At 48.9% G+C, this 115,343-nt stretch carries 93 protein-coding genes (1 of these 93 running past the window's edge); 46 read left to right on the forward strand and 47 right to left on the reverse strand.

Going from position 1 to position 115,343, the window contains the following annotated elements; translation table 11 throughout:
• Positions 1 to 39 precede the first annotated feature (39 nt).
• Both FPG75_RS00005 and FPG75_RS00010 read right to left on the reverse strand, forming a co-directional pair.
• Positions 40 to 3,303, reverse strand: coding sequence for a TonB-dependent receptor (locus FPG75_RS00005; protein WP_143304447.1), 3,264 nt, complete (start codon positions 3,301 to 3,303; stop codon positions 40 to 42).
• 335 nt (positions 3,304 to 3,638) lie between these two features.
• Positions 3,639 to 4,100 carry a hypothetical protein gene (locus FPG75_RS00010; protein ID WP_143304448.1) on the reverse strand — a complete coding sequence of 154 codons (462 nt, stop codon included), beginning with the start codon at positions 4,098 to 4,100 and terminating at the stop codon, positions 3,639 to 3,641.
• 289 nt (positions 4,101 to 4,389) lie between these two features.
• Here FPG75_RS00010 and FPG75_RS00015 point away from each other — a divergent pair, with 289 nt between their 5' ends.
• Both FPG75_RS00015 and FPG75_RS00020 read left to right on the forward strand, forming a co-directional pair.
• Positions 4,390 to 5,712, forward strand: a complete 1,323-nt coding sequence (locus FPG75_RS00015) for an ATP-binding protein (protein ID WP_143304449.1) — start codon at positions 4,390 to 4,392, stop codon at positions 5,710 to 5,712.
• A gap of 3 nt (positions 5,713 to 5,715) precedes the next feature.
• Complete coding sequence (locus FPG75_RS00020) at positions 5,716 to 6,933, forward strand: tetratricopeptide repeat protein (protein WP_143304450.1); 1,218 nt, start codon at positions 5,716 to 5,718, stop codon at positions 6,931 to 6,933.
• 61 nt (positions 6,934 to 6,994) lie between these two features.
• On the opposite strand, the gene gyrB is transcribed toward FPG75_RS00020, so the two are convergent.
• The gene (gyrB, locus tag FPG75_RS00025; RefSeq protein ID WP_143304451.1) at positions 6,995 to 8,974 is read right to left on the reverse strand and encodes a DNA topoisomerase (ATP-hydrolyzing) subunit B; all 1,980 of its coding nucleotides are present in this window, start codon (positions 8,972 to 8,974) and stop codon (positions 6,995 to 6,997) included.
• A 124-nt stretch (positions 8,975 to 9,098) separates the two neighbouring features.
• A complete protein-coding gene (locus FPG75_RS00030) occupies positions 9,099 to 10,760 on the reverse strand; it encodes a hypothetical protein (protein ID WP_143304452.1) in 1,662 nt (553 codons plus the stop codon).
• A gap of 151 nt (positions 10,761 to 10,911) precedes the next feature.
• On the opposite strand from FPG75_RS00030, the gene FPG75_RS00035 reads away from it, so the two are divergent.
• Complete coding sequence (locus tag FPG75_RS00035; RefSeq protein ID WP_143304453.1) at positions 10,912 to 11,832, forward strand: helix-turn-helix domain-containing protein; 921 nt, start codon at positions 10,912 to 10,914, stop codon at positions 11,830 to 11,832.
• A 421-nt stretch (positions 11,833 to 12,253) separates the two neighbouring features.
• Here FPG75_RS00035 and FPG75_RS00040 read toward each other — a convergent pair whose 3' ends face one another.
• Positions 12,254 to 12,718 carry a PepSY-like domain-containing protein gene (locus tag FPG75_RS00040; protein WP_143304454.1) on the reverse strand — a complete coding sequence of 155 codons (465 nt, stop codon included), beginning with the start codon at positions 12,716 to 12,718 and terminating at the stop codon, positions 12,254 to 12,256.
• Positions 12,719 to 12,966: 248 nt separating this feature from the next.
• On the opposite strand from FPG75_RS00040, the gene ileS reads away from it, so the two are divergent.
• Positions 12,967 to 16,293: an isoleucine--tRNA ligase gene (gene ileS / locus FPG75_RS00045; protein WP_143304455.1), complete on the forward strand. Its 3,327-nt coding sequence runs from the start codon at positions 12,967 to 12,969 to the stop codon at positions 16,291 to 16,293.
• Between the two features lie 6 nt (positions 16,294 to 16,299).
• Positions 16,300 to 17,367, forward strand: coding sequence for a TraR/DksA C4-type zinc finger protein (locus FPG75_RS26115; protein ID WP_201747857.1), 1,068 nt, complete (start codon positions 16,300 to 16,302; stop codon positions 17,365 to 17,367).
• A gap of 77 nt (positions 17,368 to 17,444) precedes the next feature.
• Here the strand turns inward: FPG75_RS26115 and FPG75_RS00060 are convergent, their stop codons facing one another.
• Both FPG75_RS00060 and FPG75_RS00065 read right to left on the reverse strand, forming a co-directional pair.
• The gene (locus FPG75_RS00060; protein ID WP_143304456.1) at positions 17,445 to 18,950 is read right to left on the reverse strand and encodes an HAD-IB family phosphatase; all 1,506 of its coding nucleotides are present in this window, start codon (positions 18,948 to 18,950) and stop codon (positions 17,445 to 17,447) included.
• Positions 18,951 to 19,121: 171 nt separating this feature from the next.
• Positions 19,122 to 20,960: an ABC transporter ATP-binding protein gene (locus tag FPG75_RS00065; RefSeq protein ID WP_143304457.1), complete on the reverse strand. Its 1,839-nt coding sequence runs from the start codon at positions 20,958 to 20,960 to the stop codon at positions 19,122 to 19,124.
• 123 nt (positions 20,961 to 21,083) lie between these two features.
• On the opposite strand from FPG75_RS00065, the gene rbfA reads away from it, so the two are divergent.
• Both rbfA and FPG75_RS00075 read left to right on the forward strand, forming a co-directional pair.
• The gene (rbfA, locus tag FPG75_RS00070; protein ID WP_143304458.1) at positions 21,084 to 21,476 is read left to right on the forward strand and encodes a 30S ribosome-binding factor RbfA; all 393 of its coding nucleotides are present in this window, start codon (positions 21,084 to 21,086) and stop codon (positions 21,474 to 21,476) included.
• Between the two features lie 39 nt (positions 21,477 to 21,515).
• Positions 21,516 to 22,739 carry an FtsX-like permease family protein gene (locus tag FPG75_RS00075; RefSeq protein WP_143304459.1) on the forward strand — a complete coding sequence of 408 codons (1,224 nt, stop codon included), beginning with the start codon at positions 21,516 to 21,518 and terminating at the stop codon, positions 22,737 to 22,739.
• 72 nt (positions 22,740 to 22,811) lie between these two features.
• Here the strand turns inward: FPG75_RS00075 and FPG75_RS00080 are convergent, their stop codons facing one another.
• Positions 22,812 to 23,648 carry a transketolase gene (locus tag FPG75_RS00080; protein WP_143304460.1) on the reverse strand — a complete coding sequence of 279 codons (837 nt, stop codon included), beginning with the start codon at positions 23,646 to 23,648 and terminating at the stop codon, positions 22,812 to 22,814.
• Positions 23,649 to 24,024: 376 nt separating this feature from the next.
• Between FPG75_RS00080 and FPG75_RS00085 the strand changes: the two genes are divergently transcribed.
• Together FPG75_RS00085 and frr are read left to right on the forward strand one after the other, a co-directional pair.
• Positions 24,025 to 24,942 carry an MraY family glycosyltransferase gene (locus tag FPG75_RS00085; protein ID WP_236652680.1) on the forward strand — a complete coding sequence of 306 codons (918 nt, stop codon included), beginning with the start codon at positions 24,025 to 24,027 and terminating at the stop codon, positions 24,940 to 24,942.
• 115 nt (positions 24,943 to 25,057) lie between these two features.
• The gene (gene frr, locus FPG75_RS00090; RefSeq protein ID WP_143304462.1) at positions 25,058 to 25,621 is read left to right on the forward strand and encodes a ribosome recycling factor; all 564 of its coding nucleotides are present in this window, start codon (positions 25,058 to 25,060) and stop codon (positions 25,619 to 25,621) included.
• Positions 25,622 to 25,675: 54 nt separating this feature from the next.
• Here frr and FPG75_RS00095 read toward each other — a convergent pair whose 3' ends face one another.
• Positions 25,676 to 26,551: a DMT family transporter gene (locus FPG75_RS00095; protein ID WP_143304463.1), complete on the reverse strand. Its 876-nt coding sequence runs from the start codon at positions 26,549 to 26,551 to the stop codon at positions 25,676 to 25,678.
• 131 nt (positions 26,552 to 26,682) lie between these two features.
• Between FPG75_RS00095 and FPG75_RS00100 the strand changes: the two genes are divergently transcribed.
• From FPG75_RS00100 to FPG75_RS00155, 12 genes are all read left to right on the forward strand, one after another.
• Positions 26,683 to 27,429 carry a PPK2 family polyphosphate kinase gene (locus FPG75_RS00100; RefSeq protein WP_143304464.1) on the forward strand — a complete coding sequence of 249 codons (747 nt, stop codon included), beginning with the start codon at positions 26,683 to 26,685 and terminating at the stop codon, positions 27,427 to 27,429.
• A 78-nt stretch (positions 27,430 to 27,507) separates the two neighbouring features.
• On the forward strand, positions 27,508 to 27,930 hold the full coding sequence (mscL, locus tag FPG75_RS00105; protein WP_143304465.1) for a large conductance mechanosensitive channel protein MscL: 423 nt from the start codon (positions 27,508 to 27,510) through the stop codon (positions 27,928 to 27,930).
• 86 nt (positions 27,931 to 28,016) lie between these two features.
• Entirely contained in the window at positions 28,017 to 28,958 is a 942-nt protein-coding gene (locus FPG75_RS00110) for a DUF3078 domain-containing protein (RefSeq protein WP_143304466.1), read from the forward strand.
• 91 nt (positions 28,959 to 29,049) lie between these two features.
• Positions 29,050 to 29,841 carry a segregation and condensation protein A gene (locus tag FPG75_RS00115; RefSeq protein ID WP_143304467.1) on the forward strand — a complete coding sequence of 264 codons (792 nt, stop codon included), beginning with the start codon at positions 29,050 to 29,052 and terminating at the stop codon, positions 29,839 to 29,841.
• Positions 29,834 to 30,739: a helix-turn-helix domain-containing protein gene (locus FPG75_RS00120; RefSeq protein ID WP_143304468.1), complete on the forward strand. Its 906-nt coding sequence runs from the start codon at positions 29,834 to 29,836 to the stop codon at positions 30,737 to 30,739. The genes FPG75_RS00115 and FPG75_RS00120 overlap by 8 nt, the downstream gene beginning before the upstream one ends.
• 99 nt (positions 30,740 to 30,838) lie before the next feature.
• Positions 30,839 to 31,711 (forward strand): pirin family protein, encoded by an 873-nt coding sequence (locus FPG75_RS00125; RefSeq protein ID WP_143304469.1) that lies wholly within the window; start codon positions 30,839 to 30,841, stop codon positions 31,709 to 31,711.
• 35 nt (positions 31,712 to 31,746) lie between these two features.
• Positions 31,747 to 32,274 carry a YceI family protein gene (locus tag FPG75_RS00130; protein ID WP_143304470.1) on the forward strand — a complete coding sequence of 176 codons (528 nt, stop codon included), beginning with the start codon at positions 31,747 to 31,749 and terminating at the stop codon, positions 32,272 to 32,274.
• A 58-nt stretch (positions 32,275 to 32,332) separates the two neighbouring features.
• Entirely contained in the window at positions 32,333 to 32,965 is a 633-nt protein-coding gene (locus FPG75_RS00135) for an NAD(P)H-dependent oxidoreductase (RefSeq protein WP_143304471.1), read from the forward strand.
• Between the two features lie 249 nt (positions 32,966 to 33,214).
• The gene (locus FPG75_RS00140) at positions 33,215 to 33,625 is read left to right on the forward strand and encodes an OsmC family protein (RefSeq protein ID WP_143304472.1); all 411 of its coding nucleotides are present in this window, start codon (positions 33,215 to 33,217) and stop codon (positions 33,623 to 33,625) included.
• A 187-nt stretch (positions 33,626 to 33,812) separates the two neighbouring features.
• Positions 33,813 to 34,523 (forward strand): pirin family protein, encoded by a 711-nt coding sequence (locus FPG75_RS00145; protein WP_143304473.1) that lies wholly within the window; start codon positions 33,813 to 33,815, stop codon positions 34,521 to 34,523.
• 99 nt (positions 34,524 to 34,622) lie between these two features.
• Positions 34,623 to 35,354, forward strand: coding sequence for an HAD-IIB family hydrolase (locus FPG75_RS00150; RefSeq protein ID WP_143304474.1), 732 nt, complete (start codon positions 34,623 to 34,625; stop codon positions 35,352 to 35,354).
• A gap of 118 nt (positions 35,355 to 35,472) precedes the next feature.
• Complete coding sequence (locus tag FPG75_RS00155; RefSeq protein WP_143304475.1) at positions 35,473 to 35,856, forward strand: hypothetical protein; 384 nt, start codon at positions 35,473 to 35,475, stop codon at positions 35,854 to 35,856.
• Here the strand turns inward: FPG75_RS00155 and FPG75_RS00160 are convergent.
• The 3 genes from FPG75_RS00160 to dxs form a co-directional block, all read right to left on the reverse strand.
• Positions 35,853 to 37,022, reverse strand: coding sequence for a PAS domain-containing protein (locus FPG75_RS00160; protein ID WP_143304476.1), 1,170 nt, complete (start codon positions 37,020 to 37,022; stop codon positions 35,853 to 35,855). The two genes, FPG75_RS00155 and FPG75_RS00160, sit on opposite strands and share 4 nt — an antisense overlap.
• Positions 37,023 to 37,117: 95 nt before the next feature.
• Positions 37,118 to 38,164: a ferredoxin--NADP reductase gene (locus FPG75_RS00165; RefSeq protein WP_143304477.1), complete on the reverse strand. Its 1,047-nt coding sequence runs from the start codon at positions 38,162 to 38,164 to the stop codon at positions 37,118 to 37,120.
• Between the two features lie 78 nt (positions 38,165 to 38,242).
• A complete protein-coding gene (gene dxs / locus FPG75_RS00170; protein ID WP_143304478.1) occupies positions 38,243 to 40,168 on the reverse strand; it encodes a 1-deoxy-D-xylulose-5-phosphate synthase in 1,926 nt (641 codons plus the stop codon).
• A 399-nt stretch (positions 40,169 to 40,567) separates the two neighbouring features.
• Between dxs and FPG75_RS00175 the strand changes: the two genes are divergently transcribed.
• A complete protein-coding gene (locus FPG75_RS00175; protein WP_236654185.1) occupies positions 40,568 to 41,476 on the forward strand; it encodes a sensor histidine kinase in 909 nt (302 codons plus the stop codon).
• Positions 41,477 to 41,578: 102 nt separating this feature from the next.
• Positions 41,579 to 42,307, forward strand: coding sequence for a LytR/AlgR family response regulator transcription factor (locus FPG75_RS00180; RefSeq protein WP_143304480.1), 729 nt, complete (start codon positions 41,579 to 41,581; stop codon positions 42,305 to 42,307).
• Between the two features lie 107 nt (positions 42,308 to 42,414).
• On the opposite strand, the gene FPG75_RS00185 is transcribed toward FPG75_RS00180, so the two are convergent.
• The gene (locus FPG75_RS00185) at positions 42,415 to 43,170 is read right to left on the reverse strand and encodes a phosphoglycerol geranylgeranyltransferase (protein WP_143304481.1); all 756 of its coding nucleotides are present in this window, start codon (positions 43,168 to 43,170) and stop codon (positions 42,415 to 42,417) included.
• 344 nt (positions 43,171 to 43,514) lie between these two features.
• On the opposite strand from FPG75_RS00185, the gene FPG75_RS00190 reads away from it, so the two are divergent.
• From FPG75_RS00190 to FPG75_RS00200, 3 genes are all read left to right on the forward strand, one after another.
• On the forward strand, positions 43,515 to 46,829 hold the full coding sequence (locus FPG75_RS00190; protein WP_143304482.1) for a vitamin B12-dependent ribonucleotide reductase: 3,315 nt from the start codon (positions 43,515 to 43,517) through the stop codon (positions 46,827 to 46,829).
• Positions 46,830 to 47,410: 581 nt separating this feature from the next.
• Entirely contained in the window at positions 47,411 to 47,923 is a 513-nt protein-coding gene (locus FPG75_RS00195; RefSeq protein WP_143304483.1) for a hypothetical protein, read from the forward strand.
• Positions 47,924 to 47,944: 21 nt separating this feature from the next.
• Positions 47,945 to 48,433, forward strand: coding sequence for a YcxB family protein (locus FPG75_RS00200; protein WP_143304484.1), 489 nt, complete (start codon positions 47,945 to 47,947; stop codon positions 48,431 to 48,433).
• Here the strand turns inward: FPG75_RS00200 and FPG75_RS00205 are convergent, their stop codons facing one another.
• From FPG75_RS00205 to prs, 5 genes are all read right to left on the reverse strand, one after another.
• A complete protein-coding gene (locus FPG75_RS00205; protein WP_143304485.1) occupies positions 48,434 to 49,153 on the reverse strand; it encodes a DUF2490 domain-containing protein in 720 nt (239 codons plus the stop codon).
• A 168-nt stretch (positions 49,154 to 49,321) separates the two neighbouring features.
• Positions 49,322 to 50,809 (reverse strand): SusD/RagB family nutrient-binding outer membrane lipoprotein, encoded by a 1,488-nt coding sequence (locus FPG75_RS00210; RefSeq protein ID WP_143304486.1) that lies wholly within the window; start codon positions 50,807 to 50,809, stop codon positions 49,322 to 49,324.
• A 9-nt stretch (positions 50,810 to 50,818) separates the two neighbouring features.
• Positions 50,819 to 54,253, reverse strand: a complete 3,435-nt coding sequence (locus FPG75_RS00215) for a SusC/RagA family TonB-linked outer membrane protein (RefSeq protein ID WP_143304487.1) — start codon at positions 54,251 to 54,253, stop codon at positions 50,819 to 50,821.
• Positions 54,254 to 54,385: 132 nt separating this feature from the next.
• A complete protein-coding gene (locus FPG75_RS00220) occupies positions 54,386 to 54,832 on the reverse strand; it encodes a GNAT family N-acetyltransferase (RefSeq protein ID WP_143304488.1) in 447 nt (148 codons plus the stop codon).
• Between the two features lie 32 nt (positions 54,833 to 54,864).
• Complete coding sequence (gene prs, locus FPG75_RS00225) at positions 54,865 to 55,800, reverse strand: ribose-phosphate diphosphokinase (RefSeq protein WP_143304489.1); 936 nt, start codon at positions 55,798 to 55,800, stop codon at positions 54,865 to 54,867.
• Between the two features lie 271 nt (positions 55,801 to 56,071).
• On the opposite strand from prs, the gene FPG75_RS00230 reads away from it, so the two are divergent.
• From FPG75_RS00230 to FPG75_RS00240, 3 genes are all read left to right on the forward strand, one after another.
• Positions 56,072 to 56,725: a carboxypeptidase-like regulatory domain-containing protein gene (locus tag FPG75_RS00230; protein ID WP_236654195.1), complete on the forward strand. Its 654-nt coding sequence runs from the start codon at positions 56,072 to 56,074 to the stop codon at positions 56,723 to 56,725.
• Positions 56,726 to 56,900: 175 nt separating this feature from the next.
• A complete protein-coding gene (locus tag FPG75_RS00235; protein WP_143304491.1) occupies positions 56,901 to 59,561 on the forward strand; it encodes a tail fiber domain-containing protein in 2,661 nt (886 codons plus the stop codon).
• Positions 59,562 to 59,696: 135 nt separating this feature from the next.
• Positions 59,697 to 61,544 (forward strand): hypothetical protein, encoded by a 1,848-nt coding sequence (locus tag FPG75_RS00240; protein WP_143304492.1) that lies wholly within the window; start codon positions 59,697 to 59,699, stop codon positions 61,542 to 61,544.
• A gap of 113 nt (positions 61,545 to 61,657) precedes the next feature.
• Here the strand turns inward: FPG75_RS00240 and FPG75_RS00245 are convergent, their stop codons facing one another.
• The 3 genes from FPG75_RS00245 to FPG75_RS00255 are packed head-to-tail and all read right to left on the reverse strand — an operon-like array spanning position 61,658 to position 67,274.
• The gene (locus tag FPG75_RS00245) at positions 61,658 to 63,001 is read right to left on the reverse strand and encodes a TolC family protein (RefSeq protein WP_143304493.1); all 1,344 of its coding nucleotides are present in this window, start codon (positions 62,999 to 63,001) and stop codon (positions 61,658 to 61,660) included.
• A gap of 21 nt (positions 63,002 to 63,022) precedes the next feature.
• Positions 63,023 to 66,139: an efflux RND transporter permease subunit gene (locus tag FPG75_RS00250; protein ID WP_143304494.1), complete on the reverse strand. Its 3,117-nt coding sequence runs from the start codon at positions 66,137 to 66,139 to the stop codon at positions 63,023 to 63,025.
• 52 nt (positions 66,140 to 66,191) lie between these two features.
• On the reverse strand, positions 66,192 to 67,274 hold the full coding sequence (locus FPG75_RS00255) for an efflux RND transporter periplasmic adaptor subunit (protein ID WP_143304495.1): 1,083 nt from the start codon (positions 67,272 to 67,274) through the stop codon (positions 66,192 to 66,194).
• A gap of 401 nt (positions 67,275 to 67,675) precedes the next feature.
• Here FPG75_RS00255 and FPG75_RS00260 point away from each other — a divergent pair, with 401 nt between their 5' ends.
• From FPG75_RS00260 to rnc, 3 genes are read left to right on the forward strand one after another with little or no spacing between them, the layout of a single operon-like run.
• Positions 67,676 to 67,912 carry an acyl carrier protein gene (locus FPG75_RS00260; RefSeq protein ID WP_012788038.1) on the forward strand — a complete coding sequence of 79 codons (237 nt, stop codon included), beginning with the start codon at positions 67,676 to 67,678 and terminating at the stop codon, positions 67,910 to 67,912.
• 23 nt (positions 67,913 to 67,935) lie between these two features.
• Positions 67,936 to 69,189 (forward strand): beta-ketoacyl-ACP synthase II, encoded by a 1,254-nt coding sequence (fabF, locus tag FPG75_RS00265; protein WP_143304496.1) that lies wholly within the window; start codon positions 67,936 to 67,938, stop codon positions 69,187 to 69,189.
• A 4-nt stretch (positions 69,190 to 69,193) separates the two neighbouring features.
• Entirely contained in the window at positions 69,194 to 69,913 is a 720-nt protein-coding gene (rnc, locus tag FPG75_RS00270) for a ribonuclease III (protein ID WP_236652682.1), read from the forward strand.
• Here the strand turns inward: rnc and FPG75_RS00275 are convergent.
• The 6 genes from FPG75_RS00275 to FPG75_RS00300 all read right to left on the reverse strand — a co-directional run bounded on the left by FPG75_RS00275 (position 69,910) and on the right by FPG75_RS00300 (position 76,324).
• On the reverse strand, positions 69,910 to 70,593 hold the full coding sequence (locus tag FPG75_RS00275) for a GyrI-like domain-containing protein (protein WP_236652683.1): 684 nt from the start codon (positions 70,591 to 70,593) through the stop codon (positions 69,910 to 69,912). The two genes, rnc and FPG75_RS00275, sit on opposite strands and share 4 nt — an antisense overlap.
• A gap of 4 nt (positions 70,594 to 70,597) precedes the next feature.
• A complete protein-coding gene (locus tag FPG75_RS00280) occupies positions 70,598 to 71,068 on the reverse strand; it encodes a GyrI-like domain-containing protein (RefSeq protein WP_143304498.1) in 471 nt (156 codons plus the stop codon).
• 66 nt (positions 71,069 to 71,134) lie between these two features.
• Positions 71,135 to 72,097, reverse strand: coding sequence for a helix-turn-helix transcriptional regulator (locus FPG75_RS00285; RefSeq protein WP_143304499.1), 963 nt, complete (start codon positions 72,095 to 72,097; stop codon positions 71,135 to 71,137).
• A gap of 325 nt (positions 72,098 to 72,422) precedes the next feature.
• Positions 72,423 to 73,457, reverse strand: a complete 1,035-nt coding sequence (gene cydB, locus FPG75_RS00290; RefSeq protein WP_143304500.1) for a cytochrome d ubiquinol oxidase subunit II — start codon at positions 73,455 to 73,457, stop codon at positions 72,423 to 72,425.
• An 11-nt stretch (positions 73,458 to 73,468) separates the two neighbouring features.
• Positions 73,469 to 74,854 (reverse strand): cytochrome ubiquinol oxidase subunit I, encoded by a 1,386-nt coding sequence (locus FPG75_RS00295; RefSeq protein ID WP_143304501.1) that lies wholly within the window; start codon positions 74,852 to 74,854, stop codon positions 73,469 to 73,471.
• A 462-nt stretch (positions 74,855 to 75,316) separates the two neighbouring features.
• Positions 75,317 to 76,324 carry a zinc-dependent alcohol dehydrogenase family protein gene (locus FPG75_RS00300; protein ID WP_143304502.1) on the reverse strand — a complete coding sequence of 336 codons (1,008 nt, stop codon included), beginning with the start codon at positions 76,322 to 76,324 and terminating at the stop codon, positions 75,317 to 75,319.
• A gap of 119 nt (positions 76,325 to 76,443) precedes the next feature.
• On the opposite strand from FPG75_RS00300, the gene FPG75_RS00305 reads away from it, so the two are divergent.
• Positions 76,444 to 76,791 (forward strand): winged helix-turn-helix transcriptional regulator, encoded by a 348-nt coding sequence (locus tag FPG75_RS00305; protein WP_143304503.1) that lies wholly within the window; start codon positions 76,444 to 76,446, stop codon positions 76,789 to 76,791.
• Positions 76,792 to 76,887: 96 nt separating this feature from the next.
• Here FPG75_RS00305 and FPG75_RS00310 read toward each other — a convergent pair whose 3' ends face one another.
• The 7 genes from FPG75_RS00310 to FPG75_RS00340 form a co-directional block, all read right to left on the reverse strand.
• A complete protein-coding gene (locus FPG75_RS00310; RefSeq protein ID WP_143304504.1) occupies positions 76,888 to 80,277 on the reverse strand; it encodes an ATP-binding protein in 3,390 nt (1,129 codons plus the stop codon).
• Positions 80,255 to 80,848 carry a DUF4194 domain-containing protein gene (locus FPG75_RS00315; protein ID WP_143304505.1) on the reverse strand — a complete coding sequence of 198 codons (594 nt, stop codon included), beginning with the start codon at positions 80,846 to 80,848 and terminating at the stop codon, positions 80,255 to 80,257. Before FPG75_RS00315 ends, FPG75_RS00310 begins: the two co-directional genes overlap by 23 nt.
• 3 nt (positions 80,849 to 80,851) lie before the next feature.
• A complete protein-coding gene (locus tag FPG75_RS00320) occupies positions 80,852 to 82,315 on the reverse strand; it encodes a DUF3375 domain-containing protein (protein ID WP_143304506.1) in 1,464 nt (487 codons plus the stop codon).
• A 213-nt stretch (positions 82,316 to 82,528) separates the two neighbouring features.
• Positions 82,529 to 83,437, reverse strand: coding sequence for a bestrophin family protein (locus FPG75_RS00325; RefSeq protein WP_143304507.1), 909 nt, complete (start codon positions 83,435 to 83,437; stop codon positions 82,529 to 82,531).
• 10 nt (positions 83,438 to 83,447) lie between these two features.
• A complete protein-coding gene (locus FPG75_RS00330) occupies positions 83,448 to 84,149 on the reverse strand; it encodes a LytR/AlgR family response regulator transcription factor (protein ID WP_143304508.1) in 702 nt (233 codons plus the stop codon).
• Complete coding sequence (locus tag FPG75_RS00335; protein WP_143304509.1) at positions 84,146 to 85,159, reverse strand: sensor histidine kinase; 1,014 nt, start codon at positions 85,157 to 85,159, stop codon at positions 84,146 to 84,148. Before FPG75_RS00335 ends, FPG75_RS00330 begins: the two co-directional genes overlap by 4 nt.
• Positions 85,160 to 85,183: 24 nt before the next feature.
• Positions 85,184 to 86,377 (reverse strand): acyltransferase family protein, encoded by a 1,194-nt coding sequence (locus tag FPG75_RS00340; RefSeq protein ID WP_161596615.1) that lies wholly within the window; start codon positions 86,375 to 86,377, stop codon positions 85,184 to 85,186.
• A gap of 617 nt (positions 86,378 to 86,994) precedes the next feature.
• On the opposite strand from FPG75_RS00340, the gene FPG75_RS00345 reads away from it, so the two are divergent.
• Positions 86,995 to 87,612, forward strand: a complete 618-nt coding sequence (locus FPG75_RS00345) for a redoxin domain-containing protein (RefSeq protein ID WP_143304511.1) — start codon at positions 86,995 to 86,997, stop codon at positions 87,610 to 87,612.
• Here FPG75_RS00345 and FPG75_RS00350 read toward each other — a convergent pair.
• Positions 87,609 to 88,898: a serine hydrolase domain-containing protein gene (locus tag FPG75_RS00350; protein ID WP_143304512.1), complete on the reverse strand. Its 1,290-nt coding sequence runs from the start codon at positions 88,896 to 88,898 to the stop codon at positions 87,609 to 87,611. The genes FPG75_RS00345 and FPG75_RS00350 overlap by 4 nt on opposite strands.
• 179 nt (positions 88,899 to 89,077) lie before the next feature.
• On the opposite strand from FPG75_RS00350, the gene FPG75_RS00355 reads away from it, so the two are divergent.
• From FPG75_RS00355 to FPG75_RS00385, 7 genes are all read left to right on the forward strand, one after another.
• Positions 89,078 to 91,429, forward strand: a complete 2,352-nt coding sequence (locus FPG75_RS00355) for an ABC transporter permease (protein WP_143304513.1) — start codon at positions 89,078 to 89,080, stop codon at positions 91,427 to 91,429.
• Between the two features lie 358 nt (positions 91,430 to 91,787).
• A complete protein-coding gene (locus FPG75_RS00360) occupies positions 91,788 to 92,486 on the forward strand; it encodes a response regulator transcription factor (protein WP_161596616.1) in 699 nt (232 codons plus the stop codon).
• Positions 92,487 to 92,771: 285 nt separating this feature from the next.
• Positions 92,772 to 93,161, forward strand: coding sequence for a type VI secretion system tube protein TssD (gene tssD, locus FPG75_RS00365; RefSeq protein WP_143304515.1), 390 nt, complete (start codon positions 92,772 to 92,774; stop codon positions 93,159 to 93,161).
• Positions 93,162 to 93,187: 26 nt separating this feature from the next.
• Positions 93,188 to 94,981, forward strand: coding sequence for a type VI secretion system Vgr family protein (locus FPG75_RS00370; RefSeq protein ID WP_143304516.1), 1,794 nt, complete (start codon positions 93,188 to 93,190; stop codon positions 94,979 to 94,981).
• Positions 94,982 to 94,991: 10 nt separating this feature from the next.
• Positions 94,992 to 95,825, forward strand: coding sequence for a hypothetical protein (locus tag FPG75_RS00375; protein ID WP_143304517.1), 834 nt, complete (start codon positions 94,992 to 94,994; stop codon positions 95,823 to 95,825).
• 12 nt (positions 95,826 to 95,837) lie between these two features.
• Positions 95,838 to 99,404: a PAAR-like protein gene (locus FPG75_RS00380; RefSeq protein ID WP_143304518.1), complete on the forward strand. Its 3,567-nt coding sequence runs from the start codon at positions 95,838 to 95,840 to the stop codon at positions 99,402 to 99,404.
• An 11-nt stretch (positions 99,405 to 99,415) separates the two neighbouring features.
• Positions 99,416 to 100,648 carry an SH3 domain-containing protein gene (locus FPG75_RS00385; protein ID WP_161596617.1) on the forward strand — a complete coding sequence of 411 codons (1,233 nt, stop codon included), beginning with the start codon at positions 99,416 to 99,418 and terminating at the stop codon, positions 100,646 to 100,648.
• A gap of 76 nt (positions 100,649 to 100,724) precedes the next feature.
• Here the strand turns inward: FPG75_RS00385 and FPG75_RS00390 are convergent, their stop codons facing one another.
• The 3 genes from FPG75_RS00390 to FPG75_RS00400 are packed head-to-tail and all read right to left on the reverse strand — an operon-like array spanning position 100,725 to position 104,641.
• The gene (locus FPG75_RS00390; RefSeq protein ID WP_143304520.1) at positions 100,725 to 101,927 is read right to left on the reverse strand and encodes a DUF1501 domain-containing protein; all 1,203 of its coding nucleotides are present in this window, start codon (positions 101,925 to 101,927) and stop codon (positions 100,725 to 100,727) included.
• A 12-nt stretch (positions 101,928 to 101,939) separates the two neighbouring features.
• A complete protein-coding gene (locus FPG75_RS00395) occupies positions 101,940 to 103,388 on the reverse strand; it encodes a DUF1800 domain-containing protein (protein ID WP_236652684.1) in 1,449 nt (482 codons plus the stop codon).
• A gap of 44 nt (positions 103,389 to 103,432) precedes the next feature.
• On the reverse strand, positions 103,433 to 104,641 hold the full coding sequence (locus FPG75_RS00400; RefSeq protein ID WP_201747858.1) for a molybdopterin molybdotransferase MoeA: 1,209 nt from the start codon (positions 104,639 to 104,641) through the stop codon (positions 103,433 to 103,435).
• Between the two features lie 46 nt (positions 104,642 to 104,687).
• On the opposite strand from FPG75_RS00400, the gene moaC reads away from it, so the two are divergent.
• The gene (moaC, locus tag FPG75_RS00405; RefSeq protein ID WP_143304521.1) at positions 104,688 to 105,173 is read left to right on the forward strand and encodes a cyclic pyranopterin monophosphate synthase MoaC; all 486 of its coding nucleotides are present in this window, start codon (positions 104,688 to 104,690) and stop codon (positions 105,171 to 105,173) included.
• A complete protein-coding gene (locus FPG75_RS00410; protein WP_143304522.1) occupies positions 105,157 to 105,759 on the forward strand; it encodes an NTP transferase domain-containing protein in 603 nt (200 codons plus the stop codon). The genes moaC and FPG75_RS00410 overlap by 17 nt, the downstream gene beginning before the upstream one ends.
• 41 nt (positions 105,760 to 105,800) lie before the next feature.
• Here FPG75_RS00410 and FPG75_RS00415 read toward each other — a convergent pair whose 3' ends face one another.
• Positions 105,801 to 106,187, reverse strand: coding sequence for a molybdenum cofactor biosynthesis protein MoaE (locus tag FPG75_RS00415; protein WP_143304523.1), 387 nt, complete (start codon positions 106,185 to 106,187; stop codon positions 105,801 to 105,803).
• Between the two features lie 10 nt (positions 106,188 to 106,197).
• Complete coding sequence (moaD, locus tag FPG75_RS00420; RefSeq protein WP_143304524.1) at positions 106,198 to 106,431, reverse strand: molybdopterin converting factor subunit 1; 234 nt, start codon at positions 106,429 to 106,431, stop codon at positions 106,198 to 106,200.
• 68 nt (positions 106,432 to 106,499) lie between these two features.
• Between moaD and FPG75_RS00425 the strand changes: the two genes are divergently transcribed.
• Positions 106,500 to 106,871 (forward strand): DUF7009 family protein, encoded by a 372-nt coding sequence (locus tag FPG75_RS00425; protein WP_143304525.1) that lies wholly within the window; start codon positions 106,500 to 106,502, stop codon positions 106,869 to 106,871.
• A 5-nt stretch (positions 106,872 to 106,876) separates the two neighbouring features.
• Complete coding sequence (gene moaA, locus FPG75_RS00430; RefSeq protein ID WP_143304526.1) at positions 106,877 to 107,848, forward strand: GTP 3',8-cyclase MoaA; 972 nt, start codon at positions 106,877 to 106,879, stop codon at positions 107,846 to 107,848.
• Positions 107,849 to 107,852: 4 nt separating this feature from the next.
• Here the strand turns inward: moaA and FPG75_RS00435 are convergent, their stop codons facing one another.
• From FPG75_RS00435 to FPG75_RS00465, 7 genes are all read right to left on the reverse strand, one after another.
• Positions 107,853 to 108,596 (reverse strand): sulfite exporter TauE/SafE family protein, encoded by a 744-nt coding sequence (locus tag FPG75_RS00435; protein ID WP_143304527.1) that lies wholly within the window; start codon positions 108,594 to 108,596, stop codon positions 107,853 to 107,855.
• Positions 108,597 to 108,605: 9 nt separating this feature from the next.
• A complete protein-coding gene (locus FPG75_RS00440; RefSeq protein WP_143304528.1) occupies positions 108,606 to 109,694 on the reverse strand; it encodes a HesA/MoeB/ThiF family protein in 1,089 nt (362 codons plus the stop codon).
• 117 nt (positions 109,695 to 109,811) lie between these two features.
• Positions 109,812 to 110,354: a GNAT family N-acetyltransferase gene (locus FPG75_RS00445; protein WP_143304529.1), complete on the reverse strand. Its 543-nt coding sequence runs from the start codon at positions 110,352 to 110,354 to the stop codon at positions 109,812 to 109,814.
• A 71-nt stretch (positions 110,355 to 110,425) separates the two neighbouring features.
• Positions 110,426 to 110,725 carry a cytochrome c gene (locus tag FPG75_RS00450; protein ID WP_143304530.1) on the reverse strand — a complete coding sequence of 100 codons (300 nt, stop codon included), beginning with the start codon at positions 110,723 to 110,725 and terminating at the stop codon, positions 110,426 to 110,428.
• Positions 110,726 to 110,798: 73 nt separating this feature from the next.
• The gene (gene serS / locus FPG75_RS00455) at positions 110,799 to 112,067 is read right to left on the reverse strand and encodes a serine--tRNA ligase (RefSeq protein ID WP_143304531.1); all 1,269 of its coding nucleotides are present in this window, start codon (positions 112,065 to 112,067) and stop codon (positions 110,799 to 110,801) included.
• Positions 112,068 to 112,103: 36 nt separating this feature from the next.
• Positions 112,104 to 113,774, reverse strand: a complete 1,671-nt coding sequence (locus tag FPG75_RS00460) for an NAD+ synthase (protein WP_143304532.1) — start codon at positions 113,772 to 113,774, stop codon at positions 112,104 to 112,106.
• Positions 113,775 to 113,784: 10 nt separating this feature from the next.
• Positions 113,785 to 114,465: a porin family protein gene (locus tag FPG75_RS00465; protein ID WP_143304533.1), complete on the reverse strand. Its 681-nt coding sequence runs from the start codon at positions 114,463 to 114,465 to the stop codon at positions 113,785 to 113,787.
• 630 nt (positions 114,466 to 115,095) lie between these two features.
• On the opposite strand from FPG75_RS00465, the gene gldB reads away from it, so the two are divergent.
• Positions 115,096 to 115,343: the start of a gliding motility lipoprotein GldB gene (gldB, locus tag FPG75_RS00470; protein ID WP_143304534.1), read on the forward strand. It continues 790 nt past the right edge of the window; 248 of the gene's 1,038 nt are visible here — the first part of the coding sequence; it begins with the start codon at positions 115,096 to 115,098; the stop codon falls past the right edge of the window.

The following is a 115,343-nucleotide window of genomic DNA, read 5'->3' on the forward strand; positions in this document are numbered from 1 at the left end:
ATTTGAGCCAGCCGCTTTTTTTATGCTATGTTGTGATGATTAGAATGTGTATCTCAGACCCAGCTGCATCTGGTAACGGGATGCAAAGAAGTCTTTGGAATACGGAGTGCCTGGGTCTTTCCAGCTGTAGATCGGATAACCGTTTACGATAACCGGAGAAGTTTTGCCGGTAACAGGATCTTTCGCAGTAACTTGTTTCAGACCAACGCTCGCAGAAGAGTTGAAAGTGTTGGGTGAGAAGTACTGGATACCCCAATCTTTGTTCAGCAGGTTGGTAAGGTTCACGATATCGTAAGTAAGCGTGATCGTGTGGAAACGTTTACCAGCTTTGATGTTCAGGTCCTGGCTGAAACGGAAGTCGGCTTGTGTGTTCCAGGGTGTACGGCCACCGTTACGTTCAGTGAAATCACCTTTACGTTTGCTCAGGTATTTGTCGTTGTCAACATAACCCATGAAGTCGGCAGCTTGTTGTGCAGCAGTTTTGCCGCCAACGATGTCCTGGAAGAATTTGGTTGCTTCTGTTACATCTTTCGGGATGTAAGCGAGGCTCACCTGCTGTGGTGTATTCTGGATGGTAGCGTTTACGAAACCATAGCTGAACGGAGTACCGGAAGAGGTGTTGAAGAACAGGTTGAAGTTAGATACCCATTTGCCTTTGTGGCCCCAGTCCAGTTTATAGTTAACAGTAGCCACGATGCGGTGACGGATATCGAAGTTGGAATAAGCCAGGCCCGGGTTGTTCGGGTTCAGTGCCTGGTTCAGCTGCCAGTTGGATTCCATGGAGTTGCGGATACCGTTGGTGATATCTTTTGCCTGACCATAGGTGTAAGCGGCCATAGCGCTCAAACCAAAAGGAAACTTCTTGTTAACCTGTGCAGTGATGCTGTAACGGTAACCTTTGTCGGTGTTAGACAGCAGGTAAGCGTTGGTGTACAGCGGGTTGATTTTTTTACCAGAGAAGATCGGTTGCTGATGGTTCACATCATAAGCGAAGTAAGTAGGGTTATCTACCAGGTTTACTTGCTGGAACATCAGGTCTTTTACCACTTTGGTATAGATACCTTCTACAGTGAATTTCCAGTTGTCGCGGGTGCTGTAATCCAGTGCCAGGCTGCTTCTCCATACCTGCGGCATTTTGAAGTTGTTATCGATCATATCTACCTGTGTAGCGCCAGCAGCGTTGCTAACATCTACGCCGTTCTGTTTTGCGAAATCAGCAATACCATTGGGTGAAGGTTTCGCAGCAGGGTTGGGTGTGTTCACGAATGCTTTGTCGGATGATTTCTGATCGTAAGCGCCGAAGGTTACACCGTTGTTGTAGTATGCATAACCTAACCATGCGAAAGGAATACGGCCGGTGAATAAACCGGTACCACCGCGCAATACCAGGCTGTTGTCGCCTTTGATATCGTAGTTGAAACCTAAACGCGGAGAGATCTGTACGTTGTTCAGGAAGCTGTTGGTGATATCTTTCGGATGTGTGTAGGTGTAGGTAGTGCCGTAGTTAGGATCAACCGGCGCTTTAACAGTTTTGTCGCTCAGCGGTTGTTTGTTCGGGATACCAGTGTAATCGAAACGGATACCTGGCGTCAGTTTGAAACGGTCGCTGATCTGGATTTCATCCTGGCCATAGAGGCTGAGCAGGTTTGCTTTGAAATGTGCAGGAGGATTAGCCCAGATATCGTCGCGGGAGTTCGCAGTGTAGTTGAAGTTACCACGAACGCGGGAAGGATTGTTATTCAGGAAGTCGGTAACAGAGCTGTAATCGATACGGCCGTTCCAGGAGTTTACGAAACCATAAGTGATGTTGTAAAACTCGTTGTGAGTACCGATGGTGAAGGTGTGGTTACCTTTAAATAAGGTTACGTTGTCAGTAACTTCAAAAGTTTTCTGCTTCATGTTGAAGATACTTGCTTCACGGTCTGTACCGAGGAAGATGGTTGTACCGGCAGTTTTACCAGCGATCTGGATCTGCGGAACTGCAGGATCAGACAGTGGATCGCGGTAATCGTGTACATTGGAGTAACCCAGGATCAGGCTGTTGGATACAACGCTGTTGAAGTTACTTTTCAATTCAGCAACAGTGGAAGTCTGGTTGTTTACCTGTTTGAAGTCGATGCCTTTGAAACGGAAGTTCTGTTGGTCGCGCTCCAGGTTGGTCGCTTCAGAAGTGATGGTATTGTTGCGGAGTGAGAGAGTATGTCTTGCATTGATGCGCCAGTCGAGGCGGTTGAAGAATTTGGTAGAGTTGGAGTAGATGCTGGTATTACCTGCAGTACCCGGATCAACGCCATATTCTTTCATTTTCGCGGTGATGGCAGCAGCATCATCAGCGCTGAGGATGGCGGCTGCATCAGGAGAACCGGCAGCGAGGATCACTGGATCCACACGACGGGTGATTTCTTCGTTAGTGAAGAAGAACAGTTTATCCTTGATGATAGGGAAACCTAAACGAACGCCAGCCTGATAGTCATGGAAATCGCTGGGCAGTTTGGAACCGTCGCCGGCATTGTTTTTACCAACCATGCCTGCAGTACGGCCGTAACCGTAAACGGAGCCATGGAATTCGTTGGTACCGCTGCGGGTTACCGCGTTCACGCTACCACCGAGGAAGTTACCGATCTTTACATCAAATGGAGCCAGTAATACCTGTACGTCCTGGATCGCATCGAGCGATACTGGGTTGGTACGGGTGCTGGAACCTGGCTGGCCGCTGGTGTTGCTCTGGCCACCCAGTGAAGGGCTGAAGCCGATCGCATCATTATTGATAGCGCCATCCAGTGTTACGTTGTTGTAACGGTAGTTGGTACCGAGGAAAGAGTTATTGTTGCTCTGCGGAGTAACCTTGGTCATATCTTGCAGACTGCGGTTCAGTGATGGCAGATTTTTGATCTGATCCTGGCCAACTCTTGTTCCGCCACCTTTCTGTGCGGCGCTGCCGGTTACCACGATCTCGCTGAGCGCAGTAGATTCTTCCTGTAATTTAAAGTTCAGTGAAGTAGAGCCCAGGCCCAGGTTTACATCTTCTTTCACTTCTTTCTTATAACCAATAAAAGAAACAGTGATGGTGTAGGGACCTCCCGGATTCAGGTTAGGCAGGATGTAACGGCCATCGGCATTGGTTTGTGTACCAGATTTTGCTCCCGTGGCCACGTTCAGCGCTACCACTGTAACGCCAGGAATAGCATTGCCTTTCGGATCTGCTACTTTACCTGAAACAATAGAAGTGGTAACCTGAGCCTGCGCATTATAAGAGAATAATAATACAATGAAGCTCGCTAAAAGCGTAACGAATGATTTCATAAAAATGAGTGCTGTATTTACAGTGCAAAGCAACTACCCCAAAGCAACCTTAATGTTAACGGAAGTTTACCGAATTGTTAAGTAGAAATTAAAATGAGATTAAATGGTGCAAATTAATATCAACTTGAGATAAAATAATATTATGTTTAGAAAAACATGTAAAAACTATGTTAAGAGATTGCGCAGGATTTGTTAAAAAATCATTGTTAACTGGATGTAAACAATAAGCGCTTTTAAAATAACTTTAACGTATATACGAAAAGAAAGAAGGTCCCGCCTATACAGGCAGGACCGTTTCGGAAAGATCTTAAAAACGATGATTTAAACGATGCTAATTAAAAAGTGACTTTAAAAGTCCCGTCCGTTAAAGGTTTTTCAATTTCACCATTGGTTAAAGTACCGGAGAATGTTCCCTCGGCATATTTACTATTGATGCTAGTTAAATTCACAGTGATTGCCTGGTCCTTACTATAATAACCTGTTTGCTTCTCCTGGATATCCATCAGCGTCAGTAATACCCCCGTGGTATACTTGCCCGCCTTTACCGAATCCGGAAAAACGATTGTCAACTCCATATGCTGGAGGAAGTTGTTGGTCACGCCATCTACTACCAGCTGCTGCCTGCCCGTCACGGAATCCTTGCTGATAGCGGCTTCTGTGGCATTCGACCGGTATACAGTCGTGTCCAGTTTGAACGAATAATAATTTTTAGGGGTTAGTTCCTTTTTTGAATCGCATCCGGTAAAGAAAGCCCCTGCGGCGGCCACTAACGCCACCACCCATAATTTTAAACGCATAGCTTTTAATGTTTTAATTGTTGGTATGCCGAAAAGCACCACCGGCAGTGAAGGTCAAGTATTAACCGGTGCTGGCCTACACGCGCGTGCTGGCCAGCAATGTTTTCATTTGACACAGATAATTGATCCGGTTAGTTTCGTGGCATAGGGATAAAATGCGATTGCAATATATATAGAAAAATACAAATTCAATAATTTTTTTATGAGTTACGCTATACCATATTTAACAATATTTTTGTACCGTTATTGGTATTATTACGACTTTAGGCACTAAAACCCAACGCACATTATGTCATCGGAAGTGATCAAACAATTACAGGAAGCCGTGCAGTTTTCACCGGAAAATGTGCCCCTCCGTTTACACCTGGCCCATGTGCTGTTGCAGGACTATCAATACCTGCAGGCAGAAGAACAATACAGAAAAGTACTGGAACTATCCGCTGATAATATCGCCGCCCAGCTTGGCCTGGCACGTACTTTTTATCATCAGCAAAAATATTCCGTAGCCATCGTAGTGCTCGAACAACTCGAACATCAGGAGCCCGATAATTTCGACGCCCTGCTGCTTCATTGCCGCATCCTCGTGAAAGAAAATTCCATGCAGGCAGCACGCGATTACTACCAGCACCTGTTGCAACTCAATCCAGGTTTCCGCGACGAAGCCCTGGATGCACATTTCCGCCTGCCGCAACCATCTCAGTCTTCCCTACTCGACGATGATGAGGAGGAAAGTACCAAAGTATTCGCCCTCGAAAAACCGGATATCAACTTCTCCGATGTAGGCGGCATGGAACGAGAAAAACAAGAGATCGATCTCAAGATCATCAAGCCCCTGCAATTTCCCGACCTCTACAAAGCCTATGGAAAAAAAGCAGGAGGCGGTATATTATTATATGGTCCTCCCGGATGTGGCAAAACCTACCTGGCCAAAGCCACTGCCGGACAGATACAGGCCGAGTTCATCAATGTAGGCATCCACGACGTATTAGATATGTGGATTGGCAATAGTGAGAAGAATCTCCACAGCCTCTTTGAAATGGCCCGCCACTCAAAGCCCTGCGTGCTCTTCTTCGATGAAGTAGATGCACTCGGCGCAAACCGTAACGCCATGCGCAACAGCGGCGCCAGTCATCTCATTAACCAGTTCCTCGCAGAAATGGATGGTATCGCAGCCAGTAATGAGAATGTACTCATCATCGGCGCCACCAATGCTCCCTGGAGCCTGGACCCCGCATTCCGCCGCCCTGGCCGGTTTGACAGGATCATCTTTGTGGCGCCACCCGAAACTGCCGACCGCGCCGAGATATTGAAACTGCAACTCCGCAACAAACCAGTCGGCGACCTCGACTACAATGCCCTGGCCAAAGCCACCACCGGCTATTCCGGCGCCGACCTGAAAGCCATCGTGGACCTTGCCATCGAAGACAAACTCATGGAGGCGTTGCAAAAAGGCCAGCCACAACCGATCACACAGAAAGATCTGGTCAAAGCCGCCAAAACACATAAACCCACCACGCGCGAATGGTTCAATACAGCCCGCAACTATGCGCTGTATGCCAATGAGGCCGGCCTTTACGATGACGTGTTGAAATACCTGGACATTAAGAAATAATATATGGCTGTACTCATTCAGCGCGCGCAACTGCTCTTACAACAAGGCCGCTACCAGGACGCCGTTACCACCCTGCGGCAACACCTGAACAGCAGCGCAAATGATATCGACGGACTATTCCTGCTGGCCGTGTGCTACCTGGAAATGGACAACACCTCCGAAGCAGAACGCGTGATCAGCAATGCGCTGGGCTTTGCGCCGGATGATGACCGTTTCCTCTATCTGCGCGCCAGACTGGCACTCAATAAAAATCAATACCACGCCGCCATCATGGCCATCAGCGAAGCCGTGTCCATCAATCCGCACGAAGCTGATTATTTCGCCATGTGGAGCCAGATACTCCTCTTCAAAAAAGATTACGCAGACGCGTTGCAGAAGGCGGAAGAAGGCCTTGCTACCGACCCTGAAAACCAGGCCTGCCTTAACTTACGCTCGCATGCACTGTTTAATCTCGGTAAAAAAGAAGAAGCCTTCTCCGATCTTCACGAAGCCCTGGAACACAATCCGGAAAATGCGTATACGCATGCCAACCTCGGCTGGAAATGGCTCGAAGCCGGCGATCACCGTAAAGCACTGGAGCATTTCCGGGAATCACTGAAGCTCGATCCCAACCAGCAATGGGCTAAAAACGGGATGGTACAAGCCATGAAGGCACGCTACTGGCTGTATCGCCAGTTCCTTAACTATGCATTCTTTATGGGCCGCCAGAAAGCAGGCACACAATGGCTGATCATCATTGGCATCTTCGTAGTAACAAGGATCGCCAGCAAAGTATTTATGCCGCTATATGTATTACTTGCATTGATGGCGCTGTCTACCTGGCTCATCGTGCCGGTGAGCAACCTGTTCCTGCGACTTAATCCTTATGGCAGATACGCACTTACCAAAGAACAAACACAGGTATCCAATATGGTAGGGATACTGCTGGCCACGGCGCTCTTGTCTTTCGGTGCATGGTGGTTTACCCAAAACGAAGTGATACTGGCGCTCTGCATTACCTCCGTGGTCATGTTGCTGCCGGTTTCCAGCATTTTTGCACCGGAAGGAAAACGTAACCGCACCATCATCAAAATATATACACTGGCATTAGCCGCACTGGGCCTCATCGGCATCGGTTATACCTTCATCAGCAACGACGCTTTTAATATATTCATGACCGTTATGCTGATAGGGATTTTCATTTACCAGATACTCGCCAATTATATTATTAGCAGGGAATAGATAAAAAAAAGTCCCTCCGCATCGGAGGGACTTTTTTTTATCTATTCTCCGTTTTCACGGATTAGGCATCGATCTTCGCATACTTCGCGTGCGATTCAATAAACTCGCGGCGCGGAGGTACTTCGTCACCCATCAGCATACTGAACACGCGGTCGGCTTCAGCAGCGCTTTCGATAGTTACCTGCTTGAGGGTACGGTTATCAGGATTCATGGTAGTATCCCACAGCTGCTCTGCGTTCATCTCACCAAGACCTTTATAACGCTGAACGGTAACACTGTCTTCACGGCCATTGCCTGCAATGCGCGCGATAGCTGCCTTACGTTGTGATTCTGTCCAGCAATATTCCTGCTCTTTGCCTTTCTTCACCAGGTACAGCGGCGGTTGCGCAATGTACACATAACCCTGTTCCACCATGGCTTTCATGTAACGGAACACGAAGGTGAGGATCAGCGTGGCAATGTGGCTACCATCCACATCGGCATCCGTCATGATGATGAGCTTGTGATAGCGCAGTTTGGAAAGGTTCAAAGCTTTATCATCTTCTTCTGTACCGATGGTAACGCCCAGCGCAGTGAAGATATTCTTGATCTCTTCATTCTCATAGATCTTGTGCTCCATGGCTTTCTCCACGTTCAGGATCTTACCACGAAGCGGAAGGATCGCCTGGAACTGGCGGTTACGGCCTTGTTTGGCAGTACCACCTGCGGAGTCACCCTCTACCAGGTATAACTCGCACTTTTCAGGATCGTTATCGGAGCAGTCAGCGAGCTTGCCAGGCAGGCCGCTACCGGTCATCACGCTTTTACGTTGTACCAGCTGGCGGGCCTTGCGGGCGGCTTCACGTGCCTGTGCTGCCAGCACCACTTTGTTGATAACAGTCTTGGCTTCACGCGGATGCTCTTCCAGGTAGGCTTCCAGCACATTGGCAACGGAACTGTCTACCACGCCCATTACATCAGAGTTACCGAGTTTGGTTTTCGTCTGGCCTTCAAACTGTGGCTCAGGTACTTTCACGCTGATGATAGCGCTCAAACCTTCACGGAAGTCATCGCCGGTTACTTCTACTTTCGATTTCTCGAAGAGTTTATTTTTATCGCCATAGGATTTGAATACACGGGTGATGGCACGGCGGAAACCGGCCACGTGTGTACCACCTTCAATGGTGTTGATGTTATTAACGTAAGAGAAAATGTTTTCAGAGAACGAATCATTGTACAGTAAAGCTACTTCCACTGCTACATTGGAATCTTTATCATGTGCTTCAATGAAGATGGGTTCAGGCAGCAAACCGTTACGGCGGCCGCTCTTATCCAGCATCTGTACAAACTCGATGATGCCGCCTTCGCTGTAGAATACTTCGGTGAAGTCGGCGCCGTTTTCATCCTTTTCACGCTCGTCTATCAGCGTGATCCTGATTTTGCGGTTCAGGTAAGCCAGCTCGCGGAGGCGGCTGGCCAGGATTTCCCTGTTGTAAGTGGTTTCCCGGAAGATTTCATTATCGGGCTTGAAGTGAACCGTAGTACCGGTAGTATCACTCACGCCGATCTCACGTACAGCATATTGCGGAACACCGCGGTGGTATTCCTGTTCAAATAATTTTCCTTCATTACGAACGGTCACATGACACATGGTGCTGAGGGCGTTTACGCAGCTCACACCCACCCCGTGCAAACCGCCGGATACTTTGTAGGTGTTCTTGTCGAATTTACCACCCGCATGCAGTACGGTCATTACTACTTCGAGGGCAGAACGTCCTTCCTTCGGGATGATGCCGGTAGGAATACCACGGCCGTCATCTTCTACCCGGATGGAATTGTCGCTGCAAATAGTAACTACGATGTTTTTACAGTAACCTGCCAGGGCTTCGTCAATGGAGTTATCTACTACCTCATATACAAGGTGGTGCAGCCCTTTGATGCCAATATCGCCGATATACATGGCCGGACGCTTGCGCACGGCCTCCAGACCTTCCAATACCTGAATACTCCCCGCGTCATATACGTTGCTGGGGTTGGTCGCTTGCGCTAATTCTTCGCTCATATGTTGGTGTAAAATCTATTAGAAATAAAATCAGTAGACAATCATGCAAAAGTACGAAAAATAAGCCTCATTTCCATAAATAAAGTACTGTTTTTGAGCAGGAAGGATGCTTGAATTTTTATCCTCATATTCTGCTGGCGCCGGCCGTTTCCTTAACCCCTTCGAACAAGGTTTTCCAGACAAGGTTAAAGAACGATTTTTTAGGGTCCCTGGCAAGGGTGGGACGGGCTACCCTCGGCTTTTCACCAGGCAGCGGGTTACTGTCCTTGATCACCATCAGGTTGGCCAACAGGCTCACCAGCCCTTTTCGCACAAATTCCTTATGCGCCTTGTCCTGTTTCAGGATCGCTATGCGCAGGTTCTTGTACAGCAATTTCACCGTGCCGGCGGCCTTTTTTTCATCTCCTTTTATATTAAAGGAGAGATCTTCAATATCACAGGAACGGACCTCCACTTTCCCCAGCGGCATGGTCACCGGGTTCAGCTCTTTACCGTTCATGCCATTGAGCTGTGCGGAGATGGAAAAGGCGCCACCAGCGCTGTTTAGCGTAAAATCGAAGTGGGCGCGCAGCTTGCCGCTTTCCATAAAAATGGCGTCCATATCGGCGGTGCAGTGATTGTTGTTTGCAACCAGGCTGTCGATATTCGTAATGTTGTAAAACGTGCTGTGGGCATTGCTGAAACGGATCTCGCCCGTTTGGTCCGATTCGGGGCTGGTTTCCTCGTATTTGATATCCATCCGCCGGGCTATCAGGGTGTCAATGCTGATAGGCGCCTGCAATTGTTGCAGCAGCTGATTGGGATATTGCCCCAGCTTGTCGCCCGGCGGCAGCGGCAGGCGCCTGTCGTGGTAGATGGAAAGCTCGCCACTGTTGATATCCACACGTTTGGCCCAGCACTCCTGATTTTGCAGCAGTAGCTTGGGGTTGAGATGATTTACGCTGATGTTATGAAGGGTGAGGTTATAAAGGTCCTGCTGTTTGCCCAGTTTGATACCAAATGAGTCACGGCTATACCTCGGCTGCACTTCAAATTGTGAAATATGCAGCGTTTGTTCTGCCGCATCGTAACTGATCCCCCGCAGTAGCATATTATACAGGCTGTCTTTGCTGAGGTGCGCATAGTCCCTCATGCCGATATCATAGTTACGGGCATACAGGAAGCGGGTAGGGTCGTTCAGTGCGGCAGAGTCGATCAGAAAATCGTTTACCCGTACCCGTAAGTGCAGGAACTGGTGAGTAGCTGTGGTGGTGTCTTTTCTGATAAACACATATTTGAAATTAGTTTCGTCCATGATCAGCTTGCCGATAAAGATGGATTTCATTTTAGCGGAGATGTTTTCATAAGCTGTTCTTGGCTTCGTGGTATCAAGCACGGTGGCATTCTGTTCCATGAAGATATCAGGCCCGGTAACGGTCAGTGATCCGGCACGCAGCTCCTGGTTGCGGAAATAGCGCCAGGGCCTGAAATATTTTAAATGAAGCTTTTCAACGCTGATCAGGTAGATGGTAGACGGCGCCTTGTGGGCGGCCAGCATTTTCCGATATACGGCCGAATCCAGCGTCATATGGGCATCTTCTACAATCACGCTGCCAGTAAGCACATTCAACCTGACATCTTTGAAATGCAATACATACAGGCTATCTGAGAGATCGGTAACATAACCTTGTAACTCGTTCCTGAGCATCCTGCCCCAATGCACATTAAGATACCATGCAGTACAGAGTACGAGCACGGTAAAGCCGCCGAGGACCCATAAACATATGCGGACTACCTTGTTCTTCATCGTCCAATATGATCTAATTCCATTCCATTCAATACTAATAAATGTAGACAATTTTTCTTATGTTAGGACTACTTTGTAAGCGTTTTGTCAAAACGTATTTCGTTTAAAATTGAATCCCCTAAATTTGTGACGTTTTTAACAACGGTAAAAATTGAAAGAGATACAGGAGATATTGTCACTCGCGATTCCGCAGCCTGCCATGAGCGATCAGCTCAAACTGGCAGAGCAGGACAGTGTGGCTGTTCCTGATTGTCTCGATTTCACTTTGCAGCGTTTCGTATATGAGAAACCGTTACCCGTCGAAGATGTGGCAATGGTGATCTATCAACCGGCAAAGAGAGGACAGGCCGCCGCTATTGAGCTGCGTTACTGTGTTGCCGGTAGTAAATACTGTAAAAATCCGGCCTGCACCGACCAGCTTTGTGCTGATAACAAGGCCAATTGCAATGATCATATTCCCTCTGTGGACCTGATCACAGTGCGTTTCCAGCCGTCTTTTATACAGTCTTTACAAAAAAGCGCCACCGGTACGCCGCTGTTTGAGCTGCAATCCCGTAAGCCTTTCGTTAAAAATATTCAGCCCTGTACCAAGTCCAAGTCTGTACTGGAATCCATGGTGCACCATAACTATGAGGGTACGCTCAAGAATATCTTCCTGCAAAGCAAGGCGCTTGAATTGTTGCTCTTCAGCTCTGATCAGTTCATGCAAAATGATCCTGACGAGCGTTATGGCTGCCGCTTCCTGACGCACCTGGAAGACCGCGAGAAGATTGAAAAGGCCCGCAGTATCCTGCTGGAACAGCTGGATGCACCCATCACCATCCGGGATCTCGCGCGCAAAGTGGCCATGAATGAATGTTACCTGAAAAAAGGTTTCAAAGCCATGTACGGCACTACGATCTACGATTATTTCCAGAAAGAAAGAATGGAAAAGGCCAAGGGCCTGCTCTATGAAAAGGGAATGTCGGTATCGGAGGTGGCGATGCTCATGGGTTATTCCTGTATTTCTCATTTTTCCACCGCTTTCAAGAAGCATACGGGCCTCAAGCCTTGTGAGTTGTTGCTTCGCTAACCCGCTCCTATAAAGGGTTTTGTCTATTTTCCTTTTTCGATCATTACTTTTCCCGATTCGCGTGTACTAAAAAAGAATATAGCTGTTTCTTTGTATCACGATGAGCAGATGTCTATCTGTACTTCCTATAAGCTTCCTTATCAGATTTGACCATGGGAGGAACCCGGCTGGCAAAAAGTAAGTAAAGCCATAAATTATACTTGCATGTTAATCAAACACCGTTAACTTAAAAGTGAAAAATTTTGCCAGGTAGGTTTTAACCACATTATAAAGTCGTTCTGCTTTTGCAGAACGGCTTTTTTGTTTGGGGGAGATGGGAAAGGGAGATCAAAAAAAGAAAAAACCATAAAAAGAAAAACCCCGCCCAAAAGAGCAGGGTCTGTCCTATTTATCCCTATACCTATGAAATACTAATTTGAAACTATTCAGTGATGGTGCCTGCTTCGTTCAACAATACTGCTTTCTCTGCACCGTTGTCCTGAATATTGACTTTGTAATAAGCAGCTACATCTGCTCTTTCAATTTTCCAGCCATCTTTTATGGTGGCAGCCGGATATTTTGTTTTCAGCGTACCAGCCACTGATTCCGGCAGTGTTTGTGCGTCATATTCGCTTCTGGTAGCAATCCACTTGCCATCTGCGTCATATTCTGCAATTGTTTTTATATTATCTTTCAGGAAGCTGGCATCCCAGTGTCCAGCACTTGTCTTGGACCATTTGGCGTCAGCTACACCTGCGAAATTCTGATCAAAAGAACTCTTTACCGCCACTGGCGCTTCGACCTTCTTAGCGACGATTTTTGTTTTTTTAACTGATTTTTTTTGCTGTGCAAAAGTTATGCCGGAAGTAAGTAAGACCGCACACAAAATTAACGTCAACTTTTTCATACTCTGATATGGTTTTACCGTTGGGTTAAATTACTAGGTTTCTCAATTCCTTCTGGCAAGAGCTAAAACAATGCCAAAAACGCAAATTAAATACTCTTTATTGTAAATTACTAAAAAAAGTACAAAAAAATATTAAAAACCCGCATTTTTGGTAAGCTCTACTCGCTAGGTGCCAGCCGATTTTATTAACTTCGCACAATTTTAATCAATTATTGTCTAAATAACATCAAAGGGCGGGGAATTGTTTTATGTCCAGCAAATATCAGGAATATAACCAACTGAATTTACCTCAGATAGAGAAAGATATACTGCAACAATGGGAGCTGCATCAGGCTTTTGAAAAAAGCGTAGACGTGCGCAACGGCGCCACTCCTTTTGTATTCTATGAAGGACCGCCCAGCGCCAATGGTCTTCCCGGTATTCACCACGTCATCTCTCGTACCCTGAAAGACCTGGTGTGCCGCTACAAAACCATGAAAGGATTCCAGGTGAAACGCAAAGGCGGTTGGGACACCCACGGCCTCCCGGTGGAACTGGGCGTTGAAAAAACGCTGGGCATCACCAAGAAAGATATCGGTACAAAAATCTCCATCGCAGAATACAATGATACCTGCCGCAAAGAGGTATTGAAGTATAAAGACAAATGGGATGAACTCACCCGTAAAATGGGATACTGGGTAGATCTCAAAGATCCTTATATCACCTTTGATAATAAATATATTGAAACGCTCTGGTGGTGCCTTCAGACCTTGTACAAGAAAGGTTATCTGTATAAAAGCGTCAGCATCCAGCCCTATTCCCCTGCGGCCGGCACTGGATTAAGCTCCGCTGAACTGAACCAGCCAGGCACCTACAAGAATGTAAAAGATACCACTGTAGTGGCCATGTTCAAAGCACAGAAGGCCGCTAACTCGCAGTTCCTCTTCGATGCGGCCGGCAACGATGAAGTTTTCTTCCTCGCCTGGACCACCACTCCCTGGACACTGCCTTCCAACCTCGGTCTTACCGTAGGCGCTAACATAGAATATGTACTGGTACGCACTTTTAACCAATACACCCACCTGCCGGTGAATGTGATAATGGCGAAAGTGCTGCTGAATAAATACTTTAAAGCAGAAGGTGAAAATGGCGACTTCGATGCTTACCAGGAAGGCGATAAGGTCATTCCCTGGAAAGTGCTCGCCAGCTTCAAAGGCAGCCAATTGGAAAATCTCCGCTATGAGCAATTGCTTCCTTTTGCACAGCCCGAAGAAGGTGATCCTTTCCGCGTGATCGTTGGCGACTTCGTGACTACAGAAGATGGCACCGGTATCGTTCACACCGCTCCTGCATTCGGTGCAGACGATAACCGGGTAGGTAAGAAATACGGCATCGGCATCCTGACGCTGGTAGATAGAGAAGGTAAATTCACCGATAATGTAGGCGAGTTTTCCGGCAGATATGTGAAGAACTATAAAGATGATCCGGAGTATAAAGATGTAGATGTGGATATCGCGGTGAAGCTCAAGAAAGAGAACCGCGCTTTCAAGGTGGAAAAATACGAACACACCTATCCGCACTGCTGGCGCACCGACAAGCCGGTATTATATTACCCGCTGGATGCCTGGTTCATCAAAACCACCGCGATGAAAGACCGCATGGTGGAATTGAATAAAACCATCAACTGGAAGCCGGCCTTCACCGGAACCGGCCGTTTTGGCAACTGGCTGGAGAATATGGTGGACTGGAACCTGAGCCGCAGCCGCTACTGGGGCACCCCATTGCCGATCTGGCGTACAGAAGACGGCGCCGAAGAAAAATGCATCGGCAGCATTGAAGAATTGAATACAGAGATCCGCAAAGCCAATGAAGTGCTGGGCGGCGACGTAAATAAAAACTACTTGCACGAAGGTATCCTGGACCTGCATAAACCATATGTGGATGACATCATCCTAGTAAGCGAATCTGGTAAACCTATGCGCAGGGAGCCGGATCTGGTGGACGTTTGGTTTGATAGTGGCGCTATGCCTTATGCACAATGGCACTACCCGTTCGAGAATAAAGAACTGGTGGATAAAGGTGACGCATTCCCGGCAGATTTCATCGCTGAGGGCGTGGACCAAACCCGCGGCTGGTTCTATACCTTGCACGTACTGGGCGCCATGCTGTTCGACAGCGTTGCTTATAAAACAGTGGTATCCAACGGGCTCGTACTGGATAGCAATGGAAATAAAATGAGCAAGCGCCTCGGCAACGTGGTGAATCCATTTGAAACCATTGAGCAGTTTGGTGCAGATGCTACCCGCTGGTACCTGATCACCAATGCCTCCCCATGGGACAGCCTGAAGTTTGATATCAAAGGTATCGGTGAAGCGCAGCGTAAGCTGTTTGGTACACTGTACAATACCTATAACTTCTTCGCGATGTACGCCAACCTGGATAGTTTCTCCTTTAAAGAAGCATATATTCCGCTGGAAGAACGTCCGGAGATCGACCGTTGGATCATTTCCGTGTTGAATACCCTGGTAAAAGACGCGACTGCTTATTTTGACGACTATGAGCCTACCCAGGCAGGAAGGGCCATTGAGCGTTTTGTAGATGAGCACCTGAGTAACTGGTATGTGCGTTTGTGTCGTCGCCGTTTCTGGAAAGGGGAGTACGAACATGACAAGATTAGCGCTTACCAGACCTTATATGAGTGCCTGGAGAAAGTGATCCAGCTGATGGCGCCTGTCTCTCCTTTCTTCACCGACTGGATGTTTAGCAACCTCAACAAAGTGAGTGGCCGTATACAGGCAGGCTCCATCCATCATACTGATTTCCCGGTGGCAGATCCTGCTGCAATGGATGCAGACCTTGAAGAGAGGATGCAGCTGGCGCAAGATATCTCATCATTGGTGCTGTCACTGCGTAAGAAGGTGAATATCAAGGTTCGCCAGCCCTTGCAGAAGATATTGATCCCCGTATTGAACGCTCACATGCAGGAACAGGTAGAAAAGGTAGCTGATCTGATAAAAAGTGAGGTGAATGTTAAAGGGATTGATTATCTTACGGAAACTGAAGGTTTCATCAAGAAAAAGATCAAGCCTAATTTCAAGTCGCTTGGTAGTAAGATGGGGGCAAAGATGAAAACGGTGGCTGCGGCCATTGGTGCATTCACAGAGGCTGAAATTGCTGCCATTGAGCGCGATGGCCACATCAACCTGGCTATTGAAGGAGAGCAGGTACAGATACAACTCTCTGATGTTGAGATTATTTCCGAAGATATTCCGGGATGGACAGTCGCAAATAAAGGCGCATTAACGGTAGCGCTTGATATTACTATTACACCGCAATTGCAGGACGAGGGGAATGCCAGGGAACTGGTGAACCGCATACAAAAAATCCGGAAAGACAGTGGTTTTGAACTAACTGACCGGATAGCTGTTACTGTTGAAACAGTTGATTCCCTGAAATCGGCGATTGTAAACTATAATGACTATATTTGCACGGAAATTTTGGCAGATAGCCTGGAATTAGTAGGAAAGCTACAGGATGGTACAGAAATAGAGGTGAACGACCTTAAATTTAATGTATTAGTTAACAAAAAAAGCTAATCCCCCATGGCAACAAAAAAGAAGGTTGCTAGTAAAACGACCCAAAAGGCAGCTCCGGCTAAGAAAAGTGTAGTGAAGAAGGCAGCAACTGCCAAGAAGGCTGTTAAGCCTGCTCCCGCCAAGAAGGCAGCACCCGCTCCTAAGAAAGCGGCGGCTAAAAAAGCAGCGTCTAAAACAGTGAAGCCGGCAGCAAAAAAAGCCGTGGTAGCTAAATCTACTGTCAAAAAGGCCGCGCCCGCTAAGAAACCCGTAGCGAAACCCGTTGCAAAAAAAGCATCTGCCTCTAAAAACAGTAAATCGACATCCGTAACTAAGAAAGTTGCCGTACCTGCAAAATCGACCGTAAAAAAAGTAACTGCTGTAAAGCAGCCCGTGACAACTACCAAGCGTATTCCCGCTGGTAAAGAGAAACCTTTAATTTCTAAGTCAGAAGAAAAAGAACTTAAAACGATGGCAGTAAAGAAAGCAGACAAGGACCAAGTTGCTAAGGAAAAAGAATCCACTAAAAAAGCAGCGGAAAAGCCTGTTGTAAAGGCTGAAAAATCAGTAAAAGCGGAAAAATCAGAAAAACCCGAAAAGACTGAGAAGCCAGAGAAATCTGAAAAAACTGAGAGAAAAGGTTCTAAAGCCAACTCGCTGGTAACTTATCAGCCCGAGTTTACCAAGTCTGTACTCGACCAACCGGACCAACCCGCCGGCCCGGTGTTCAGATATAGTGACGCAGATCTGCAGGAATTTAAAGAGCTGATCCTCAAAAAACTGGAAGCAGCGAAAAAAGAACTGATCTATCTGCAAGGCCTTATTACCCGTAAAGATGAAGCCGGAACCGACGATACTGAAAATAAATACATGAGCATGGAAGATGGCAGCGGTTCTCAGGAAAGAGAGCAGCTGAATCAGATGGCCAGCCGCCAGATACAGTTTATCGATCACCTCGAGAAAGCACTGGTGCGCATCGAAAATAAAACCTATGGCATCTGCCGCGTAACCGGCAAACTCATAGACAAAGCCCGTCTCCGTGCCGTGCCGCATGCCACCTTAAGCATCGAAGCAAAACTGGCGAAAAGCAAATAAGCTTTCGCATGATCTACATAAAAAAGTCGCAAAGTGGTGATCCGCTTTGCGACTTTTTTCTTCATATCATCATTCGGTTAAACTGTTGTTTTCTTTCTCATCTGCCTCATAGCGAAATAGAGCAAACCCGCGCCGGCAAGGCCTACCAGGCTACCTACTCCAATCTTCTTCGCCTGCCGCTTACTGATAGCAGGAAGTCTTATCCCAAACTTCGCAGGGCCCGCAGGAATAATGTCCAGCAGCGGCGCTAAAGATAGTCCGGTGATAATTTTGTCGGCAACCTTTTCTACATACGCTCGCTGGTATTGTGGACAAAAAGCTACACCGATACCCGCTTTCGTGATGAGGCTCGTGTCGTGCTTTCCATCTCCCACATAAATAATATTCTGTGCATTGATCTGATATTGTTCTGTGATATGCGGATAGGTATTGCTCTTGCAATAGGTGTCGCCATTCAGGAAATATTCTGCGATCGTTACTTCGCCGGTAGCCACACTGTTGACCAGATGCAGTTTGTTGGCGAAGACGAAATCCATGCCCAGCTTGTTTTTGATATGACGCGCCACAAAGCCGTAACCATCTGTAATAAGGCCGCAGGCATATCCTCTTTTCTTGAGTTCCTGCACTACTTCGCGGATGCCGGGTACCAGCGGAATAGCGTCTGCTACTTCCAGCATCTCAGCGAGATTGCGATCGGCGAACAGCTCTGCGCTTTGTTGGATGCGAGCTACCGGATCATTCGTGGAAGCGAGTATCTGTTGCAGGTGTTCTTCTTCATCAAATGCAATAGCCGCCCATTGCAGGTAATCCTGCGTAAATACTGCATGATCCAGATTGAAGATGACCATCTTTTGCAGCTTATCGATCGATTCGAGGATAGCATATTCCATCTGTTCGCGTATCAAGTTGATGTTACCGAGCGTTTCCAGGTTTTCCTGCGGGATGTTTTCTGCTTTGCGCAAAATGGTACGTGATACTTCGCGCGACATTTTACTCAACTGTTCCCATGTTTGCATGGCGTTCTCCACTTTGCCTATGTTGGCTTCCACGATGCGTGCACCCAATTGGTGCATATCAATGAGCAAGCCGATATCCACACCATAGTCGTTTTCGAAATTGACTTGCGACAGCATCGACTTACGTGCTGCGATCATTCCACTAAGCGGTTGCTGAAAATGCGCCAAGCCGGGGAAAAGAATACTCAGCAATGGTTTGGCTACGAGCTGTGTAACCCTGCCCGCCTGGCGTTCAAAATAGGATTTGACGAAATCGGCCTCGCCGCTTTCGATAGGCGCTGTCAGAAGCTCTATGATATTATCGGGATAGGTGAGTATGTCGCCATCTACATAAGCGATGATCTCGTTCTTGGCGGCCATCATTCCTTCGCGCATGGAGATGCCTTTGCCTCTCTGGCTGCTGGTGATCACGCGCACCTGCTCCTTCATGGCCTCTTCCACGGTATTGTCCGTGGAATTATCATCTACCACTATGATCTCGATCTTGCGGGTAGTTTTTTTGATGGTCTTGATCACCTGGCGAATCGTTACACCCTCGTTTAATACAGGAATTACTACAGAAATCATAGGAGCTCAAATGTTAAAGGTTAAGAAATAGCGCTGCGAAGAGCTGGGTTGGCATTATCACGGGCCGCATATCACAAAAAAGATACCAACAAAGCCGGTGCCAGCATTGCAAAAGAAACGCCACGGCGGGGACCGTGGCGTTTTCGTATATCCGATAATGTTAGGACTCCTTTATTTGAATTCCTGCATCTCTACCAGTTTTTTGTAGATGCCGTTTTGTGCGAGCAATGTATCGTGGGTGCCGCGTTCGCGGATCTCGCCCTGGTCCATTACGATGATTTCGGTGGCGTGCTGGATAGTGCTCAAGCGGTGCGCAATTACAATGGTGGTGCGGTTTTGCATGAGTTTATCCAATGCAGATTGTACCAGTTTTTCAGATTCGGTATCGAGTGCTGAAGTAGCTTCATCGAGGATCATGATGGGAGGATTTTTGAATACCGCCCTTGCGATGGTGAGGCGTTGACGCTGGCCACCACTGAGTTTCATGCCATTGTCGCCGATGGCGGTGTCGTATCCCTCATCCAGTTGTTCAATAAATTCATGCGCATTGGCGATCTTTGCCGCGCGGATCACATCTTCTTTATTCGCATCGGGATGGCCGAAGGCGATGTTGTTGAACACGGTATCATTGAAGAGGATCGCCTGCTGGGATACCACGCCTACGAGGCCGCGCAGATCATCGAGTTTGAAGTTGGAGATATCGGTACCGTCTATACGAACCGTGCCTGCCGTTACATCATAGAAACGCGGGAGAAGATCTGCCATCGTGGATTTGCCGGCGCCGCTGCGGCCTACCAGCGCAATCACTTGTCCTTTCTTGATCGTAAGGTCAATATCTTTCAGGACATATTGCTGGTCGTATTTGAACGATACATGATCGTATTTGATCTCACTGTTGAAAGTGTTGACTGGCTGAGCTTCCGGCTTGTCTGCGATGGTGATGGGCGCATCGAGAATAGCAAAGATGCGTTCACTGGATACCAATCCTTTTTGTAGCGTAGTAACCGCAGTAGAGATATTTTTTGCAGGCTGTAATATCTGTGAATAGAAAACGAGATAGGTCATAAACACAGAGCTGGTCAGCATTTTATCGCCACTGAGCACCAGGCTGCCGCCGTACATCACCAGTATAACGATCACTACTACGCCCAATATCTCAGATATGGGAGAGGCCAGTTCGCGCTGGTTGTAGATGGATTTGCTTACCTTGATGAACTGCCTGTTGATGCCGGCAAATTTTTTCTGCATGAACTGTCTTGCGCTGAACGACTGTATGATCCTTACGCCGCTGATGCTTTCTTCAGAGATGTTCAGCGTTTTGGCCAACAGCTCCTGGCTAAAGAAACCTTTCTGTTTTAATTTTTTGGAGATGTAAGAGATCAGCAATCCGGATATCGGGAAGAAGACGATCGTGAAGAGCGTGAGCTTGGCCGACAGATAGAACAGCGCGGCAAAGTAGGCGATGATGATAAACGGATCTCTCAGCAACACCTGGATCGCATTCACCACGGAGGATTCTATCTCCTGTACATCGCTCGCAAAAGTGGTGAGGATATCTCCTTTCTTGCGGTCGTGATAAAAAGATAGTGATTGATTGGTGAGTTTAGTGTAGAGGCTATTACGTATCCTTTCCAGCAATACCATCCTCAAACGAACGATCACGCGGGCGCTCATGTAGCGGCCAATATTGGCGATAGAGGTGCAGATCACGATGATCACACAAACAAACATCAGTGGTTTGAGTTTGTTATCGCTGCCAGTGATATAGCCGTTGAAGTAATATTTGAAGAGATCAACAAAATAGTGAACAGAGAAAGAAAAAGTGGGATGTTTGACCACTGCTACCGCCTCATGTGTATCTACCTGCTTGAAAAGAACATCCAGCAGGGGGATCAGCATGGAAAAATTGACCAGCCCGAACACGATGCCAATAAGAGTATAGATCACATATTCCGGGATATAATGATGTAAGGGAGTTGCGTATCTCAATAACCGCTTGAAAGTATTCATTCCTTTTGCTTTAACGCTTGTTTTTTAGAACAGGCAAAAATAACCCATTTACCGGGATTCTTGCCGGGAAATGGTTAATTTCGCAGCAGAGGGCCGTTTTATTAACGATTTAAACAGATTGATATGCAGGAAACTAAAAGGCAAAAGCAAATAGCACAACTGATACAGGAGGAGCTGAGTGATATCTTCCAGCGGATGGGTTTTAATGTGATTGAAGGAGGAATGATCTCTATTGCAGCTGTGAAAATGACGCCGGACCTGCTGGAGGCCAAGGTTTACCTGAGTATGTTCCAGATACAGCAGCCCGATGAGATGCTGGAACGTATCAAGGAAAAAATGGGCGAAATCAAGAAAGCGCTAGGAAACCGCATGGGTAAGCAATTGCGCCGTATCCCCGAACTGAGCTTCTTCCTGGATGATACACTGGATTACGTGTTCAAGATGGAAGAGCTGTTCAAAAAGATCAAGGAAGAAGATACCCACATCAAGGGAAACGATAACAAAGACACAAAATAATAGCAGCCACGCCAGCGGCGTGGCTGATGGTGCTATCATATGATCTGGCAATTTGCGTCCCGCTACTTCAGGGCAAAAAAATCTACCAATGCGATCAATATCATTGCCTGGGTAAGTGTGGTGGCTATTGCAGTAGGAGCCGGGGCGCTGATCGTCATATTGAGCGTATTCAATGGCTTCGAAGGACTGGTAAAGTCCTTGTATTCCTCATTCTATCCTGCTATTAAGGTAGTACCTGCAAATGGAAAAACCATCCTCCTCACACCGGAACAGCTGAAGAAGATCGGGCAAACGCCCGGCGTGGCCGACTTTTCCGCAGTGGTGGAAGAGAAAGCCGTGCTGCGTTATGGCGACGAGCCCACGATCGCCATCCTGAAAGGAGTTGACAGCCACTATACCAAAGTAACGGATGTCAAGAGCAAGGTGGTACGCGGCCGTTTCGACACGGGCGATGAAACGGCTTACCGCGCTGTATTAGGCCTGGAGCTGGAAGGCGCGCTGGGCGTGGATGTAGAACACAGCCTGGCGCCGGTGACCGTATATGTGCCCCGCCGGAGCGCCAATTCATTCACCATTCCGGAAGATGCCCTGAACAACGGGGTGCTCTATCCTGCCGGCACTTTCGCCATCCAGCAGGAGTTCAACAGCAAGTATGTTATCACCCATATTGATTTCCTCCGCAAGTTGCTGGAACTGGGGCCGGATGAGATGTCGGCCCTGGAGGTAGCGACACGGCCAGGCATAAACGAAAATCAGTTACGCGACCAGCTGCAAGGCTTGCTGGGAAAGGGTTACAAGGTACAGACGCGGTATGAACAAAATCAGTCGCTCTATGCGATCATGGTAACGGAGAAGTGGGCCACTTACGTATTACTGAGCTTCATCTTGATCATTGCAGCCTTTAACATGATAGGTTCATTGTATATGCTGGTGATAGAGAAACGGAAAGATATTACGATCCTGAAAGCCATGGGGGCGCGTAATTCACTGATCATGCGGATCTTCCTGGCAGAAGGGCTGATCATTGCAGGAATAGGCACCGTATTGGGCCTTGGGTTGGGAACCATTTTTTGCGTGCTGCAGGATCGTTTCGGGATCATCAAGCTGGAAGGCGCTTCCTTCCTGGTAGATGCCTACCCGGTGCGTATCCATGTAGGAGATTATCTGTTGGTACTGGCCACTATCCTGGTGATAGGCATAGGGGCAAGCTGGTACCCGGCCCGGAGGGCTGCCCGTGAGGAGATCGCATTAAAAGCTACCTGATAATATTTACTACCTGATAATAAAAAAGCCCCCTTGCAAGTGCAAGGGGGCTTTTTTATTGGAATGCGTTTATTAATAATCGCCCAGTGTTTCCGGCAATTGTGCCAGTGCTTTGGCGAGTTGTTCATCGTTAGGTGCGATACCATGCCATTCGTGGTGACCTTCCATGAAGTCAACGCCTTCGCCCATTACGGTTTTCATCATGATGGCGATAGGTTTGCCCTGGCCGGTGAGGCTTTTGGCCTTTTCGAGGGTGGCTACCACTTCGTCCATATCATTGCCGTTCATATGGAGCACATGCCAGCCGAATACTTCGAATTTGGCGCCGATATCACCCAGTCCTGCTACATCGGCGGTGGTACCGTCGATCTGCTGACCGTTCCAGTCTACCGTGATGATCAGGTTATCTACTTTATGGTGTGGTGCGAACATGGCGGCTTCCCATACCTGGCCTTCTTCCAGTTCACCGTCCCCATGGAGGGAGAATACGAGGTGTTTATCGTTATTGAGTTTTTTGGTGAGGGCGGCGCCGATGGCAACGCTCATGCCCTGACCGAGCGACCCGGAGGCTACACGAATACCTGGCAGGTGCTCGTGGGTAGTGGGGTGGCCTTGCAGGCGGGAATTGATCTTACGGAAAGTGGCCAGTTCAGTGAGGGGGAAATAGCCCGAACGCGCCAGCACACTGTAAAACACAGGTGAGATATGACCGTTGGATAAGAAAAACAGGTCCTGGTTACGGCCATCCATATCAAAAGGCTGCGGCTTATGGTCCATTATCTTGAAATAAAGGGCGGTCATGAAATCAGCGCAACCTAAAGAGCCGCCTGGGTGGCCGCTCTGAACGTCATGTACCATCCGTACAATATCTCTTCTTACCTGGGTAGCAATATCTTTGAGCTGTGGCATGATAGTTGTAATTTTTAGAGCCGCAAAACTAATAGAAAATCATAGAATTTGCAGGTGTTTGAATGTTTTTTGCGGTCGTAAAATATTAAATTTTTAACGATTTTATACACATTTCATTGAAATTAATATCTTTGCAAAACAAGCCCCCCCAATGGAGAATGTATTAATTGCAACCGTCCTAAGTTTTGTTGTCACCTATTTTTCTATTCCAATACTCATTAAAGTAGCGGAATTAAAGAGTTTATACGACGAACCGGACGAAAGGAAAGCGCATAAACAGCGCATACCAACGCTCGGTGGGATCGGATTCTTTTCCGGTTTCATCATTGCTGCCGCGATATGTGTTCCAGCACTACAAAATTCACCGTTCCAGTACATGATGGCTGCGTTCTTTATCATCTTCATGGTAGGCATGAAGGATGACATCGTAGGGCTGTCCCCGTTAAAGAAGTTGATTGGTCAGCTGATGGCGTCGTTCGCTATCATCTACCTGGGCAATCTCCAGATCACTAACATGTATGGATTTCTTGGTATCACCTCACTGCCGCCAAGCATTAGCCTGATGCTGACCTACTTTACCTTTGTAGTAGTGATCAACGCCTTCAACCTTATAGACGGTGTGGATGGACAGGCAGGCAGTATAGGTTTGCTCGTGAGCGCTATACTGGGCGCTTACTTCCTGCACGTAGGCGAAATCACTTATGCTGTAATTGGATTCGCATTGGCAGGCGGTCTCGCCAGTTTCCTGATCTATAACATCTCTCCCGCCCGCATCTTCATGGGCGATACCGGATCGCTGCTGATCGGACTGGTTAATGCCGTGCTTGTGCTGAAGTTTATTGAAGTGGCCGGCAATCCTGCTGGTAAAATGCCGATCAACGCTACACCTGCCGTGGCTATCGCCATCCTGATCGTTCCGCTGTTTGATACGCTCCGTGTATTTGCAGTACGTATGATGAAAGGTCGCTCGCCGTTTTCTGCTGACAGAAATCACATTCACCACTACCTGCTGGATCTGAAACTGAACCATAAACAAACTACCCTGGTATCCGTAAGCGTGAATGCGCTCTATATTGTTGCTGCATTCTTCCTTCAAAGCCTTGGCACTACCTGGCTGGTAACTGCCATCGTAGGTTCGGCTGTTGTATTCACCAGTATGTTGTACGTAGCACGCAAACGTAAGCTGGCAGTGAAACAACCGGTGATAAAGACCACCATCGTACCGCCGGTAGCCGCCGCCACGCAGCCGAAGATACTGCACGTTACAACAGAAGGAGCGCTGCAAGACAAATAAAAATTCTTCCAACATAATTCAAAGGGTAGCAATCTGTTGCTACCCTTTTTTAATAACCAATATTGGTTCATTAAAAGAAAACCTGTAGGTTTGCAGGCACTTAACTATTTATGTTATGCAAGATGATCTAACGCTAATCATGGATGATGCAGCAGACTCGATGAAAAAAGCTATCGGGCACCTGGAAACAGAACTGACCAAAGTCAGGGCTGGTAAAGCAAATCCGCAGATACTGGACGGTATCCATGTGGATTATTACGGAGCCCCCACTCCCCTGAACCAGGTAGCTAATGTGAGTGTTGCTGACGCCCGCACCCTGACTATACAACCCTGGGAAAAAAATATGCTGCAACCCATCGAAAGGGCAATTATCGCGGCCAACATCGGTATCAATCCACAGAACGACGGTATCATCATCCGTCTCTTCTTACCCCCGCTGACAGAAGAAAGAAGAAGGGAATTTGTAAAGAGAGTGAATGGTGAAGGAGAACAGGCAAAAGTAGCTGTCCGCAATATCCGCCGCGATGCGATCGAGGCGATCAAGAAGTTGCAGAAAGAAGGTTTGAGTGAAGATACCGCCAAGGATGCTGAAGCAGAAGTGCAGCAGATGACCGACAAACACATTGTACTGGTCGACAAACATTGCGAAGCCAAGGAGAAAGAAATCATGGCGATCTGATATTCGTCTGAAGATAAAAATACCCGCTCTGTGCAACAGAGCGGGTATTTTATTTTATACTTTTCTAGCGCTGTTCACCAGATATACTCCGAACAAAATAATACCCATACACAATATTTGTATCCAGGTGATCGGTTCATGTGCCAGCAAACCCCAGCCTATCGCCACTACCGGTAACGCATAAGTGACCATCGACGCGAACATGGCGCCGGCCTTACGTATCAGCAGATAGAATAATACGGCAGCGATACCGGTGCCCATTACCCCCAGCACCAGCCCGGCTGCCAGGGAACGCCAGGGCGCCTGCGGCGTGGCAAATTGCGGAAAGAAATCAGTGAACCATAATATCGGAAAGGTGAACAATGCGCAGAAGAACATCGCGATGGAGCCCAGTTGCAGGGAGCCAAAGCCTTTCAGGTAGTGATGTACCAGGCTGATGTTAATGCCATAGGAAATAGTAGCCAGTATTACCAGCAAACCGTAGTACCAGTAAGCATTTGAGCCGATACCCCTGGATGTAAACAGGAATATTACTCCCAACAAACCCACACAAACACCGAGCAGTTGTCCTTTCTGGATCGGGCTTTTGAAGATGAGCAGTCCCGAAAGCAGCGCCATCAAAGGTGTGAGCGAATTGAGTATACCCGCCAGTGAGCTATCGATCTTTGTTTCTGCGAGGCAGAAGAGAAATGCCGGAATACCATTGCCCAGGAGGCCGGACAGGATGATCATGGGCAATTTGTTACGCGGCGTTTGCCGGATATATTTCGGGAAAAACGGCAGCAGTGCGATGCCTGCTGCAACCAGTCTCAAACTTGCTACCTGGTAGGGAGTGAAGGCTTCCAGGCCGATCTTCATCAGGATGAATGAGCTTCCCCAAGTGAGCGACAATAACAGAAAAACTCCCCAGTGGGCAAAACGTTGATTCAAAGTGGCATTTTTTACAAGGCACAAAGGTCAGCATATGCTGCGAATCCTGCAAATTCTGCAAAAGAATAATTCAGTAATACTCAACACAAATGGCCTGTTTTTGTTAAATTTAATTTATAGAATGCATATACATGGGTAAAATCAAATTGTCAGACATCCGCACCACCGCTCCGAAAAAACTCGACAAAGAAAAGATCAAGGCTGAAACCAGGGAGATCCTGCAAGAGCTGGACGAGCTTCAAAACCTGCTCTACGCCGAGCATAAGCACAGCATACTCCTGGTTGTACAGGGCATGGACGCCAGCGGTAAAGATGGCGTGATCAAAAATGTTACCGGCACCCTCAATCCGCAGGGAGTGACGGTTCACTCATTCAAGACGCCTACCAAAGAAGAAACGGATCACGATTTCTTATGGCGTGTTCACCAACAGGCGCCGGGCAAAGGTATGATCCAGGTGTTCAACCGTTCTCATTATGAGGATATCCTCATCCAGCGGGTACATAAGTGGATCGATGAAAAAACGGCCTTCAAGCGCATGGATGCTATCAACGATTTTGAGAAGCTGCTGGCCGTGCATAACAGCACACAGATATTGAAGTTTTACCTGCATGTATCGCGGGAAGCCCAGCAACAGCGCCTGGTAGAGCGTACAGAGGATCCGCGGAAGATGTGGAAGTATAACGAAAATGACCTCGCAGAGGCGAAGCTCTGGGATAAGTATATGGACGCCTACGAAGATGCCTTCAACAACTGCAACTACATTCCCTGGATCATTGTACCAGCAGATCATAACTGGTATAAGGAATACATTGTTGCACTAACGTTGAGGGATACACTGAAATCCCTGAAGATGAAATACCCACGGCTCAAGAAATAATCAATTAATAATGAAGCTGTTCGGCGATTAAACACTAATTTCGCACGTAATATTTTAACCAAATAAAACCTTGCATTTATGTCGTTCATTAAGGAATTCAAAGAATTTGCCATGAAGGGCAATGTAATGGATCTTGCTGTGGGTGTGATTATAGGGGGAGCGTTCGGGAAGATTGTTACATCCCTGGTTGATAATGTGATTATGCCCTTGGTCGGAATTTTTACCGGCGGCATGAACTTCTCTGACAAATTTGTTTTGCTGAATGACAGCAAAGGAACTGCTTTCGCAAGCCTGGCAGAAGCCAAGGCGAAAGGCGCGCCAGTATTGGCTTATGGCGCCTTTATCCAAAGCGTGATCGATTTTCTCATCATCGCTTTCTGTATCTTCCTCCTGGTTAAATTCATGAACAAGCTGTCCAGGAAACCGGAAGCTGCCCCAGCAGAGCCTTCTGCCCAGGAAAAATTGCTGATGGAAATCCGCGACGCGATCAAAGCCAAGTAATTACTGCTTACCATACTGCCTGCCTGTTTCTTTGCTCTAAAGAAACAGGCGGGATGTTTTTTATTTAATCCTAAAAAAGTTCATTGATGAAAAAGTTTACTTTATCCATTGCCTGCTGCCTGCTGTTCGTGATGATGGCGCATGCGCAAAACAACTGGATGAAGACCTCCCGCGACGATGCTGCCAAAAAATTTAAGACGGATGCCTCGGATACCATTCCCAAGTTGTGGAAGAAAGGGCTTAACCTGAATATTAACATCAACCAGGGATCCTTGAGCAACTGGGCTGCAGGTGGCGACAACTTCTCCTTCTCGCTGGGGGCCACTGTATTGGCATGGGCCAATTATAAAAAAGGCCGTCGCTCCTGGGATAACATAGCCGATCTTGCCTACGGCTATATCAACACCACCAGCCTGGGAGGCCGCAAAAGCGACGACCGCATTGACCTCACGTCTAAATATGGCTACGATATCGGCAGGCATTGGTATGTAAGCGGCCTGGTGAACCTGCGTACGCAGTTTACTGATGGTTACTTGTATCCCGCTGATACCACGCCACAATTCTCCTCTACCTTCTTTTCTCCGGCATATGTATTGGTATCGCCGGGTTTTGACTATAAACCGGATGATCATTTCTCCCTGTTTATGTCGCCCATTACTGCCCGTTTTGTAGTGGTGATGAATGAAATACTCTCCAAACAGGGCGCCTATGGCGTAGATACTGGCAAGCACGTGAAGTATGAGATGGGCGCTTATCTATCTGCCAATTATATCCGTCCGTTCGCCAAGAGCTTCCTCTATAAAGGCCGGCTGGACCTCTTCTCCGACTACTTACATAACCCGCAGAACATCAATGTATATTTCACCAATGCCCTGGAAATGAAGGTGAATAAATATATCTCTGCGGTACTCTCTGTGGATATGATCTATGATGATAATGTGAAAGTGTTTGAGAACAAGGACGGGGTGAAAGGGCCGCGACTACAGATCAAACAGGTCATAGGCGTGGGTTTTGCCGCCAAGTTCTGATTCAGCGGAATTTTGTTATTTTTGATATTACGCAGCGCAACAAGGCGGGCTACCCTCCTTGCTGCACTGCGTAAAAAATAAATATACATCCGTGAGCGAGCAATCCACATATAAAATCGTTTTACCGCAGTTTGAAGGACCCTTCGACCTGCTGCTGTTCTTCATCGAACGCGATGAGCTGGACATTTACAATATCCCCATCAACAAGCTCACACAGGATTTTCTTGACTACATACATCATATAGAATCGCTGAATATAGAGCTGGCCAGCGAGTTCATTCTCTTTGTGTCCACCCTGATGCGTATCAAAGCGAAAATGTTATTGCCGCGCAAAGAGCTGGATGAACAAGGCAATGAGATAGACCCCCGCCTGGAGCTGATAGACAAAATACTCGAATACAAGCGCTATAAACAGGCCGCTGCAGAACTCGCCGAAATGGAAGCCGATCGCATGCTCGCCATCAAACGCGGGAACATCGCAAAAGAGATGGCCGAAATCGGCGAAGCGACCAGCGAAGGCACCGAAGTGCAGACCCTCACCCTCTTCAAGCTGGCAAAAACCTTTGAAAAGGTGATCCAGCGCATGAAAGAGCGTGATAACAAACCACAACACGTGGTGTACAAATACGATTACACCATGGAAGGCTCCAGGATGTACATGGAGGAACTGGCGAGAGCCGAACGTACCCTGGCCTTCGAAAAAATATTCGATCACTGTAAAGACCGGGTACACGCCATCTTCCTCTTCCTCAGTATGCTGGAACTGGTACAGATGAAGCATCTCGGTATCATGGTGGGAGATGGAAGAAATAATTTTATCATTGAATATATTGATCCTTCCGACAGGGAGGAAGAACCCGCAGGCGTATTGATAGATGGCTGAGAAACGTGAAAATATAGAGATACTTTCTTTACCGGAATACAATCATTCCGACCCTTCGTTTATTGTATCAGGTTTGTGCGAACTGGGCAACAGTTTCTTTGACCAGATCGGCGTGCCGCACCGGCACGACTTCTACACGATCTACTGGATCAAGAGGGGGAATATGAAACATACGATCGATACCGTTACGTATGAAGTAAAGAAGAACACCCTCTTTTTTCTGGCCCCCGGCCAGGTGCACAAGATCACTGCCAGTGAGAAGATTGAAGGCTATATGATTGCCTTTCAGGATGCTTTCATGTGTTTGAAAGACCAAACACAATTATCAGGCGTAAACTCCGGACTTTTCTTCAACAATCAGTTCAGCAGCGTTATTACGCTGGACGCAGAAGAAGAGAAAGATATTGAATCGATCATCCGCTTGATGATGAAAGAGATCACGCTGCGGGAGCCGGATTATGAAACCGCTCTGCACGGGCTGCTGCGCTATTTCCTGGTGCTGGCATCACGCATCAAAGGCCAGAACGTACTGGTAGCGCCGGAACAACATGCGCTTCATAACAGTTCTGTTTTCCTGAAATTCAAAAGCCTCATAGAAGATAAATACCGCGATCTCAAAAACGTTTCGGATTACGCAAACCTTCTTCATATTAAACCAGTGCTGCTCAATGAGATCAGCAAGCAGTTGTCGGGCATTACTGCTGGAGAGCATATCCGCAACCGCGTGATCCTGGAAGCACAGCGTTATCTCCATAATACTGATCTTACCGCCAAGGAGATCGCCTACAAGCTGGGTTTTGAAGATCCTCACTACTTCAGCCGCTTTTTCAAGAAATACACGAACCAAAGTCCTTCCGAGTTTAAGGAAGCCGCCCGTGTAGTAAGCCCGCAGCCCTGATTTCCAGCCTTTTTAAAAAAAGTCCATCACTAGAAGAGTTTTATCCATTTTTGACCGGTGTTATAACATGTAAATTTGTGTTGTCTTTAGGAGGATAACATGAAAACAATCAAACATGTCAATCAGATTATAAAAGCGCCGGTTTCCCACATGGTGGGCGACGGCTTCAAAGTACAGAGCGTGTTGCCTGGCGGCACCCGCTCTCATAACAACAGGATCAGTCCTTTCATTTTGATGGACTACGGCGCTCCTGCTTATTTTCCGCCCACTAACAGGCCTCGTGGCGTAGAACAGCACCCGCACAAAGGTTTTGAAACAGTGACTATTGTATACCAGGGCGAGTTGGAACACCGCGACTCTACCGGCAGCCATGGTAAACTGGCGCCCGGCGACGTGCAGTGGATGACAGCCGCAGCAGGCATCGTGCATGAAGAAAAACACGAAACCGAGTTTAGCAAACGTGGTGGAAAGGTAGAAATGGCGCAGCTCTGGGTGAACCTGCCCAAAGCGTTCAAAAATGAAAAGCCTGGCTACCAGGATATCAAGAAAGCAGATATCCCTGTGGTGAACCTCAACGGTGAAAGCTATTTGAGGGTAATCGCCGGAGAATATAATGGTATCAAAGGCGCGGCTCGTACTTTCTCACCTGTGCATGTATATGACGTACATCTGAAGAAAGACAGCCAGGTAAACCTTACATTGCCCGCTTCCTTTAACACCGCTGTAGTAATGATGCACGGAAAGGCGGATGTAAACGGACAAACCGCCAGCGCAGTAGAAACAGTATTGTTTGACCAGGATGGCACTGATATTAATATCACTGCCCTGGAAGACGCTACCTTGCTGGTATTGAGCGGAGAGCCTATCAATGAGCCCATCTTCGCATACGGTCCTTTTGTGATGAATACAGAAGAAGAGATCATTGAGGCTATCAACGACTACAATGCCGGTAAAATGGGTTTCCTGAATTAATCAATCTTTAAACCTCTAAATAAAAAAATACAATTATGACAACCTGGAAAATTGATCCTTCACACAGTGATGTACAGTTCAAAATAAAGCACCTGATGATCACTACCGTTACTGGCCAATTCGGCAAATTTGATGCAACTATGCAAACCAACGGTGAAGATTTCGCTTCTGCGAATATCTCTTTTGAAGCAGACATCAACAGCATCACTACTCAGAACGCACAACGTGACCAGCACCTGCTGGCTGCCGATTTCTTTGAAGCAGACAAATATCCCAAGCTCACATTCGTTTCCAAAGAAGTGAAAAAAGTAGATGATGAAAATTATAAACTCATTGGCGACCTCACCATCCGCGATAACACACGCCCTGTAGAACTGGCTGTAGAATTTGGCGGTGAAGTAGTGGACCCATGGGGCCAAACCAAAGCTGGCTTTGAGTTGAGTGGTAAGATCAACCGTAAAGATTTCGGTCTTACTTTCCACGCCACCACTGAAACCGGCGGCATCCTGCTGAGCGACGATGTAAGACTGCTCGCCAGCGTTCAAATGATAAAACAACAATAATCATATCCCATAACAGTTTGCACGGTCCGTGCAAACTGTTATCAAACTAAATAATTGAATGATGGATATTTTAGAGCGTTTGGAATGGCGTTATGCTACCAAAAAATTCAACCCAAGCAAGAAACTGAGCAAAGAACAATTAGACCGTTTGATAGCAGCTACAAGATTGTCTGCTTCTTCATACGGATTACAGCCCTATAAAATTCTGGTGATAGAAAATCCTGCTATCCGCGAACAGCTGAGGGCTGCGTCTGCGGACAAGCCGCAGATCACTGATGCATCGCACCTGGTAGTATTTGCAAGGTATGCAAATCTCAACGAATCTCACGTTGACGAATATACGAATAATATTGCCGCTACACGTAACCTCAACCCTGAAGATCTCGCCGGTTTTGCAGGTGTGATGAAAGGTACGATAAACAGCCTGGACGCGGCAGCAGCCGCCACCTGGACGGGCAAGCAGGCCTACATTGCGCTGGGCACATTGCTCACCGTTGCTGCTGCAGAAGGCATTGATGCCTGCCCGATGGAAGGCTTCAACAGCGCTCAATACGACGAAATTTTAGGACTCAAAGATAAAGGCCTTGCTGCTACTGTCATTGCTGCGGTTGGTTTTAGAGCGGATGATGATGCGATGCAACATGCCAAAAAAGTTCGCAAGCCACTGGAACAGCTGGTAGAAATGATTTAAGGATCAATCGACAGGGATTGTTATGGCCGTGCAGTTTCCGCTGCGCGGCTTTTTATTTACGAATTTATTGATTTACGGATTTATTGATTTAATCATTTGTTTATTTGATCATTTGGATATTTGGTTTCAGAGGAATAGCTTCTTGAAGCTAAAATCAATAAATCCGTAAATCAATAAATTCGTAAATATTTTTGTAATTTGGCTGCCTGCTCTGCATTTTTTCACCGCAAAAAATAAAACATTTCAACTATGAAAAGATTTGCATCTGCCAATTGGAAAGGCACGGGTAAAGAAGGTAAAGGTACGCTGAGCTCACAAGCTGGTGCGTTGAATAACACGCCTTATTCTTTCAGCAGCCGCTTCGAAGAAGGCGCTGGCACTAACCCGGAAGAACTGGTAGCCGCTGCTCACGCTGGTTGCTATACGATGAAGCTGAGCTTCAATATCACCGCTGCCGGTCTTACCCCTGGTAATATCGATACCAAATGCACCATCACTTTCGAAAACGGCGCTATCACTGAAAGCCACCTCGAAGTAAGGGCTTCTGTTCCCGGCCTCGACGCTGCCAAATTTGAAGAGCTGGCTAAAGACGCAGAAGCAAACTGCCCCATCTCCAAATTACTCAATACCAAAATTACGCTGGACGCAGCACTGGTATAAAAAATTAAGAATTACGAATTAAGAATTACGGCCTGCCAGATAGATCTATCTGGCAGGCCGTAATTCTTGATTCGTAATTCTTAATTCTTAATTCGTAATTTTTTATCCATGCTTTTCATCATCTCGTCCATTCCCCGCGCCCCGCTTTATGCCGACCTTTGTATGGTAAAAAACAAAGGAGACTGTTATGAAAAAGATCATCCACAGAGCGAAAGACAGAGGATATGCAGATCACGGCTGGCTGAAGTCATGGCACACGTTCAGCTTCGCCAATTATTATAACCCCGACCAGATACATTTCGGCGCATTGCGTGTATTAAACGACGACTTTATCAAAGGCGGCATGGGCTTCGGCTCGCATCCGCACGATAATATGGAGATTGTAACGATCATGCTGGATGGAGCCATGGAACATCGCGACAATACCGGCCGCCAGAAAGTGATTGGCCCGAATGATGTACAGATCATGAGCGCCGGCACCGGCATTGTACACTCTGAATTCAATGCCTCTAAAACAGCAGATGCCAACCTGTTGCAGATATGGGTATTTCCTAAACTCAGGAATGTGAAACCACGCTACGATCAACAGACATTTGATCCGGCAACACGCGAAAACGCTTTACAGGTAGTAGTTTCGCCGGAACAGGCAACAGGCAAATTGTGGCTCAACCAGGATGCATGGTTCTCACTCGGCAAATTCGATACAGGAAAAAATATTACACTCACACCCAAAACGCCGGGTACAGGCAGCTATCTTTTTTTGATCAGTGGTGAAGTGAAAGTAGATGATGAGATATTGCAAACCCGCGATGCTATTGGCTTATCCGATTATGATAACGTTAACGTGGAAGTACTGAAAGCGGCAGAGTTCCTGATTATAGACGTTCCGATGATTTAGTGATTTTTGAATTTAAGGATTTTCGGATTTGAAGGACACCTTAGATGTGCTTTAAATTCGAAAATCCTTAAATTCGAAAATTCGAAAATCAAATGCCCCATGTTACTAGCTACAGACCTCGACGGTACGCTGCTTGGCGGTACCGATACAGACAAGGAAATATTGTACAACCTGCTACGAGATCATCCTGATATACAATTGGTGTTTGTAACGGGAAGGGGTATACGAAGTGTGATCCGCCTACTGGAAGATGTTATCTTGCCACGCCCTGAATATATTATCTGCGATGTGGGCGCCACCGTTACGCACCTGCCTACTATGATGGCTGTAGAACCGTTGCAGTCGGGCATTGCAGCTAAATGGCCCGGCGAACATGTGCGTGAACAACTGAAAGGAGTAAAGGGATTATTACACCAGGAAGCACATCAGCAATACCGTTGCTCTTATTATTATGACGACAGTACCGATATTGAAAGCGCCCGCAAAATGGCGGCACAACTGCAATGCGATCTCCTGCTTTCTGCCGGTAAATATCTTGATATCCTGCCACAGGGCGTGAACAAAGGGTACACGTTGCAACAATTGCTGCAAATGCTGGCATTACCTCATGAACGCATACTGGTAGCCGGCGATAGTATGAATGATTTTTCTATGTATGAACTGGGCTTCAAAGGCGTAGTGGTAGGCGGCGCAGAACCTTCACTGTTGGCCCTTACCGCCAATATGCCCCATGTATTGCAGGCACAGCGCACCGGCGCAGGCGGCATACTGGAAGCCATGAAATATTTCCCGGAATTTAACTATCTCGTGGAAAATGTATCGCTCGGATAATGCAATAAAGTATGTAACTTAGATCAAGGTCTTTTTGATAACAAAATGGATATTGAACAGTGGTCTGGTAATGATGAACAGCTGGTTTCTCATCATTTAATCGATAAATCAATACACCATGGAAATTACAACACAGCCTTCAGATCTGCACCAGCAGATAAACTCCTGGAAAGAAGAAGTGAACGAGGTAAGAGAAGAAGTAAAACTGATGCGCGACAGACTAGAGCAGATCGCGCTCAGCAAAGCTCCCCGGGAGGTAATGACATTGGTAGAACGCTTTGAAAACCGCTTCCTCCGCCAACGCGAAGTGGCAGATGAAATGTTCCACGACATCAAACAGTGCGCAAAGAAAATATCGGATGCTCCATCGCAGGTAATCCATGACGACCGCCCGGTTGACGATTACCAAACCATGCAGGAACGCATGGAAACATTCCAGAAATTATATGTTGAATTAAAAGACGATTTCAACCACTTTATTACACATCAAGGCAATAGCTAGCGTATCTCCCTCGCTTTGTATTCAATTTTGTGAATGACCTCATCCAGTTGCTGAGTGGATTGATATAACCAGTCCAGTAACTGAAGATTAAGGCCAAGATCCGCATTGGTTCTGTCGAACAGCTCTGTAATACTGAGGATGGAAGCAACAGGCCGCCGTATTTCATGTGAATTGATCCATGCAATCTCTTTCAATGCCTGGTTCTGCTCTTCAAGTTGCCGCGTTTGTTCTATACGCTTGTCAATATCCTGCATCATACCAATCATGCGCACCGGCACTTTGTGCTCGTTGTCGTACATAATGTAGGCACGGTCTACCACATACTTGTATTGACCCGTGGCGCACTGGAAGCGATATTCTTCCGACCAGTGTTTACTGCCGCTACGGATGGCCTCTTCCATAGAGTGCAATACACGTTTTTTGTCGGACGGATGTATATTGGCTTTCCACCATTGTAACATATCCGTGTTCTCATGGCCGTTGTACTGGAAAAGGCTTTGTAGTCCATGATTCCAGGCAACGGTGTCGGTGATGAGGTTGCGGTCGTACACGGCATCATTGGTAGCTTGCGACAGCAATTCATACCGCTCGCCCAGTTCAGTAGCTTCGCGGGCGGCGCGCACCTGTGCATCTACATCTTTAGCCATAATGAAACGTCCTTCCCTGCCCTGATACATCACGGAATGCGCATATAGTTCTACAAAGAAATTGGTACCGTCTTTCTTGCGATGCCGCCACAGACCACGATATTCCACGCCATTGCAGCGTTCGCGGATATTATCCATCAGGAAATTATATTCCGTTTCTTCCCTGATATCAAACAAGGTCATATGTTTGAACTCCTGGCGACTGTAACCATATTTCTCAACAGCGGCATTATTCACAGAAAGGAAATGAAGCGTTTCCTTGTCATAGATCCACATCGGAATGGGATGATCATCGAACAAACGTTTGTATTGCAGGGATGTGTAGGAACGACGTATAAGCGCCACCGTTAGTAGCGCAATAGCCGTGAGGATCAGGCCTTCGTTGACAATAAAAAGATGCCGGAACTGTGAAAGCGCTGGATAGGTGCCCGAATAACTGTTGATGGCAAAAAGGCTGTTGATCCAAAGCGCGGCAAGTAACAAACACAGACTAGCAACTTTCAGCGGAGTGCGTCGCATTTACCGGATTTTCAGCAGAATTTAGGAAAAATAATTACAATCGAAAAATAATCTCAGACGATTATGATTGACAATATAATTTGCATTATGACATATCATAATTCAATATGCACCTCATCACTGGCCGCATAGCCCACACAGGTCAGTATCAGCCCTTCTGCCAGCTCTTTTTCGGTCAACACTTCATTTACCGACATCCATATTTTACCTTTCGTGCACAGTGCAGTACAGGAGCCGCAAACGCCGCCTTTACAGCTGTAAGGCAAGCCTACGGCATGCTCCAGCGCAAACTGAAGGATAGGCTCATTACCGGGGATATCCAGCTCATAAGTCTGATTGCGCAATTGTATGGTCACTTTCTTCAAACTGCTATCCTGCGGCAAGGGCGTTCTGGCGATGCGCACGTCCGTATTCACCACAAAATTCTCTTTATGCAGCTGATCCTCGCGGAAGCCCATGAATGTTAGCGTGAGCAGGATCATGCGCATATAATCCGGCGGGCCGCAGAGAAAAAATTCAGCAGCGCTTTTATCATACAGCAGCCTGTCGGATACCAACATTTCCAGCAGGATATTACTCAGGCGGCGGTAGGTATGATGTGTGTCAGGATCATTACTGTAAAGATATAATACCTGTAACTGGCTGCTGTAGCGGGTTTCCAGCGCCCGGATCTCGTTCAGGAAAATGCTGCGCTCCGGTGTGGTATTGCTGTAGATCAGTGTGATGCGTGCGCTGGGCTCTGCATGCAGCAAATGTTTAAGGATGGCATACACCGGCGTGATACCGCTGCCAGCCGCCAGCAGGAAAATATCGCGGGGCGTTGAAACCGGCTTCCCTGGCGTGAAGCGGCCCGAAGGCTCTAAAGAAGTTACCACATCTCCCACCTTCCAGTTCTGCAGGATGTGCCTGGATATTTCGCCATTTTCTTTTTTGCGCACCGTTACTGACAAGTACGGGTCGATACCCGGCGTAGAACTGAGCGAGTAAGAGCGGCGATATTCTTTGTTATGTAGAGAGATGATGAATGTGAGGAATTGCCCGGGCAGATAGCTAACCGGCGCTGGTTGCGTGTTTTCGAGGCGATACGTGTAGGTATCTGCTGTTTCCCTGATGATATCGGTGATCCTTAACTGAAGAAACATAAGTTATAGCGGCCCTAAGCGAAAAGCCCTTGAAACGCTTTAAGCGCTTCAAGGGCCGATCTTCACGTAGTCCCGTAATTATATAGTTACAGTAATTTTTTCTTTCATCATTTCCCGTACTGTTTTCGCGATGCCGGCAGCGTCGTAGCCGCATTCGCGGTAGAGCTCTTCCGGTTTGCCATGCTCGATGGTTCTGTCGGGGATACCGAGCATACGCACTTCTGCGGTGTAGTGATGGGCCGCCATGAACTCGAGGATGGCGCTTCCAAAGCCGCCAACAACGGCGCCGTCTTCTACCGTCAATACTTTATCATATTGCTGGAACACTTCATGGAGAAGGTTTTCATCCAGTGGTTTTACGAAGCGCATATCATAGTGCCCTGGTTGCAGGCCGTCGGCAGTCAGTTCTTTGATCGCGTCAGTAACGAAGTTACCGGGGTGACCGAGGGAGAGAATGGCAATATCTTTACCATCGCGGAGTTTGCGGCCCGTGCCGGGTTTGATGGCTTTGAACGGTGTGCGCCATTCCGGCATTACGCCCTGGCCTCTCGGGTAGCGGATCACGAAGGGCAACTTGTTATCAGGCAGCTGTGCGGTGTACATGAGGTTGCGCATCTCTTCTTCGTTCATCGGTGCGCTGATGATCACGTTGGGGATACCACGCATATACGCGATATCGTAGGCGCCGTGATGTGTAGGGCCATCCTCGCCTACCAGGCCGGCTCTGTCAAGACAGAAGACTACCGGCAGTTTCTGGATAAGCACATCATGCACCGCCTGGTCAAAGGCACGCTGGAAGAAGGAAGAATAGATGGTGCAGAACACGCGCATGCCTTGTGTAGCCATACCGGCGGAAAGGGTTACGGCGTGTTGTTCGCAGATGCCCACGTCAAATGCGCGGTCCGGCATTTTCTCCATCATGAATTTGAGAGAAGAGCCGGAAGGCATCGCTGGTGTGATGCCAATGATCTTATCATTTTGTTCTGCCAGCTCGATGAGCGTATGACCGAAAACATCCTGGTATTTTGGCGGCTGTGGCCTGTCGGCGGTCTTTTTGAAGATCTCGCCGGTGATCTTGTCGAACAGGCCTGGCGCGTGCCAGGTGGTTTGGTCCTTTTCTGCGAGGGCATAGCCTTTACCTTTGGTGGTAACGATATGCAGCAGTTTCGGGCCGGGAATATCTTTCAGGTCCTGTAAGGTGTCTGTCAGCTTGATGATGTTGTGGCCATCGATGGGGCCGAAGTAACGGAGTTGAAGTGATTCGAACAGGTTACTGGATTTAGACACTACGCCTTTGAGGCTGGCTTCCAGTTTGGAGGCCATATCGCGGGTGAAGTTCTTGCCTACCGGCAGTTTGCCGAGCAGGTTCCACACATCGTCGCGCAATTTGTTATAGGTTGGCGATGTGGTAATGTCTGTCAGGTATTCTTTAAGCGCGCCCACGTTAGGATCGATGGACATGCAGTTGTCGTTCAGGATGATGAGCACGTTGGCATTGGCTACGCCGGCGTGGTTGAGGGCTTCGAAGGCCATACCGGCCGTCATGGCGCCGTCGCCGATCACCGCGATATGCTGGCGATCAAACTCTCCTTTGTAGTGGGAGGCCATGGCCATGCCCAGTGCGGCGGAGATAGAGGTAGACGAGTGTCCTACGCCGAAGGTGTCGTATTCACTTTCTTCTCTTTTGGGAAAGCCGCTGAGCCCCTTGTATTTCCTGTTGGTAGGAAAGGCCTCGCGCCTGCCGGTGAGGATCTTGTGGCCATAGGCCTGATGGCCTACGTCCCATACCAGCTGATCATAAGGGGTATTGAATACATAGTGCAGTGCCACTGTGAGTTCCACTACGCCCAGGCTGGCAGCAAAGTGGCCGCCATGCACGCTCACAACGTCAATAATGTACTGACGTAACTCTTCACACACCTGGTGAAGCTGTTCTTTGCTTAGCTTTCGCAGATCAGCAGGATACTCGATTTGGCTCAACAGTTGACCGGCCGTTATGTTCATAATATGGCTCAGGGTTTATTGTAAGGAACAAAAATACGTAAAAATCTGTCTTTAACCGGAGAATGGATAATTAATGGGTCCTCATCGATCCGTGGTCCTTATGGTTATCGTCCTGTCAGGTAAATTTACTGAATATCCTTCTTATTTACATCATTCTTCCCATATAACAATCGCCAGTCAGCCGCCATATGCGCCATTTATAACAATTAGGTTCCATCCGGGACACTCATACGGTATTTTTGGTATATAGGGGAAGTTTACTAATTTGATTTGATGTTTAAACAAATATCCAAATATTGGGGGTGTCAGATACTGGGGTGGTCAGCATATTTTGTGATAAATACCTTCTTTGCTTTTACATTTAGTAACAAGGCTCCGGGGGCATTCCACTATATCAGCATGGCCATGTTCATTGCTTTCGGGCTGGTGTCTACCCACATATTCCGCAACCTGGTTAACCGGTTCAATTGGGTATACTACAGTTTCGAAAAGCAGGTATTGCTGTTTTTCGGGCTGATACTGAGCAGCGGCGCCGTTCTCTATGCCGGCTACTATTTTGCGCTCACCACCATATTCCTGGATTTCCGGCGTTTTATGGCGCCACCGATGTTGGGGCTCATCTCTTCTGTCGTGATCACCGCCATCTGGTGGCTGATCTATTTCATATGGCATTATATTGAGCGTAACCGTAGTTCACAGGTAGACCGCCTGAAGCTGGAAACCACTGTGAAGGAGCTGGAACTCAAGACCATCAAGGCACAGCTGAACCCGCATTTTATCTTCAATGCGCTCAACAGTATCCGTGCGCTGGTAGATGAGAATCCGCAACGCGCCCGTACCGCTATCACTGAGTTGTCTAACATCCTCAGAAGCTCGATGGCGGCGGAGAAGGTGGAAACGGTGAGCCTGGAAAACGAGTTGAATATTGTAAAGGACTACCTTGCACTGGAACATATCCGCTTCGAAGAACGTTTGATAGTAAAGTATGAGATCGATCCGGATACCCTGGAATTGCAGGTGCCGCCTATGATGCTGCAAACGCTCGTGGAAAACGCCATCAAACATGGTATTTCGCGGGTGGTGAATGGCGGCACGGTATATATTGCATCGAGGTTGAATGGTACGCAGCATGAGATCACGATTGAAAACACAGGTCAGATCACAGGCAACCATCTCAATGGCCATGGTTTTGGATTGCAGAGTACGCGGCAACGACTGAGTCTCTTGTTTGGTAACAGGGCCTCTTTTGAGATATGGAATAAAGATGAGCATACGGTAGAGGCCAGGGTGCTGATGCCGTTGTTATGATTTTCACTTGTTAAAACGGAAACCGCTGTGGTCTGAAACAGGCCATGGCACTATTTTTTATTAAACAAATAAATTAATCATCAACCAAACTTCATATTGCCAATGAAAAAAGCATTGATAATAGATGATGAACGTCTGGCCAGAAGTGAATTAAAAAAATTGCTGGCAGATCACCCGGAAATAGTGGTGGTAGGAGAAGCCGTGAACGCGAAGGATGGTATAGAAAAGATCGAAACGCTGCATCCCGATTTGCTGTTTCTTGACATCCAGATGCCGGACAAGACCGGCTTTGATTTGCTGGCGGAACTGGAAAAGACGCCACAGGTCATCTTTACCACAGCATACGACGAGTATGCGCTGAAGGCGTTCGAATACAATGCGCTGGATTATCTTTTGAAGCCTGTAGAGCCGAAACGGCTGGCAGATGCGATCCACAAGCTGCACCAGCAGGACGAGAAAGACCGTTTGGCGGCTGCCGGCGGTATCCGCGCACTCCTGTCTGAAAATGACCAGGTGTTTGTGAAAGATGGCGACCGCTGCTGGTTTGTAAAGCTGCAGGAGATCCGCCTCTTCGAGAGTGTGGGTAACTATGCGCGCGTGTATTTCGAGGCCAACAAGCCGCTGATCCTGAAATCGCTCAATGCGCTCGAAGAGCGCCTGGACGAGCGGGTTTTCTTCCGCGCCAACCGCAAGCACATCGTGAATCTGCGGATGATCGAAAAGATAGACACCTATTTCAATGGTGGATTATTACTGGAGATGCGCGGAGGTGAGAAGATAGAGGTAAGCCGCCGTCAGGCCGTGAAATTTAAAGAGATGATGAGTCTCTGATCATTCCCTTCAGTGTATTTGTTGCCAGTATTGCTAAAAGAAATCAGGGCCGGCGATCTGCCGGCCCGTCTTTATTTAAGGTATTCAATCTCGTATATACGTAACCGTTAGGCGGTCACCGGTGCGGAGTGTACGGCGTCTGCCAGCTCTTTGATGAGCGACAGATCATTTTCGATGGCGTTGCCCACTACGATGATATCAGCGCCGGCCTTGCAATTGAGGTAGGCTTTTTCCGCGTCGCGGATGCCTCCCCCCACAATGATAGGCACTTCCACCTGGCTGGCTACCTTGCTGATCATGGCTTCTGTGATGGGGATACGGGCGCCGCTGCCGGCATCCATATAAATCACTTTCATGCCCAGCATCTCTCCTGCCATGGCTGTGCACATCGCAATATCCGCTTTATCAGACGGAATGGGCGTAGCATTGCTGATATAAGAAACAGTGGTAGGCGCGCCGCCGTCAATCACCATATAACCAGTGGAAATCACTTCCAGCCCGCTCTTCTTTACCGCTGCTGCGGAAACAACGTGCTGGCCGATCAGCAATTCAGGATTCCTGCCGGAAATCATGGAAAGATATAACAGGGCATCAGCGTAACGCGATACCTGGGAAGGGCTTCCAGGGAAGAGGATCACCGGAATATCACAGCTGGCCTTCAGCTGCTGTACACATTCATCCAGGTGATCAGTAATAACAAGGCTACCGCCAAGGAATATGTAATCCACTTTGGCGGCAGTACATTTTGCAGCTAGTTCTATGATGCCGGCAGGGGTTACCTTATCGGGATCAATCAAAACCGCGAATGCCTTTTCCTTCCTAGCCTTTCTTTCGATGAACGAAGTGTATATTTTATTGTACATCAATAGCGCATTGTTCCGGTTGTCGCAAAAGTATAATATTTTTGTTAATAACCTACATTGCTATGTAAATATGCATACAATTCATTTTTTATTCATGAGGGGTATGATACTTATCCTATTATATGTAAGTTTATGAAGTGCTTCTCCTACGACAAATTTTAAGCCGAATTTTTTACCATTTTTCAATTTATCTTATAACAACTCCCAGGTAAAACTGTTTGTGCAATTATCCACAAACTGTGCATAATAAATGCAGTTATCTCCGCATTTAAAAAATTATTTTAGTAGCACCCACAGTAACTATAAGTCTTCATAATTGTCTAATCCTAAGAAAAATCAAGGGCATGAAAAATCAAGTCACCACAAAGGAGGGCCTCTCCTTTTCCCGCCATTTCACCAAAGAAGGAGTGAGCCCATATGAGCAGTTCGAGTATGATTTACGCTCTTCTGTGATCCGGAACCCGGGGGGAGATATTGTTTTCGAGATGAACAATGTAGAAGTGCCAAGGGGCTGGTCGCAGATCGCGACAGACATCCTGGCCCAGAAATATTTCCGTAAGGCCGGCGTGCCACAGCCAGACGGCAGCACCGGGCGCGAAACCTCGGTAAAGCAGGTCGTGCACCGAATGGCCAATTGCTGGCGCGCATGGGGAGAGCGGTATGGATATTTTGCTTCAGAGAAAGATGCACAAATATTTTATGAAGAATTAACCTTTAGTATGTTGAACCAGGCCTGTGTTCCCAACTCGCCACAATGGTTCAATACCGGCCTCTACGAAAGCTACGGTATCAAAGGAAAACCGCAAGGGCACTACTATGTAGAGCAAAGCACCGGCAAATTGGAGAAGTCTACTTCCGCCTATGAACGGCCGCAGCCACATGCGTGTTTTATCCTCAGTGTGGAGGACGATCTGGTGAATGATGGCGGCATTATGGACCTTTGGATGAGAGAGGCGCGCATCTTCAAATACGGTTCAGGGGTGGGCACTAACTTTTCCCATATCCGTGGCGAAGGCGAGAAACTCAGTGGTGGCGGCACTTCCAGCGGCCTGATGAGCTTTCTGAAGATTGGCGACCGCGCCGCCGGCGCCATCAAATCCGGCGGCACCACCCGTCGCGCCGCCAAAATGGTATGCCTGGACCTCGATCACCCGGAAGTGCTGGATTTCATTAACTGGAAAGTAGAAGAAGAGAAAAAAGTGGCTGCCCTCATCGCAGCTGGCTACTCCTCCGATTATGAAGGAGAAGCCTACCGTACAGTATCCGGCCAGAACTCCAATAACTCCGTTCGAATACCGAACAGCTTCTTCCACCGCCTGGCTGAAGATGGCGATTGGGAGCTGAAAGCCCGTACCAGCGGCAAAACCATGAAAACGATAAAGGCCAAAGACCTTTGGGACCAGATATCCTATGCCGCCTGGCGCTGCGCCGATCCCGGCACACAATACGATACAACGATCAACGAGTGGCATACCTGCCCGCAGGGTGGCCGGATCAATGCATCCAACCCTTGTTCGGAATATATGTTCCTCGACAATACCGCCTGTAACCTCGCTTCTGTGAACCTGCGCCGCTTCTTTGATGAAGCGCAGAACCATTTCGATGTACCCGGCTTTGAATATACCGTAAGACTGTGGACCACCGTACTTGAAATATCCGTGCTGATGGCCCAGTTCCCGTCGAAAGAGGTAGCCCAGCTCAGTTACGAATATCGCACCCTGGGACTGGGATTCGCCAATCTCGGCTCTATGCTGATGGTGAGCGGTATTGCTTACGACAGCGAGGAAGCACGTGGCATTGCAGGCGCTATTACCGCTATTATGACCGGCGTAGCTTATAAAACATCCGCTGAGATGGCGGCCCACCTGGGCGCCTTTCCGCAATATGCGCCTAACCGGGAAGATATGCTACGGGTGATGCGCAACCACCGCGCGGCCGCCTACGATGCCATAGAGGCCTATGAGGGCCTTGAAATACGGCCCCAGGGCATCAATGCACGCTACTGCCCCGACTACCTGCTCAAGGCCGCTACCAAGGCCTGGGACGAAGCGGTGAAACTGGGCGAGATCCACGGCTACCGCAATGCGCAGGCCACGGTGATCGCGCCTACCGGCACGATTGGCCTGGTGATGGATTGTGATACAACCGGTGTGGAACCTGATTTCGCACTGGTGAAGTTTAAAAAATTATCCGGCGGCGGTTATTTCAAGATCATTAACCAATCGATACCTGTGGCCTTGCACAACCTGGGATACAAGCCCAACGAGATCAAGGCAATCGTGGATTATGCCAAAGGTACCGGCAGTTTCGCCGGTGCGCCGTATATCAACCAGCAATCCTTGAGTGAGAAAGGCTTTATCGGAGAAGAGCTGAAAAAACTGGATGCGGCAGTGGTATCTTCCTTCGACATTTCTTTTGTTTTCAACGTATACACGCTGGGCGAAGAATGCCTGCAAAGGCTGGGATTCAAGCCGGAACAATATTTCAGCATGGAGTTCAGCCTGCTGCATGAACTGGGCTTCAGCGATGAGCAGATAGATGCCGCGAATGATTACGTGTGTGGCACCATGACTGTAGAAGGGGCGCCTTATCTGAAAGAAGCGCACCTGCCCGTATTTGATTGCGCTAACAAATGCGGCAAGCATGGCGAGCGTTATATCCATCCACACGGGCATATCCGGATGATGGCCGCTACGCAGCCGTTTATTTCGGGCGCCATTTCAAAAACGATCAATCTGCCTAATGAAGCGGCGGTAGAAGAAATTGCAGACGCCTACAAGATGAGCTGGGAGCTGGGCCTCAAGGCTTGCGCATTGTACCGCGATGGCAGCAAGTTAAGCCAGCCGCTCAGTAACAAAAGCGACAAGAAGAAAAAGAGCGAGGCTGCTCCGGTGGCTGAACAGGCGCAGATCATGGACCTTGACCAGCTCACCATCGAAGAGTTGCTGGAAGAGGTGAACAAGCGTATGCTGGCCAGCAAGGACACTACGCTAAAGCGGCTGCTGTCGCGCATTGTAGAGCGTAAGACGCTGCCTTCGAAGCGGGGTGGTTTTACGCAGAAGGCCAAGGTGGGCGGACAAGCTATCTTCCTGCGTACCGGAGAGTACAATGATGGTACGCTGGGTGAGATCTTCATTGACCTGGCGAAGGAAGGTTCTACCTTGCGCAGTTTGATGAACTGCTTTGCCATCGCTGTTTCTGTGGGATTGCAGTATGGGGTGCCGCTGGAAGAATTTGTGGACAAGTTTGTGTTTACACGTTTTGAGCCGGCGGGTATGGTGGATCATCCGAATATCAAATCGGCCACTTCGCTGATCGATTATATTTTCCGTGTGTTAGGATATGAGTATCTGGGCCGTACTGATCTTGTGCATCTGCTGGATGCGCCGGGCAATACGGGAGAGGATGAAGAGGACGACGAACAGGCGCCTTCCTTATCGAGTGTGCGTGTTACTTATCCGGGCAGCGGGCAGCAGGCCGCTCCGAAGCCGGCGAAACAGGCCATGGCAGCGGCACAGGGACAGGAGAACAGTACGCAGGACTATATGCGGAGTATGCAAAGTGATGCGCCGGCTTGTAGTGTTTGCGGGCATATCACGGTTCGTTCCGGCACTTGTTACAAATGCCTCAATTGCGGCAACAGCATGGGTTGTAGCTGATTGAGCGTTGCAACTCTTGTTAATGATATGTTATTGTGCCTTTAAAATTTCAAAGAAAAATAACATGCACTTACCTTTGTATTCAAATAGGGTTTTCATAGGATAGTAACAAATTGAGGGCGCTTTTCTAGGCGCCCTTACTTTTTTTAAGAACCCTTCATTTTTTTCTCTCCCGACGGCCTGTTAAACAGGTCTTTCTACCAGATGAGTTTCTCCTTCAATTGTTCCAAATAGCCTAGCCGATGCTGGGATATTTAGTTAATCTGCGAAAAAAGCGTCTTTTTTTAATTTATATTTAATTTCTGCCTCAAGTATTTGATTTATATTAATATTTGCCATTTTCCCTTCGTCATGATATAATTTTATTATATTTGTTATTGTATTAATTTTTATTATGGTTACTGTCCTATGAAAAACCAAATATTCCTACACCGCATGACTCATCATGCACTGTAAATGACTCTCGAAAGCAATGGTTCGCCCATTGCTTTTGTTTTTTTGCGGGTTTTTACGCATTTTTTGCCTTTATTAGAAAACTCGAAATATAATTTGTATTTTTAAACTCGAAAATTTTAAGCCTTATGAAAAAGCTGTTGTTTCTGCTGTTGGTAGTTTTGGCCGCAGCCGCATCAGCAAATGCCAACACTGGGTTTAAATTCGGGGATAATAACGGAGGAGGCAAGAACGGCGATAACAACGACAACCGCAATAATCCGAAACCTCCGGCCGCAAACAATAGTACTAAACCGCTCCGACTGGAAGAATATGTGCTGTTATTCCCCCGCGTTGAAAACACGGAGAAAGTGGATCAATGTGAGTTGGAAAATGCGATCGTGGACCTCTACAAATGGTATCTGCAGAACGAAAACAAGATCAATAATAACGACTTCTTGAAAGGAAGCGGTAAGGAATTGGTATTCCCGTTCAAAGTGGATCCCAAGACTTTGCAACAATACTTTTTGTTTATCAAAAAGAATTTCCCGGGCTTCAGCGAAGACGATCTGAGCAATGTAAAACGCTCCCGGAAAAATAATGCGCCAGTTACTGTACGCGACGAAATGGAGAATCCATTGTCAATTTCTGTAAACAGATAAAAACTACTTTGCCAGGCCGGAATGCAATTAGAGTTCAGTTACGATAAGAATGAGGTGCTGTATGCATTGCGCTACCATTTTATGCACCGGGGTGAGATAAAGGTTTTCCGTAACACACTGATCATCTTTTTACTGGCCACATTGGCGGGCTTCGTTTTCAAGCTGGTTACTCCCGGCGCCTTGGCCGGCGTAACCGCCATGGTACTGCTACTGGGATGGGTATTCTGGTTCCTCCTGCCCATCTCTATCTACAACAAAGCCGCTACTTTCAAAGACGATATCCATCTCAAATATTCTGATGAAGGCCTGCTGATCTCTACCCGGTCCAGCAACCACCCACGTTCCATCGGCTGGAATAATTTTTCCAGGGTGGTGGAAACAAAAAAGTTCTTCTTCCTGTACCGCGACAAAAAAACTTTCTTTCTTATCCCCACCAGTGCTTTTCAATCGGAAGAGGCCTACAATCATTTCGCGTCGCTGCTGAAAACGAAAGTTTCCAATTACAAATAATTACAGTTGCAAAGTTTGAAATACAGCAAAATGCAGGATATGATTCATTGTCCTGGCGCCGCTGTTTGCCTGCACCAACTGGTTCATATAACCGATATCGGCTTTCAGGTTGCTATTGAACTGATAGCCGGCGGCCAGGAGGAAGCGATTCTGATCGAAGAGCAGGTTGCTGATCTGGTTGCCCCAGAGGTTCAGGAAGATCTCATCCTGTAATGCTACATAGAATGGCGTGGGCGCTTTTTTGTGTTTGATGGCCAGTTGCGTGCGATTGAAATAACGCAGGCGGTTGCCGTATTTCCAGTCATTGACGGGCATGTGCGGGCCGCTTGCATTGGGCTGCGCCACCCAGCGCTGTTCCAGCCGGAAGCGATGCGTCATATCCAGTTTGGGCGCGCGGTAGATGTACTGTTCAAAGATGCGTTGCTCCGGCAACCAGGCATTCACCGGGGCACTGTAGGTGGGCACATAGGCGTAACCCAGTAACAGGTGATGTTGTTTGTTGACCGAATATTGCAGGCCGCCGCGCATAAGCAGCTGGCCCTTACCGCTGATGCCATCCCTGAGCCGCAGCTGGATATCGAATGGAACGCTCCACTTGTTATTCGGGAGCTTTACGGTACCGAAATAGGTGTACCAATGTTGGTAGATGTGTGACATATCCTGTGCTGCCGCCGTTCGCGCTATGCACACGAATGCCAGTAAGAACAATGCTTTCCTCATATAGTCGCAAAATATAGGTTGGGTTAAATATAGGGTTTTACGGGCGATTGAAGAAGAGGCCGGCGCTGGCCGCAAGCAGCACCCCCGTAAAAGGGAAGCGCCCGGACCAGCTTTGGTGGCTGATCTCGGGCGCCTGTTGATTGTTGTTTAGCGATGGTTGCTGGTTTGTTAAAATTTATTGTACCACAGCTTGGTGCCTTTCTTATCTCCGCCGATAGCGGAAGAAGCGGCATTGTAATTAGCCTGGTTCTGTGTTTGTTCTGATTGAGGATAAGTGAGTCGGTACGGCACAAAGCTGACGCTGGGATCCACAGAGCCTGATACCGGCGCTATGAACAGCGGCTGGCCGCCAGGGCGTGCAAAGTGCAGCCTTGTTCTTTCAAACCAGGCCTGAAAGCCCTGTGGATACAGGGCCAACCATTTTTGTGTACCGATAACATTCCTCCAGTCGGCCGCATCGTACGGCACGCGTGTAAGATAGGCCTGAATTGTATGGTCTGTAATATCTGTGTTGTTGGTAAGTATACGCCAGTAGTTGATAGAGGCGGTGACGCCATTCTGATAATGCGTGGCGGCATCGCCTACGGCAAAGCCGCGTGCTGCCGCTTCTGACAGGATAAACTCCACTTCTGCATAACTCATGAGCGTGCCGGGCATTGTGGCGCTGTAGATCTGTTTGCCGGGATAGGAATAATGATCCGGCGACAAACGGTTAGGATCTGAGTTGGAAGAGCCATAAGGCATGCCTTTGATGGTATCCGTTGCAGGCGCGGGCCGGCAATAGATGGGCAGGCGCGGGTCGCTCACGCTTTTCATGTAATCCACCAGTGTGGAACTGACAAAGAAATCGCTGATGGCGCGTTCCGATTCATTGAACGGGAATTTATTGGGCGCTGTTTCCTGGTATTTGAAATCTGCATTGTCGAGATTACTGCTGAAGGCATCTTTGTAATGCGCTTCAATGATGCGCTGGGCGGTGGCTTTATCGGCATCGGCCATGCGGATAGCGAAACGCAGCAACAGGGAATGCGCGAGTTTCTTCCATTTCATCACATCTCCATTGTAGATGATATCACCACTATTGAAGCCCGCCTGCGAAGAGTCCAGTACGGCGATCTGCGCCTGCACAGTATCTATCAGGGATTTGTAGATAGTTTGTGCATCATCATATTTGGGCGTGATGTTGGTGCTTGCCTTGAATGCATCGGAGTAGGGCACGTTGCCGTAGGTATCTGCCAGTATCTGGAATATCCATGCTTTCATGATCTTGGCGATGGCATTCTGGTTGGCAACGCCGGATTTATCAGCTTTGGCATCGTTCTGTTTCACCAGCTCGTCGAGGTCGTGCAGCGCGATGCTGTACAGGTTATTCCAGAGCGTGGCGTTGTTTCCTTCGTCCAGCTGGTATTGCGCATCGTTGGTGCGGGAGTTGCCGGTCCAGTATTGTGCAAATTCCATCGCAATGTAGCCATTTTGTAATCCGCTGTAAAGCAGGTCCATGGTGGCTTTCTGCGCACCGGTAAGCAGGTACGCCGGTTGCGCAGTAGTAGGTTTGGTAGGGTCGCGGTTCATATCGTCGAACTTTTTACAGCCGGCGATAGCCAGGAGCGCCAGTAAGAGTAGGGTGCTGCTATATTTCAACATACTTTTCATCATCTTCAAATTTTAGAATGATACATTGAGGTTAACGCCATAAGACCGGAGAGATGGCAAGGCGCCGCCTTCAATCCCCTGGATATTGGAAGAGGAATTGATGATGTTGGACGGATCCACATTGGGTGCGTTGGAATGGATCAGCCAGAGGTTACGTCCGTAGAGCGACAGACGGGCGCCCTGGGCTTTGATCTTTTTATACCAGGACTCCGGCAGGTTATAACCGATCTTGGCTTCTCTCAAATAAACATAGCTCGCATCATACAGATTAGCTTTACTGATCACATTACCCCCATTGAAATTGAAATGGTCTTTGGCAGAGATGACCGTTGTGTTTTGATGACCATCATCTGTTACGCCGGGAACAACGATACCTTTTTCGCGGATACCGTTGGCCACCGTGCTTTCCAGCAGGCCGGACTTTTCGCCATACAGATTGGTGTAAGAGAAAAAGTTACCGCCGTGTTGGAAATCGATGAGTGCAGAAAGATAGATGCCTTTCCAGGTGAAGGTGTTGGTGATACCGCCTACATAATCCGGATAGGCGTTACCGATAGGTTTAACTTCACTCACCTGATAGAAACCTTTTGCATCTACTTTGCGGTTGCCTTTATCATCATACACATAGTCTGTACCCATGATGGTGCCGAGCGCTTCGCCTACTTTCGCTACCACAGACACTTTCTGGGTACGGCGGTCGGTGCCGATCACGAGCATGGGCAGCGAGGTATTGTACTGCGCGATATCCATGTTCAGCAGTTTGTTGCGGTTGCGGGCCACGTTAGCGTTGATATCCCACCGGAAGCCATTTTTCAGGCGTATGGGATTGAGGTTCAGGCCTACTTCTATACCGCGGTTCTGTACACTGCCGCCGTTTACATAAGTGCCGGTAAAGCCTGTGGCAGCGGGTATTTGCAGGGTGATGATCTGATCTTTAGTGGTACGGTTGTAGAAGGTGAAGTCCACACCGATGTGGTTATCGAGGAATTTCAGTTCAACGCCTGCCTCATATTCCGTGGTGCGCTCCGGTTTGAGGTCCTGGTTGAATTTGACAGGAGAGAACTGTGATATCGGGTTGTTGCCGAAAGGCGGTACGAATGCGTATGAATCGTAGATGCGGTATGGATCGGCATCGTTACCTACGGCGGCCACGCTACCTCTCAGTTTACCGAAGGAGAGCCATTTCCAGTCTTTCAACAGATCGGAGAATACGAACGACAATGATGCGGATGGATAGAAGTATTGGTTATTCCCTTTCTTCAATGTGGAGCTCCAATCACTGCGGCCGGTGAGGTCGAGGAACAGCATGTTCCTGAAACCGAGGTTGGCGGTGGCGAAGGCGGAGTTGATCTGTTTTTCGTAGTATTCATCGATCGGTTGTGCAGGAGATACCGAGTTGTTGAGATTATATACATCCGGGATGATGAGGCCACCTACGGTGCTACCGCCGGTAACGGTCCATTTGCGGTGCATGATGTTGCCGCCGGCAGTGGCGCTGAGCAAGAAGTCTTTGCCCAGTTCCTTCCTGATGTTGGCGGTGAGCTCGTAGTTCATTTCCCTGGAAGTGCGGATACGCTTGGTGTAAAGTCCTACGAAATAATCTTTTGCTGTTCTTTCTTCTTCCAAAGTATTATAATCATCCATGTATACGCGACCGCTGAAGGAGAGCCATTTGGTGGCTTCGAGATCGAGGCCGGCGAAGCCGAAGAGGCGGTTGCGGCTATCTGTTTCATAGTCTTTGTAACGGTTCCAGTATGGGCCGTTGGATGATGCCGGTGTAGGATCGTTCCAGGATTTGCGGTTCCAGGTTATCTGTGATCCATCGGCGTATTGATATCTTTTCTCCATCTCGTTATCCAGTTGGCGCTGGCCATACATGGTGAATTGCAAGGTAGGATTAGGGCCTGTGAAACCGGTGCCTGGCCTTGCTTTGGCGGCGAGCGCGCTGTAGTTCATGGCTGCAACGGCGGTGAGGCCTTTCGCCAGTTTATAGTTACCGTTGAAGGAGAGATTATTACGATGCAGCGAAGAGTTAGGCAGGATGAAGCTTTGGCTCATGTTACCATACGACAGGCGGAAGCCGCCTTTATCATTGTTGCCGCTCATCGCGATGTTGTTGGTAAGTGTAAATCCTGTTCTATAAAAATCTTTGACATTATTGGGTTGTGCTACCCAAGGTGTTGTTTTACCGAAGTAAGGGTTGTTTTTGTTTTTATCCCATGACCAGTAAGGCCTTACCAAACGCCCGTCCAGCTTGGGTCCCCAGGAGGCGTCTTCATAATATTGCGGCAGGAGATCGTAACGGCCTTTACCGTTGTTATCGTCATAAGCGCCGCTTTGTGCGTTGAGGAATCCTTCTGGATGTTGATTATAGTAGAGCGTATCGAACTTGCCATTAGCGCCGCCGCCGTATTGGTTCTGGTATTTAGGCAGTACATATACCTGATCTATCTGGGCATTGAGGCTGTAAGTTACGCCGATACCTTTTTCCTGGTCGGGACGTTTTTTGGTGGAGATGAGCAGTACGCCATTAGCGCCGCGGCTGCCGTACAATGCAGTGGCGGCGGCGCCTTTCAGCACGGAGATGTTTTCGATATCTTCCGGGTTGATATCCTGCAGCGGGCTACCGAAGTCGTAACCGCCGCCACCATTCAGTTGTCCGTACTGGTTGGTGTTATTGTTGACGATGGGAACGCCATCTACTACGATGAAAGCGTTGTTATCACCGAGGATAGATTTCACACCGCGGATAGTGATCTTGGAAGAACCGCCCATGGAACCTGTATTGGTATTGACTTGCAGGCCGGGCACTTTTCCGCTCAATGCGTTGACGAAGTTCACTTCTTTTGCTTCCTGTACGGCGCTGCCGCTTACTTCCTGCATGGCGTAACCTACTGCGCGCGGATTCCTTTTGATACCGAGTGCGGTAACAACTACTTCCGACAATACTTTTTTGGTAGCGTTGGAAGGAGTAAGTTGTACGTTGACAGGCGCGCGTTTGGCGATTTTGATGAGTTGTTCGCCGAAGGTGGGCGCGCTTACGACGATCTCATCATTGATGCCTGCTTTGATAGTGAAGCTGCCTTCGGGATCGGACTGGCCGATCACGCCGGTGGTTTTATTTCTGACGGTGGCGCCGGGTATGGGGGTGCCTTTATCATCTTTCACAGTACCTGTGAGTGGAAATTTTCCGATCTCTTTTCTGATAGTAGTATCGTCTGGTGGCTGGATGACGCCATTCTTTACAGTATCAGCATCAGGTTTTTTTGTGGTATCCTGTTTTGCTTTTGGCGTAGTGTCGGCAGCAGGTTTAACAACCACGGGGGTGGTGGTGTCTTGCTGTTGCCGGCTCAACAGGTACCCGCGGGGGATTGTGTATGCGCTGCTGGAGGTATAGCAGAAAAAGGCATAGCACAGCCCCGACAAGGCTAGTACATGGCTTCTCATTATCTTACTGAGATTTGGTTATAAATTTTTTGACCGTAAGTCGTCCTGACTGTTTCTTGTTATACGGATACATATCATATAACAATACAATCAAAACGCTTTGTACAATGGGGTTCCGGGCAAAAAAAAGTGTTATTCCAGATTTTTCCTCATTTCGTAGTGCGGTATTCCCACTTCTGTAAATTCATCTCCACAGATTTGGTATCCTAGTTTGAGATAGAAGCCGGTGGCTTCTTTGCGGGCATGCATCATGAGGATGTTGAAGCCGTTGTTGATGGCTTGTTGTTCGGCAAAGGTGATGATTTCACTTCCGATGCCCTGGCCTTGCAGCCGTGGTGAAACGGCCATCTGCCTGAGTTGCAGGGTATCTTCATCCACAGGGCTGAGGATGCAGCAGCCTGCCAGGAATGTTTCTTCCGGTGTGGTAATAAAGCCTCCGATCAGTATGTCGTTGATCTCTTGTTGCAGGTATTCTTTGGAGAATGTGAGTCCCAGGGGTTTTCGCAATACAGTATCGCGCAGCGCTACCATGTCGTGGTAATCGCAACTACCGTATTCGATCATACGAAAATTGAGCATGTGTCGATTGGTTTTTTATTGCGTGCAAAATTTTAACTGAATTGCAGTCCTTCGAAATAGTTCAAGATAAGTTGATCGACAGATTTCACTTCCAGCATACCATCATGGATGGTGAGTGCGTTGGGGTGTGTATCTGTGCAGATCATTTTTTTGATGAGTCCAGATTTTTTAATCCTTTCAAATCCTTTGCCGGCGAAAATGCCGTGGGTGGTGATAACGAATATATCGCGTGCGCCGGCATTGCGGTAGGCTTCGGCAGCATGTATGAGTGAGCCACCGGTGCGGATCATATCGTCGTAGATGATGACGGTCTGGTCTTTAACGTCGGCGTTGATGGCGGTGATGGCGGTTTCTTCTCCGGAGAGGCGGCGTTTGAATACGAATGCGGCGGGTACGTGCAGATCGTTGGCGAGAGATTCTACCCATTTGGCGCGGCCGGCGTCGGTGCTGGCGAGCACGAATGGGCGGCCATTGGCGAGCTGCATGGCAGCATCTTTCACAAAATCTTTTGCATACAGGTGTATGGGTCTGACTGCGCTTTCAAAGTAATGGGTGATACCATCTACATGCAGGTCGATCATCACGATCTTGTTGCCTTGCGAAGTGGATGGCAGTGAAGAGAACAGTACCGCGCGGGTTTTGGCTTTTACGATCTCGCCGTATTTTACTGCACGCTCCATGGTAGAGTAACCGAAGTAGGGTATTACGATGGTGACGGAGCAGGCGCCGAGCTGAATGCAGCCACTGGCGAGGTCGTAGAGCTCCAATGTTTCTTTGTCGTCGATCGTTCCGCCGAGCAGCACTACATCGCGATTGCCAACGTGGGTGAGGATGCGGTGATAATGTTCGCCATCCGGAAAATCGCGGATATCGAGTTCACCATTTTCCCATTGTGGCACAGATAAGGCCAGGAGCCTGTCTTTAAGATATTGATAATGTTGTGTGGCGAATATGATCTTTTGTGACATATCAAGGATGTGAATGGTAAAATTACTTAATAATATGGATTAGGAGGATACTTATACGGCTGATTATTAATATTTTTGCGGCCGTGGCAAGTCGGAACGTTGTTTGCTAAACAGCCAGTAGCCGCTATTTTAACTTTTCATTAGCGGGCGGAAGTTTAAATTTGACTGATTTACAATATTCATGATTCGTTTAGCTGTATATATCGGAGCACTGTTTTTATTCTTTTTCATTAACCTGCAGGATACTGTTGCACAGGTGCGCATGTCTGGTATGGTAGCGGATCAGGACACTAAGGCAGGATTACCTTTTGTTTCAATTGTCAATAAGAGGACGATGACGGGCACGCTCAGTAATGAGAGCGGGCATTACTTCATTATGTCGATGCCAGGTGATACATTGGAGTTTTCCATGCTTAGTTATGCACAAAAACAGATCATTACGCCGGGTATGTCGGCATCGATGGATATTTATCTTCAGAAGCGCTTGTTTGATTTGCAGGGCGTGAATGTGAAAGCCCGCAACCACCGTTCAGATTCACTGGCGATGCGCGATGAATACGGCCGTTACTTCAACTACCGCAAACCTGGCGCGATGGATGTATTGAAAACGTTACCTGCCAACCCTATCACGGCATTGTCGTACCTGGTACCCAGCAAAGTGCGCAAACGTAAAGAGCAGTTTCACGAACAGCTCCTTTACTGGGAAAAAGAAAAGTATATTGATTACCGTTATTCCCCCGAAATAGTAGCCAAAATGACCAAGCTCGAGAGCCCCGAGCTGGATTCATTTATGTACCGGTACCGTCCCGGTTACCAATTCCTCAACAATGCATCGGAGTACGACCTGCTGTTGTACATCAAGCAAACATTCGAGCAATACCAGCAGGAGAAAGGCCGTAAACCTGATAGCAGCGCGGGGAAGTAATCATGTGGCATTTCACCTGAAAATAAAACGAAATAATACTTAGCTTTGAGTTGCCTGTAGAGAACAGGAAAATGCATGATCATACCCATCTGCATAGCAGTAGTAACCTATATTGTAATGAAATTTTTATCCCTGGTACCTGATGAAAGCATCACCTATTTTTCTTTTTTTTCTTTTGTTAACTATTGTAGCGCACGCGCAGAAAGTTTATCAGATCAAGGCGGATACTGTACGTATCTACAATACTTGTGATACAGCGGAACTGATCCTCGAAAACAGGACGCAAAATGTAAGTGGCTATCTTTTCAATAAAGGTAAAGGCCGTACAGAGTTCAGAAAGATCCGTTTGCAACAGATCGGTAACAGCAAAATTGCTATCACAGGCCAGGATACGCTTGATATCAGCGCTATGAAGAGCGCTTCAATAGATACCATCTATCGTAAAGGCGACAGTATTGCTTATGTGAAAAATGGTATCGTCTACGCAGTGCCTGCACCTTTGTATGCCGAAACATTGGAAAGTGTGATATCGCGTGGTAATACCACCACCAAAGAGATCCGTTTCAACAGCGCTTCAGGCAACCCATCCAATGGGTTGGCCTGGTATTACAATACAGATTACTGGAAGATATTTGTAGAATCAGCGCAAGACACTCCTCCTGGTAATATGATCTTCGAATCTGCCGACAACGACAACGAGGGCTGGATATTCCGCAGTAATGCCATTGCGGGGCCAGGCAAGCTGGACGTGTTGTCGCTGGGGCGCGACCGTATGATCTACAACGGCAGCAATGTATGGCATGCCGGCAATCACCCGGCTGGTATGGCTTTCACACCGGCGCTTACCGGCGCTAACGTACTTGCCGGCCTTACGACCAATAATGCCGGACATATAACGGCCATGACTACACGTACACTTACGCCGGGAGATATTGGTGCAGCGGCATCGAATATCGGGCTAGCCACAACACTTGCTAACAGTAACAGCACAGGTAACAATAATATTATTTTCAATAAAACACTGAGCGGAGCCAATATGCTCATGGACCTGCAGCAGGGATTCGCGTTGTACAGTGATAACCTGGATGCAACGTTGACAGCCTGGCCAGGCCCCGGAAAACGGCTCTGGGTGGATGCGCCGGATTCCGGCAGTATGGTACTGGGGCCGAGAGTGGGCGCAGCCTTCATGAACAGGATCAGGATCAGGTCCACCAACATCAGGCTGGAAGGACCAAATGGTAAGTTCGGAAATGTAAATGTGTTGGGAACAGATGCTAACGGCGATCTCATAAACAATACGGCATTGTTCGCACCTGCATCCGGTGGTACTAACTATATTCAAAATCAAGTCACAGCTGCACAAACCGGTAATTCCTGGATCAGTGGTACCAATGTGATGGGAAGGGCCGCCATTTATGGCACGCCGGACGGTCCTTTGAGAGATATCGACATCTTCAACGGTACCAGCGCACAGGGCTCCAATCTCAGATGGTCTATCACAAAAACTGATGGCGAGGCCGCCAATAATCAAGGCACTAACCTGAATTTCAACAGGTATGATAATGCCGGTAATTTTTTAGGTACTCCGTTACGACTGGTACGCTCCAGTGGTGTAGTGGATATGGCTTCCGGCTTCGTTGCTGCCACCTCTTCCCGCATCAGAGGCTCTGATACCGGCAATCTGAATTCTTCTTATATCGCCTTCATGGAAAAAGATGGTGCTACCAGAACCGGCTTCGTTGGTAAAACATCTACCGTTAACAGGGATGTGAACCTGCTCAGCGATAACGGTAATGTTGTACTTATTCCTAATTACAATTCGCTGAAAGGCACGCTTAACGTGCAGCCCAGCAATCTGATCTACGATGGCGGTTCAATGTTGTTAAATAATATCACTGCCAATACCTTTCAATTTAATTCAGCGGGTGTGGCGCCGCCATCTTTCAACAACAGAAGCGCCGGCTATAAAGTGATCTTGTATCCTGCAATATCATCTACCCTGAATGATTATGCCATTGGCATCGAACCTTCCCATACCTGGTTTTCTACACCAGTAAATAATAACAGTGTAGGCTATAAATTTTATGCGGGTACAACACAAGTAGCGCGACTTGGCGGCAGCGGGCAGCTGGAAACTACGGGCCAGGGCCGTTTTAAAGGATGGTTCGATAGTAATTGGTCTGCCGTTAATATGGCTGGTCCGGCTGCTGAAATTGGCGTAACTGCTGTTAGCGGAACAACTACTGCTGTTGTAATGGGCTACGACAGAACTGCCAGCGCCTTTATGCCGATGACCATATTCGGTGGTACCACTGGCAGCAATCAACGTTCTTTGGTGATCGATGGCAGTGGATATAAACTATCTGCACTTACCAATGCTACTGTGCTCGGCACCGATGCCAATGGTTATCTCGTGAGCACTGCTACCGCTACTACCGGAACGGCGAATACCATCGCACAACGGGACGCCGGTGGCGGTATTTACGCTACTGGCTTCTTTCAGGGCTCCAAAGCCAGTTTCAAAAAGAATATCGCCGACTTCAACGAAGATGCCCTCGCATTGTTGATGAAAGTACGGATCAAACAATTTATTTATAAAGATGATCCCGCAGAAGACCTGCGTATAGGCATCATCGCCGATAGTACCGACTGGCACTTCGCTACAAAACGTCACGACAAGTTCGATACAAACAGCTCACTCGCTATCACGATGAAAGCCTTACAGGAACTCCACGAACAAAACCGGCTGCTCAAAAAAGAGAACGATACGCTGAAAGCAAAGCTGGAAGAAGTTTTGCAGCGGATAGAAACGATAGAAGCGCAATTTAAAAAATAAAGATCAGACGCCATTTTTTGTAAATGCCCGGCAGCGGCCCGCTGCCGGGCATTTATCATGATGAAGAATTTGAAAAAAATAATCCGGATTATACATAGCTTTAACGCGTACTGAAGCAATACCCTTTTTAGTCCTATGAAAGTAATGATCAGTGCGCTGTTGTTATTGTTGATCAGCAGCGCCACCTTTGCCCAGAAAATTTATCAGATCCGCGCCGACAGTGTCCGCATCTACAACACTTGCGATACCGCAGAACTAATCATCGAAAACAGAACGCAGAATGTGCCTGGCTTCCTTTATAACAAAGGTCGTGGCAGAACGGAGTTCCGCCGTTTGCAATTCACCGACCTTGGCACTGGCGCTTTTAAATTCGGTGATAATGACACGCTTAACCTTGGCGCCGCACTGAAAGGCAACTTTATCAGCAATCAGTATAATACTCCTCAAACAGGTAATTATTGGATCAGCGGGAAAGGCAATGTAAATGGTCTTTTTACCGCAGGTAGTGATCTGGTCTTCAGCAAATTCAGGAACAACGAAACTGAAGACAGTGTGCTCACCACGGATACTCTGGGCAATGTGAAATTCAAACTGGCTTCCGGCCAGAATATTTATAACAGCAATGGTTCTTTAAGTGAAGACAGAACCATTGATGGTGACGGAAAGACGCTCTCCTTTAACAATGGTGGAAGTTTCTTCGCGGAAGGCACCTATCGCGGGAAACCTTATGGTTTAGGTACCTATTACAGGCCATTGCAAAACGAAGGGCTTAGAATGACTTATGGCTTCCAGGAAATACAGCTGAACCCCGACGTAATACGTTTTGCCTCCAGTCTGGAAACGCCCGGTAACTACCAGATGTGGATCCACCCGAATGGAGTAGATATAGGTAATCTGAATGCACATAATATCCGGGCAGGATGGGCCATAGATGCACAGGATTATACGATTCCACTGGATGTATATAGCATCGGGGCCTTTGGTGAAAAAAATCCGGCACTGCGCATCCGTGATGGCTACCAGGCCGCGGGTAAGGTTCTCACCTCCGATGCCAACGGCTACGCCACCTGGCAAACGCCCGCTGCTGGCGGTGGTACTAATCCTTTCGCCAATCTGAAGAACAACGAAACAGAAGACAGCGTACTTACTACAGATACATTGGGCAATGTGAAATTAAAACTGGCAGATAACATTTATAATATAGACGGAACGCTGAATGGAGAACGTAATGTAGATGGAAATAATTTCTCGGTATCATTTAATGCAATGGGTGGATTTGCTGCATCCGGCAACTACCTTGGCCAGGAATTCGGTTTGGGTACTTATTACCGCCCGATGCAAAGTCAAGGTGTACGGTTAACTTACGGTTTAAGCGAGATACAATTGAACCCGGGAGCGATCAGATTTGCTACCTCTTTGGAATATCCAGGCTCTTATAAGTTCTACATATTGCCCTACGGAACAGAAACTGGGCAAGCGCAGATCGGCGCTGCCAAGATTGGTTATGGCAGCGGCGCCTTTGCCCAGGGCGAAAATGCAGTAGCTGCGCTCGATGTACTTGGTGATCCAAACAACGGCGGCTACCGCGCCCTAAGGATTAAAGATGGCAACGAGGCACTTGGAAAAGTCCTTACCTCGGATGCTGGCGGTTTCGCAAGCTGGCAGCCATTGCCTGGAGCCACAGGCAGCAATGGAAGTACATTGCCTATCACCATCACACAAACTAATAAAACCTTACTGGCATCAGATTATACAGTGCTGGTGAATAATAGCGGCGACGTAGAGCTAAAACTACCACCTGCTGCATCTCTTATGGGGAAAGTATTTGTGATCAAGAAAGTTTCCAATAACACTGGCGCAGTCGCAGTTTGGCCCGACGGTGGTATCTCAAAAATTGAAGGAGCCAGCACATACTCATTCAATACCTACAACAAAACCATCCAAATACAAACCGACGGTACCAACTGGTACATCATCAATTAAAAAATTCGCGAAGATCATCTCAATATGATCTTCGCGAATCTTTTTTTAATCCTGAAAAAAATCCTGGTAATCCTTTCAATCATTATAATCCTGAGCCAAACAAACTCCGCGTATTACAATTGCTTTCCTGTGAGCAAGGTCCCGTTCAGCCGCCCCAGTTCTGTTTCTGCGAGCTTGGTGTTGTAACGTGCCTGTATGAGGCGGTAGTAAGAATCTTCCAGGCTTTGTTGCGCCTGTTTTACTTCTATCGTGGTGGATACGCCCTGCTTGAATCTTTCCAACGCTACCATCATATTTTCTTTCGCAAGATCGAGGTTCTCTTCTTCCAGCGCCACTGCTTTTTTATAATACTCATAATCTTTGAAAGCATTGCTGAGAGAAAGATCTACCTGTGATTTTACATTGTCGAGCGAGAGATGTTGATAGTCAAGATCGATCTGCGCATTGCGCACCTGGTGCCGTACATTGAATGCATTGAAGATAGGAATGCTCGCCGTGAAGCCATAGTTCAGCACGCCATTGCGGTTGAAACGCGGACTGAAATTATTAGATGCCGCATTGGAAGTATTGCGGTTGAAATTATAAGCAGAGTTAAAAGAGATGACAGGAAAATAATCCGCTTTGCGCTCTTTCAGCGCGAGCGCCGATACCGCTATGTTTTGCTGCTGTACCTTGATGCCGGCGTTGTTGTTTGTTATACTTTGTTGCAAAGCGGCATAAGACAGGTCTGTATTCAGCGGAATGGAATCCTGCACATCGTAAGTGGTGGCCGTAGCCGGAACCGCCATCAGCTGGTTGAGCAGCGCCTTGCTTTGCTCGATGATGGTAAGCTGTCGCAGGTACAATGCCTTCTGTGCATTCAGGTCTACTTTGGATTGCAACAGGTCCGTTTTCGGACCGAGGCCCGTCTGGAATTTGGCGTCCGACAGTTTCACCCGTTCTTCTGAAATAGACATTTGCTCTGCCAGCGCTTTCAGTTGCTGCTTTTCCTGTACAATGTTGAAGTAACCGCCAATCACGGTGGCAATGGAATTTTGCACCTGGTTTTTTATTGCCAGCTCGCCGAGATCGCGGATGGCTGCCAGTTTATCGCGGGTGGCAAACATTTTCAGGCCGTCGAACAGGGTCCAGTTCAGGGTAACGTTAGCGTTGATGTTATTGCCTTTGATGCCGCTGGTATCACGTTTGCTGCCGTTGGCAAACTCCTGTTTGGTGGCGGTACGGCTCCAGGAAGTGCCGGCAGCGGCGTTGAGGCGCGGGGCAAAGGCGAAATTCGCATAGGCGTAATCGTTAGCCGACATCTCGGCGCTGTTACGTGCCAGGCGTATATCAAAGTTGTTCTTCAAAGCTACGTCTATCGCCTGTTCCAACGTTAGTACCTGTTGTGCACGGGCAGCCGTGGCGATGATCATCAGGGAGAGTATCAACAGATACTGCTTCATCCGGTTGCTCTTCATAAAATAAAATCTTTTATACAGCTATGCATGTGCTGCTGCCATTTCTTCTTCGTTGTGTGCTGCTGCTATTTCTTCGGGCTGTTTCCTGCGGGAGAGGAACGTGTACATCGCCGGGATCACATATAGCGTGAGCACCAGTGAAAATACGATACCGCCCACGATCACGATACCCAGCGGAATACGGCTGGTGGCCGCTGCTCCGAGCGACATCGCAATGGGCAAGGCGCCCAGCGCCATCGCGAGGCTCGTCATCAGAATGGGACGCAAACGCATGGATGAGGCGGTGATCACAGCATCTGCCTTGGCCAGCCCTTCATCGCGCTTGTGGTTCGCAAACTCTACGATCAAAATACCATTCTTCGTTACCAGCCCTATCAACATGATCACACCGATCTGTGAAAAGATGTTCCAGGTTTGGTTGAACACCCACAGCGATAGCAATGCGCCCGCAAATGCCAGCGGCACTGTGAGCATGATGGTGAGCGGATCGATCCAGCTTTCAAACTGCGCTGCCAGTACCAGGTAGATGAGCACCAGGGCAAGACTCAGCGCAAACATCGTGTTGGAGCCGCTTTCGGCATAGTCGCGCGAGGAGCCGGACAATGCCGTGCTGTATGAATCGTTGATCACATGCTCCTGTTCCAGTTTATTATAGATGCGGTACATTTCTTTGATACCGTCGCCAATCGTTCTGCCGGGCGCGAGTCCGGCGGATATGGTGGCCGATTTATAACGATTGAAGTGATAGATGATCGGCGGGCTGGTTTCTTCTGCGATGCTCACCATGTTATCCAGCTGTATCGCTTCACCGCGGGAATTGCGCACATACAGGTTTTGCAGGTCCATCGGATCATCACGGTCGGCGCGGAACACCTGCCCCATCACCTGGTATTGTTTACCATTGCGGATGAAATAACCATAGCGCAGGTTACTCAATGCCAGCTGCAGGGTTTGGGAGATATCCTGTACAGAAACGCCCAGCTGCGTGGCTTTATCGCGGTTGATGTGGATACGCAGTTCCGGCTTGTTGAACTTGAGGTCTACGTCGGTGCCCTGGAATACGGGGCTGTTGCCTACTTCATCCATGAAGCGCGGCAATACGGCCGACAGCGAATCAAAGTTGATATGTTCCAGCACAAACGATACCGGCAGCCCGCTCCTGCGGCCCACCTGGATGGTTTGTTGCTCGATGGCGAATACTTTTCCCTGTGGGAACCGCGCCATATTGCGGTTTACCATGTCCACGATATTTTTCTGCGAACGTTGGCGTTCCTGCGGTTCGGTGAGCATCACATTCGCGAAGGCCGTGTTCACAGCGCCCGCGCCGCTGAAGCCCGGCGAGGTTACGCTCAGGATGATCTTCTTCTCCGGGATGGAATCCGCCATGAACTGTGTGAGCCGGTCCACATAATTATCCATGTAATCATAAGAGGTGCCCTCCGGCGCGGTGATCGACAAACGGAAGCTGCTACGGTCTTCCAGCGGCGCCAGTTCTGCCGGCAGTGACCTGAACAGCAGTATGATCAGGCCCAGACAAGCCAGGATGATCAATCCTGCCACCCAACGGAAACGCATAAACGATTGCAAGGAGTTTCTGTAACCATCTTCCATCCAGCGGAAGAAAGGCTCTGTTTTTTCGTAGAACCAGGAATGGGTATGTGTTTTACGGCCCAGCTTCACATTCAGTACAGGCGTTAACGTGAGGGATACGAATGCGGAGATGATCACGGCGCCGGCCACCACAATACCAAATTCGCGGAACAGCTGGCCTACAAAGCCTTGCAGGAAGATGATGGGCAGAAATACGAATGCGAGGGTAATGGAGGTGGCGATCACCGCGAAGAAGATCTCTTCAGAACCTTCGCGGGCCGCGCGCATGCGGGGCATGCCGGCCTCGATCTTTTTATAGATGTTCTCCGTTACCACGATACCATCGTCCACCACCAGGCCCGTAGCCAGTACGATGGCCAGCAGCGTAAGGATGTTGATGGTAAAGCCGCAGGCATACATAATAAAGAAAGCGCCTATCAGCGATACGGGGATATCTATGAGCGGACGGAAAGCCATGAGCCAGTCGCGGAAGAAGAGGTATACGATGAGGATCACCAGTACCAGTGCCACGATCAGCGTTTCTTCTACTTCGTCAATTGATTTCTTGATGAAGCGGGTATTGTCCATCGCGATATTCACAGTATAATCCGTGGGGATATCTTTCTTCAGCTGTTCATATCTTTTATAGAACTCATCCGCGATGGCTACGTAGTTGGATCCGGGCTGCGGAATGAGCGCCAGTGCGATCATCGGGCTGCCGGATTCTTTCAGCATGGTCTCTTCATTCTCGGGGCCGAGCACGGCCTGGCCAATATCACGGATGCGGATTTCGCTGCCGTTCACATTTCTGATGATGAGATTGTTGAAGTCTTCTTCCGACACCAGGCGGCCAAAGGTGCGCACCGTGAAGTCGGTGGCGTTACCCGCAATCTTTCCGGAGGGCAGTTCCACGTTCTCACGTTGAAGGGCAGTCTGCACATCGGAAGGGGTAAGACTGAAAGACGATAGTTTGGCGGGGTCCATCCAGATGCGCATGGCGTAACGTTTCTCGCCCCATATCTGTATGGCGCTCACGCCGGGGATGGTCTGTAATTTTTCGAGGAGCACGTTGGTGCCATATTCCGTTACTTCCAGCTGGTTGCGGGTATTGCTTTGCACCGTCATGGAGATGATGGCATCGGAGTTGGCGTCTTGTTTAGACACTACCGGTGGTGCGTCGATATCGGGCGGCAGGCTGCGGAGAGCTTGTGATACTTTGTCGCGCACATCATTGGTGGCGCCTTCGAGGTCCTGGCCCAGTTCAAATTCCACGGTGATGTTGCTGCTACCCTGGCTGCTGCTGGAAGATATATTTTTGATACCGGCAATACCATTGATCTGTTTTTCCAATGGCTCGGTGATCTGTGTTTCGATGATATCGGAGTTGGCGCCTGCATAGGAGGTGCGTACATTCACTATTGGCGGGTCGATGGCCGGGAAGTCTCTTACCCCCAGGAAAGTAAAGCCCACCAGGCCGAATATCACAATGATGATATTCATCACGATCGCCAGTACAGGCCGTTTGAGCGATAAAGAGGGAAGACTCATGATTGATTTATTTAGATATGGTGCGATGCCATTGGCGCCGCAGCATATTTCCTTATTGTACTTTGTTATACTTCAATACTGCGCCTGGTTTCAGCTGGAGGATACCGGTGGTGATGACGGTGTCGCCGGCTTTGAGGCCGCTGGTGATCTGTACGTTGGCTTCATCACGGATGCCGGTTTCCACAACGATAAATTTGGCGCGGCCGCTGTCGGCTATGATCACTTTTTTATCGCGGGTGCCTGGTATCACGGCCTGGGAAGGGATCATCATGGCGTCGGGCATATCTTTCAGGTTGATACGCACTTTCGCAAATGATCCCGGGAAGAGGGCGCCGTTGTTATTCGGTACGATGGCGCGGAGTTTCACCATGCGGGTATTGAGATCGATCTTGGGATCGATGGCATAGATGCTGCCGGTATATTCTTTATTATCGCCGGCCACGTAAAAGCTCACTTTATCGCCGTTATGGATCAGGTTACGGTATTTTTCTGCTACGGAGAAATCTATTTTCAGCGGATCTATTTGTTGCAGGGTGGTGATCACGACGGTAGAAGATACGATGGCGCCTTCGCTCACGTTACGCAGTCCGAGGCGACCGTTGAAGGGGGCGCGCAGTTCTGTTTTCTGCAGCTGGGTTTGGGTATAGTCCATATCGGCGCCGAAAGCGCTCACCTGGTTGCGGGTTACATCCACATCCTGGCGGCTGATACCGTTTATCTTGAGGAGGTTCTCCTGGCGTTCGAGCGTGGTTTTGGCCAGTTGCTGTTGCAGTTTGAGCTTTTGCAGCTGGGCTTTCAGGTCTTCATCATAGAGCTTTACGAGCAGATCGCCTTTTTTAACATTGGTACCTTCTTTAAAATAAAGGTGAGTGATACGACCGTTGATTTCGGGCTTTACTTCTACTTCTTCATTACTTTGCAGGGTACCGCTGGCATCAACGTACTGCGACAGCGGCGCGTTTTTCACGATCCAGGCATCGATGAGCAAGGATTTGGCGGGGCCGCCTCCTTTGGGAGCTGCCGGGCCTTCGGCGGCGGCCTTGTTGCCGGCTACTTTCCTGTATACAAAGAAAGCGGCAACACCCGCTATAGCCATGATGGCTATTGTGCGGAAGGTTCTTTTGGTATTCGACATGAGCTTATCTGGTCTATGTGTGGTTTGATCTCTTCGTGCTAAAGTGTGGCTACAGTGCTACATGCAAAGCTGTTCCTCATAAGCCGGGCAAATTTAATAAATGGAAATGCTGCTTGCATGTGACGACTGTTAATTAGCGTTAACGGTTTCTATAAGTGGTGAATAAAACGGTTGAATGGTGATCCTGTGGGGTATTTAAACAGAAAATCTTCAAATATTAATATTTACATATCTTGAAAGGGTATAAAATCTTTTATTAACAAAGAAGGAAACCCATTGCCTGTATTGCGTTTGCGGGGAATCGGGGTGCGGTGGCGGCTTTAAAATTTGGCCTGCCTGTTGGCAATTCAATAAAAATTATATTTTTGCAGTCAAGTTTTAAACCAAAAACACTTAAAATTATGTCAGACATTGCATCAAGAGTTAAAAAGATCATCATTGACAAATTGGGCGTTGACGAAGCCGAGGTAACTCCTGAAGCCTCCTTCACCAACGACTTAGGCGCTGACTCTTTGGATACGGTAGAACTGATTATGGAATTCGAAAAAGAATTCAACATCTCCATTCCTGACGAACAAGCTGAAACTATTACTACTGTTGGCCAGGCAGTTGCTTACCTGGAAGAACATGTAAAATAATCCTACTAATCAGAATTGTTTTAATGCAACCAAGACGAGTTGTCGTTACAGGTTTAGGCGCTCTTACACCGCTCGGCAATACGGTAGCCGATTATTGGCACGGATTGACGAACGGTGTATCCGGCGCGGATTACATCAAGCAATTTGACGCTTCCAAGTTCAAAACCCGTTTTGCTTGCGAACTGAAAAATTTTGATCCTACTAATTACCTGGACAAGAAGGAGGCCCGTAAAATGGACCCCTTTACACAAACAGCGGTGATTTCCGCGGATCAGGCTATCCTGGATGCCAAAATCGATAAAGAGAAGATCAATGCTGACCGCGTTGGTGTGATCTGGGGCACCGGTGTAGGTGGTATGATCAATTTCAGTCACGAGCTGAAAGAATTTCATAGTGGTGATGGAACACCACGTTTTAGTCCTTTCCTGATTACCAGGCTTATCCTTGATATTGCTGCCGGCTACATTTCCATCCGGCACGGTTTCCGGGGGCCTAATTTTTCTGTTGTATCAGCTTGCGCATCCGCTACCAATGCCATCATTGAAGCGATGTACAATATCCGTTACGGAAAGGCGGATATGGTAATTACCGGCGGCTCGGAAAATGTGATCAACGAGCCTTGCGTTGGCGGCTTTAACGCCATGAAGGCCCTTTCTGAAAGAAATGACGATCCAAAAACCGCTTCCCGCCCTTTCGACCTCGACCGCGATGGCTTTGTAATGGGCGAAGGCGCCGGTGCATTAGTACTGGAAGAACTGGATCATGCGTTGAATAGAGGTGCTAAGATTTATGCCGAGCTGGCAGGTGGTGGCGCCACCGCAGATGCACATCACGTAACAGCTCCGCATCCGGAAGGGCTGGGCGCCCAGAACGTAATGCGGCAAGCCCTCGCTGATGCCGGATTACAGGCCGCCGACATTGACTATATCAATGTTCACGGTACCTCCACCCCCCTGGGCGATATCGCTGAAGTGAAAGCCATTCAGCAAGTTTTTGGAGAGCACGCTTATAACCTGAATATCAGCTCCACCAAATCCATGACTGGCCATCTCCTCGGTGCTGCCGGTGCTGTGGAATCTATCGCTGTAATTATGTCTATCATTGATGGCATAGTTCCTCCTACGATTAACCATTTTACCGACGATCCCCAGCTGGATCCAAAACTTAACTTTACCTTTAACACCGCACAACAGAGAGAAGTGAGAGCCGCATTAACCAACACCTTCGGGTTCGGTGGTCATAATGCCTCAGTTATATTCAAAAAATTTGTTCCTTGATTGTGTGAAATTACTGCCAGGCTTTTTATATCGACTATTATCCAGGAAAAGGCACTTGCACAAAGAGCTGCATAACCTGCTGGGCTTCCAGCCCGGCAACTTTGCCCTCTACGAAGTAGCCCTGAGCCACCGCTCCAGCAAAGAGAAATTCCTCGAAAGCAACGAACGGCTGGAATACCTCGGCGACGCCATCCTCGGAGCGATTGTAGGGGACTATCTCTTCAAAAAATATCCCTACAAAACGGAAGGATATTTGACCGAAATGAGATCCAAGATCGTCAACCGGCAACAACTCAACGATATCGCCATCAAGATGGGCCTGCGTAAACTCACCATCTACGACAAATACAACAGCTTCCTCAAGATCAGCCAGATATTCGGTAACACCCTCGAAGCCCTCGTAGGCGCCGTATACCTCGACAAAGGCTATAACAGGACCCAGCAATTCGTTCACCGCCGTATCATCATGCCCTACATCGATCTCGAAATGCTCGAAAGCGTAGAGATGAACCACAAGAACAAATTGTATGGCTGGGCCAATAAAAACGGCAAAACCCTCGAATTTGAACTCCTCGAAGAACAAATGGACAATGGCCGCCGCATCTTCACCGTCGGCGCCATGGTAGACGGGGAACTGATCTGCAGCGGCAAAGCCTTCAATAAAAAAGATGCCAGCCAGATAGCGGCCCAGCAAGCCATTCAGCTGCTAGGCCTTACTGATTAACCCGCTTTCACCGGATGCCGCAAGATCGTTCTCAATTTCTCCGGCGCCGTTTTCCTGAAGTCAGATAGATATATCTCATGATGCCGCCCGTTGGAAACAAGGCCCGCATCCTTCATGTAGGCAAACAATAATGCCAGCGTAGCCGGCTCCTCGCTGAAAGGCCCCGTATGCAATATCTGCACGCATTGTCCTTCCTGGATATCCTTCAGGTCCACTTTCCGCAATAAGACATTGTTCTTTTTCTTTTCGGCCGTGGTTACGGCTTCTGCAAATTGCTGCCGGGTAACATAATCCGGCATGCGTATCACCAGCTCATAGCGCCACAAGTGCCGCGGCACCTGCAAGGGGTCGGTTGTTTGATCATCTACCCACCAGAACCCTTCCAGCTTGCATACCGTAAAATCCTTTTCTACCTTCTTGCAGATGAACTTGATCGCATAGGCAATAGTGAATAAGGCTTCTGTGGCCTCGGCAAAGGCAGGGCCATTGGGATCGCCCTGGCCGGTGATGCTGAGGAAGATACCCCGGTGATGCGTTGCCAGCTCGGGTTTCGGCCCGGCGCTATAGTAGGTTTTGTATAACTTGGTTAAATCCAGTTTATCCATATGTTTCAATTTTAAATAAGTATCTGCGAGAAAGGTCAGTACCAGTGTCCATCCAACGAAGATCCAGGTTCTCATATCATCAGGCTTTTGTTACCCCTAAAAGAATACGGGTAAGGTTTTGTGAGCTGTTCGTAAAATCATATTGGAAGTATTGCTCCCGGTGATAGCCGCTGTATTCCAGTCCCATGGCGGCGATGCGGGCAAACAGAGGGCCATAGGTGGCCGCCAGCTCCTCCCAGGGGCCTTCATGGAGCGCACTGGCAAACTGAAAGGGAGACAGGGTTTCGCAGCGATAGGGCGCGGGCACAGGCTGCAGCGCCGTCACCGGCAGGCCGATATCCAGGGTAAAACGGGTGCCGGGCTGCCCGTCGAAGCCACGATAATGCCATTCCACCGGGCCACTCACTTCGAGGCCGGCTGCTATAGCGGCTTCATAAAGTTCTTTTGTCACTACGCGCACCAGGGCCATCATGCCCTGAAAGTCAGTCTCATAGCGCCTGTAGAAGAAATGCAGCGGCAGGCTGGTTTGGGTGTAGGTAACAGTTTCCATATTGCTTTGTTTTGTTTGATGATACAAAGCAACAACCGGGGTATGACAACCTTATGTCAGGAGGATTTATAAATAATGATCTTTTAATTCGGTGACCAGTTTTTGCATCGCTTGTTTAAGTCCTGCGGGATGTAATACCTCTGCTTTGTTACCAAACATCACGAGCCAGCGGCAGAAATAGTCGTAGCTCGGTTGGAGGAAACTCATCTCGGTATAGTCGCCTATGGCTTCTTCGGTGATGAGGCCGAAAAAATATTTCTGCTCGCGCATGAAGCGCAGCACATCATTGCTGAAGCGGATTTTGAACACCTGCACCTGGTCTTTTTCATAGCTGCGTTGTTTATCGAGGTATTCCTGTAAAGACATGTGCCGGTCTTTATCATAGCTCTCCGGCTGCACGCTGAGGCGGCGGATACGGTCGATGCGGAAGTCGCGGTATCCCTGGCGGAGGCGGCACCAGGCGATCAGGTGCCAGGCATTGCTGGAATGGAAGATGCCGATGGGCTCTACATCCCGGCGGGTGGCTTTCTCGTCCTGGATAGAAAAATATTCCATGTTCACGAGCTGGCGGGTGCCCAGCGCATGTTGTATATCGGTGAGGAAGCGGTTGGGGAAACTGTCTTCTTCCAGGTAGCGGGGCTGGAAACGGAGCACGGCAATATTCTCATCGAGCGACTCGAGGTAGTCTTTCTCGCTGCCCCTGAGCACGGACCGGATCTTCTGCATGGCAAAGCTGAACTGCTTCTGGTTCGACTGGTCGCTGAATTTCTCCATGAGCTTTTCGCCGGTCAGCAGGGCGGCGGCCTCCTCTTTGGAGAACATCACCGGGGGCAGGTGATAGCCTTCCACGATATAATAGCCGGTGCCAGCCTCGGCCCCGATGGGCACGCCGGCCTCCTGAAGCGCCTTTACATCGCGGTAAACCGTACGCAGACTGATATCGAAGCGATCGGCGATCTCCGAAGCCTTTACGATCTTCTTGCCCTGCAACTGTATGAGGATGGCTGTTAGCCGGTCAATTCGGTTCATGAAGTCCTGATTATCTCCCCCCTAAGTTCGGTCGGAGAAAATATTTTTTTAAATTTTTTTTCCAAGGATTAAACTTTGGGAAAAGTAAAACGTCTTTAATACATAGGAAATCTTCCGGGAGAAATTAAGATACTGAAAATGAATGAACTAGTGATTCCGGAAGATATCAAACACGATGCTACAGTACAGAATATAGGTTAAATGGTAAGCCCCTGCAATTTCTTGCGGGGGCCTTTTTATTTTGGGATTTAGGGATTTACGGATTTTTTGATTTGATGAGACCCCACAAATCAAAAAATCCGTAAATCCCTAAATCCCAAAATATTTAATAGCTCATCTCGTTCAACTTCACCTTGCCCCTGAAAGTCCAGAAAACAAAGATGGTATAGGCCAACACCAGTGGTGTGCCGATGGCGGCGATCGTGAGCATGATCTTCAATGATTTGATGGAAGAAGATGCCTGGTAGATGCTGATGCTATACCGGGGATCGGTGCTGGAGATGATAATATTAGGATATAAGCCTATCGCGAAGAGGATCAGCAGACAGGAAATGATGATACAGGAAAAGAGGAAGGCCGTGAAATATTTGCGCCCGTCGATATTGCGTTTGATGTTGAGCAGCGTGAATACGGCTATCATCGGCAATATGAACAATTCAGGATGGTGCTTGAACTGGTGCGTCATGTGCGGTATATATATCAGTGTAGCCATTGACGTTAGGATGAAACAAAGAATGAAGAACTTGCTGCAATTGTTCACCAGCACGGTGAGCTTGACATACAGCCTGTTCTCTGTTTTCATGACCAGGTAGATGGCGCCATGCAGCATGAACAGCGACAAAGTAGTGAAAGCGATCAGGATGGCGTAGGGATTGAAGAAGGTGAACAGGTTGCCAGTAAATTCATGCTTTTCGTTTATCGGCAGGCCGTGGATCAGGTTGCCCAGCACGAGCCCCAGCAGGAACGTTACCAGCGTGCTCGATACCATGTAACTGATATCCCACATCTTGCGCCACCAGGGCCATGGCTCCTTGCTGCGGAATTCTATGGAGATGGCGCGGAATATCAGCGCCACCAGGAATACCATGAAAGGAATGTAGAAGGTAGAGAAGATCACGCCATATACTAAGGGGAAGCCTGCAAACAAGGCGCCACCGGCTATTACCAGCCATACTTCGTTACCGTCCCATACCGGCCCGATGGCGTTGAGCACCAGGCGCCGGCTTTCTTCCTTATTAAAAAATAGATGCAGTGAACCCGCGCCGAGGTCGAAGCCGTCGAGCACGCCGTAACCGGTGATCAGTCCGCCGATCACAAGAAACCACCAGGTGGGAAGGTCTATGCCAAGAATCGTTTCCATGCCCAGATATTTTAAGAAGGAAGGTTTGCAATATTACGTTTGGAGAACAGTTCGCTATCGTCTTCTTCATTGGTGGTAACATCAGGCCCATGCTCGATCTTACGGTGAAGGAGGAAGAGGAACAGCGCAAACAGCACGAGGTAAACGAAGGTGAACAGGATGAGGGAGAACACCACCTGATCTGCCGTTACTTTTTTGGAGAGGGCGTCGGAGGTGCGTAGCAATCCGTATACAACCCAGGGCTGGCGGCCTACTTCGGCGGCATACCATCCCAGCTGGTTGGCGATCTGTGGCAGCAGTACGGCGGCCACAAATATGATCATAAGCCAGCGCTGGTTGAAGAGCTTTTTGCGCCATAGCAGGAAAGCCGCCAGCAGCGTAAGTCCTATCAGTGTGATGCCGATGGCCACCATGAAGTGATAGGTCTGGAATACGAAATTCACGGCGCCGGGCCTGTTTTCAGGCGGCGTAGCATGCAGCCCTTGTACCGGCGCCTGGAAACTGCCATGGGTAAGGAATGACAGCCCTCCGGGTATTTTGATACCACTTGTTTTCTCTTCTTTATTATTCACCCAGCCTATGATGTACATATCGGCCACAGCCAGGCTATCGTAGTGGCCTTCCATTGCTGCGAGCTTGGCGGGTTGGTATTTACTGACATATTCCGCTGAGCGGTGGCCGGTGAACAGTTGCAGCAAAGCCGCTACAGCCGCCACTCTCAGGCCTACCTTGAACATCGCCTGCGCATGTTTCACAAAGCGCTGCTTTAAAATATACCAGGCGCCCACGCTCATCACGAGGAATGAGCCAGCCAGGAAAGAGCCGATCACCACGTGAGAGAAACGATCCACAGAAGAGGGGTTGAACACCATCTCCCAGAAATCCGTTACTACGGCCCTCGCTTCCAGGTCGTGACCTTCGATGCGGAAGCCCGCCGGCGTTTGTTGCCAGGAGTTGGCGATCACAATCCACAAGGCAGAGAAGATAGAACCCAAAGCTACCATGATGGTGGAAAAGAAATGCACGCCTTTGCTGACGCGGTTCCAGCCGAAGAGCAGGATGCCCAGGAAGCCCGACTCCAGCGCAAAGGCGAAGATGCCTTCCGCTGCCAGCGCACTCCCGAAGATATCGCCCACATAATGCGAGTAAGTGGCCCAGTTGGTGCCGAATTCAAATTCCATCACGATACCGGTGGCTACACCGATACCGAATATGAGCGCAAACACCTTGATCCAGAACCGTGTGATGTCCTGGTAGATGGGCAATCCTGTTTTGAGATAGAGGCCCTCCATCATAACGAGGCATACGCCCAGCCCTATACTGAGGGGCGGATAGATGTAGTGAAAAGCCACCGTGAAGGCGAACTGGATCCTGGATAGTATTTCAACTGACGGCATAATGTTTCAGATCTTGGTGCAAAGGTAGTTCCCATGTTCATCCGCTAACCTGATGTTTATCATATATCATTAAAAATAGAATATTAAGCCGATATCAGCAAATGCAGATGGAGGAAATGCGCTACAGTATTGGGTTTGAGGGGTTGTTGTTAAAATAGTATTGATCCGTTAACGAATGGTAAACAATTGTATTTGCTATAGCAACTATTTTTATCACGGTAACCGAATGAATCATGTCACAACCTTCTATTTATTAGTTGCTACATGGGAAACACTACTTTTCATGTATGTGATAATGAAGTTCGTCAAAAAAATGGTAAAAACCGACCGGGGCCTGATCTTTATCAGGCCTTCACATTGCTGACTATCTCCTCTGAATAAACCAAGGTAACTTATTGTAGTTTGAGGGTGTCATACGCAATAGGACAGAGTTCCGGCTTTTGCCGGAACTCCTTACCTTTTTTAATTGATCGCTACCACGATCTTACCAAAGCCTTTACCACTCGCTAACTGGCGGAAGGCATCCTGCACCGTATCCAGCGTATACACACTGTCGATAACCGGTTTGATGTGATTGGTTTCTATCGCATTGATCAGCTGTTGGAAACTATCGCGGCTGCCTACAGAGTAACCCTGTATGCGGGCATAGCCTAACATGTTGAACAATTCAATCGGTAACTGTGCGCCCGACATGAAACCTACCGTTCCCACGAAACCATTGTAGCGCAAGGATTTCAGGGAGTTGTTGATCGTATCGGATCCGGAGATATCGATGGTGGCGTGTACGCCAAGACCTTCGGAGAGCCTTTTTACTTCGGTGGACCAGTCCGGATTGGTTTTGTAGTTCACCACTTCATGTGCGCCGAGTTGTTTCAGTTTGGCGGCCTTTTCTTCGCTGCTGGTGGTGGCGATCACTTTGGCGCCCGCTGCCAGCGCGATCTGCAAGGCAAACAGGGATACGCCGCCGCTGCCCTGCGTGAGCACATATTGGCCGGGTTGGATATTGGCGTAGTTGATCAAACCTGTCCAGGCGGTAACACCTGCCACCGGCAAAGTGGCCGCTTCTACGCTGCTCAGATTCGATGGTGTGCGCAACAAAGCATGTTCCGGCATCACAATGTATTCAGACAGCACACCCGGCGTAGTGTTGCCTGTTTTTACCGTATTGGTTTCCGGCCTGTTGGGACCGCCGATCCAGTTTTGAATGTAGTGCGTAGTAACACGGTCGCCCGCTTTCCATTGCGTTACATTTTCGCCTACTGCGGCTACAATGCCCGCCCCTTCTGATGATGGCGTGAATGGCAAAGCCGGTTTGTGGAAATAGGTGCCACTAACGATGGCCGCTTCCAGGAAGTTGAGCGATGCTGCTTCCATTTTTATCAACACTTCATTTTTTGCAGGAACGGGAGCTGGTACTTCTGCTATCACCAGGTTGTCTATGCCGAATTGTTTGAGCTGTACTGTTTTCATCTGATAAAGTATTTTTCTTTGATGCAAAATTGGGCACTAACTTTACATCAGACAAGTATGCACCATTTAGAAACGTAGTTACTAATTGGGTACTATCGTTGATTATCAACTCAAAAAAAATGATCAAAACGCAAAAAAATATTTACCGCGAAACCGTTTGTGCGGTGGACTATGCTTTTCAGCGTATCGGTGGAAAACACAAAGGACGTGTGCTCTATCATCTTAGTTACGGCACATTGAGATACGGAGAGTTGCGTAAACGCCTCGCTGGCATCACCCCGAAAATGTTGACACAAGTACTGCGGGAACTGGAAGACGATGGATTTGTGGAACGTAAAGTATACCTGGAAGTGCCACCCCGCGTAGAGTACACGCTTACTGCCACAGGCGCGGAACTGGTGCCTTTCATTACCCTGCTGGCTGATTGGGGCCGGAAACAAATGCAGCTGGAACCGCTGTGCGCGTGAAATCGTTTTTCTCGCAAAGGCGCAAAGCGGCAAAGGTGCACTTTGCACCTTTGCCGCTTTGCGCCTTTGCGAGAAAAATTTCCTCAGCTAACCTTGTTACGACAAGCTGGCCAGTGATTCAAATTCTTTCTTTCTCTCTTTATATTCTTCCATAGTAAAATTGTACACTACGGAGTCGCGTTTGTTTTTGTTCGCCACAAAATGGCAGGCATGGATATAAGGCTCTGCGATGTTCAGTTTATCCAGCGGCGTTACAACCAGCAGCTGTAAATTCAGCTGGCCGCAATACTCCATGAGGTAGTGGCTCTTTTCCGGGTCCAGTTTGCTGAAAGCCTCATCCACCGTGATGAAGCGCAGGCTGCGATGCTGCCTGTTGGTTTCATTGATACCAAATTGATAAGCGATGGCTGCACCTAAAATGGTGTAAGTGAACTGCGCTTTCTCTCCACCGGATAAGCTGGCCGTATCTTCATAATACTTGAAGGCCTTGTTATCTTCCACATAATATTCCTTGGCGCCGAAATCGAGCCAGTTACGTACATCCGTTACTTTGCGGCGCCAGGCCTCGTTTTGCTGCAATTCAGTGATCAGCGTTTTGATGTTCTGGAACAACTGCTCGCCGTAGGCTTCATCTTTTTCGGTGTGGTATTTTAAAGTGTCCGGCACGGCGCTGCTCAGCTTCTCTTTGAAGTTCCTGATCTCTACATCGCGCACATGGCGGCATTCGAGCTGCAGGTAGGTGTCGGGGTTTTTATTGAACGTGATATTGCGCAGCGGCTCGTTGAGATCCTCCATCACTTCGCGGATAAGGTCTTCTTGTCCGTATATCCATGCCCGGTAGTTGGTGATGGCATTGAGCATACTGGTGTCCATGTATTTGCGGAAACGTTCCTTGTGCTCAATCAGGCGTTGGTATTTGATCTGATTGTACAGCTCCGTAAACTCGTTGAGATAGTCTACATGCGGTTTCAGATCGGCTACATCGCCGAGCCAGTCAGGGAAATTGTCGTGGATGGATTTCGGCGGATTCACGAAGGCGGCGAGCAGGCGGGTGATCTCTGTTTGTTTTTCAGTACTGTTGCGCAGCGCTTCTTTCAGTGATACGTTGAGATGCTCTTCTGCTTTCTTACGGCAGGCATAGAGCTGCGAAGCCGTTTCCAGCGGGCCGGAGAGGGCAAGGTCAGTAAGGAATTCCACCGTGCGTTGCATGGCCTGTTCATCGATCTGCAAACTTTTGAGTTGCGACAAATGCGCCTGTTTCTCATTCAGTTTATTATCGAGATGACCTTTTTGTTGCAAGGTGTCGGCCTTGTCGGTTTCCTGTTCGCGTATCTGTTGGGTGATCTCGTCGAGCTGTTCGCTGATCACTTTGTATTTGTCGTTAGCTTGCAGCAGCTGTTCTTTTTCGCGGTGATGCGTTTCAATAACGGCTGCATGCGGCTGCCAGCTGAGGTCTTCGAAGTGACGTTGTGAGATGAAGGTGCCGAGCACCGTTTGCATGGCCACGATGTTGCGGCGTTCTTTTTCCAGTCCGGCAAGACTTTGTTCCAGTTCGGTGATAGCGATCGTGCATTCATCCAGCTCTTCTTTCAGGAGGCGCAATTTGTTTTTGTTGTTCCATCCCAGTACATAATTGTTCTTTTGCGAGCGGTTGGGGCGGTCATCTTTTTCATGTCGTGTAGCCGTCCGCGTTAGTCCATTGGAGGTAACGGCTTTACGGGCACGGTTGAACACGGTCATGTCGTCGGTGCAGATGTAGTCGAACTGGTCCAGCAGCTGGTGTTGCAGCCATTCTTTGAAATCCGTGCCGGGCTTGATCTCTATCTTTTGTAAAAGACTACCCTCTTCTTTGGGCATGCGCAGCATGGTGTAGGTTTCGTCTTCTATTTTATGATACACCAGCCTTGTTTGCAGGTTATGTTCGTTGATATAACGGTTGATGCGTGTGATATAGCCTTCAGGCACGAGCAGGCGCAATGCAAAATTATGCAATACCTTTTCGATGGCGTATTCCCAATGGCTTTCCTCGTCGCGGACGCGCAGCAGCTCGCCGGCGAAAGGCAGCTCTTCTTCCGGTACATCCAGCATGTCGGCCAGTTGCTGGCGGATGCGGATCAGCTCATAAGGAATATTGTTCTTCCTGTTCAATAAAGAGTCGATCTCTTCATTCAGGCGTATTGCATGATTTTTTTCGGCAGATAAATTACTTTTATGCAGATAGATATCTTCCTGCAAAGTATCGATCTGTTTGCCGATACCGGCGAGTTGTTTCTCCACTTTCTTGATGTTCTCGTGAAATTGTTGCTCATCCGGCGTGGTAGCCAGTTGCAGCCTTTCGGCGAGTTTATTGTAATCATCCATCTTGCTGCGTTTCGCTTCCAGCGATTTCTGTTCGTAGTGGATCGTCTTTTCTATCGACCGTAATTGTTCATCCACACTGTTATTCGCTTTCTGTGCGATCAGCTCTTCTTTGCGGAGTTGCAGTTTTTCGAGTTTGCCATTGATGGTGGACAAAGTGCTGGAAGTTATGTCCAGCTCATGTTGCAGCTGATGCAGTTCCTGTTGCAGGAGCTCTTTTTCCTGCCGGTTAAAGTAGGCGGGTAATGTTTCCTGTAATAGCAGCAGCTCCTGTCCTTTCTGTTGCAGGGTATCCCAATCGCTGCGTTGCTGCATGATGGGTTCCAGCATTTGCAGCTGCATTTCGTCTTTCTGGATGGCGCGGTGGCTGGATAGCAGGCTGTCGTAGTTCTCGCGCAGCTTGAGGAACTCTCCTTCTGCGTCGGACTCTTCGAGCATTTGCGCGCGGATAAAGGTGTTCAGGTCGCCGAGCACTTTGATGCCAACAGTTTGGTTGAAGAGCGACAAGGCTTTTTCACTTCTCAATCCGAAGATATGGCTGAAAAGGTTTGCGTATTCTTTGAAGCTGTCGGTGATCTCTGTTTTCGGAAATTCCATGCGCAGGCGTTTTTTCCAATCGCCTTTTGCGTCGAATTTGCCATTGCCGAAATGGTCGTTGATATTGAGTTTATGGGGAGAGACGATGAACTGTCTTTTCATTTCTCCGGCGTACCATCTCACTTGTACCAGCGTGATCTGGTGCATGGTGGCCGCGTTGTAGAAATAGGCCAGCAGCACGGAGTACGGGTTCTGTTCTTTGTGGCGCAGTTGTTCGGTTTTGGATTGCAGCGACTCTTCAGAAAAAGTTTTGCCGTAGTATCCCCAGAAATAGGATTCTTCGCCGCGGTCGCGGCGTTGTTCCGTACCGGACGACTGATTATAAAATCGTTTACCGGATGGCACCAGCAATGTGAGCAGCGCATCGATCAGCGTGGTTTTGCCGCTGCCGTTGGCGCCGGTGAGCAGAGAGGTTTGACCGTTGGTATTAACGCGATATATTTTGTTGTGGAACGTGCCCCAGTTGTATACTTCGAAGTATTGTAAACGGAACCCGCTCTCTTTTGAATCACTGTTGAACAGGGTTGACATGCAAGTTTAGTTTAGTTTTAATTTCTTCCAGTTTTTCATTGTTCACCAAAGCTTTGATGATCCTCTTCACTTCGTACTGCTGTAACTCTTTGTTGGCGGCATCTTCGCGGGATATCTTGAGGATGCCTACGCCCAGCAGGCTATTGATAGGTTTGTTGAGGTCTTTGAGCATTTTGGATCTGTTGTGCCTTTCCTTGAAAAAGAGGACGAGTCTTTCTTTCATCTCTTTCTGGGTGAGGTACAGGCGGGTGCCGGCGCCTTTGAGGTCAAACTCTTCGAGTGCTTCGCGGAGCACGATGCAGAGCAGGGTGGCTTCGTAGGAGAGCCGTGATTTGCGCATGAGGCGCGGCAGGGCCCTTTCGGCATCTTCATCATTGTCTGGCTGTACGATGCGGGCGAAGCCATCGGCTTCGTTGATCACCAGTTGAAGGCCGGTTTGTTGCAGGTATTTGCCGAGTTCTGTTTGCCAAGCGAGGAGGTCTTTCCAGTAGTTTTTTTCTTCTTCATAAACTGGTCCTTGCATCAGTTTGATGAATACATGTGCAAAGGGTGCAATATTTTGTTCTGACATATTTTAGTTTTGTGAATTGGTGAACAGCACCATGGGAATGTTGATGATGCGGTCGCCCAGCCTGATGGGGTCTGGTGTTTCGAGGATGATATGTGCCGGTGATCCGCTGGCGATAGCGAAATAGGTGATCAGTTCCGTGAGGCCTTTTTCAGTGCCGTAGATATCTACCAGTTCTTTCAGGCTTACCTGTTTTTTGTTTTGCAACTGCACCTGGATGCGTTCTTCCAGTTGTGTGCGGTCGATATGAAAATGGTTGAACAGCGCCTGGAAATCTTCCACGGAATAGTCATCGCCGCCGAGGCCTGCTGGCAGCTGGAATGCGGCGGGCGGCGTTTTTTCTTCCGCCAGTTCCCAGCGGTCGGGCATATCCAGCAGCGGTTCGCTTTCTATTTCGATGAAAAACTCTTCGCCGGGCGTATGGTTCAATGCCTGGAAAGCTAGGACCCGTATATCGTTGATGAGTTCAAAGGTTTTGCGGCGGTCCGTCATGTTTTTTTCATTGAGCACGCGACTGAGTTTATCGCTCAGTTTTTTATTGGCGTCAATTACTTTTTTGCCGGAGGCATGCAATGCCTGCTTGAGCTTTTTGAGGAAGCGGTCATTTTTGTAGTCGATGCTGCGTTCATCAAGCAGGGAGTATAGCTTTTCGATGAGGTCGCGCATTTCTTCCTGTTTGTTTTCATCCATGAGGAATTGCCAGAAAGAGTAGAAACTTTTGCCCTGGTCTTTCTGCCGCAATGCTTCGAAGGCATCGAGGGTATAGGCCAGCAGCGTGCCTTTGGCTACATCGCGTTCACTTTGTTTGCGGTAGATATCCTGCGTGATCTGTTCGAAATTGGCTTCCACTTCTTTGAAATCGCCCAGCAGCTCGCGTGCCATGCGGTTTACATCGTAGAAGCGTTCTTTGATCTGGGTATCATCAAACACCTGCACTTTACCGGTGATGGTGATGGCTTTGATCTCTTGTTCTATCTCGAATTTTTTCTTTTCCAGTTCCTGGATACGTTGTTCCGGGTCTTTGTTACTCTGGTCAATGAGTTCCCGGAGTTTGGAGAAGATATCTTTGAAGCGGCTTTCGGTGCCTACAAATTCGCGTTGTTGTAAGGTAGAAAGCCAGTGCATCACTTTTTCGGTATCGCTGCTCAGCTCATGTATGTCAATGCCTTCATCATCCGGATATTTGCGCAGGAAGCCCTGGTTGCTCCATTGGTCGATGTATTTCCTGGCTTTGATATCATCATCTTCCAGCAAGCTGCTGGCATCAATTTCATCATCCGTTGCCTTATAACCCGTATGACTGAGAAAGTCCGACAAACGGGTCACCAGGTCCGCATTGGAAATGGTGGTCTGATTTTTCTCCTTGAAGGCATGGTTAAAAAATGACAACATCATCGGAGCGCTACGTGCCCGCAGTATTTTAAGCGTTACAGACTGGGCAAATAGTAAACATAATTGGTCATACGTCATCCGGTAAAAATATGAAAAACTGAGGATTTTGTCTGGCTCAGGATTCAAGGATTGGAAGGATTACCAGGATTTTTTTATAAGGATTAAAATCAAGATTTAGGAAGATCATTCCGATTATATCTCCGCTAATCCTGATTTTAATCCTTATAAATCCTTATAAAAAAATCCTGGTAATCCTTCCAATCCTTGAATCCTGAGCCAGACAACCTTCGCTCACATGATGTACAACCCGTTCGCTCTTGCTTCTACGGGGGCGGGGATATCTTTCTCGCCGAGCAGTTCGAGGAGGTTGATCTCGATGGTGCGGGTGATGCTGTCCAGTGGCATGGACAGCGGGTTGAACTCGAAGGGGTTCATGAGATTGATACCGTTGAGATGTGTGACGTGGAATACGAAGCCGAACATCCATCCGAAGAGGATGGCCCAGGCGCCGATGGATTCGGTCATCATGAGGGTGTTCATGATCACATAGAACCAGATGAATATGCGGGTGAAATAAAGGTAGCTGGTAGGGAATACAGTGTTTTTGATGCGTTCTGATTTGCCCATGCCGTCGCAATGTTTGATGAGCAGCTGATCCAGTTCCAGGAATTGGAAACCGTCGATGGCGCCGGTTTGGCGCAGGCGTTGAAGGTCTTGTGTTTGTTGGTTGAGGAGTGCGTTGGGGATATTGCTTTCCTGTTTGGCGGCAGCAGCATCTCCGGGAGAGAGGTACCGGAGGTAGTAGTCGTCCGGACGCTTGCGCAGCGAGGCTTTGAGGGCATACAGGAAGGCGAGGTGACGATATATCATGGTGCGGGCCGTGGTGCTGCCTTGGTCGTTATTATCGGGAGCATGGTAGTAGAGCAGGCTGCGGGCCCAGGAGCGGGAATCGTTGACCAGCCCGCCCCATATGATACGCGCTTCCCACCAGCGGTCATATGCCTGGTTGTTATTGAAGCCGATGAAGAAGGCGATGGCAGTACCCAGCACTGCGGAGATGGCCACGGGGATAGACACATGCGCCTGCATCCAGTATTTGTCGATGAAATAAATGACCGTACAACAAAGCAGCAGCGCCAGGTCTACCTTCCAGGTGTAAGAAAATATCTGTGTAATGGAGAAATTGTGTTTGATCAGCATACGGGCGGGTTTATTTCTTCAATAATTTATGCTTTAGTATTTTCTCGAGCACGGCATCTTTCATACTGCGGGAAACGGGTACCACGGCCTTTCCCAGCTCTATGAGGTTGCCATCGATGCCGGTAATTTGCTGGCTGTTGATGAAGTAAGATTTATGCGTTTGTATAAAATCCGGGCTGTTGATGCTTTCCATCACCGACTTGAGCGTGGCGTGCGTCATGTGTTTGGCGGTGGTGGTGTGGATATATACGTAATTTTCCATGGCTTCTACGAAGAGGATATCCTGCCAGTCTATCTTCACGAGCTTTTCACCTGTTTTGATGAAAAGGTGCGACTGTGCGGAGGCGCTGTTCTGCCGGAAGGCTTCCATGGCGCGGTTGGCGGCTTTCAGGAAGCGTTCAAAGGAGATGGGTTTGAGCAGGTAGTCCAGCGCCTGCATCTCGAAACCTTTGATAGCATAATGCTCATATGCGGTGGTGAAGATCACTTTGGGCGGCTGCGACAAACTTTGCAGCAGTTCAACGCCACTGATGTAAGGCATCTCGATATCGAGGAAGAGCAGCTCTACCGGCTGCTGTTGCAGCAGGTTGTTGAGTGAGATGGCATCTTCGCAGATGCCCGCCAGTTCAAGGAAATCCACCTTTTCCACATAGCCGGCCAGCCCTTTGCGGGCTACCGGTTCATCGTCTGTGATCACACATTTGATCTTCATAAAATTATCTTTAGATCTGCCGTATATTGGTCGCCGTTAGTGCCGGTATGCAGTTCATGTTTACCGGGGTAGAGCAGTGCCAGGCGTCGGCGGAGATTTTCCAGGCCGATGCCGCCCTGTTTGCGGGCAGGTATCACTGCCGGGATGGCATTGCTCACATGAAAGGCCAGCCCGCCATCTTCCAGCCGGGCAGCGATATTGATCCAGTAGTTGCCGCCGGCATATTTGAATGCGTTCTCCACCAATGGCAGTAACAATAACGGATATACGTTTTGTTTGTTCAGCTGCGGGTCAAAGTCTACGCGCAGGTCCAGGTGACGGTTCATGCGGCTTTGCTGTAGCTCGATAAACGATTGCAGGTATTGCAGTTCATGACCTACCGGCACGGTTTGCTGCTGGTCGTACAGCTGGTAGCGTAGTAGCTCGGAAAGCTTTTCCACCGTGTGTTTGGCGGCGCTTACATCTTCATCCATCTGAAAGTAAACAGTGTTGAGCGCATTAAAAAGAAAGTGCGGATGAAATTGCGCTTTCAGAAAACGCAGCTCTGTTTGCAGCTGGTCTTTGCTGATCTTTTCCAGCAAAAGTTGTTGTTCATAATTTTTTTTGAGAGAATCGCTGGCGCGTCGCACGGCATAATACAGCAGCCAGTAGAGCAATGGTATGAGGGTGATGTTCACCACATCATACCATTGCAGGCCATCGTCGGTGAGGGCTGCCATCGGGATGATCAGCGTGTAGGAGATGACCGTGATCAGCAGGGCGGCCAGGCCGTACTCCTTTGCGATGCTCATCTGCTGCGGGCGCTGCTGCTGGTAGCGCAACAGCCGGCCGATAGCATAGGCCGCGATATAACAAGCGAAGGTGCTTACTGTTACCTCGGTGATATTGAGCCATAAGGGCCGCAACCAGAAACGGGTGCCGCTGATCACGTCGTTCACCAGGCGCAGACTGGCATATATGCACAAGGCATAAACGAAAGGAAAAAGATATGTACGCCAGAAATGCTGCATCACATTCAAGTTAGTAAAAAGTTGTCAAGCCAAAACAGGTATCTCGGGTATTTTTTCTGTTACCACCCGGGGCGCCGGCGCTTTCGGCTTCATGCCAAAGAGATAGCGCATTACGCCGAATGGCCGTATGAAAAGGTGGAAAATGCCCATGGACACAAGGAAAGAGGTGACCACAATAAATGTATATTTCAAACTGATCTCGTCGTTTGTCTGGATCACATAATATGCTACGATCACAATCACTGTCTGGTGGAGGATGTAGAAGGGATATACCGCCGTATTAAGATAATCGAGCACCGGTAATTTTTTATTGAGATATTTTTTTCCGTAACCGACCAGGGCAAATACCCAGCACCAGGCATTGATAGGGTGCCGCATGAGGAAGAGGTGCAAAGCCAGGCTGGAATTGAAATGCGGCTCTATCTTGTTCCAGCGCAGCACGTTGATGCCGATCATGAAAATGAATGCCAGCGTGAGCGACAAGCGGCGGTTACGCTCCAAACTATCCATGAGCGCAGGTTGCAGCATACAGATAAAACCTGCTACAACAAACAAGGCCCAGTACACCACAAAGCAATAATCGTTGACAAAGCAGTTTGTTTCGTTAGGGTAATATAATATCGTTGCGGAGAACCAGATCACGGAAGGCGCCATCAGTAAATAGATCCAGTAACCTTTGGCGAGGAACAGCAGTCTTTTTGCGAATGCCTTGCCCCTTGCGCTGGTAGCCCAGGCGAAGAGTGGCGCCAGCACAATGTCATAGACCAGCAGGTAGGCTATGAACCAAAGGTGATGCCAGCTGGTATTGCCTTTAGGATAAGGCCGGAAGTCAAAGGTAGAAGGATAGAACTGCCAGAAACTGCCATGGTAGCCATGTGAGATGCGTTCGAAATATACCTGCGGCGGTACGATCACAAATACGCCTACCAGCAGCGGGATAAAGAGGCGGCGCAGGCGTAGCAGCGTAAACTGGCCTGCACTGCGCTTGTTCACCATAAACCAGGATACGGTGCCTGAAATAAAAAACAGCAGGTGCATCCGGAAGCGGCTCAGCCAGAAGGCAAACTCGGCGAGTACTGCGCTGCCGCTGGCATTGTTCACATGCCAGGGATCGTCCGCCATGAATGGACGTGCGGAGTGAAATACCAGTACGCCCAGGATGGCCAGGATACGGAGCCAGTCGAGATAGGCCTGCCGGGAAGAGGATGTTGCTTGCATAGTGTGGTTTTTATGCAAACCTATACCATGGCGGTTTGGGAGAGGATTGCCTTTTGACCACCTGCATAAAAACGGTGACATCCTGCAAAGGTTTGGGGTTTCGCCCCTACGGGGCGAGATGTTGTGCCGCGTTTTTCATCTACCAATATTACGCTCCTACGGAGCGAGATGTTGTGCCGCGTTTCTTATCTACCAATATTACGCTCCTACGGAGCGAGACGTTGTGCCGCGTTTCTTATCTACCAATATTACGCTCCTACGGAGCGAGATGTTGTGCCACGTTTTTCATCTACCAATATTACGCCCCAACGGGGCGAGATGTTTGTGTCGGGTTTTTTATCTACCAATATTACGCCCCTATGGGGCGGGATGTTATGCCGCTTTTACATCCACCGTTAATGCGCCCCGTAGGGGCGAAATATTGGTAGCACACGTTTTATTCCCTCCCATCCGCCCCGTAGGGGCGACATACATATGGTAAAAGATATTTCCACAATCATCTCTCTAAAAATCAATCATTTATATTTAATATTCCATTTAGTCTACAGAATTAGTAGGAAATTAAAATAATCGCTTTATATTTGCCTCATATCATCAGCCATTGAAAAAAATATATTATGTCTACCATCTACCGTTACGCCGATTATTTGCCGCAGCCAGTGCCTGAGCGCTTCGCCAGCCCTCTGCGTTACAGAGAGCAACTGAACCCCATTGCTGTTGGTAAGTTTTTCCCCGAATTTTTTATCGAAGAAGCACACGTGATCAATGGAACCGAATTATTGCAGCCCGCAACGGCAGGCACTTCCATCCATCGTTTAACAGCCCAGCCCTTGATCGTCGCTTTTTATTCTGTACAATGGAACGGTTATGGCGACAGGCTGCTGCAACAACTACTGGACAGTCATGACGCGATCACCGCTGCCGGCGCGCATTTGCTGGTATTATCCGCCGAAGATAAAAAAGAGTTCCGCACTTTCAACACGCAGGCATTGCCTTTCGATGTGGCCTACGATGCACAGTTCCGCATCGCGCGCAAAGCGGGTGTGTACCATGAGAAAGATCCGCTCTGGGGCCGTGTAGCCGGCACCAACGCAGATGTACCTGCACCGGCCGTGTTCCTGCTAACACCTTCCCTGGAAGTGAAATATGTGTTTGCAGATACCTTCCTGCAATACAGCTTCCAGCCGGAATCCTTGCTGGCGGCGATCGACAGCCAGCTGGCCATCAGCGCCTAATCTTCGATGGCCTGGTATACAAGAGTTTTATATTTATTTGCCAGCTCGCCATGCGAGTTAGGCCAGATGTTGGTGTATATTAACCCTATGATCTTTTCTTTCGGGTCCACCCAATAAGTGGTGCTGAACATGCCTCCCCATTGAAAGGTGCCTTCCGGCAGCAGCGACTTTGCGCTGCCTTTAAGGGTCGTAACCTGGAACCCTAATCCAAAGCTGTCCGGCGTATTCCACCAGCCGGGAAGGTTCTCGTCTGTTTGCGCAGTTGTCATTATACGCACGGTATTGCGGCCGAGCAGGCGTTTGCCGTTGTAAGTACCACCATTCAGCATCATCTGCAAGAAAATGGCATAATCGTACATGGTAGAAGATAAACCACCGCCGCCGGAGAAATAAGTGCCATTCCGTTTCGGGTAATCTGAATAAAAACGTTCGCCCGTTAACGTAATAGTGTCCGGCATAACAGCGATCTTCTTCGTCTTTCCATCTTCTGTGTATAAAGTCACCAACCTGGATCTTTTATTTTCCGGGAGATAGAAATAGGTGTCTTTCATACCCAGCGGCATGAAGATGCGTTCTTGCATGAACTGATCCAGCGGCTTGCCGGAAAGCACTTCTACCAGATAGCCCAGCACATCGGTATTGAGGCCATAGGTCCATTTTTCGCCGGGCTGATGCAGCAGTGGCAGCTTGCCGAGTATTTTCATTTTATCTGCCAATACCATATTGTCTACGCCAATGCCGCCGATCACGCCTGCCTTGGCATACATGGCATTCTCTTCCTCACCGCCGATTTGCGCATAGCCCAATCCGGAAGTGTGAGTGAGCAGGTCGCGGATGGTGATTTCGCGTGTAGCCGGCACCGTAGTCCAGGTGGTATCTTTCAGGTTGAAGGTCTTGATCACCCGCGGGTGCGCAAATTCAGGGATATATTTCGACACCGGATCATTCAGCTGAAATTTTCCTTCTTCAAATAACATCATCACGGCAACACTGGTAATAGCCTTGGTTTGCGAGGCGATGCGGAAAATGCCATCTGTTCTTTCAGGTGTTTTCTTGTCGATATTATCATAACCGAAAGCCTTGTTGTACGCGATCTTTCCATCGCGGACAATCATGGCGGTAACGCCATTCACATAACCTTTGCCGATATAGTCGTTGATCACGGCATCAATCCTGGCAAGCCTTTCGGCAGACAGATGCGCTGCTGCGGGCGTGGCAGTTTTCAATGGCTGCTGCGCAATGCCCAGCAGCGGCAATAGTAAGGAGAGTAATAAAACGCTTTTCATCGATGGAATTTGTATGGAAGATACAAATAACCTTCAGCTTTCTTGAAGGCGCCAAATCCGGACAGATATTGTATCAAAAATGAACAATTGTATTAATTTACTCATATGTAAATAATCTGATAACAAAATGGAAAAACTGTGGCATTTTCTTTCGTAGCGTATATTTGAAACTGATACGTATGTTCAAAGCCTATATCAAGATAGCCTGGCGTAGCCTGCTCAAAGACCGTTTATTTACTGTGTTGAATCTTGTGGGCCTGTCGGCAGGTCTGACAAGCGCTTTATTGATCTGTTTATGGCTGAACGATGAATGGCGTACCGACCGTTTCAACAGTCCGCAATTGTATCGGGTGATGGAGAACCGCCCACATGAGAAAGGGGTGGCAACAGGCCCTGAAACGCCCGCCGGACTGGCAACCGCACTCACTGCTAATTTCCCGGCAGTAGAGCGGGCAGTGGTAACTACGCCGCCATCCTGGTTCCGGCAGGTAGCCTTATCAGTACCGGAAAAAAATCTCAAAGCCGCGGCGCTCTTTGCCGGAGCCGACTATTTCCATCTCTTCCAATACCCATTGTTGCAAGGCCGTAAAGACGCGGTGCTGGCCGATCCGGGTGGTATCGTGATATCAGAAGAACTGGCAAAGCAACTTTTTCGTACTACCGGTAACGTTATAGGCAAAACCATTCACTGGCAGATCGATCATTTTAAGAAAGAGGCCACGGTAAGGGGTATATTTAAATCCTTGCCGCATTCGTCTGTGCAAGTTGATTTTGTATTGCCTTTTGCGGTTTTCAGGGATCTGATGCAGATGCCCGCAGACCTGCAGCCACAGGGGCCTTTCCATACCTACCTGCTGCTGCGTAAAGAGGCAGATGTAGCGCAATGCAATGCAGCGCTCAGTACTTTTATGCAACAACGCAGCGGCCAACCGCGGCAGCTCTTTCTGGAGCCTTATGCCGATAATTATCTCTACGGAAAATATGAAAATGGTAAACAGGCCGGAGGCCGCATCACTTATGTAAAATTATTTGCGCTCATTGGTTTGTTTATCATCCTGATTGCCTGTATCAATTTCATGAACCTGGCCACTGCAGGGGCTTCCGGCCGTCTCAAAGAAATGGGCGTGCGGAAAACGCTGGGCGCCAGCCGCCAGGCGCTCGTCTGGCAATATCTCGGCGAATCCATGATGATGACCTTCATCGCGATGTTGATCGCCTTGCTGGCCGTGATGTTATTGTTACCACGATTTAACGAAGTGACGGGTAAGCAGATAGTATTGGCAGCAGATGCTTCCTTGATCCTGGCATTCTTTGGCATTGCACTGTTTACGGGATTTCTGGCGGGAAGTTATCCGGCCTTGTACCTCTCAGGATTCAATCCGGTGGCGGCGTTGAAAGGAAAAGTGCAGCGCTCCGCGGGTGAGTTGTGGACAAGGAAAGGGCTGGTGGTATTTCAGTTTTCTTTATCCCTGATATTTATCGTTGGCGCAATGGTGATATACCGGCAGATACATTTTGTGCAAACGCAGCCCTTGGGTTATAACAAAGATCAGGTGATCTATTTCGATGCAGAAGGCCGTGTGCCGGAGCATATGCCGGCGTTCCTGTCAGCCTTGCAACAGTTGCCGGGCGTAGTGCGCGCATCGGCCATGGTGGGCAATGTACAGGGAGCGCCCTCTATCGGTTTGCCCTATACGCGTAATGGCCATGACGAAACAATCCTCTTCCGCCCTTTCGTGGCCGATTATGGCATGGTAGAAACACTGGGCATTGAAATGGCCGCCGGGCGGCCGTTTTCACCGGCCTTCGGCGCTGATAGCAACAAAGTTATTTTCAATGAAGCGGCTATCGTTGCTATGGGTATTAAAGACCCGGTAGGAAAAACGGTGAGGCTGGGAGACGCTACCCGCGAGATCATCGGCGTGACGAAGAATTTCCATTTTCAGTCGATGTACGAAACCGTGAAACCCTTGTTCATGGTGCTCGACAGGCATGGCAGCACCATCATGGTGAAGATACAGGCGGGCCGGGAGCAGGCGGTGATCCGTGATCTGGAAAATTTCTATCATCACTATAATCCCGGTTTTTCTTTCGATTATAAGTTCCTGGATGCAGACTACCAGGCACAGTATATATCAGAGAAAAGAGTAGCGGTATTGTCGGCCTATGCGGCCGGGCTGACCGTATTGATCTCTTGTCTGGGCCTTTTCGGGCTGGCGGCTTTCACGGCGGAGAAGCGGCGCAAGGAGATCAGTATCCGCAAAATACTGGGCGCCACTACGCGTGATATAGCGGTGCTGTTATCGCGCGATTTCCTGCAATATGTGCTGGTGGCCATTTGTATCGCGATGCCTTTGGCGTGGATGATGATGCAGCATTGGCTGGATAGTTTCGCGTATCACATTGCTTTTGGCGTTGATATTTTTGTGAGTGCGGCGGCCTTCCTGTTGCTGATCACTTTGATTACGGTAAGCTTCCAGGCGGCGAAAGCGGCGCTGGCCAACCCGGCAGGCAATATGAAAGCGGAGTAATAAGCATTCATCCCGATTGTATATAGATGAAAAAATTAATATTTAATTAAAATTGTAAAACACGCGCGGCAAAAAATACTAACAAGTAGGTATTTTATCAGCAGGGCCTATAGACTACATTTGTCGCAGTGTGAACAATTAAACTAATTACAAGAGTCATCCACCGAAGAAATCAATGCCAGTCGGGTTTGCTGACTGAATTATCCCCAAAGACGGGTCTCTTCCTTTTGGAAGGGACCCTTTTGGTATTTTGTAGATAATTTTCCTTTACATTTGTTTGAGAGGACATTTTATCAGCCAATAGGGAGCTTTAGAGCGCGGGGGTGACGATCGTTTATTCCTATACATTTTCATGAGCATGATGACATCAGTGCCGTTACCGGATGGTAACGAAGAATCTTCCCTGGAGCAGAAGATCAGGGCTTTACAGGCTATCGATGAGGAATTGCCGGCGGTGGTGATTGTGCATAGTGCGGTCACTAACGGTGTCGTATATATGTCGCCCAGAGGCTTGCGGGAGCTGGGTATTACGTTGCCGGAGTTGCAGGCGATGGGCACGGAATATTACCAGGTTTTTTTCAATCCGCAGGATGCGGCGGAATACGTTCCCAAGATCATTGCTTTATTATCGGCGCCGCCGCAGGAAAACCGTTCGGTATCTTTTTTCCAGCAGGTAAAGTTGGCGGGTACGCAGGACTGGACCTGGCATCTCAGTTCTACGCGTGTTTTCCTGCGCGATCGTAGCGGCGTGCCTACACATACGATCACCTGCGCGATACCGGTGGAAGCGCTGCATCATGTGAGCAGCAAGGTAAACCGGCTGCTGGAAGAAAATGATTTTCTGCGCCGCAACCAGCAAGTGTTTGCATCCCTTACTAAAAGGGAGAAGGAGATATTACGATTGATGGCATTAGGTTTCAGCGCACCTGAAATCGCCGCACAAGTGCATATTTCAAAGAAAACGGCGGTAACGCACCGGCGGAATATAAAGGCCAAGATCGGCGCCCAGTCGGGCTATGACCTCACTAATTTTGCACAGGCTTTTGACCTGATCTGAATCCTGCATTGTTAAGCTTTAAAAAAATCTTCCTGAAAAGTGCGCTGAATGCCGGGAAATCTGTATTTTCATCGCGTAATAACCATATTGTTTTTACCTGTTTGTTGTGTGCAGATGCAACAAACCTGCGTAATCGGGAAAAATGAACGCGATGGACAACATTTGAAGAACCATTCCCTAAAATGAATGAGCACAGCGTTCCTGTTTGTACCCACCCGTTTCACAGCCTATACCAGAGGAGGTTTGGACACCCATATACTTTACAGTTGTTAAACATTCACACTTATGTCTTTCAAAGCAGTCTTCAACATTGACGGGGAAGAAATGAACGTACTGGAATGCCAGTTTTCATTTACACAAAGTACAGATCTGATTGGAAAACCTTCTGCCCGCCCCACAGGAGGCACCGTGGAATTATTAGTGGAATCAACCGGCGAAACGGGCCTTTTCGACTGGATGATCTCCAATACCCAAACCAAAAGCGGCAACGTGATCTTTTACCGGCGGGATTCTATGTCGAAGCTGAAAGAGTTGCGCTTTACCGATGCTTACTGTATCGCCTATACGGAGCAATTTAATGCTGCAAACGAGCAACCCATGCAGATCAGAATGAAACTGTCGGCACGTGAAATAAAGCTGAACAACTCCGTGTATCAGCATCCGTGGCCTATGTAATCCTTCCACGCATTAAATTATCAGTTATGTCGTTAAATACCCAAACGACTGTGTCCATCGGGGGGCAACAGTTTCATCAATTTCATTCATTGCAATTGCAGCAAAGCCTGGAAGGGCACCATACCTTCGAAATACTGATCGGCTACGACTGGCTGCAAAAGCTCGGAACGGGCATCTTCACGGCCGGCCGCGAATTTCTTGGTAAAGAAGTGAGCATCGTCATCAAGCCTGCAGAAGCCGCTAACGCCAAAGAACTTATTTTCAATGGCCTCGTTACCGCCGTCAGCGCGGGAAAAGAAGGCGATGGCACCCATGGCTATTGCGTAGTGAAAGGTAGCAGCCCTACCATTCTGCTCGACAATGAGCCGCATATCCAGTCTTTCGAACAAAAATCACTGTCGGATATCGTCAGCTCCTGCCTCAAGAACTGCATGCCTTATGCCTCGCAGCCTACGGTAGCGCCGCGTACCGGCGAATCATTGAAATATACCGTTCAGTATAAAGAAAGCCATTACCAGTTTGTCCGTCGCCTCGCAGCACGTTATGGCGAATGGTTCTTTTACGACGGACAGAAGATCATCTTCGGACAATACAGCCCGCGCAAAACGGAGCTCACCCACCAGGTGGATCTTATTGACTTCGACCTGCAATTGCAGGTGGTGGCCAATAACAGCCGCTTCGCCAACTATGAATACCGCCTTGATGTGCCGGTAGACAAAGAAACCGGCGGCGCTGCCGCTTCCGGCCTCTATGCCGGGCATGCGGCGGAAGTGAGCAACCGTCTTTACAATAAATCTTCGCTCTTTAAAATACCGCAGGCATTTACCAGCGGCGCCAAGGCGCAGCTGGAGCATTTCGCCGAAGCCCATCAGAAAAGCCGGCAGGCGCAGCTGGCCCGTGTTAGCGGTACCAGCAAGCATCCCGGTTTACGTATAGGCGATACCGTGTCTATCAACGAATCGCTATACGGGAAGGCGCATCATGGCGATTTTATGGTCACCTCCATTACCCATCATTGTACCGGCACCGGCCTTTATCAGAATACTTTCAGTGGTATCCCGGCAGAAGCGGCTGCGCCGCATGTAGACCTCGACGCGCATCCTTTGTCCGAGCCGCAGAGCGCCATCGTTACAGATAACAACGACCCCAAAGGGCTTGGCCGCGTACGCGCCCGCCTGCGCTGGCAGTCGCAGGGCAGCACCCCCTGGATGCGCCTCATCGCGCCGCATGGCGGCGGCGGCAAAGGTTTCTATTTCGTACCGGAAATAGGCGAAGAAGTATGGGTAGACTTTGAAGGCGGCAACCCCGAACTGCCGTTCGTGCTTGGCACTGCATATAACGGTAACGCCAAAACGGAGTTCGGCACCGCGCAAAATGATCTCAAAGTGATCAAAACGCGCAGCGGCCATACCATCCGCCTCGATGATACCGCAGGCAGCGAAAATATTGTGATCACCGATATCTCCGGCAATATCATCACCCTCAATACCAAAACCAGTACGATCGATATCAATGCGCCGGAAACGCTGAACCTGAACGCCAAGAATATTAATATCCTCGCCAAAGAAAGCATCGTCGTCAATGCCGGCGAGAACATCACCTCCGCCGCGGGCGAGAACATCAGCCTGCATGCCTCGAAAGACCATCTGCTCACGGCTTCCAACTCTTCGGTGATCGTAGAGAAGAAATCCAGCATGGTTGCGAACGAGATAGAAAAGACCGCGCAGAAAGTGCGTGTAGACAGTACCGCACAGAATATGGAACTGGTATCCTCCAAGAAGATAGATATCCAGAGCGCAGAGAAGATCAGGTTATTCTAAAGTGAGGATGATGAAAAGAACATTTACCTACCGGCTGCCGGAAACACCTTTGCAGTACGAGGCCACCATACAAACCACCGTGCGGAGGCAGCAGTCGGAGCAAAACTATATCCAGCGCGCGCAACTCAGCGTGCAAACCATCAAGGGAAAAGGCTGGCTGGCTGCGCCTGCGCTGCTGGTGGAAAAGAACGTGGCCCCCTGGGTATATACGCTGGATAACCCGGCAGACAAGCTCGTGGCGGAACTGCAGGAAGCCTTGTCGGGCCTGCAATTGAAAATGCAGCCCAACGGGCAGCCCGCTGAAATCCTCAACCACAGCCAGGTATGGCAGCAATGGCAGGTGCTGCGCGACAAGCTCGCCTATACCTACCAGGGCGACTGGCCCAACGGTATACTACAGCACACAGATAGTACACTGTTGCACAAGGACAGGCTGCTGGCCACTTTCCTCAAAGACCTCACCTGGCAGGAATATTTCCGCAATATCTACCAGGTATCGTGGAATGGCGTGGAGATGCCCGCTACACGCATGGTATACGGCATCGCCGGTAATACCGGCATCCCTTTGCAGGAAAGCCGCCGCTTCACCGATCACCGCGATCAGCAACAATTCAGCATAAAAGGATACTGGAAAGAATTGCGCCCGCTCGACACTCTGAAACGCTGGAAGAAGCACCAGCAACTCAGCGTAGAGGCGGCGCCGTTAGTCGTATCCTATGAAGGCGACTATTTTCTGCAACCCGCCACAGGACAGTGTGCCGGCCTCACCGCCGCATTCCGCCTGCAAGCGGGCGATGATTATGAGAAAACCATCCGCCTCAACCTTGTTTCACTAACCCGATAAAATGATGCAAGTATGTCATCTCCTGTTGATACTCCGCAATCACGTAACAACGAGCAGCCGCCGGCCAATGGCGATAACCGGAACGGGGAAACCCTGTTCATGGTATGCCATGGCGCTACCTGTACCTGCGACAAGGCCCACGAGCCCTCGCCAAAAACATTGCACGTTGTAAGCCATAAAAAATATATCATCAACGACGACGCCAGCAAACTGCTGGCCACCACCCTCGAAAATAATGTGGCAGCCCTCAACTTCGGTTCCTGCAATGTGCCCAGCGCTAATAACCCCAGCCCTTGCACCGCACAGCTGAAGTGGAAAGATTATTATGAGAATGTGACCCTCCCCGGAGGCTCACATGTGCTCACAGAAAAAAGCACCGCCACTTGTACCGCCAAAGGCGGCAATATCAAGATCGTGCAACATGGGCAGCAGTTAGGTGTGACACCGCAACAGGTAAATGAAGCGCAATCAGCCAACTGGCATAACCCGCTCGTGGAAGATGTGACCATCCTGCAATCCGGTAATGACGACAGCGACGCACCCGGCGCCGATGTAAAAGCAATTGCGCCCGTGGATAAACAAAGCGTATATCCTCCCGGCAGCACCGTGCAACTGAAAGTGACGCAGTACGGCAAAACGCCTACGGAAGCGGAAAAGGCGGGCATCAACTGGATGATCATGAATGATAGGCTGGAACCTGTTATTCTGCGGCAAGACACGGGCGAAACCATCACGGCTATCTTCAACAAACCCGGCCGCTATGTGGTGAACGCTTACGGAAAAAATCCGGTGAACGGCAAAGTGGGCAAGGGCGACGCCGTGACGTATGTAGAAGTGAAAGAAAATGAGATCGGCAGTCTATCGGACGATAGCGATAGCAACAAAGTACGGCCGAACCAACCAGTTACCTTCTCTCTAAAAAAATTATTCCCTAACCTGCCACTGCCAGGAGAAGGCGCCAGCGATGTACAATGGACCGTGCAAGGCAATGGCGTGATCCTCAATAGCAACAGCAGCAGCGCCACTGTAGCGGGTTCCGAGGCAGGTACTACTTTCTCGGTAACAGCCACTTTCAACGGCGTCAGCAAGCAATCGCAAACCATCAAAGTGATGCAGAACCGCATCACGGGCATCAAAGCGGATAAAGACAGTTGCCGCGTGAACGATACCCTTCATTTCGATGTGAAGGATTCATTTGAAATGAAACCCACGCCGGAAGAATTGATGCAGGTGAAATGGAAAGCCAAAGGCAGCAATGGCGTGGAAGTGCCTGAATTTGCGGCCTACACAGGCGCCACTATTCAGCACACATTCAAACAGGCCGGTGAATATACCGTGCAGGCATATATGCAATCCCCCTCAGACAAGATCAAAGTGGTGGTGAAAGTGCAGCAGCCTGATCTGAAATTTGCCTCCTGGCGCGACAAGGAAGGCAACATGAAAGAGATAACGGGATGGAATGAACGCAATTACCTGCATCTCACCTTTGTAGCCGCCGAAGGCCTCAAAGTGGCTGTAGAGGTGGGTGTTACAGACGATAAAGGCATCAGCAGGAAAACGGTGTACGCACCTGCCGAACATGAGATCAAAGACGGACATGTGGGATTGAGCATATACGTAGACCGGGAGAAACTGAAGAAAACAGTGAAAGATGGCGACCGCTTTTACGCGATCATCACCTGCAAAACTCCCGGATATACAATTCCCAATGCCGCCGTGATACAACCGGCCAAGCTGCTCAAACTCAAGACACAGGAGGAGATCACAGGTATCAAGTTTTACAAAGATGGTAAACCTGTTACCTCCGCACGCTACGGCGATACGCTCAAATGCCGCGTATATGCCCGCAGCCTCAGCACCAACGAACTGGAAGTAAAGATCAAACGCCGTGAGAAGCGCTGGGGATTTGATAACCTCAGACAAGATACCACCATCCATGAAGGAAAATATAAAGTGAATGAAGAGGGCTATGCGGAATTTGAATTTACCCTCAAAAAAGAATGGGAAAAACAATATGACGAAAAGGTACAGCAATTTTATGCAGAGATAGCAGAGAATGAATTCATGGGCGCCAAAGCCACGCTCACGGCCTTTCCTGTAGGAGTGGACGCACAGGCGAGCCCACAGGCGCCCGCGAAAGTGGAAGATAATGGCAACAAAGAAAAAAAGAAAGGATGCCCGCGTTGTGGTAATCCATTTACATTAGAAGAGATCAAGCAGGCAGCAGTAGATGAACAAGGCGTTTGTTTGATCAGAAATGAAGAAGCGTTAAAAGCTGCGCTGGACTTTCTTAACAAGCATCGCGCTGACTTCGGCCTGGATACCTGCACGCGTAAAGCGCATTTCATCGCACAGGTGGCCACAGAAACAAGTTTCTATAACCTGGTGGAAGGTTTTAACTACGCAGCCTCCGTGTTGAAGGTTAAATTCGCCGCCTTTAAAACGCCCACAGGCCGCGTACATGCTGATGAATGGGGACGCCCTGAAGGTAGCAAAGTGCCGGTAACGCCGGAAAACCAGGAAAAGATCGCTAACTGGGCCTACGCCGATATGATTGGCAACGGCAATTACGCCTCCGGCGACGGCTTCAAATTCCGGGGCCGTGGCTTCATCCAGCTCACTGGCCGCGGTAACTACAGGGCATACGCCAAACTTTACAATAAATGGGTTGCCGACAAGACCGTAGACTGGGAAAACAAACCAGATGATATCGCCAGCGACTTCAATGATGCAATGGCTGCTGCCATTCTTTTCTGGCGTAACAATGCATTGGCATACCGCGCAGAATATGCCGACGATTATGCCGTTGAAAGCGTGACCAGGCTCATTAACGCCGGCCTTGACAATATCGCCACCAGGAAACGCATCTTCAAAGAAGCAGTAAAAGCGCTGAAGGTAGAAGACTGTGAACTATATAAAGCCCGCAAATGGCAGGAAGCAGAACTCGGCACCGTGGTAGTGGTAGGCGGCGTATCCAAGAAATTCGGAGAAGAAAAATATGTGAAAGGTACCGGCCCCAACAAAATTGAAAAACAATGGGCGGTATATCCTCTTCATGTATATCGCCGCCTCACGCTGGACAAATACAAAGAGCTGAAAGGGAAAAATGCACTCCCGCAGCCAGACTATATCACTTACGTTGCCCGTGATGCCCATGGCGACAAACCCAGCTATGGTACGCACTCCGACAAACGTTATGGCGATAACAACGAATGCCCGCCCGGTGAATATTATCTCAATAAAAAAACTGGCGGACAAAAATACCAGATGTACGTAGCTGATACACATGGCATCGGCGCTTCCTATATCAATGGCCCTCATGGCGGCCGCGCAGGGATCGCTATCCACGGAGGCTGGCCCATCGGCGCTATCGGCTGCATGACCATGCATACGGATAACTACGTTAATAACCCGAATGTATCAGCCCTGCTGCAACACTTACCCGATATGGACCTGAAGGTACAGCAGGAAGGAACGAGAAAAATTCGTATCATTATCGAAGAACGCGAAGTGGATACCGAACAATGGCCTAAACCACAGACCGGCACTACTAAATGGGTAGGACGCGTTACACCGTAAACCATTAAAACATGAAATTGTATCACTTGCTTTTGCCTGTTGCGATCATTACATCCTGTAATGCCAGGCCCTCAGAACAAAACGGTAAATCTATGAACAGTATCGACACTTCTTTAGCCAACAGCTTTGCTGACAATGCCGCCATCAGGCAGGTAGTGAGCAGCCTGGAGAAAAATGGCTATCATATACCCGACAATGATCTCTTCAAGAAACGGATCAAAGCTGTATTCGCCATCAACCTGGACGACAGCAGCAAGAACGATGTGATCCTGCAACTCACGCAGATGGCCAAAGACGAAGCCTACGATTTTCCGCTGGCCATCCGCAACGGCCGCTTCGTAGTGAATGGCGACGGCGTGGATTATGTGACCACACAACCTGCACAGATAGATAGCTCCACTTATAATCCCGGTATCAGGAACCTGGTAGCGCTGAACAAATTGTTGATCTACAACGATAATTCACAGATCGGTTTGGTGAAGAACAAATTCCCCGAGCTCTTTAATGATCTCGTCGTGGAGTATGGTTATACCGGCAACGACAGCATCACCCGCATTTACCTGGATAGCGTGAGCGAATCGGAAGATGGTGTGGAACGCTTTGCCAGCGCAGTATACGGCTGGTATGTAAATGATGCCGGCAAGCGGGTGGTAGGCGTCAGGAAAAATGTGCTGGACAAAATCATAGCATTGAAACCCGGCCTGATGGTACATGTCGGCCAAATGCTCCGTAACCTGAAAGCAGAGCAAAGCGGCGAAGGAAAGAACACGCCGGAAAACAGGCAGGAATATCTCCGCTCCGTAGCCACCCTGCTCGATGGTAGCCTGCGCGCGGAAATCCCCGGTTTCTCTGAAGAACTGTACGACCTCGATGATGCCACCAAAAAAGCATTGGCAGATAACCATTTCTTCGGTTATAAAGCACTGGAAGATTATACCAACAAACAATACCAATCTGAGAAACAAAGAGAACAACAGCGCAACGATAATGGCGATTATTTTCTCCTGCACGACGACGTGACAACGAAGAACATCGCCCGTTCCAAAACCGGTGTGATCAACGATCCTGACGGATTTACCAATATCAGGTCAGGCTCCAATTCCAAAGCGCCTGTTATCGGAAAGATCGTTGATAAAGAGAAATTCCATTACTGGACACTGAATGCCGACTGGTGGGTAGTGCAAACCAACAAAGGCTTGAGAGGATTTGTGCACAAAAGCCGCATCAAAGAGGCGAAGCAATAAATAATAAAGCCCTTGAAGCGCTCGAAGCATAGAAGCCCTTGAAGCGCTCAAAGCGCTTCAAGGGCTATGAACCTTGTTATACAAAAGAGAGATGTGGATATTCTGCTTTTAATATCTCCTTATCATTAGCGCCCAGCCATTTGGATAACAGGGTCGCATATACGCTTTTGAAATCTACACTATAGCGGAGATCGCCATCCACCAGGTTGAAGAGATCGGGCCCGTCATTCAAAAGGCCCTTCTGTTGCAGACCTCCGCCGATCAGGAACATGTTGTTAGCTGTACCATGATCAGTACCTCCGCTGGCATTCTGGCTTACGCGGCGGCCGAATTCGGAAAATGTCATTACCACTACATCCTGGAAACGGTTGTTCTTTTTAAGATCACCGGTGAAAACCGTCAGCGCATCACTGAGCTGCGTGAACAGCCGCGCCTGTTGATCCTGCTGGTTTACATGCGTATCGAAACTGCCATGTGATACATAGTACACCTTCGTATTGATATCCGACATGATGAGGTTGGCGATGGTACGCATGTTCTTGCCCAGTTCTGTATTGGGATATGCTTCTTTCGACTGGTAGGTTTTGAATTGTTGCTGGATGTAGGCTGCGGAGGAAATAGTTTCACCCATTGTTTTGTAGAGGTACTCTACATTGTGGTGCTCATCTTCATGGGCGTGCTGCTTCATCAGGTCCTTGAAATAAGGATCATTGCTGGAGTTGAAGAGCCTCGCCGGATCATTCACGGCCAGGCCTTTGGCGAAATCGCCTTTCATGGCCAAGCTGAGCGTATCGTCTATTTCCAGTGCCTGCGTGGGCTTGTCGCAGCCCTTGCATTGTGCATCGAGGTAGCGGCCTATCCAGCCATCGCTCCAATACTGGTTAGACTGGCTCGCAGAATGCCAGATATCCATCGAGCGGAAGTGTGACCTGTCGGGGTTTGGATAGCCCACATTGTTGAGGATGCCCATGGAGCCGTCATCGTAGAGGGCTTTCAGGCCTTTCAATGCCGGGTGTATGCCGAAATTATCATTGAGCGCCAGCGCATCGTTTTTTTTGATACCGATAGCAGGACGGGAACGGTAGTAGATGTCGTTGCGGTAAGGAATGATGGTATTCAACCCGTCGTTGCCGCCAGATAACTGAACAATGACAAGCACCTTGTTGCCAGGAGGCACGAGGGCGCCGGTTTCCAGGGCCTTCAGGAATTTAGGCATCAGCATGGCGGCGGAAGCCAGCGAGCCTACCTGCAAAAATCGGCGGCGGTTAAGAATGATCATAAGTCAATATTTTTAACACAATTGGTATTCCGGCGTACTCATCACATCGATGGTAACGGTTTTGATATAATTCTCACGGGAAGACAGATCGGCATATTTTTCCAGCAGTGTTCTGTTGATGCCGCTATTACGTTGCAGTAACAAACCTGCGATCTCGTTGGCGAGATTTTCTCTCGCGATGCCGTCAAACGCTTGCAGGTAGGGCGACCAGGTGATACGCGCATTTACTTTTTTTGCGTATTGTCTTTTAAGCAGGTCGTTGATCTGCAAAGTCATTTTGTAGTTGGCGCCTTCACCCATTTCAGGTTGCAGCTCTTTAGGCATCACGTTGAATGCTTGCGAATAGAAGATCACCTGCGGTACGCGCAGCCTGAACATGAGGCTGGAGCTATCTATCCAGTTGCGGCCACCGGGCCAGCCGGCTACGTTGGGCGGATAGAACAATACCTGGCCGAGCAAACGCTGAAAGAGGATCATGTTCTCTTCCAGCTCAAAGGCCATGGGCACGGTTCTGCGGATGCCTACCAGCAACTCTACCGGCGATTTGATACGGTTGCCAACATATTTGGAATCGTAGAACCAGTCGGCCATAAATATCTCGCGCATCAGCGCTTTGATGTCATATCCGGATTGGTAGAATTTATCGGAGAGGGTAGAAATTAATTGTTCATCCGGTGTGTCGTCAACAAAATAGCGGAATACTTTGGTGGTGATGAAACGGGCAGCCTGCGGTTGTTCCAGCAATATTTTCAATATATCGTCGCCATCGAAGTTACCACGTTTGCCGAGGAAGAATTTTTCACCGTCATCGTGTTGTTTATCGCGGAAGATGAAAGCGCCGTTGTCGTCGAAGCCCCAGCCAGTGAAGGCCCTGGCGGCTTCTTTTACATCGTTTTCGCTGTAATGGCCACGACCGAGCGTGAAAAGTTCCATTACTTCACGTGCAAAATTTTCGTTGGGATGCTGTTTGCGGTTTTGTTGGTTGTTGAGGAAAGCCAGCATGGCCGGGCTTTTGGATACGGCGCCGAGCAAGTCGCCGAAACTGCCGAGCGCATTTTCGCGTATCGCGCCGATCAGTTGCTGGTTGTACAGTACATTGTCGGTGCGGCAGGCGAAATGCCCGTGCCAGAAGAGGCTCATCTTCTCGCGCAGCGGATGCTCGCTTTTGATCATCACGTTCATCCAGGCTACGTTGAGATCTTTGATACCCTGGTTGTTCATCTGCTGCACAACTTTCTTTTCTTCCGGCGTCATCCCTTTCAGCTTTTTGTAGTCAGGGAGGTCCGTTACATTGATCACATCTACGGATTCAATGCTTGCATGTTTAGGGCCTATGAGGACTTTGTTGACAATTTCTTTCCGTCGCTTGTTTTCCCATTCGGTGATCACGGGAAGGGTTTCTCCAAAGCCGGCTCGCCAGGCCAGGTGTTGCATTTGTAATTTTTCGGCAACGGCAGCCATATGTATAAATGATTTGTTGTAAGACCATCAAACGGTCCGTGGGTTTAACGAAATTTCCACACTGGATAAATTTCACCTTTTTTAAATAACGCTTTTTCCGCGGGCAATGTGATAAAGGCATCGGCATGTAATAAACTGGCAAGATCGCCGGAACCCTGGTAGGGCTGCGGAAAAGCAAGCATTTTGCCATTGGGTTGCGACTGCAATTTAACGGGAAGATAATATTCCAGTGGCGCATCAAAATGTACCTTTTCTGCCAGCACCGCATATGCCGGCTGCTGTGGCGCCGCACCCATGGCCGCTTGCAGCCAGGGTTGTACATACCGATAAAAGCACATGAAGCCAGAAACCGGGTTGCCGGGTAATGCAAACACTACCGGACCATTGTTAAAAGTGCCGAACAGGAAAGGCTTGCCGGGACGCTGCTTCACTTTGTGAAACACCTGCCGCATGCCCAGCTGCTGCAATACTGCCGGCAGGTAGTCATACTTGCCCGCCGATACAGCGCCAGAGCTGATCCATACATCCGTTTCGTATAGTAGTGACCGTAGTGTGTTGACCATTTCCGCTGCATTATCTTCCAGGTGCACCCGTCGGGCGTTGATGCCCATCTGTTGCAGCGAGGCGCCGAGGCTATATACATTCGACATGCGCAGCTGATGTGTTTCCGGTGTGGCAGATACAGGCACCAGTTCATCGCCGGTGGAGATCACCGCCACGCGCGGCAACCTGGCCACCTGCACCTGTGTTTTACCAACAGTTGCCAGCACGCCCGCTTCAGCAGGGCCCAGCAAGGCGCCCGGCGAAAGCAGCACCGTATCTGCCTTTACATCAGATCCTTTCTTGTGTATGTTCTGTCCCTTCCTGACAGGCTGGTTAACGGTGAAGCGCCGGAATCCCTCATGCTCGCTGGCATCGAGGTGTTCGTAAGGGATCACGGTATCGGTGAGCTCAGGTAATACGGCGCCTGTCATCACTTCCATGCAGTTGGCGAGATTAGATAGTTGCAGCTGCGGCGTGCCCGCAGCCTGTATGTCTTCCACTACAAATATCTGCTGCCCCCTGGCATAGCTATCGTATCGGATAGCAATGCCATCCATGGTTACACGGTCGAACGGAGGAAAGGGCCTGTCGGCCAGTACCGGCTCGCGCAGAATGCGGCCTGTGGCGGATTCGAAAGACACCCGCTCTGTGCCCGTATCACGTACGGTTTGCAGCACAGCCGTAAACGCAGCAGTAACATCCAGCATCATTTTATATTACTTTTGTAGCAGTGAAGACGACTAAATTTATGATTTTATGTCCAATCAGTCAAGTCAGGATTTTACACATTTCAATGCTGCCGGACAACCGGCCATGGTAGATGTGAGCGGCAAGGAATCTACTTTTCGTATAGCCGTTGCCGAGAGCCGCGTGTACCTGCCGCAGATCGTGCGCGACCAGTTTCAGGGCAACGACATTCAAACCCGCAAAGGGGGCGTATTTCAGACGGCCATTATCGCGGGCATCATGGCGGCCAAGAAAACACCGGATTTGATTCCGCTGTGTCATACCCTACTGCTCGATGGTTGCGATGTGCAGATCGTGCTGGAAGGAGAAGAAGCGGTGATCAGATGTATGGTGAAGACCACCGGCAAAACCGGCGTGGAGATGGAAGCGCTCACCGGGGTCAGCATAGCAGCGCTCACGATATATGATATGTGCAAGGCATTTACCCAGGAGATGATCATCCGCGATACCAGGTTGATCAGTAAAACCGGCGGAAAACATGACTACGGAAAATAATACAGCCGCACTGAAAGGACTGGTGCTCTGCGGCGGCCACAGTACCCGCATGCGGGAAGATAAAAGCCAGATCGGCTATCATGGCATGCCGCAATGGCAATACCTGGTGCAGCTCCTGCAGGCGCATCTGCCGGAAGTATACCTCTCCTGTCGCGCCGATCAGGCGGCGCTTTACAGCAGTTATCCAAATGTAATTGTAGATAGCGCGAGTGGCGGCGGCCCCGCTGCCGGCTTGCTCAGCGCACATGCTCTGCAACCGCAAACGGCCTGGCTGGTACTCGCCTGCGACCTGCCCCTGATCAGCCATCAGAGCCTGGAGCTATTGATAAAGGAACGAAGGCCAGACAAGGCAGCCACTACTTTCATCAGCCCGGTGAATGAGCTGCCCGAGCCGCTGGTAGCCATCTGGGAGCCAGCAGGATTGATATCTCTGCAAAAAAATGTGGAAGAAGGACGTAACTGTCCCCGCAAAACCATGCTGGCAAACGATCTGCATCTGCTGCAAAACCCTGTGCCAATGGAGCAGTTCAACGCCAATACACCGGAAGAGAAAATTTTGGGGTTTAAGAATTTAGGGATTTCTTGATTGGTGGCTTCAAATCAAGAAATCCCTAAATCCCTAAATTTCTAAATGAAATATTCTTTTTTCCAGATGGGAACGGTTTGTTTCAGGGTATCGATCGCAAATTCGCAGGCATCGAAGGCAATGCCCCGATGTGGGGCAGCAACGGCAATCACCACCGACAGCTCGCCGGGATATTTATCGCCTGTGGCATGCAACATCGCGATGCGGCGGATATCCCACTGTTGCTGCACCTGGTCGGCAATCTTCTGCATCTCGAGCAGCGCCATTGGCTCGTAGCATTCATAAAACAGTTTACTCACCGCGCGGCCCTGCGTATTGTTGCGCACCGAACCCGTGAAAACGACCTCCCCGCCGCAATCTTCCGTATGAATAAAATCCAGCGCTTCCTGCACGGTAATCTCTGTTGCTATCTTTATTAATCTTTCCATTTCCTGTTTTTCATCCACCACTTACCGGCGGAATTATTGCGATCTCATCTTCCTGGCCAATCTGCACATGATCTTCCGCATACTCCCTGTTCACCGCTATCATCATCGTTTTCAGCTGTTCCAAAGCAGGGTATTGATGATATAGCCATGCTCTTAATGCCTGAACATCACGCACTTCCGGGGGAATTTCCATCTTCGGGCTGCCTGTGATATCACGCGCAACGCCGAACAGCAATAAGCTCATAAGTTAAATATTGTTCGCTAAAACTACGATAAAGTAGTAATTTTAGTATGGGTAGAAAACCATTTTTTATGAAGATAAGGATCCGGGGAAACAGCATCCGTTACAGGCTGGACAAAGTAGATATGGAATTGCTGGAAACCACGGGCAAAGTGGAATCCATTACGCACATCGGCGGCGGCACCTTGCATTTCTGTCTGCGCGGAAAAGAGGTACCCGAACCTGCTATCAAACTCGAACACGATGGCGTTCACCTGCTGCTGCCCATCGTACATCTGGAGCAGTGGATATCTTCCGGCAACACGGGTTTCGACCTCAGCATCAGCAATCCCGATGGCTCCAGCGTGGCCATACTGGTAGAAAGAGATTTTAAATGCCTGACAGACCGTGATGAAGATGATAGCCAGGCATTCGACAACCCGATGGCCAGTAAAAATTGCTGAGAGAGATGTTCATAGATCAACATCATCGTATAGTCGACTACGTTAGATTGTCGGTGACCGACCGCTGCAACCTGCGCTGCACCTATTGCATGCCGGAGCATATGCGGTTCGAGCAGAAATCCGCATTGCTTTCCAATACGGAAATCGTGCGATTGATGAAGCTGCTGGCGGCAGCGGGCATTTCCAAGGTGCGCATTACCGGCGGGGAACCCTTTCTGCGACCGGGTTTGCCGCTATTGCTGGAACAATTGTGCGCCATCCCCGGCATCGAAGAAATGGCCATCACCACCAACGGCGTGCTCACCCAACCTTACATTCCGCTGCTGCGCTCATTGGGCATCACGCAGGTGAACCTCAGCCTGGATACCTTGCAGCCCGCACGTTTTCAACAGATCACCCGTCGCAACGAATTTGATGCCGTGCAGCAAACGCTGAACGAACTGCTGGCGCAAGATATGCGCGTAAAGATCAATGTAGTGGTAATGGAAGAAGTGAATACAGACGAGCTGAGAGCCTTTACTGCGCTTACCCGCGATCATGCCCTGTCAGTAAGGTTTATAGAAGAAATGCCTTTTAACGGGCAAGGACATACGTTTTCCGGTATCGCCTGGAATTACCAGCGCATCCTCGATACCATCGGCGGGCATTATACATTACACAAGCTGCCCGACCCGCCGCATTCCACCTCAATGAATTACAGCATCGCGGGCCACAAAGGCAATATCGGCGTGATACCGGCCTACAGCCGTACATTTTGTGGCACTTGTAACCGTATTCGTATATCCGCTACCGGTAGTGTGCGCACCTGCCTGTACGGAAAAGACGCCCTGAATGTAAGAGACCTTTTGCGTAGCGGTTATACGGACGAGATGATACTGGAGGAGATGAGATCCGCTATCCACGGGCGTTTCAGCGATGGCTTCGCAGCAGAACGCGAACATGCCGCCACAGAGAGTATGTCGATCATAGGAGGATGAATTTTTATTTGATCAGCATACGCACGCCGGCATATAATATCAGGATGGCTGTAGCGCCCGCCACCCACCTGGGTTTCAGGGATTTCGCACTTAACCTTGAACCGATCTGCCCGCCAATGATCACCGATAATAAGAGCGGCCCTGCAAAGTGAAGATCAAATACTACCTGCTTTTTAGCGGCCTGCCCCAGGAGGCCGGCGATAGAATTTACGAAGATGAAAAAGCTGCTGAGACCTGCGATGTTCTTGGCGGTATCATACCGGCCCAAACGCAGTACCGGCGAGAGATAGATGCCGCCGCCGATGCCCGTCATGCCCGATAGCAAACCGATAGCGCCGCCAATAATACCGTATACAATGCCATTGCCTTCCTTTGATACTTCGGTATCGCTCTCCTTTTCAAAGAATAGCCGGTAGCACATAAACAGTGCAGCCAACGTTAATGCAATACCCAGCAACAGGAAGAAGGTAGCCTGTTTCAGCGGCAGATAGCTGCCGATAAAGGCCATCGGCACACTGATCAACGACAGCTGCCATGCTTTTTTCAGAGGCAGATGGCCATTGCGGTAAAAATGATATACGCCGCCTGCTACTACTGCCACGTTGCAAAGCAGCGCAGTAGATTTCATCAGCTGAAATTCGACGCCCGACAAAGCAAGGATCGCCAGGTAGCTGGAACCGCCACCAAAGCCGGCTGCGGAGTACACCAGCGCCACCAGGAAAAAGAAAAAGCAGAGTTGTAGTATCACAGAAAAGGATTAATAAGTTTGCATCTGGTGATCGATGAGCGAAGCCCATGCGTGTATGCCGCCTTCTACATTGTAGATGTTCTTCATGCCCAGTTCCATCAAACGCTGCGCCACGGCCCGGCTCCGCATACCGTGATGGCAGAGCACCGCCACCGGCCCTTTCACCTGCAGGCCGGGGATCTGCTGTAACACGCGCCCCATGGGCACATGCACGGCCTGTGGAATATGGCATATCGCCCATTCATCTTCTTCCCGAACATCCAGCAACAAGAAATCATCTCCCTTGCTGATCCATTCTTTCAGCTCTTGTACTGATAATGGCAGCACATTATTCACTTCGCATACGCTCTGCGCGTAATCGGATTGTAAGGAGCGGATATGAAGGTTTGCCTCTACAGGATGGATGTTGAAGAGATGATGGGTATTGTGTAAAGTATCGATAGTCAGCAGCTGATTGCGGAGTGGCGTACCGATACCCGTGATCACTTTCACGGTTTCATTGGCCTGATAGCAGCCGATGAGGCCTGGTAATACGCCCAGTACGCCGATCTCGTTGCAGTTGAGCATTTCGCCGGAAACCGGCGGCTCCGGAAAGATACAACGATAGGTAGCGCCGCCCTGGTAGTTGAACACGCTTACCTGTCCTTCAAATTTATAAATAGCGCCATATACCAATGGCTTGCCGGCGATCACGCAGGCATCGTTCACGAGGTAGCGGGTGCCGAAATTATCGGAGCAGTCCACCACTACATCATAACGTTGAATGATATCGAGGGCATTATCGGTGGTGATCCAGGTATCGTGCGTGGTGAACCGTACCTCTGGATTCAGCAACTGCAGGCGTTTTACGGCCAGTTTAACTTTTGAGAAGCCCTGGTCGGCAGTATGATAAAGTACCTGGCGTTGCAGGTTGGTAATGGAAACGGTATCATGTTCTACAATGCCGATACGACCTACACCCATTGCGGTAAGGTATTGCAAAACGGGCACTCCCAGGCCGCCTGCACCGATCACTAGCACACTGGCCTTTTGCAACAAGGCTTGTTTCTGCGGCCCAAAGCCATCAAGGCGGGTTTGCCTGTCGTAGCGTGTAGACATTTAGAGAATTTTTTGATTTACGAATTTACGGATTTAGGAATTTATTGATTTGAGCGGATCATTAAATCCTCACATCCTCACATTCTCACATTCTTACATTCTCACATTCTCACATTCTCACATCCTCAAATCTTTATACATCATCACGAGGTCGGCGTATATGCCTTCGCGCTGAAGGATGCCTTTGGGCAGCCGGCCGGATTCGAGGAAGCCGAAGTTACGGTACAGCTGCATGGCTTTTTCGTTGGTGGAGAATACGTTGAGGTAAAGTATCCTGAGGCCTTGTTGTTGTTCTGCCCATCGTATCATGGCGGTCATGAGGCGGCGTCCGATGCCGAGGTTGCTCCACGCGTGTTCTACCGCGATGCCCATTTCGGCGGTATGCGCTTTTTTGTCGTAGCCACTGTGATTAACGGTGATGGAGCCAACGATCTTGTTATTCACTTCGGCCACCAGCAGCAGCTGGCGCGGATTGTCGAGATACGATTGCACGAACTGTTCTTCCGAGGCCAGGTTGAGTTCCATGGCTTCAGGATGGGTGAAGAGGAGGTAGTCTGTTTCTTTCGTCATCCGCTGGAAATTGTCCAGCAGGCCGGCGGCGTCTTCGATGCGTGCCGGCCTGATCACGAGTTCATATCCGTTAGGTAGGAAGTGTCGCATGCTGCGAAAATAAAAAAGCGACCGTTGCCGATCGCTGGTAGTTTTAAACCTTACTTAAAAAACTTTGTGGGTTAAGCAGCCTTGGCATTACTTTTCACAAATTCCAGTACTGCTGCTTTCTGCTCATCGGTCAGTTTGGCTTTGCGGGCCATTTTGTCGATGATGCCAGGCCATTTGTCTGCCGTACGTGTTTCAGGCAAGCGGTAGCGGTGGCATTTGTTGCAGTTCTCGCGATAGATAGTTTTACCGGGAGAATCCGGGTACTTGGCAAAAGTGGCTTCCACAGCGGCGGCCGACTCGGTGGGAGCAGTTCCTTTGCTGCAGCTCCACAGCAAGATGGCTATCAACATTAACTGAAGGAGTGTTTTCATAATGACAATTTGAGTGAAGTTAACAAAAATATAGATACAAGAAAGGGCGCTGATTCAGCGCCCTTTCTTGTATCTATATTTTTCCGGCGCCGAAATACGCCTGTAACACTGCCGGGATATGGATGCCCTCAGGTGTCTGATTATTTTCAAGCAGGCATGCCATGATGCGTGGCAAGGCCAGGGAGCTGCCGTTGAGGGAGTGTACCAGTTGCGGTTTACCATTGGTTTCGCGGAAACGTATTTTCATACGGTTCGTCTGGTAGCTTTCGAAATTGCTCACGGAGCTTACTTCCAGCCATTTCTGCTGTGCGGTGCTATATACTTCAAAATCGTAAGTGATGGCAGAGGTGAAGCTCATATCGCCGCCGCATAAACGAAGAATGCGGTAAGGCAATTGCAGGGATTGCAGCAGGCTTTCTACGTGGGCTACCATTTCATCCAATGCCTCGTAGGATTTATCCGGATGTGTCAACTGCACGAGCTCTACTTTATCGAACTGGTGTACGCGGTTGAGGCCACGCACATCTTTGCCGTAGGAACCTGCTTCGCGGCGGAAGCAAGGCGTGTAGGCCGTCATGCGGATAGGCAGGTCGGTATCTTTCAGTATCTCGTCGCGGTAGATGTTGGTAACTGGTACTTCTGCGGTAGGAATGAGGAAGTAATTATCTTCCGTGGCATGATACATCTGGCCTTCTTTATCAGGCAGCTGGCCGGTACCGAAGGCAGACGTTTCATTTACCAGGTAAGGCGGCGCATATTCCGTATAGCCTGCGTTGATGTTATAGTCGAGGAAATACTGGATCATGGCGCGTTGCAGGCGGGCGCCCTTGTTTTTATACAAAGGGAATCCGCTGCCGGTGATTTTGTTGCCCAGCTCGAAATCGATCAGTTCATATTTTTTGGCGAGGTCCCAGTGAGGTACGGCGCCTGCATGCAGTTCGGGAATGACGCCACCACGGCGTACTTCCACGTTTTCTTCCGGTGTTTTTCCTGGTGGCACGATGGCGGCAGGCAGGTTCGGCAGCTTCACGAGCGTATCGTGTAATTGTTTTTCGGTGGCGTTGAGGGCCTCGTTTACGGGCGCCAGCTGCTCTTTCAGGCTGTTCACTTTGGCGCGCATCTCTTCACCTTCTTCTTTCTTGCCCTGCCCCATCAGCTTGCCGATCTCTTTGGAAAGGCTGTTGATCTGAGCCTGGGTATCATCGTATTCAAGGGTCAACTTCTTGCGTTGGTCGTCCAGCGCCAGCACTTCATCTACAAGGCCGAGGTCCTTGAAGTGCTTCAGCGTAAGGCGTTCCAGCACCAACTCTTTATTCTGACGTATAAACGGTACTTGTAACATTATGGTTGTTTAAAAATTTGAGCAAATATAATGGTCCTAAATGAGATATTTCCCTACTATAGGCACTCTGCGGCCTACACCAAAGGCCTTGGACGAGACGCGTATAATGGGACAGAACTGATTACGCTTGTATTCATTGGTGTTCATCAGCTTTAAGGTCCGCGAAACCAAAGCGGAATCGAAGCCTTGAGCGATGATCTCTTTAGGGCCCTGGCGGCGCTCGATGTACTGGTACAGCAGTTTGTCCAGCACGGCATAATCAGGCAGGCTGTCGCTGTCTTTCTGATTGGGCCGCAGCTCCGCTGATGGCGCTTTATCGATGATGTTCACCGGTATGATCTCTTTCTCCCGGTTAATATATCTTGCCAGTGCATATACCTGCATCTTGTACACATCTCCCAGCACAGATAATCCTCCTGCCATATCTCCGTACAAAGTACCATAGCCGGTAGCTAATTCGCTTTTGTTGGACGTATTGAGCAGGATATATCCAAACTTGTTGGACAGTCCCATCAACAGGTTACCCCTGATCCTGGACTGTGTATTTTCTTCCGCCACGTTAAAGGGTAATCCTTTGAAATATGGTTTCAGCGTGGTTAAGAAGCTGTTATAGATATCGTCGATGCGGATGATATCGTAGGGATTACCGAGATTTTCAGACAGGCGCACGGCATCATCCACAGAGTGTTCTGTAGAATAGGGAGATGGCATGAGCACTGCGCGCACATTGTCTTTGCCCAGTGCATCGCAGGCGATGGCGAGGGTTACGGCGCTGTCGATACCTCCGGAAGAGCCCAGGATGGCTTTGCTGAAGCCCATCTTGCCGAAATAGTCGCGGATGCCCAGTACCAGTGCATCGTAGATGCGATCGATGTTATGATCGAAGATCAGCTCAGTGAGCGGCGTAAAATCGGCGTTGGCCAATGTTGCCTGATCATTGCGGGTGGCGAGGCTTTCCAGCTCCACGCTGTCCATCGCTTCTGTAAAAAAAGGCAGTTCTTTCACCACATTACCCTGCGCATCGAAAATGAGGGAGCCGCCATCGAAAACGATCTCTGTTTGAGAGCCTACCGCGTTGCAGTACAGCATGGGCAGACGGTATTTGAGCACGTTGGCGCGGATGATCTCTTTGCGATCTTCATCATGATCATAGTCGAAGGGAGAGGCGGAGAGATTGATCATCACATCCGGTTGTTGCTCGATGAGCTTATCCATCGGGCAGATGCGGTAGAGCGGGTTGTCGCCGAGGTTCCAGATATCTTCACAGATGGTGACGGCCAGTTTCTTACCCATGAAAGGGATCACCTGCCATTCATAGGCCGGCTCGAAGTAGCGGTATTCATCGAATACATCGTAGGTGGGCAGTAATGTTTTATGCACTACTTGTTTTACTTCGCCTTCGTGCAGGAACCAGGCTGCGTTGAAGAGGTCTTTGCCTTCCTTTTGCGGGTTGCGGGCGGGCGCGCCTACCAGCACGGCAATATCATGGGTATGTGCTTTGATCTGATCGATCGCCTGATGGCATTGCACGATAAAATCTTCAAATTCGAGGAAATCGCGGGGAGGGTAGCCGCATACGCAGAGCTCTGAAAATACCACCAGATGGGCGCCCTGGGCTTTTGCGGCCTGTATGCCTTCGATGATCTTTGCCGTATTGCGTTCGAAGTTACCAATATGATAGTTCTGTTGTGCCAGTATGATCTTCATAAATTCAAATTTAAAAATAGAGGCCGAGACGTAATGCAAAGCTATTAAGATTCACTCTGCCATCATCCCATTTAGCGTTGCGGGTAACGTCCACAAAGCCATTTTGGTAAAGGATGCCCGCCGTGCCGCGGAGTGTTTGTCCGAGCGGATATTCAATGCCGCCGCCCAGCAGCATCCCGATGTTGACGCGGTTCACATCCGGCAGGATGTTCACCCGGTCGTAACTTTGACCAACGCTCATCACGTCGGTACGGGCGCTCACCGGAAAGGCCACAAATGTACCAAACTGGCCCCAGAACGACATACCATCGTAGGAATTGGTTTTCAGTTTCAGTGCGATAGGTACCTGCACATACGTCAATTTGAAATTATATTCGGCCGGATTTTGTTTATAGTCGCTGAGGCCTTTGCCGGCATCATATTTCAGTTTGCTACCGCCGAGGATCACGTTGAATCCCGAGGCCAGCACATAGTTGCCGTTGGGGCTCAGGTTGAAATCGGCCATGAGACCGAATCCCAGCCCTGCTTTAGCGCCGGTGCGGCTCACGCCTGACTCCTGCGGTTTGAGTACCGATATCATGGGATCTATGTTAAATCCCAGTCTTACATTCCTGAATTGTTCGTACCTGCCTTGTGCCTTGCTGCCGTATGCAGCATTGATGATTGCCAATAAAAGTAAGATCCGCTTCATATATCAGTAAATAGTTAATTGTAAATAAACACTAATCTTCTTATAAATCCGTTATTTTCTACCAATATGTCGCCCCTCCGGGGCGTAATGTTGTTGGCTGAAATGTTTTCTACCAATATGCCGCCCCTCCGGGGCATGATGTTGTTGGCTGAAATGTTTTCTACCAATATGCCGCCCCTCCGGGGCGTGATGTTGTTGGCTGAAAATGTTTTCTACCAATATGCCGCCCCTCCGGGGCATGATGTTGTTGGCTGAAATGTTTTCTACCAATATGTTGCCCCTCCGGGGCATGATGTTGTTGGCTGAAATGTTTTCTACCAATATGCCGCCCCTCCGGGGCGTGATGTTGTTGGCTGAAATGTTTTCTACCAATATATCGCCCCTCCGGGGCATGATGTTGTTGGCTGAAAATGTTTTCTACCAATATGCCGCCCTTACGGGGCGTAATGTTGTTGGTAACTCAAATGTTATCTATCAATGTATCGCCCCATAGGGGCGTTATATTGGTAGCTCAGATGTTATCTACATGTATCGCCCCGTAGGGGCGGCATATTGGTAGGGGCGGCATATTGTTAGATATTTATACCACAACAAATATTCTTAATTCGTAATTTAGTTCTTTTTAGATCGATGCAAAGTTACACTAATATCAATACCCGTTTTGCCTGTTGCCTGTTGGCATTGCTGGCCATTGCTGCCTGCAAGTCGGGGCCCAAGGCGCCGGATGTAAGTCATATAGCCGTGAACGTTAGTGCCGACCGTTTTGATTCGGCCCTCTTCACGATCGATACCAACAATATCCAGCCGGGCTTGCAGCGTCTGCACGAGGCTTATCCGATGTTCCTGCCGGTTTATATCACCGATATTATGAACCTCGG

It is taken from the genome of Chitinophaga vietnamensis, assembly GCF_902167635.1.
GTDB lineage: Bacteria > Bacteroidota > Bacteroidia > Chitinophagales > Chitinophagaceae > Chitinophaga > Chitinophaga vietnamensis.

What these genes read in the sequence shown, in the direction of transcription:
- FPG75_RS00005 (WP_143304447.1), bottom strand. Translation starts at nt 3,303, where the DNA reads ATGAAATCATTCGTTACGCTTTTAGCGAGCTTCATTGTATTATTATTC.
- FPG75_RS00010 (WP_143304448.1), bottom strand. Translation starts at nt 4,100, where the DNA reads ATGCGTTTAAAATTATGGGTGGTGGCGTTAGTGGCCGCCGCAGGGGCT.
- FPG75_RS00015 (WP_143304449.1), top strand. Translation starts at nt 4,390, where the DNA reads ATGTCATCGGAAGTGATCAAACAATTACAGGAAGCCGTGCAGTTTTCA.
- FPG75_RS00020 (WP_143304450.1), top strand. Translation starts at nt 5,716, where the DNA reads ATGGCTGTACTCATTCAGCGCGCGCAACTGCTCTTACAACAAGGCCGC.
- gyrB (WP_143304451.1), bottom strand. Translation starts at nt 8,974, where the DNA reads ATGAGCGAAGAATTAGCGCAAGCGACCAACCCCAGCAACGTATATGAC.
- FPG75_RS00030 (WP_143304452.1), bottom strand. Translation starts at nt 10,760, where the DNA reads ATGAAGAACAAGGTAGTCCGCATATGTTTATGGGTCCTCGGCGGCTTT.
- FPG75_RS00040 (WP_143304454.1), bottom strand. Translation starts at nt 12,718, where the DNA reads ATGAAAAAGTTGACGTTAATTTTGTGTGCGGTCTTACTTACTTCCGGC.
- ileS (WP_143304455.1), top strand. Translation starts at nt 12,967, where the DNA reads ATGTCCAGCAAATATCAGGAATATAACCAACTGAATTTACCTCAGATA.
- FPG75_RS26115 (WP_201747857.1), top strand. Translation starts at nt 16,300, where the DNA reads ATGGCAACAAAAAAGAAGGTTGCTAGTAAAACGACCCAAAAGGCAGCT.
- FPG75_RS00060 (WP_143304456.1), bottom strand. Translation starts at nt 18,950, where the DNA reads ATGATTTCTGTAGTAATTCCTGTATTAAACGAGGGTGTAACGATTCGC.
- FPG75_RS00065 (WP_143304457.1), bottom strand. Translation starts at nt 20,960, where the DNA reads ATGAATACTTTCAAGCGGTTATTGAGATACGCAACTCCCTTACATCAT.
- rbfA (WP_143304458.1), top strand. Translation starts at nt 21,084, where the DNA reads ATGCAGGAAACTAAAAGGCAAAAGCAAATAGCACAACTGATACAGGAG.
- FPG75_RS00075 (WP_143304459.1), top strand. Translation starts at nt 21,516, where the DNA reads ATGATCTGGCAATTTGCGTCCCGCTACTTCAGGGCAAAAAAATCTACC.
- FPG75_RS00080 (WP_143304460.1), bottom strand. Translation starts at nt 23,648, where the DNA reads ATGCCACAGCTCAAAGATATTGCTACCCAGGTAAGAAGAGATATTGTA.
- FPG75_RS00085 (WP_236652680.1), top strand. Translation starts at nt 24,025, where the DNA reads ATGATGGCTGCGTTCTTTATCATCTTCATGGTAGGCATGAAGGATGAC.
- frr (WP_143304462.1), top strand. Translation starts at nt 25,058, where the DNA reads ATGCAAGATGATCTAACGCTAATCATGGATGATGCAGCAGACTCGATG.
- FPG75_RS00100 (WP_143304464.1), top strand. Translation starts at nt 26,683, where the DNA reads ATGGGTAAAATCAAATTGTCAGACATCCGCACCACCGCTCCGAAAAAA.
- mscL (WP_143304465.1), top strand. Translation starts at nt 27,508, where the DNA reads ATGTCGTTCATTAAGGAATTCAAAGAATTTGCCATGAAGGGCAATGTA.
- FPG75_RS00110 (WP_143304466.1), top strand. Translation starts at nt 28,017, where the DNA reads ATGAAAAAGTTTACTTTATCCATTGCCTGCTGCCTGCTGTTCGTGATG.
- FPG75_RS00120 (WP_143304468.1), top strand. Translation starts at nt 29,834, where the DNA reads ATGGCTGAGAAACGTGAAAATATAGAGATACTTTCTTTACCGGAATAC.
- FPG75_RS00125 (WP_143304469.1), top strand. Translation starts at nt 30,839, where the DNA reads ATGAAAACAATCAAACATGTCAATCAGATTATAAAAGCGCCGGTTTCC.
- FPG75_RS00130 (WP_143304470.1), top strand. Translation starts at nt 31,747, where the DNA reads ATGACAACCTGGAAAATTGATCCTTCACACAGTGATGTACAGTTCAAA.
- FPG75_RS00135 (WP_143304471.1), top strand. Translation starts at nt 32,333, where the DNA reads ATGATGGATATTTTAGAGCGTTTGGAATGGCGTTATGCTACCAAAAAA.
- FPG75_RS00140 (WP_143304472.1), top strand. Translation starts at nt 33,215, where the DNA reads ATGAAAAGATTTGCATCTGCCAATTGGAAAGGCACGGGTAAAGAAGGT.
- FPG75_RS00145 (WP_143304473.1), top strand. Translation starts at nt 33,813, where the DNA reads ATGAAAAAGATCATCCACAGAGCGAAAGACAGAGGATATGCAGATCAC.
- FPG75_RS00150 (WP_143304474.1), top strand. Translation starts at nt 34,623, where the DNA reads ATGTTACTAGCTACAGACCTCGACGGTACGCTGCTTGGCGGTACCGAT.
- FPG75_RS00155 (WP_143304475.1), top strand. Translation starts at nt 35,473, where the DNA reads ATGGAAATTACAACACAGCCTTCAGATCTGCACCAGCAGATAAACTCC.
- FPG75_RS00160 (WP_143304476.1), bottom strand. Translation starts at nt 37,022, where the DNA reads ATGCGACGCACTCCGCTGAAAGTTGCTAGTCTGTGTTTGTTACTTGCC.
- FPG75_RS00165 (WP_143304477.1), bottom strand. Translation starts at nt 38,164, where the DNA reads ATGTTTCTTCAGTTAAGGATCACCGATATCATCAGGGAAACAGCAGAT.
- dxs (WP_143304478.1), bottom strand. Translation starts at nt 40,168, where the DNA reads ATGAACATAACGGCCGGTCAACTGTTGAGCCAAATCGAGTATCCTGCT.
- FPG75_RS00175 (WP_236654185.1), top strand. Translation starts at nt 40,568, where the DNA reads ATGGCCATGTTCATTGCTTTCGGGCTGGTGTCTACCCACATATTCCGC.
- FPG75_RS00180 (WP_143304480.1), top strand. Translation starts at nt 41,579, where the DNA reads ATGAAAAAAGCATTGATAATAGATGATGAACGTCTGGCCAGAAGTGAA.
- FPG75_RS00185 (WP_143304481.1), bottom strand. Translation starts at nt 43,170, where the DNA reads ATGTACAATAAAATATACACTTCGTTCATCGAAAGAAAGGCTAGGAAG.
- FPG75_RS00190 (WP_143304482.1), top strand. Translation starts at nt 43,515, where the DNA reads ATGAAAAATCAAGTCACCACAAAGGAGGGCCTCTCCTTTTCCCGCCAT.
- FPG75_RS00195 (WP_143304483.1), top strand. Translation starts at nt 47,411, where the DNA reads ATGAAAAAGCTGTTGTTTCTGCTGTTGGTAGTTTTGGCCGCAGCCGCA.
- FPG75_RS00200 (WP_143304484.1), top strand. Translation starts at nt 47,945, where the DNA reads ATGCAATTAGAGTTCAGTTACGATAAGAATGAGGTGCTGTATGCATTG.
- FPG75_RS00205 (WP_143304485.1), bottom strand. Translation starts at nt 49,153, where the DNA reads ATGAGGAAAGCATTGTTCTTACTGGCATTCGTGTGCATAGCGCGAACG.
- FPG75_RS00210 (WP_143304486.1), bottom strand. Translation starts at nt 50,809, where the DNA reads ATGATGAAAAGTATGTTGAAATATAGCAGCACCCTACTCTTACTGGCG.
- FPG75_RS00215 (WP_143304487.1), bottom strand. Translation starts at nt 54,253, where the DNA reads ATGAGAAGCCATGTACTAGCCTTGTCGGGGCTGTGCTATGCCTTTTTC.
- FPG75_RS00220 (WP_143304488.1), bottom strand. Translation starts at nt 54,832, where the DNA reads ATGCTCAATTTTCGTATGATCGAATACGGTAGTTGCGATTACCACGAC.
- prs (WP_143304489.1), bottom strand. Translation starts at nt 55,800, where the DNA reads ATGTCACAAAAGATCATATTCGCCACACAACATTATCAATATCTTAAA.
- FPG75_RS00230 (WP_236654195.1), top strand. Translation starts at nt 56,072, where the DNA reads ATGGTAGCGGATCAGGACACTAAGGCAGGATTACCTTTTGTTTCAATT.
- FPG75_RS00240 (WP_143304492.1), top strand. Translation starts at nt 59,697, where the DNA reads ATGAAAGTAATGATCAGTGCGCTGTTGTTATTGTTGATCAGCAGCGCC.
- FPG75_RS00245 (WP_143304493.1), bottom strand. Translation starts at nt 63,001, where the DNA reads ATGAAGAGCAACCGGATGAAGCAGTATCTGTTGATACTCTCCCTGATG.
- FPG75_RS00250 (WP_143304494.1), bottom strand. Translation starts at nt 66,139, where the DNA reads ATGAGTCTTCCCTCTTTATCGCTCAAACGGCCTGTACTGGCGATCGTG.
- FPG75_RS00255 (WP_143304495.1), bottom strand. Translation starts at nt 67,274, where the DNA reads ATGTCGAATACCAAAAGAACCTTCCGCACAATAGCCATCATGGCTATA.
- FPG75_RS00260 (WP_012788038.1), top strand. Translation starts at nt 67,676, where the DNA reads ATGTCAGACATTGCATCAAGAGTTAAAAAGATCATCATTGACAAATTG.
- fabF (WP_143304496.1), top strand. Translation starts at nt 67,936, where the DNA reads ATGCAACCAAGACGAGTTGTCGTTACAGGTTTAGGCGCTCTTACACCG.
- FPG75_RS00275 (WP_236652683.1), bottom strand. Translation starts at nt 70,593, where the DNA reads ATGAGAACCTGGATCTTCGTTGGATGGACACTGGTACTGACCTTTCTC.
- FPG75_RS00280 (WP_143304498.1), bottom strand. Translation starts at nt 71,068, where the DNA reads ATGGAAACTGTTACCTACACCCAAACCAGCCTGCCGCTGCATTTCTTC.
- FPG75_RS00285 (WP_143304499.1), bottom strand. Translation starts at nt 72,097, where the DNA reads ATGAACCGAATTGACCGGCTAACAGCCATCCTCATACAGTTGCAGGGC.
- cydB (WP_143304500.1), bottom strand. Translation starts at nt 73,457, where the DNA reads ATGGAAACGATTCTTGGCATAGACCTTCCCACCTGGTGGTTTCTTGTG.
- FPG75_RS00295 (WP_143304501.1), bottom strand. Translation starts at nt 74,854, where the DNA reads ATGCCGTCAGTTGAAATACTATCCAGGATCCAGTTCGCCTTCACGGTG.
- FPG75_RS00300 (WP_143304502.1), bottom strand. Translation starts at nt 76,324, where the DNA reads ATGAAAACAGTACAGCTCAAACAATTCGGCATAGACAACCTGGTGATA.
- FPG75_RS00305 (WP_143304503.1), top strand. Translation starts at nt 76,444, where the DNA reads ATGATCAAAACGCAAAAAAATATTTACCGCGAAACCGTTTGTGCGGTG.
- FPG75_RS00310 (WP_143304504.1), bottom strand. Translation starts at nt 80,277, where the DNA reads ATGTCAACCCTGTTCAACAGTGATTCAAAAGAGAGCGGGTTCCGTTTA.
- FPG75_RS00315 (WP_143304505.1), bottom strand. Translation starts at nt 80,848, where the DNA reads ATGTCAGAACAAAATATTGCACCCTTTGCACATGTATTCATCAAACTG.
- FPG75_RS00320 (WP_143304506.1), bottom strand. Translation starts at nt 82,315, where the DNA reads ATGACGTATGACCAATTATGTTTACTATTTGCCCAGTCTGTAACGCTT.
- FPG75_RS00325 (WP_143304507.1), bottom strand. Translation starts at nt 83,437, where the DNA reads ATGCTGATCAAACACAATTTCTCCATTACACAGATATTTTCTTACACC.
- FPG75_RS00330 (WP_143304508.1), bottom strand. Translation starts at nt 84,149, where the DNA reads ATGAAGATCAAATGTGTGATCACAGACGATGAACCGGTAGCCCGCAAA.
- FPG75_RS00335 (WP_143304509.1), bottom strand. Translation starts at nt 85,159, where the DNA reads ATGCAGCATTTCTGGCGTACATATCTTTTTCCTTTCGTTTATGCCTTG.
- FPG75_RS00340 (WP_161596615.1), bottom strand. Translation starts at nt 86,377, where the DNA reads ATGCAAGCAACATCCTCTTCCCGGCAGGCCTATCTCGACTGGCTCCGT.
- FPG75_RS00345 (WP_143304511.1), top strand. Translation starts at nt 86,995, where the DNA reads ATGTCTACCATCTACCGTTACGCCGATTATTTGCCGCAGCCAGTGCCT.
- FPG75_RS00350 (WP_143304512.1), bottom strand. Translation starts at nt 88,898, where the DNA reads ATGAAAAGCGTTTTATTACTCTCCTTACTATTGCCGCTGCTGGGCATT.
- FPG75_RS00355 (WP_143304513.1), top strand. Translation starts at nt 89,078, where the DNA reads ATGTTCAAAGCCTATATCAAGATAGCCTGGCGTAGCCTGCTCAAAGAC.
- FPG75_RS00360 (WP_161596616.1), top strand. Translation starts at nt 91,788, where the DNA reads ATGATGACATCAGTGCCGTTACCGGATGGTAACGAAGAATCTTCCCTG.
- tssD (WP_143304515.1), top strand. Translation starts at nt 92,772, where the DNA reads ATGTCTTTCAAAGCAGTCTTCAACATTGACGGGGAAGAAATGAACGTA.
- FPG75_RS00370 (WP_143304516.1), top strand. Translation starts at nt 93,188, where the DNA reads ATGTCGTTAAATACCCAAACGACTGTGTCCATCGGGGGGCAACAGTTT.
- FPG75_RS00375 (WP_143304517.1), top strand. Translation starts at nt 94,992, where the DNA reads ATGAAAAGAACATTTACCTACCGGCTGCCGGAAACACCTTTGCAGTAC.
- FPG75_RS00380 (WP_143304518.1), top strand. Translation starts at nt 95,838, where the DNA reads ATGTCATCTCCTGTTGATACTCCGCAATCACGTAACAACGAGCAGCCG.
- FPG75_RS00385 (WP_161596617.1), top strand. Translation starts at nt 99,416, where the DNA reads ATGAAATTGTATCACTTGCTTTTGCCTGTTGCGATCATTACATCCTGT.
- FPG75_RS00390 (WP_143304520.1), bottom strand. Translation starts at nt 101,927, where the DNA reads ATGATCATTCTTAACCGCCGCCGATTTTTGCAGGTAGGCTCGCTGGCT.
- FPG75_RS00395 (WP_236652684.1), bottom strand. Translation starts at nt 103,388, where the DNA reads ATGGCTGCCGTTGCCGAAAAATTACAAATGCAACACCTGGCCTGGCGA.
- FPG75_RS00400 (WP_201747858.1), bottom strand. Translation starts at nt 104,641, where the DNA reads ATGATGCTGGATGTTACTGCTGCGTTTACGGCTGTGCTGCAAACCGTA.
- moaC (WP_143304521.1), top strand. Translation starts at nt 104,688, where the DNA reads ATGTCCAATCAGTCAAGTCAGGATTTTACACATTTCAATGCTGCCGGA.
- FPG75_RS00410 (WP_143304522.1), top strand. Translation starts at nt 105,157, where the DNA reads ATGACTACGGAAAATAATACAGCCGCACTGAAAGGACTGGTGCTCTGC.
- FPG75_RS00415 (WP_143304523.1), bottom strand. Translation starts at nt 106,187, where the DNA reads ATGGAAAGATTAATAAAGATAGCAACAGAGATTACCGTGCAGGAAGCG.
- moaD (WP_143304524.1), bottom strand. Translation starts at nt 106,431, where the DNA reads ATGAGCTTATTGCTGTTCGGCGTTGCGCGTGATATCACAGGCAGCCCG.
- FPG75_RS00425 (WP_143304525.1), top strand. Translation starts at nt 106,500, where the DNA reads ATGAAGATAAGGATCCGGGGAAACAGCATCCGTTACAGGCTGGACAAA.
- moaA (WP_143304526.1), top strand. Translation starts at nt 106,877, where the DNA reads ATGTTCATAGATCAACATCATCGTATAGTCGACTACGTTAGATTGTCG.
- FPG75_RS00440 (WP_143304528.1), bottom strand. Translation starts at nt 109,694, where the DNA reads ATGTCTACACGCTACGACAGGCAAACCCGCCTTGATGGCTTTGGGCCG.
- FPG75_RS00445 (WP_143304529.1), bottom strand. Translation starts at nt 110,354, where the DNA reads ATGCGACACTTCCTACCTAACGGATATGAACTCGTGATCAGGCCGGCA.
- FPG75_RS00450 (WP_143304530.1), bottom strand. Translation starts at nt 110,725, where the DNA reads ATGAAAACACTCCTTCAGTTAATGTTGATAGCCATCTTGCTGTGGAGC.
- serS (WP_143304531.1), bottom strand. Translation starts at nt 112,067, where the DNA reads ATGTTACAAGTACCGTTTATACGTCAGAATAAAGAGTTGGTGCTGGAA.
- FPG75_RS00460 (WP_143304532.1), bottom strand. Translation starts at nt 113,774, where the DNA reads ATGAAGATCATACTGGCACAACAGAACTATCATATTGGTAACTTCGAA.
- FPG75_RS00465 (WP_143304533.1), bottom strand. Translation starts at nt 114,465, where the DNA reads ATGAAGCGGATCTTACTTTTATTGGCAATCATCAATGCTGCATACGGC.